Origin of the sequence: Citrobacter sp. RHBSTW-00887 (assembly GCF_013728095.1) — a bacterium.
Classification (GTDB): Bacteria; Pseudomonadota; Gammaproteobacteria; order Enterobacterales; family Enterobacteriaceae; genus Citrobacter; species Citrobacter braakii.
The window spans coordinates 4,658,378-4,773,720 of the sequence record NZ_CP056267.1; the positions used below are offsets into that span (position 1 = coordinate 4,658,378).

The 115,343-nt window shown below is 52.6% G+C and carries 105 protein-coding genes, 3 tRNA genes and 1 pseudogene (2 of these 109 running past the window's edge); 48 read left to right on the forward strand and 61 right to left on the reverse strand.

Translation table 11 applies throughout. The annotated features are described in order from the left end of the window. The 5 genes from HV314_RS22155 to mpl form a co-directional block, all read right to left on the reverse strand. Nucleotides 1–367 carry the 5' portion of a hypothetical protein gene (locus tag HV314_RS22155; protein ID WP_326928857.1) on the reverse strand. The gene continues 185 nt to the left of window position 1, outside the view, so 367 of the gene's 552 nt are visible here — the first part of the coding sequence; the start codon lies at nucleotides 365–367; the stop codon falls past the left edge of the window. Further along, complete coding sequence (locus tag HV314_RS22160; RefSeq protein WP_001118619.1) at nucleotides 364–1,287, reverse strand: IS5-like element IS903B family transposase; 924 nt, start codon at nucleotides 1,285–1,287, stop codon at nucleotides 364–366. Before HV314_RS22160 ends, HV314_RS22155 begins: the two co-directional genes overlap by 4 nt. A 62-nt stretch (nucleotides 1,288–1,349) precedes the next feature. Beyond that, nucleotides 1,350–2,204, reverse strand: a complete 855-nt coding sequence (locus HV314_RS22165; protein ID WP_239006928.1) for a family 4 glycosyl hydrolase — start codon at nucleotides 2,202–2,204, stop codon at nucleotides 1,350–1,352. Further along, nucleotides 2,204–2,956, reverse strand: coding sequence for a MurR/RpiR family transcriptional regulator (locus tag HV314_RS22170; RefSeq protein ID WP_016151461.1), 753 nt, complete (start codon nucleotides 2,954–2,956; stop codon nucleotides 2,204–2,206). The genes HV314_RS22165 and HV314_RS22170 overlap by 1 nt, the downstream gene beginning before the upstream one ends. Nucleotides 2,957–3,244: 288 nt before the next feature. Next, complete coding sequence (gene mpl / locus HV314_RS22175) at nucleotides 3,245–4,621, reverse strand: UDP-N-acetylmuramate:L-alanyl-gamma-D-glutamyl-meso-diaminopimelate ligase (protein ID WP_016151460.1); 1,377 nt, start codon at nucleotides 4,619–4,621, stop codon at nucleotides 3,245–3,247. A 175-nt stretch (nucleotides 4,622–4,796) separates the two neighbouring features. Here mpl and fbp point away from each other — a divergent pair, with 175 nt between their 5' ends. Then, the gene (fbp, locus tag HV314_RS22180; RefSeq protein ID WP_016155536.1) at nucleotides 4,797–5,795 is read left to right on the forward strand and encodes a class 1 fructose-bisphosphatase; all 999 of its coding nucleotides are present in this window, start codon (nucleotides 4,797–4,799) and stop codon (nucleotides 5,793–5,795) included. Between the two features lie 52 nt (nucleotides 5,796–5,847). On the opposite strand, the gene HV314_RS22185 is transcribed toward fbp, so the two are convergent. The 5 genes from HV314_RS22185 to ytfQ form a co-directional block, all read right to left on the reverse strand. Then, nucleotides 5,848–6,960 carry a methyl-accepting chemotaxis protein gene (locus HV314_RS22185; RefSeq protein ID WP_181546746.1) on the reverse strand — a complete coding sequence of 371 codons (1,113 nt, stop codon included), beginning with the start codon at nucleotides 6,958–6,960 and terminating at the stop codon, nucleotides 5,848–5,850. Nucleotides 6,961–7,063: 103 nt separating this feature from the next. Then, nucleotides 7,064–8,065 carry a galactofuranose ABC transporter, permease protein YjfF gene (gene yjfF, locus HV314_RS22190; protein ID WP_016151457.1) on the reverse strand — a complete coding sequence of 334 codons (1,002 nt, stop codon included), beginning with the start codon at nucleotides 8,063–8,065 and terminating at the stop codon, nucleotides 7,064–7,066. Then, nucleotides 8,052–9,074 carry a galactofuranose ABC transporter, ATP-binding protein YtfT gene (gene ytfT, locus HV314_RS22195; RefSeq protein WP_149381767.1) on the reverse strand — a complete coding sequence of 341 codons (1,023 nt, stop codon included), beginning with the start codon at nucleotides 9,072–9,074 and terminating at the stop codon, nucleotides 8,052–8,054. Before ytfT ends, yjfF begins: the two co-directional genes overlap by 14 nt. 13 nt (nucleotides 9,075–9,087) lie before the next feature. Then, nucleotides 9,088–10,590 (reverse strand): galactofuranose ABC transporter, ATP-binding protein YtfR, encoded by a 1,503-nt coding sequence (gene ytfR, locus HV314_RS22200; RefSeq protein WP_153646577.1) that lies wholly within the window; start codon nucleotides 10,588–10,590, stop codon nucleotides 9,088–9,090. 85 nt (nucleotides 10,591–10,675) lie between these two features. After that, nucleotides 10,676–11,632, reverse strand: coding sequence for a galactofuranose ABC transporter substrate-binding protein YtfQ (gene ytfQ / locus HV314_RS22205; protein ID WP_016155532.1), 957 nt, complete (start codon nucleotides 11,630–11,632; stop codon nucleotides 10,676–10,678). Between the two features lie 309 nt (nucleotides 11,633–11,941). Between ytfQ and ppa the strand changes: the two genes are divergently transcribed. The 3 genes from ppa to HV314_RS22220 all read left to right on the forward strand — a co-directional run bounded on the left by ppa (nucleotide 11,942) and on the right by HV314_RS22220 (nucleotide 15,832). Next, on the forward strand, nucleotides 11,942–12,469 hold the full coding sequence (ppa, locus tag HV314_RS22210) for an inorganic diphosphatase (protein WP_003025726.1): 528 nt from the start codon (nucleotides 11,942–11,944) through the stop codon (nucleotides 12,467–12,469). Nucleotides 12,470–12,668: 199 nt separating this feature from the next. Beyond that, nucleotides 12,669–13,739, forward strand: a complete 1,071-nt coding sequence (yncE, locus tag HV314_RS22215; protein ID WP_181546748.1) for a 7-bladed beta-propeller protein YncE — start codon at nucleotides 12,669–12,671, stop codon at nucleotides 13,737–13,739. Nucleotides 13,740–13,822: 83 nt separating this feature from the next. Beyond that, nucleotides 13,823–15,832 (forward strand): TonB-dependent receptor domain-containing protein, encoded by a 2,010-nt coding sequence (locus HV314_RS22220; protein ID WP_016155530.1) that lies wholly within the window; start codon nucleotides 13,823–13,825, stop codon nucleotides 15,830–15,832. A gap of 42 nt (nucleotides 15,833–15,874) precedes the next feature. Here the strand turns inward: HV314_RS22220 and HV314_RS22225 are convergent, their stop codons facing one another. Genes HV314_RS22225 through tamA form a run of 3 tightly spaced genes read right to left on the reverse strand, consistent with a single transcriptional unit; the run spans nucleotide 15,875 to nucleotide 21,728 of the window. After that, nucleotides 15,875–16,219, reverse strand: a complete 345-nt coding sequence (locus tag HV314_RS22225; RefSeq protein WP_016151451.1) for a gamma-glutamylcyclotransferase family protein — start codon at nucleotides 16,217–16,219, stop codon at nucleotides 15,875–15,877. A gap of 2 nt (nucleotides 16,220–16,221) precedes the next feature. Continuing rightward, nucleotides 16,222–19,998 carry an autotransporter assembly complex protein TamB gene (gene tamB, locus HV314_RS22230; RefSeq protein WP_103928857.1) on the reverse strand — a complete coding sequence of 1,259 codons (3,777 nt, stop codon included), beginning with the start codon at nucleotides 19,996–19,998 and terminating at the stop codon, nucleotides 16,222–16,224. Next, nucleotides 19,995–21,728 (reverse strand): autotransporter assembly complex protein TamA, encoded by a 1,734-nt coding sequence (gene tamA, locus HV314_RS22235; RefSeq protein WP_181546750.1) that lies wholly within the window; start codon nucleotides 21,726–21,728, stop codon nucleotides 19,995–19,997. The genes tamB and tamA overlap by 4 nt, the downstream gene beginning before the upstream one ends. Before the next feature lie 212 nt (nucleotides 21,729–21,940). On the opposite strand from tamA, the gene msrA reads away from it, so the two are divergent. Then, nucleotides 21,941–22,579 (forward strand): peptide-methionine (S)-S-oxide reductase MsrA, encoded by a 639-nt coding sequence (gene msrA, locus HV314_RS22240; protein WP_046275831.1) that lies wholly within the window; start codon nucleotides 21,941–21,943, stop codon nucleotides 22,577–22,579. Nucleotides 22,580–22,731: 152 nt separating this feature from the next. Further along, complete coding sequence (locus tag HV314_RS22245) at nucleotides 22,732–24,072, forward strand: hemolysin family protein (RefSeq protein ID WP_003830418.1); 1,341 nt, start codon at nucleotides 22,732–22,734, stop codon at nucleotides 24,070–24,072. A gap of 67 nt (nucleotides 24,073–24,139) precedes the next feature. Here HV314_RS22245 and HV314_RS22250 read toward each other — a convergent pair whose 3' ends face one another. Further along, nucleotides 24,140–24,346, reverse strand: a complete 207-nt coding sequence (locus tag HV314_RS22250) for a DUF1107 domain-containing protein (RefSeq protein WP_003025710.1) — start codon at nucleotides 24,344–24,346, stop codon at nucleotides 24,140–24,142. A gap of 327 nt (nucleotides 24,347–24,673) precedes the next feature. Here HV314_RS22250 and HV314_RS22255 point away from each other — a divergent pair, with 327 nt between their 5' ends. Next, nucleotides 24,674–25,231: a YtfJ family protein gene (locus tag HV314_RS22255; protein ID WP_016151446.1), complete on the forward strand. Its 558-nt coding sequence runs from the start codon at nucleotides 24,674–24,676 to the stop codon at nucleotides 25,229–25,231. On the opposite strand, the gene cysQ is transcribed toward HV314_RS22255, so the two are convergent. Next, a complete protein-coding gene (gene cysQ, locus HV314_RS22260; protein ID WP_016151445.1) occupies nucleotides 25,221–25,961 on the reverse strand; it encodes a 3'(2'),5'-bisphosphate nucleotidase CysQ in 741 nt (246 codons plus the stop codon). The two genes, HV314_RS22255 and cysQ, sit on opposite strands and share 11 nt — an antisense overlap. A gap of 187 nt (nucleotides 25,962–26,148) precedes the next feature. On the opposite strand from cysQ, the gene cpdB reads away from it, so the two are divergent. Further along, the gene (cpdB, locus tag HV314_RS22265; protein WP_016155525.1) at nucleotides 26,149–28,092 is read left to right on the forward strand and encodes a 2',3'-cyclic-nucleotide 2'-phosphodiesterase; all 1,944 of its coding nucleotides are present in this window, start codon (nucleotides 26,149–26,151) and stop codon (nucleotides 28,090–28,092) included. 48 nt (nucleotides 28,093–28,140) lie between these two features. Here cpdB and HV314_RS22270 read toward each other — a convergent pair whose 3' ends face one another. Continuing rightward, nucleotides 28,141–28,545, reverse strand: coding sequence for a winged helix-turn-helix transcriptional regulator (locus HV314_RS22270; protein WP_016151443.1), 405 nt, complete (start codon nucleotides 28,543–28,545; stop codon nucleotides 28,141–28,143). 85 nt (nucleotides 28,546–28,630) lie between these two features. Between HV314_RS22270 and HV314_RS22275 the strand changes: the two genes are divergently transcribed. The 3 genes from HV314_RS22275 to HV314_RS22285 all read left to right on the forward strand — a co-directional run bounded on the left by HV314_RS22275 (nucleotide 28,631) and on the right by HV314_RS22285 (nucleotide 31,427). Next, the gene (locus HV314_RS22275) at nucleotides 28,631–29,479 is read left to right on the forward strand and encodes an SDR family oxidoreductase (protein ID WP_016155524.1); all 849 of its coding nucleotides are present in this window, start codon (nucleotides 28,631–28,633) and stop codon (nucleotides 29,477–29,479) included. A gap of 81 nt (nucleotides 29,480–29,560) precedes the next feature. Then, nucleotides 29,561–30,385: an AraC family transcriptional regulator gene (locus tag HV314_RS22280; protein WP_049270628.1), complete on the forward strand. Its 825-nt coding sequence runs from the start codon at nucleotides 29,561–29,563 to the stop codon at nucleotides 30,383–30,385. Nucleotides 30,386–30,461: 76 nt separating this feature from the next. Continuing rightward, nucleotides 30,462–31,427 carry a DMT family transporter gene (locus HV314_RS22285; protein ID WP_016151440.1) on the forward strand — a complete coding sequence of 322 codons (966 nt, stop codon included), beginning with the start codon at nucleotides 30,462–30,464 and terminating at the stop codon, nucleotides 31,425–31,427. Nucleotides 31,428–31,490: 63 nt separating this feature from the next. On the opposite strand, the gene HV314_RS22290 is transcribed toward HV314_RS22285, so the two are convergent. Next, a complete protein-coding gene (locus HV314_RS22290) occupies nucleotides 31,491–33,044 on the reverse strand; it encodes a methyl-accepting chemotaxis protein (RefSeq protein WP_181546752.1) in 1,554 nt (517 codons plus the stop codon). A 244-nt stretch (nucleotides 33,045–33,288) separates the two neighbouring features. On the opposite strand from HV314_RS22290, the gene ytfE reads away from it, so the two are divergent. Next, nucleotides 33,289–33,951, forward strand: a complete 663-nt coding sequence (gene ytfE / locus HV314_RS22295; RefSeq protein WP_003025690.1) for an iron-sulfur cluster repair protein YtfE — start codon at nucleotides 33,289–33,291, stop codon at nucleotides 33,949–33,951. Between the two features lie 80 nt (nucleotides 33,952–34,031). Here ytfE and cycA read toward each other — a convergent pair whose 3' ends face one another. Together cycA and fklB are read right to left on the reverse strand one after the other, a co-directional pair. Continuing rightward, nucleotides 34,032–35,441 carry a D-serine/D-alanine/glycine transporter gene (gene cycA, locus HV314_RS22300; protein ID WP_016151437.1) on the reverse strand — a complete coding sequence of 470 codons (1,410 nt, stop codon included), beginning with the start codon at nucleotides 35,439–35,441 and terminating at the stop codon, nucleotides 34,032–34,034. A gap of 309 nt (nucleotides 35,442–35,750) precedes the next feature. Continuing rightward, nucleotides 35,751–36,371 (reverse strand): FKBP-type peptidyl-prolyl cis-trans isomerase, encoded by a 621-nt coding sequence (gene fklB, locus HV314_RS22305; RefSeq protein ID WP_003025685.1) that lies wholly within the window; start codon nucleotides 36,369–36,371, stop codon nucleotides 35,751–35,753. Nucleotides 36,372–36,590: 219 nt separating this feature from the next. Here fklB and HV314_RS22310 point away from each other — a divergent pair, with 219 nt between their 5' ends. Beyond that, nucleotides 36,591–37,241 carry a LysM-like peptidoglycan-binding domain-containing protein gene (locus HV314_RS22310; RefSeq protein WP_016151435.1) on the forward strand — a complete coding sequence of 217 codons (651 nt, stop codon included), beginning with the start codon at nucleotides 36,591–36,593 and terminating at the stop codon, nucleotides 37,239–37,241. 54 nt (nucleotides 37,242–37,295) lie between these two features. Here the strand turns inward: HV314_RS22310 and HV314_RS22315 are convergent, their stop codons facing one another. The 6 genes from HV314_RS22315 to HV314_RS22340 all read right to left on the reverse strand — a co-directional run bounded on the left by HV314_RS22315 (nucleotide 37,296) and on the right by HV314_RS22340 (nucleotide 40,726). Continuing rightward, complete coding sequence (locus HV314_RS22315) at nucleotides 37,296–38,219, reverse strand: DMT family transporter (protein ID WP_019078212.1); 924 nt, start codon at nucleotides 38,217–38,219, stop codon at nucleotides 37,296–37,298. A 143-nt stretch (nucleotides 38,220–38,362) separates the two neighbouring features. Then, nucleotides 38,363–38,812 (reverse strand): 50S ribosomal protein L9, encoded by a 450-nt coding sequence (rplI, locus tag HV314_RS22320; RefSeq protein WP_003025676.1) that lies wholly within the window; start codon nucleotides 38,810–38,812, stop codon nucleotides 38,363–38,365. 41 nt (nucleotides 38,813–38,853) lie between these two features. Next, on the reverse strand, nucleotides 38,854–39,081 hold the full coding sequence (gene rpsR, locus HV314_RS22325; RefSeq protein ID WP_000135199.1) for a 30S ribosomal protein S18: 228 nt from the start codon (nucleotides 39,079–39,081) through the stop codon (nucleotides 38,854–38,856). Between the two features lie 4 nt (nucleotides 39,082–39,085). Then, entirely contained in the window at nucleotides 39,086–39,400 is a 315-nt protein-coding gene (gene priB / locus HV314_RS22330) for a primosomal replication protein N (protein ID WP_003025674.1), read from the reverse strand. A 6-nt stretch (nucleotides 39,401–39,406) separates the two neighbouring features. Next, on the reverse strand, nucleotides 39,407–39,802 hold the full coding sequence (gene rpsF, locus HV314_RS22335; RefSeq protein ID WP_016151433.1) for a 30S ribosomal protein S6: 396 nt from the start codon (nucleotides 39,800–39,802) through the stop codon (nucleotides 39,407–39,409). A gap of 159 nt (nucleotides 39,803–39,961) precedes the next feature. Next, the gene (locus tag HV314_RS22340) at nucleotides 39,962–40,726 is read right to left on the reverse strand and encodes a TSUP family transporter (protein WP_016151432.1); all 765 of its coding nucleotides are present in this window, start codon (nucleotides 40,724–40,726) and stop codon (nucleotides 39,962–39,964) included. Nucleotides 40,727–41,023: 297 nt separating this feature from the next. Here HV314_RS22340 and yjfY point away from each other — a divergent pair, with 297 nt between their 5' ends. Beyond that, complete coding sequence (gene yjfY, locus HV314_RS22345; protein WP_016155520.1) at nucleotides 41,024–41,299, forward strand: DUF1471 family protein YjfY; 276 nt, start codon at nucleotides 41,024–41,026, stop codon at nucleotides 41,297–41,299. A 130-nt stretch (nucleotides 41,300–41,429) separates the two neighbouring features. Here yjfY and HV314_RS22350 read toward each other — a convergent pair whose 3' ends face one another. The 6 genes from HV314_RS22350 to ulaA are packed head-to-tail and all read right to left on the reverse strand — an operon-like array spanning nucleotide 41,430 to nucleotide 45,840. Continuing rightward, nucleotides 41,430–42,116, reverse strand: a complete 687-nt coding sequence (locus HV314_RS22350) for an L-ribulose-5-phosphate 4-epimerase (protein WP_181546754.1) — start codon at nucleotides 42,114–42,116, stop codon at nucleotides 41,430–41,432. Next, a complete protein-coding gene (locus HV314_RS22355) occupies nucleotides 42,116–42,970 on the reverse strand; it encodes an L-ribulose-5-phosphate 3-epimerase (protein ID WP_181546756.1) in 855 nt (284 codons plus the stop codon). The genes HV314_RS22350 and HV314_RS22355 overlap by 1 nt, the downstream gene beginning before the upstream one ends. Nucleotides 42,971–42,979: 9 nt before the next feature. After that, nucleotides 42,980–43,630: a 3-keto-L-gulonate-6-phosphate decarboxylase UlaD gene (ulaD, locus tag HV314_RS22360; protein WP_046275837.1), complete on the reverse strand. Its 651-nt coding sequence runs from the start codon at nucleotides 43,628–43,630 to the stop codon at nucleotides 42,980–42,982. A 12-nt stretch (nucleotides 43,631–43,642) separates the two neighbouring features. Further along, complete coding sequence (ulaC, locus tag HV314_RS22365) at nucleotides 43,643–44,110, reverse strand: PTS ascorbate transporter subunit IIA (RefSeq protein WP_016151427.1); 468 nt, start codon at nucleotides 44,108–44,110, stop codon at nucleotides 43,643–43,645. Between the two features lie 11 nt (nucleotides 44,111–44,121). Beyond that, nucleotides 44,122–44,427, reverse strand: coding sequence for a PTS ascorbate transporter subunit IIB (ulaB, locus tag HV314_RS22370; RefSeq protein ID WP_016151426.1), 306 nt, complete (start codon nucleotides 44,425–44,427; stop codon nucleotides 44,122–44,124). Nucleotides 44,428–44,442: 15 nt separating this feature from the next. Then, on the reverse strand, nucleotides 44,443–45,840 hold the full coding sequence (gene ulaA / locus HV314_RS22375; protein ID WP_016155515.1) for a PTS ascorbate transporter subunit IIC: 1,398 nt from the start codon (nucleotides 45,838–45,840) through the stop codon (nucleotides 44,443–44,445). Nucleotides 45,841–46,207: 367 nt separating this feature from the next. On the opposite strand from ulaA, the gene ulaG reads away from it, so the two are divergent. Both ulaG and ulaR read left to right on the forward strand, forming a co-directional pair. Beyond that, entirely contained in the window at nucleotides 46,208–47,272 is a 1,065-nt protein-coding gene (gene ulaG, locus HV314_RS22380; protein WP_181546758.1) for an L-ascorbate 6-phosphate lactonase, read from the forward strand. Nucleotides 47,273–47,378: 106 nt separating this feature from the next. Further along, nucleotides 47,379–48,134 carry an HTH-type transcriptional regulator UlaR gene (ulaR, locus tag HV314_RS22385; protein ID WP_003025646.1) on the forward strand — a complete coding sequence of 252 codons (756 nt, stop codon included), beginning with the start codon at nucleotides 47,379–47,381 and terminating at the stop codon, nucleotides 48,132–48,134. On the opposite strand, the gene yjfP is transcribed toward ulaR, so the two are convergent. Further along, nucleotides 48,131–48,880, reverse strand: coding sequence for an esterase (gene yjfP / locus HV314_RS22390; protein ID WP_016155514.1), 750 nt, complete (start codon nucleotides 48,878–48,880; stop codon nucleotides 48,131–48,133). The two genes, ulaR and yjfP, sit on opposite strands and share 4 nt — an antisense overlap. 181 nt (nucleotides 48,881–49,061) lie before the next feature. On the opposite strand from yjfP, the gene bsmA reads away from it, so the two are divergent. Beyond that, entirely contained in the window at nucleotides 49,062–49,391 is a 330-nt protein-coding gene (gene bsmA / locus HV314_RS22395; protein WP_181546760.1) for a biofilm peroxide resistance protein BsmA, read from the forward strand. Nucleotides 49,392–49,538: 147 nt separating this feature from the next. Then, nucleotides 49,539–49,814 carry a DUF1471 family protease activator YjfN gene (yjfN, locus tag HV314_RS22400; RefSeq protein ID WP_016151420.1) on the forward strand — a complete coding sequence of 92 codons (276 nt, stop codon included), beginning with the start codon at nucleotides 49,539–49,541 and terminating at the stop codon, nucleotides 49,812–49,814. An 85-nt stretch (nucleotides 49,815–49,899) separates the two neighbouring features. On the opposite strand, the gene HV314_RS22405 is transcribed toward yjfN, so the two are convergent. The 15 genes from HV314_RS22405 to nnr all read right to left on the reverse strand — a co-directional run bounded on the left by HV314_RS22405 (nucleotide 49,900) and on the right by nnr (nucleotide 67,619). After that, on the reverse strand, nucleotides 49,900–51,522 hold the full coding sequence (locus HV314_RS22405) for an isovaleryl-CoA dehydrogenase (RefSeq protein ID WP_181546762.1): 1,623 nt from the start codon (nucleotides 51,520–51,522) through the stop codon (nucleotides 49,900–49,902). 129 nt (nucleotides 51,523–51,651) lie between these two features. Next, nucleotides 51,652–52,383: a 23S rRNA (guanosine(2251)-2'-O)-methyltransferase RlmB gene (rlmB, locus tag HV314_RS22410; protein ID WP_003830482.1), complete on the reverse strand. Its 732-nt coding sequence runs from the start codon at nucleotides 52,381–52,383 to the stop codon at nucleotides 51,652–51,654. Nucleotides 52,384–52,453: 70 nt separating this feature from the next. Then, on the reverse strand, nucleotides 52,454–54,916 hold the full coding sequence (gene rnr, locus HV314_RS22415; RefSeq protein WP_137380233.1) for a ribonuclease R: 2,463 nt from the start codon (nucleotides 54,914–54,916) through the stop codon (nucleotides 52,454–52,456). Nucleotides 54,917–54,954: 38 nt separating this feature from the next. Then, entirely contained in the window at nucleotides 54,955–55,380 is a 426-nt protein-coding gene (nsrR, locus tag HV314_RS22420) for a nitric oxide-sensing transcriptional repressor NsrR (RefSeq protein ID WP_003025609.1), read from the reverse strand. 216 nt (nucleotides 55,381–55,596) lie between these two features. Beyond that, nucleotides 55,597–56,895 carry an adenylosuccinate synthase gene (gene purA / locus HV314_RS22425; protein ID WP_003025606.1) on the reverse strand — a complete coding sequence of 433 codons (1,299 nt, stop codon included), beginning with the start codon at nucleotides 56,893–56,895 and terminating at the stop codon, nucleotides 55,597–55,599. Nucleotides 56,896–56,997: 102 nt separating this feature from the next. After that, a complete protein-coding gene (locus tag HV314_RS22430) occupies nucleotides 56,998–57,195 on the reverse strand; it encodes a DUF2065 domain-containing protein (protein ID WP_019078201.1) in 198 nt (65 codons plus the stop codon). Between the two features lie 82 nt (nucleotides 57,196–57,277). After that, a complete protein-coding gene (hflC, locus tag HV314_RS22435; protein ID WP_016155510.1) occupies nucleotides 57,278–58,282 on the reverse strand; it encodes a protease modulator HflC in 1,005 nt (334 codons plus the stop codon). Between the two features lie 2 nt (nucleotides 58,283–58,284). Continuing rightward, on the reverse strand, nucleotides 58,285–59,538 hold the full coding sequence (gene hflK, locus HV314_RS22440) for an FtsH protease activity modulator HflK (protein ID WP_016151416.1): 1,254 nt from the start codon (nucleotides 59,536–59,538) through the stop codon (nucleotides 58,285–58,287). Between the two features lie 189 nt (nucleotides 59,539–59,727). Then, complete coding sequence (gene hflX, locus HV314_RS22445) at nucleotides 59,728–61,008, reverse strand: ribosome rescue GTPase HflX (protein WP_016151415.1); 1,281 nt, start codon at nucleotides 61,006–61,008, stop codon at nucleotides 59,728–59,730. 74 nt (nucleotides 61,009–61,082) lie between these two features. Beyond that, nucleotides 61,083–61,391, reverse strand: a complete 309-nt coding sequence (hfq, locus tag HV314_RS22450) for an RNA chaperone Hfq (RefSeq protein WP_003025584.1) — start codon at nucleotides 61,389–61,391, stop codon at nucleotides 61,083–61,085. An 84-nt stretch (nucleotides 61,392–61,475) separates the two neighbouring features. Continuing rightward, the gene (gene miaA, locus HV314_RS22455) at nucleotides 61,476–62,426 is read right to left on the reverse strand and encodes a tRNA (adenosine(37)-N6)-dimethylallyltransferase MiaA (RefSeq protein WP_016151413.1); all 951 of its coding nucleotides are present in this window, start codon (nucleotides 62,424–62,426) and stop codon (nucleotides 61,476–61,478) included. Beyond that, entirely contained in the window at nucleotides 62,419–64,281 is a 1,863-nt protein-coding gene (gene mutL / locus HV314_RS22460) for a DNA mismatch repair endonuclease MutL (RefSeq protein WP_181546764.1), read from the reverse strand. The genes miaA and mutL overlap by 8 nt, the downstream gene beginning before the upstream one ends. Before the next feature lie 9 nt (nucleotides 64,282–64,290). Further along, nucleotides 64,291–65,622: an N-acetylmuramoyl-L-alanine amidase AmiB gene (amiB, locus tag HV314_RS22465; RefSeq protein ID WP_181546766.1), complete on the reverse strand. Its 1,332-nt coding sequence runs from the start codon at nucleotides 65,620–65,622 to the stop codon at nucleotides 64,291–64,293. 16 nt (nucleotides 65,623–65,638) lie between these two features. After that, complete coding sequence (gene tsaE, locus HV314_RS22470; protein WP_016151410.1) at nucleotides 65,639–66,100, reverse strand: tRNA (adenosine(37)-N6)-threonylcarbamoyltransferase complex ATPase subunit type 1 TsaE; 462 nt, start codon at nucleotides 66,098–66,100, stop codon at nucleotides 65,639–65,641. Beyond that, the gene (nnr, locus tag HV314_RS22475) at nucleotides 66,072–67,619 is read right to left on the reverse strand and encodes a bifunctional ADP-dependent NAD(P)H-hydrate dehydratase/NAD(P)H-hydrate epimerase (protein ID WP_181546768.1); all 1,548 of its coding nucleotides are present in this window, start codon (nucleotides 67,617–67,619) and stop codon (nucleotides 66,072–66,074) included. Before nnr ends, tsaE begins: the two co-directional genes overlap by 29 nt. Between nnr and queG the strand changes: the two genes are divergently transcribed. Then, nucleotides 67,618–68,757, forward strand: a complete 1,140-nt coding sequence (queG, locus tag HV314_RS22480; protein ID WP_047500017.1) for a tRNA epoxyqueuosine(34) reductase QueG — start codon at nucleotides 67,618–67,620, stop codon at nucleotides 68,755–68,757. The genes nnr and queG overlap by 2 nt on opposite strands. A gap of 269 nt (nucleotides 68,758–69,026) precedes the next feature. Here the strand turns inward: queG and HV314_RS22485 are convergent. The 3 genes from HV314_RS22485 to orn all read right to left on the reverse strand — a co-directional run bounded on the left by HV314_RS22485 (nucleotide 69,027) and on the right by orn (nucleotide 70,007). Continuing rightward, a tRNA-Gly gene (locus HV314_RS22485) sits at nucleotides 69,027–69,102 on the reverse strand. A 43-nt stretch (nucleotides 69,103–69,145) separates the two neighbouring features. Next, nucleotides 69,146–69,221 (reverse strand) — tRNA-Gly (locus tag HV314_RS22490). Between the two features lie 240 nt (nucleotides 69,222–69,461). Then, the gene (gene orn, locus HV314_RS22495) at nucleotides 69,462–70,007 is read right to left on the reverse strand and encodes an oligoribonuclease (protein WP_016151407.1); all 546 of its coding nucleotides are present in this window, start codon (nucleotides 70,005–70,007) and stop codon (nucleotides 69,462–69,464) included. Between the two features lie 105 nt (nucleotides 70,008–70,112). On the opposite strand from orn, the gene rsgA reads away from it, so the two are divergent. The 3 genes from rsgA (at nucleotide 70,113) to mscM (ending at nucleotide 75,558) form a co-directional block, all read left to right on the forward strand. Continuing rightward, entirely contained in the window at nucleotides 70,113–71,165 is a 1,053-nt protein-coding gene (rsgA, locus tag HV314_RS22500; RefSeq protein ID WP_168188438.1) for a small ribosomal subunit biogenesis GTPase RsgA, read from the forward strand. 92 nt (nucleotides 71,166–71,257) lie between these two features. After that, nucleotides 71,258–72,226, forward strand: a complete 969-nt coding sequence (gene asd / locus HV314_RS22505) for an archaetidylserine decarboxylase (RefSeq protein ID WP_016155504.1) — start codon at nucleotides 71,258–71,260, stop codon at nucleotides 72,224–72,226. Nucleotides 72,227–72,243: 17 nt separating this feature from the next. Beyond that, nucleotides 72,244–75,558: a miniconductance mechanosensitive channel MscM gene (gene mscM / locus HV314_RS22510; protein WP_181546770.1), complete on the forward strand. Its 3,315-nt coding sequence runs from the start codon at nucleotides 72,244–72,246 to the stop codon at nucleotides 75,556–75,558. A gap of 80 nt (nucleotides 75,559–75,638) precedes the next feature. Here the strand turns inward: mscM and yjeM are convergent. Then, a pseudogene (gene yjeM / locus HV314_RS22515) lies at nucleotides 75,639–77,166 on the reverse strand (glutamate/gamma-aminobutyrate family transporter YjeM). A 214-nt stretch (nucleotides 77,167–77,380) separates the two neighbouring features. After that, entirely contained in the window at nucleotides 77,381–78,358 is a 978-nt protein-coding gene (gene epmA / locus HV314_RS22520) for an elongation factor P--(R)-beta-lysine ligase (protein ID WP_003830517.1), read from the reverse strand. A gap of 324 nt (nucleotides 78,359–78,682) precedes the next feature. Here epmA and frdA point away from each other — a divergent pair, with 324 nt between their 5' ends. From frdA to frdD, 4 genes are read left to right on the forward strand one after another with little or no spacing between them, the layout of a single operon-like run. Further along, nucleotides 78,683–80,473, forward strand: coding sequence for a fumarate reductase (quinol) flavoprotein subunit (frdA, locus tag HV314_RS22525; protein ID WP_016151402.1), 1,791 nt, complete (start codon nucleotides 78,683–78,685; stop codon nucleotides 80,471–80,473). After that, nucleotides 80,466–81,200, forward strand: a complete 735-nt coding sequence (frdB, locus tag HV314_RS22530) for a fumarate reductase iron-sulfur protein (RefSeq protein WP_006686291.1) — start codon at nucleotides 80,466–80,468, stop codon at nucleotides 81,198–81,200. Before frdA ends, frdB begins: the two co-directional genes overlap by 8 nt. Before the next feature lie 10 nt (nucleotides 81,201–81,210). Then, complete coding sequence (gene frdC / locus HV314_RS22535) at nucleotides 81,211–81,606, forward strand: fumarate reductase subunit FrdC (protein WP_016151401.1); 396 nt, start codon at nucleotides 81,211–81,213, stop codon at nucleotides 81,604–81,606. Between the two features lie 10 nt (nucleotides 81,607–81,616). Further along, nucleotides 81,617–81,973 carry a fumarate reductase subunit FrdD gene (frdD, locus tag HV314_RS22540; RefSeq protein ID WP_003025535.1) on the forward strand — a complete coding sequence of 119 codons (357 nt, stop codon included), beginning with the start codon at nucleotides 81,617–81,619 and terminating at the stop codon, nucleotides 81,971–81,973. A gap of 44 nt (nucleotides 81,974–82,017) precedes the next feature. On the opposite strand, the gene ampR is transcribed toward frdD, so the two are convergent. After that, on the reverse strand, nucleotides 82,018–82,890 hold the full coding sequence (gene ampR / locus HV314_RS22545) for a LysR family transcriptional regulator AmpR (protein ID WP_016151400.1): 873 nt from the start codon (nucleotides 82,888–82,890) through the stop codon (nucleotides 82,018–82,020). A 131-nt stretch (nucleotides 82,891–83,021) separates the two neighbouring features. On the opposite strand from ampR, the gene blaCMY reads away from it, so the two are divergent. Beyond that, on the forward strand, nucleotides 83,022–84,167 hold the full coding sequence (gene blaCMY, locus HV314_RS22550; protein ID WP_181546772.1) for a CMY-2 family class C beta-lactamase: 1,146 nt from the start codon (nucleotides 83,022–83,024) through the stop codon (nucleotides 84,165–84,167). 93 nt (nucleotides 84,168–84,260) lie between these two features. Further along, nucleotides 84,261–84,794, forward strand: a complete 534-nt coding sequence (locus HV314_RS22555; protein ID WP_016151398.1) for a lipocalin family protein — start codon at nucleotides 84,261–84,263, stop codon at nucleotides 84,792–84,794. Here the strand turns inward: HV314_RS22555 and sugE are convergent. Then, nucleotides 84,791–85,108, reverse strand: coding sequence for a quaternary ammonium compound efflux SMR transporter SugE (gene sugE, locus HV314_RS22560; protein ID WP_016151397.1), 318 nt, complete (start codon nucleotides 85,106–85,108; stop codon nucleotides 84,791–84,793). The two genes, HV314_RS22555 and sugE, sit on opposite strands and share 4 nt — an antisense overlap. A 256-nt stretch (nucleotides 85,109–85,364) precedes the next feature. Between sugE and HV314_RS22565 the strand changes: the two genes are divergently transcribed. Further along, on the forward strand, nucleotides 85,365–85,964 hold the full coding sequence (locus tag HV314_RS22565; RefSeq protein ID WP_016155497.1) for a LuxR C-terminal-related transcriptional regulator: 600 nt from the start codon (nucleotides 85,365–85,367) through the stop codon (nucleotides 85,962–85,964). A 30-nt stretch (nucleotides 85,965–85,994) separates the two neighbouring features. On the opposite strand, the gene ecnB is transcribed toward HV314_RS22565, so the two are convergent. The 3 genes from ecnB to efp form a co-directional block, all read right to left on the reverse strand. Continuing rightward, the gene (gene ecnB / locus HV314_RS22570) at nucleotides 85,995–86,141 is read right to left on the reverse strand and encodes a lipoprotein toxin entericidin B (protein ID WP_016151395.1); all 147 of its coding nucleotides are present in this window, start codon (nucleotides 86,139–86,141) and stop codon (nucleotides 85,995–85,997) included. A gap of 107 nt (nucleotides 86,142–86,248) precedes the next feature. Further along, a complete protein-coding gene (gene ecnA / locus HV314_RS22575) occupies nucleotides 86,249–86,383 on the reverse strand; it encodes a lipoprotein antitoxin entericidin A (RefSeq protein WP_016151394.1) in 135 nt (44 codons plus the stop codon). A gap of 57 nt (nucleotides 86,384–86,440) precedes the next feature. After that, complete coding sequence (gene efp / locus HV314_RS22580) at nucleotides 86,441–87,007, reverse strand: elongation factor P (protein ID WP_003025478.1); 567 nt, start codon at nucleotides 87,005–87,007, stop codon at nucleotides 86,441–86,443. Nucleotides 87,008–87,048: 41 nt separating this feature from the next. Between efp and epmB the strand changes: the two genes are divergently transcribed. Together epmB and yjeJ are read left to right on the forward strand one after the other, a co-directional pair. Then, nucleotides 87,049–88,077 carry an EF-P beta-lysylation protein EpmB gene (gene epmB / locus HV314_RS22585; protein WP_181546774.1) on the forward strand — a complete coding sequence of 343 codons (1,029 nt, stop codon included), beginning with the start codon at nucleotides 87,049–87,051 and terminating at the stop codon, nucleotides 88,075–88,077. Between the two features lie 183 nt (nucleotides 88,078–88,260). Beyond that, nucleotides 88,261–89,124 carry a YjeJ family protein gene (gene yjeJ, locus HV314_RS22590; RefSeq protein WP_181546776.1) on the forward strand — a complete coding sequence of 288 codons (864 nt, stop codon included), beginning with the start codon at nucleotides 88,261–88,263 and terminating at the stop codon, nucleotides 89,122–89,124. Between the two features lie 86 nt (nucleotides 89,125–89,210). Here yjeJ and HV314_RS22595 read toward each other — a convergent pair whose 3' ends face one another. The 3 genes from HV314_RS22595 to HV314_RS22605 form a co-directional block, all read right to left on the reverse strand. Further along, entirely contained in the window at nucleotides 89,211–89,564 is a 354-nt protein-coding gene (locus HV314_RS22595) for a DUF4156 domain-containing protein (RefSeq protein WP_016151391.1), read from the reverse strand. A gap of 252 nt (nucleotides 89,565–89,816) precedes the next feature. Next, nucleotides 89,817–91,463 (reverse strand): chaperonin GroEL, encoded by a 1,647-nt coding sequence (gene groL, locus HV314_RS22600; protein ID WP_003025464.1) that lies wholly within the window; start codon nucleotides 91,461–91,463, stop codon nucleotides 89,817–89,819. Between the two features lie 43 nt (nucleotides 91,464–91,506). After that, entirely contained in the window at nucleotides 91,507–91,800 is a 294-nt protein-coding gene (locus tag HV314_RS22605) for a co-chaperone GroES (RefSeq protein WP_000027827.1), read from the reverse strand. A 275-nt stretch (nucleotides 91,801–92,075) separates the two neighbouring features. Here HV314_RS22605 and yjeH point away from each other — a divergent pair, with 275 nt between their 5' ends. Continuing rightward, entirely contained in the window at nucleotides 92,076–93,341 is a 1,266-nt protein-coding gene (yjeH, locus tag HV314_RS22610; RefSeq protein ID WP_181546778.1) for an L-methionine/branched-chain amino acid transporter, read from the forward strand. A 48-nt stretch (nucleotides 93,342–93,389) separates the two neighbouring features. On the opposite strand, the gene HV314_RS22615 is transcribed toward yjeH, so the two are convergent. Next, nucleotides 93,390–93,866, reverse strand: coding sequence for an FxsA family protein (locus HV314_RS22615; RefSeq protein ID WP_016151389.1), 477 nt, complete (start codon nucleotides 93,864–93,866; stop codon nucleotides 93,390–93,392). 338 nt (nucleotides 93,867–94,204) lie between these two features. Between HV314_RS22615 and aspA the strand changes: the two genes are divergently transcribed. The 16 genes from aspA to HV314_RS22695 all read left to right on the forward strand — a co-directional run. Beyond that, nucleotides 94,205–95,641 (forward strand): aspartate ammonia-lyase, encoded by a 1,437-nt coding sequence (aspA, locus tag HV314_RS22620; RefSeq protein ID WP_016151388.1) that lies wholly within the window; start codon nucleotides 94,205–94,207, stop codon nucleotides 95,639–95,641. A 115-nt stretch (nucleotides 95,642–95,756) separates the two neighbouring features. Then, complete coding sequence (gene dcuA, locus HV314_RS22625; protein ID WP_016151387.1) at nucleotides 95,757–97,058, forward strand: anaerobic C4-dicarboxylate transporter DcuA; 1,302 nt, start codon at nucleotides 95,757–95,759, stop codon at nucleotides 97,056–97,058. A gap of 125 nt (nucleotides 97,059–97,183) precedes the next feature. Then, nucleotides 97,184–97,531, forward strand: coding sequence for a divalent cation tolerance protein CutA (gene cutA / locus HV314_RS22630; protein WP_003025447.1), 348 nt, complete (start codon nucleotides 97,184–97,186; stop codon nucleotides 97,529–97,531). Continuing rightward, the gene (locus tag HV314_RS22635; RefSeq protein WP_181546780.1) at nucleotides 97,507–99,216 is read left to right on the forward strand and encodes a protein-disulfide reductase DsbD; all 1,710 of its coding nucleotides are present in this window, start codon (nucleotides 97,507–97,509) and stop codon (nucleotides 99,214–99,216) included. The genes cutA and HV314_RS22635 overlap by 25 nt, the downstream gene beginning before the upstream one ends. Nucleotides 99,217–99,252: 36 nt before the next feature. Beyond that, nucleotides 99,253–99,828: a transcriptional regulator gene (locus tag HV314_RS22640; protein WP_094762211.1), complete on the forward strand. Its 576-nt coding sequence runs from the start codon at nucleotides 99,253–99,255 to the stop codon at nucleotides 99,826–99,828. Between the two features lie 393 nt (nucleotides 99,829–100,221). Continuing rightward, nucleotides 100,222–100,297 (forward strand) — tRNA-Phe (locus HV314_RS22645). A 195-nt stretch (nucleotides 100,298–100,492) separates the two neighbouring features. Next, nucleotides 100,493–101,746, forward strand: coding sequence for a tyrosine-type recombinase/integrase (locus HV314_RS22650; protein ID WP_032747583.1), 1,254 nt, complete (start codon nucleotides 100,493–100,495; stop codon nucleotides 101,744–101,746). A gap of 183 nt (nucleotides 101,747–101,929) precedes the next feature. Then, a protein-coding gene (locus HV314_RS22655) for an IS1 family transposase (RefSeq protein ID WP_224267724.1) occupies nucleotides 101,930–102,627 on the forward strand; the annotation gives its coding sequence in 2 pieces (ribosomal slippage) (nucleotides 101,930–102,179 and nucleotides 102,179–102,627; 699 coding nt in all). A gap of 420 nt (nucleotides 102,628–103,047) precedes the next feature. After that, the gene (locus HV314_RS22660; protein ID WP_032747578.1) at nucleotides 103,048–103,785 is read left to right on the forward strand and encodes a glycine zipper domain-containing protein; all 738 of its coding nucleotides are present in this window, start codon (nucleotides 103,048–103,050) and stop codon (nucleotides 103,783–103,785) included. A gap of 79 nt (nucleotides 103,786–103,864) precedes the next feature. Continuing rightward, a complete protein-coding gene (locus HV314_RS22665) occupies nucleotides 103,865–104,347 on the forward strand; it encodes a hypothetical protein (RefSeq protein ID WP_023288353.1) in 483 nt (160 codons plus the stop codon). 81 nt (nucleotides 104,348–104,428) lie between these two features. Then, a complete protein-coding gene (locus HV314_RS22670) occupies nucleotides 104,429–105,541 on the forward strand; it encodes a tellurite resistance domain protein (protein WP_072096726.1) in 1,113 nt (370 codons plus the stop codon). A gap of 49 nt (nucleotides 105,542–105,590) precedes the next feature. Beyond that, nucleotides 105,591–107,039, forward strand: a complete 1,449-nt coding sequence (locus HV314_RS22675) for an SrfA family protein (protein WP_023288354.1) — start codon at nucleotides 105,591–105,593, stop codon at nucleotides 107,037–107,039. Nucleotides 107,040–107,056: 17 nt separating this feature from the next. Next, nucleotides 107,057–110,125: a virulence factor SrfB gene (locus tag HV314_RS22680; RefSeq protein ID WP_023288355.1), complete on the forward strand. Its 3,069-nt coding sequence runs from the start codon at nucleotides 107,057–107,059 to the stop codon at nucleotides 110,123–110,125. After that, the gene (locus tag HV314_RS22685) at nucleotides 110,125–112,839 is read left to right on the forward strand and encodes a putative virulence factor (RefSeq protein WP_017901257.1); all 2,715 of its coding nucleotides are present in this window, start codon (nucleotides 110,125–110,127) and stop codon (nucleotides 112,837–112,839) included. The genes HV314_RS22680 and HV314_RS22685 overlap by 1 nt, the downstream gene beginning before the upstream one ends. After that, nucleotides 112,833–113,852, forward strand: a complete 1,020-nt coding sequence (locus HV314_RS22690; RefSeq protein ID WP_326928834.1) for a hypothetical protein — start codon at nucleotides 112,833–112,835, stop codon at nucleotides 113,850–113,852. The genes HV314_RS22685 and HV314_RS22690 overlap by 7 nt, the downstream gene beginning before the upstream one ends. Continuing rightward, a protein-coding gene (locus HV314_RS22695; protein ID WP_017901259.1) for a vWA domain-containing protein crosses the window boundary here: on the forward strand, nucleotides 113,849–115,343 show its 5' portion. Its footprint extends 473 nt past the window's final position; only the first 1,495 of its 1,968 coding nucleotides appear in the window; it begins with the start codon at nucleotides 113,849–113,851; its stop codon lies off the right edge, out of view. Before HV314_RS22690 ends, HV314_RS22695 begins: the two co-directional genes overlap by 4 nt.

Genomic DNA, 115,343 nt, shown 5'->3' on the forward strand with positions numbered 1-115,343 from the left:
TCATGGAAACAATCCCTTTCGCAGGAGATGGGATCTCGCCAGTACATATCGGAATCGGGCCATTACGGGTAATCACACAGTTCACTTCAACTACCGCCTCTTCCGGTAAATTAGTGATAGCACCGCCGTTACGAACGTTGACGGTTTGAATGCTCTTATCGTCGAGGTAAATAGCGCGAATAACGTTCAGCGCGGCGGTGGAATAAAGCGCACCGCCGCGGGCTTCCAGCTCTTTAGGCTTATCCTGAAGCGTAACGTCGCTGTATTTTTTAAACAGTTCGGCTTCGATATTTTTGACGATCTCACCGGCTTTGTTGAATAAATCAGATTTCGGGTAAGTCTCCCCCGTAGCGGGTTGTGTTTTCAGGCAATACGCACGCTTTCAGGCATACCTGCTTTCGTCATTTTGTTCAGCGCTCGTACCAGGGCCATAGCCTCTGCAACCTGACCATCGTAGTCACGCAGTGTCAGTGAACCCCCGAACAGCTGTTTTACCCGGTACATCGCCGTTTCCGCTATCGAGCGACGGTTGTAATCTGTTGTCCATTTCCACCGCGCATTACTCCCGGTCATTCGCTGATTAGCCACTGCACGGTTACGGTCTGCATATTCACCGGGCCAGTAACCCGCACCTTTTCGGGGAGGGATAAGCGCGCTGATTTTCTTACGCCGCAGTTCATCGTGACATAGCCGGGTATCGTAAGCGCCATCGGCGGCGGCTGACCTGATTTTCCGGTGGGTTTGCCGGATTAACCCGGGGAAGGCCTCTGAGTCCGTAACGTTGTTCAGCGACAGGTCAGCGCAGATGATTTCATGTGTTTTACTGTCAACGGCGAGATGCAGCTTACGCCAGATACGGCGGCGTTCCTGGCCATGCTTTTTGACTTTCCACTCGCCTTCACCGAAGACCTTCAGCCCGGTGGAATCAATTACCAGGTGTGCGATTTCACCCCGGGTGGGCGTTTTGAAACTGACATTAACCGACTTTGCCCGCCTGCTGACACAGCTGTAATCCGGGCAGCGTAGCGGAACGTTCATCAGAGAAAAAATGGAATCAATAAAGCCCTGCGCAGCGCGCAGGGTCAGCCTGAATACGCGTTTAATGACCAGCACAGTCGTGATGGCAAGGTCAGAATAGCGCTGAGGTCTGCCTCGTGAAGAAGGTGTTGCTGACTCATACCAGGCCTGAATAGCTTCATCATCCAGCCAGAAAGTTATGGAGCCACGGTTGATGAGGGCTTTATTGTAGGTGGGCCAGTTGGTGATTTTGAACTTTTGCTTTGCCACGGAACGGTCTGCGTTGTCGGGAAGATACGTGATCTGATCCTTCAACTCAGCAAAAGTTCGATTTATTCAACAAAGCCGATCTCACCCCGTGATTGCTCGGCTGCTTCCTGCTCGGCCAGCATTTCAGTCGTCTTGAGGTAGTATTTTAAATAGGAAGAGGGGATCAGATTGGTGGCGGCCAGCAGCTCTTTATTAAACTGCTCATTGCTGATGTTTTTAAAGCTCAATGCATCGACGTCAGCGGCGTTGATTATCTCGATGGTTTCACGGGTACGGTCGACGCCGTTATGCAAAATTTTGGTAATAAAGTTCATATGGTTGGAGCCTTTGAACTCGACGTATAAATCCTCTACGTTGGCATTCAGCAGCCCGGCCACCTGATGGGTCATATTGACAGGACCATTGCACAGGCCGATAACCCGATTGTTGTGGCTGTATTTGAGTACCGCTTCTGTCACCATGGAAGCTGGATTGGTGAAGTTAATCAGCCAGGCGTTTGGACAAATCGCCTTCATTTCATTCGCTATTTCAATGATGACCGGAATGGTGCGCAGAGCTTTGAACATCCCGCCCGCGCCATTGGTTTCCTGGCCAATAAAACCGTATGACTTCGGCAGTTTTTCATCAACGATTCGGGCATCGATACCACCGACGCGCAGTTGAGTCACCACGAAGTCGGCACCCAGCAGCGCTGTTTTGCGGTCAAAAGTTTGGATGACATCAATTGGTAAATTTGCTTTGGCAAGCATTCTTTTGGTGAGATCGAAAATGATGTTCATTTTCTCTTTACCCATTTCAACGTCGACAAAAGCGATGTGAGAGATGGGAAGCTGGTGGTAGTTTTTAATTACCCCTTCAATCAGTTCTGGCGTATAGCTGCTACCCGCGCCAATCACCACGAGTTTTAGTTTTTTCATTAGTCTTCTACTTTTGAATTAAATTTCAACGACACTTTTCTGACATTGGATAAATGGAAAAGCATAATATCTACGATGGCTATCTGGATCGGATAGCTTATATTTTCGAAAGCAGTATCTTTAATAATGGCGTTTTTGTAGATCAAGACTGCATCGGCCTTAAGCGCCAGCGTAGAGTTTTCCCGGCTGGTAATCGCGGCCACCTTGATGCCGTTTTTTCTGGCATTAAAAATTATCTCTTCCAGCATTTCTGACTCACCGCTGTTGGAAACAATCAGCATACAATCGTTAGCGGTCAGAAAGCGGCTGCGGACATTACAGTTGGTGTAGTCTGTTTCATTGAGGATATTAAAGCCCAGCACCATCAGATTATAGCTAACATAGTTCGCCACGCTATCTGATGTACCGTATCCCCAGGTGATAATCGTATTGCAGTCGGACAAAAAATCACAAAAGACTTTGACTTTATTCTCAGACACTCTGGTTAAAGCATCCTGCATTTCTTGTATATATTCGCTAACAAACGCGTTATGGTGCTGCGAGTTTTGCGATCTGGAGAATACGTCCCGAATGTTGACCTTAAACTCCTGGAAATTATTAAAGCCTAATTTCTTTACCAACTTAGAAATAGATGGCGCGGTAGTATAAACGCGATCTGCCAGTTCATGAATTTTCATTTTATAAACATCAGCAGGATTCTCCTGACAGAATTTATAAACTCGCAGTTCATTATTGGTTAAATTTTTTCGCATGGAGCGCACCTTTTATTATGTGGCACTTACGCCACATTGGCTCTCGAGGGGATATTAGCAAGGGAAAAGCGGAAATAGATTTTATGATTTAGAAATTAATTTCTGCGATCTGAGTTATAAATTTCCATATGGAGGCTTCCCATTCCGTTGAGAAGTATGGCGTAACCAGAAGGCCGGATGGCAACGGAGATCGTGCTCCTGAGAAAGTGCCGGATAACGGTGTAAACACCTTATCCGGCCCACAACGGATCGTAAGCCCGGTAAGCGTAGCGCCACCGGGCATTTTTTTTACTCTTCTTCTGCCTGGGCTTTCTTCGCCAGGCCATCCAGCAGTTTTTGATGGATGCCACCAAACCCGCCGTTACTCATCACCAGGATGTGATCGCCAGGCTGTGCAGTTTTCACCACCATATCTGCCAGCGCATCCACATCGCCGCTCCAGTGCGCAGGCTGAACGCAGGCTTCAGCGACTTCTGCTACCTGCCACGGAATATGCGGGGGTTGCAGCAGGAACACTTCGTCCGCACGCCCTAGCGACGGCGCCAGGTCATCTTTGCACAGGCCCATTTTCATGGTGTTCGAGCGTGGTTCCAGCACCGCGATGATGCGCGCCGTGCCACCCACTTTACCGCGCAGCGCCGCAAGCGTTGCCAGAATGGCCGTTGGGTGATGGGCGAAATCGTCATACACCGTCACGCCATTGGCTTCGCCGCGCAGCTCAAGACGACGACGGGCGTTGATGAACGAGCCCAGCGCATTGGCTGCATCTGCAGGCACGACGCCAACATGGCGCGCGGCAGCAATCGCCATCAGACCGTTGTGCATGTTGTGCTCGCCTACCAGGCCCCACTTCACCACGCCAACATTTTCACCGTCCAGCCACACTTCCCATTCGGATGCATCAGTGGTCAGCTTTTTCGCCTGCCAGTGACCTTGTTCACCAACCAGCTCTTGTTCGCTCCAGCAGCCCATCGCCATCGTCTGTTTCAGATTGATGTCGTTTTCCGGGTAGATAATGCGTCCCTGGCCCGGCACGATACGCACCAGGTGGTGGAACTGTTTCTGGATCGCTTTCAGATCGTCAAAGATATCAGCGTGATCGAACTCAAGGTTGTTGAGGATCAGCGTACGCGGGCAGTAATGTACGAATTTAGAACGCTTATCGAAGAAGGCGCAATCGTACTCATCCGCTTCAATAACGAAGAAGTCGCTCTCACCCAGGCGCGCGGAAACCTCAAAGTTACCCGGTACTCCGCCGATCACAAAGCCAGGCTTATAGCCGCAGGCTTCGAGGATCCAGGTCGCCATTCCGGCGGTGGTGGTTTTGCCGTGCGTCCCCGCAACCGCCAGTACCCAACGATCGCGCAGTACAAAGTCATGCAGCCACTGCGGGCCGGACATGTACGGAATGTTCTTTTCCAGCACCGCTTCCACACACGGATTACCCCGGGTCATGGCATTGCCAATGATCACCAGGTCCGGCTGCGGATCGAGCTGGCTGGCATCGTAACCCTGAATCAGATCAATGCCTTGCTTCTCAAGTAAGGTACTCATCGGCGGATACACATTGGCGTCCGAACCGGTTACTTCATGACCGAGTGAGCGCGCCAGCATCGCCAGACCGCCCATAAAAGTGCCACAAATTCCCAAAATATGAATGCGCATACGTCACTATCCTTTTTTAATCTGGGGGCCATTTTACGCACATGTCCGGCAAGTGAGAAACGCATTTCAGGATATTCCGTAGTTTGCTGGCGCGATTCACCTAAGCGCGGCAATGGAAATATTTGTTAATATTGTTGCGGTCGCTTTACTCCACATAAATTGCAGGGAAAGTGTTATGAAAACGTTAGGTGAATTTATTGTCGAAAAGCAGCACGAGTTTTCTCATGCTACCGGTGAACTCACTGCTTTGTTGTCGGCAATAAAGCTGGGCGCCAAGATCATCCACCGCGATATCAACAAGGCCGGTCTGGTCGATATCCTGGGTGCCAGCGGTGCTGAGAACGTGCAGGGAGAGGTTCAGCAAAAACTCGATCTGTTCGCGAACGAAAAACTGAAAGCTGCACTGAAGGCGCGCGACATTGTGGCGGGCATTGCCTCGGAAGAAGAAGATGAAATCGTCGTCTTTGAAGGCTGTGAACACGCAAAATATGTTGTGCTGATGGATCCTCTGGATGGCTCATCCAACATCGATGTTAACGTCTCTGTCGGTACGATTTTCTCTATTTATCGCCGCGTAACCCCAGTCGGCACGCCGGTCACGGAAGAGGATTTCCTGCAACCAGGCAACAAGCAGGTTGCTGCGGGCTACGTTGTTTATGGTTCTTCCACCATGCTGGTGTATACCACCGGCTGTGGCGTACACGCCTTCACCTACGATCCTTCTCTGGGCGTATTCTGCCTCAGCCAGGAACGTATGCGCTTCCCGGCGAAAGGCAGCACGTACTCCATTAACGAAGGCAACTACATTAAATTCCCGAACGGCGTGAAGAAGTACATTAAATTCTGCCAGGAAGAAGATAAGTCAACTCAGCGCCCGTACACCTCGCGCTACATTGGCTCTCTGGTTGCGGATTTCCATCGTAATCTGCTCAAAGGCGGGATCTACCTGTACCCAAGCACCGCCAGCCACCCGCAAGGGAAGCTGCGTCTGCTGTACGAATGCAATCCGATGGCCTTCCTGGCCGAGCAGGCGGGCGGCAAAGCGAGCGATGGTAAAGAACGCATTCTGGATATCACCCCGGAAAGCCTGCACCAGCGTCGCTCCTTCTTCGTAGGTAACGACCATATGGTTGAAGATGTAGAACGCTTTATCCGCGAATTCCCGGACGCGTAATACGCTTTGCCGGATGAGACGTGTTAACGCCATCATCCGGCAAATTTATCCCCTACGCCGTTTGTACTTTAAACGCCGCCATTGCTTCGAGCAGCGCATGTGACTGCTCTTCCAGCGAGCGGGTAGCCGCTGAAGATTGCTGTACCAGCGCCGCATTTTGCTGCGCCGTTTCATCCATCTGAATCACCGCGATATTCACCTGCTCAATGCCGCGACTCTGTTCCTGCGACGCGCTGGCAATTTCACGCATCAGTTTGGTCATGCGCATCACTTCATTGGCAATCTCATCCATGGTTTCGCCCGCCTGCTGCGCCAGCTCGCTGCCTTCTCCCACGTGGGTGTGTGAATCGCTGATTAACGTGCGGATCTCTTTTGCCGCCTCGGCGCTGCGGCTGGCCAGATTACGCACTTCACCTGCAACGACCGCAAAGCCCCGCCCTTGCTCACCGGCACGCGCCGCTTCAACAGAAGCATTGAGCGCCAGGATATTGGTCTGGAAAGCAATACCGTCGATTACGCTGAGGATGTCGGCGATTCGGCTGGAACTGCCGGAAATATCGCGCATTTTCTCAATCACATAGCACACCATCTCACTGCCGCGATCGGCGGTATCCGACACCGATTTTGCCAACTGGTGTGCCTGTTCCGCGTTTTGCGCATTCTGTTTCACGGTCGCCGTGAGTTCTTCCATACTGGCGGCGGTCTGCTCCAGCGAAGTGGCTGTCGATTCAGTACGTTGCGCCAGATGCTGGTTCCCGGCCGTCAGCTCACGGCTACCAATATCAATTTGTAAACTGGCATCACGGACACGCTGTACCGAGTCGCCCAGCGCATGGCGCATTTTATCCATTGCCGCGTTCAGACGGTTGAATTCGGCGCTGGCCGACAGCGAGGTAACCGGCGACAAATCCCCCGTCGCCAGGCGTTCCAGTTGCTCAACCATATTATCCAGCGGCTTGATAAACTTATTTCGCAACATGAACCAAATCACCGCCAGCAACGCGAGGGCAGCCAACATCGAGGCACTCATAATACCGTGGTAAATCAACGAAGTAATGATACGGGTAGAGGCATACAGCCCCATACCGCCGGTCAGCAACAGAAGGAACGTCAGCAGAGACAATAACACCAACAAACTTGATCGAATTGAAAGGGATTTTGGCATCGTTATATTTCCGGTTGTAGGGTTAAAACAGACCTGTACAGAACCTATCGACTACAACCGGAAAAAGTTTAGGTATTTAAATGTTTATTGAAAAATCAGGATGTTACTTTGGTGTTGCCGCCGTCCCCACTCTGGTTACTGGCGAGCTTTGACGATTTTCCCAAAGTACCGTCAGGCCGCGCTGTAAGGCAATAAAAATAAACAATAAAATGCCAATCGCGATCTTCGTCCACCAGGAACTTAATGTGCCATCAAAATTAATGTAGGTCTGGATCAACCCCTGAATGGCGACACCAAACAACGTTCCTAACACCGTACCGACCCCGCCGCTCAACAGGGTTCCGCCAATCACGACTGAGGCAATCGCATCCAGCTCAACGCCGACGCCCGCCAGCGCATAACCCGCCTGGGTGTAAATTGAAAAGACAATGCCAGCAAGCGTCGCAAGCCCGGTCGACAGCATATAGATACGGATGGTCGTGCTGCGGGTTGAGATCCCCATCAGGTTGGCAGAGGTGGCGTTGCCGCCAATCGCGTAAACCTGATTACCAAAGCGCGTACGGTGCGCCAGGAATATGCCAATGACGACTACCGCCAGCATCAGCAATCCCATTGCACTCAGGCGACCGCCGCCGGGAATTTTCCATGCCAGGCTTGAGAGCATGTCATAAACCGGATGGTTAATTGGGATCGACTCTTCAGACACCAGATAGCTGACGCCGCGCAGGAAGAACATTCCCGCCAGGGTAATAATGAATGCCGGGATCTTCAGCGCATCAATCAGTAACCCCATAAACGCGCCAAACGCACAGCCCATCAGCAGAATCAGGGGAAACGCCAACAGCGGAGATATACCCCAGTAGCCAATGGCCTTCGCCAGAAATACGCCGGTAAACGCGATCACCGAGCCAACGGACAGGTCGATCCCGCCAGAGAGAATCACGAAGGTCATGCCCACGGCGATGATGCCCAGAAAAGCGTTATCGGTCAGGATATTGCAGATAACTCTGGTTGAAGCAAAAGCCGGAAACTGTGTCAGGCAGTAGAGGTAACCCAGCACAAACACGCCGAGGGTGATCATCAGCGGTAAATTACGTTTTATCATGACCACGCACTCCTTTTATCAGGCTGATAAAGCGTTGTGATTGCACGACCAGCACACACAACACCACCACGGCTTTGACCACTTGATTTAGTTCTGGCGGGAAGCCCGACAGTAAAATCCCGGTGTTCATGCCCTGAATAATCAATGCCCCGATCACCGACAGCAGCAGATTAAAGCGCCCGCCCATCAGCGAGCCGCCGCCGATGACTACCGCCAGGATGGCATCCAGTTCCAGCCACAATCCGGCGTTATTGGCATCTGCCCCGCGGATATCCGCCGTGACGATAATGCCGGCGATAGCCGCACACAGACCGCTCAGCACATAGGTGAGCATCACGATAATGCGCGTGTTCACCCCGGCGTTTTTTGCCGCACGAATGTTGATGCCTACCGCTTCAATAAACATCCCCAGCGCCGTTTTACGCGTCAGTAGCCAGAACACCACCAGCGTTAGCAGGGCAATGATCACTGGCGTGGGGAACAGTAAGAGCGAGCCGCTGCCAAACCACGACAGTTCGGGCGAGTTGAAGGTGACGATCTGCCCGGAGGTGATAAGCTGCGCCACTCCGCGTCCGGCCACCATCAGGATTAGCGTGGCAACGAACGGTTGGATTTTTAGGATTGCCACCAGAATGCCGTTCCATAACCCTGCCAGAATGCCGGAGCCTAAGGCGGCAAGCAGCACCACTGGCAGACTGTGCCCGGCTACCGTCATCGCCGCGGTGGTGGCACCGGCAATGGCCATGACGGCGCCTACGGAAAGGTCGATGCCGCCGGTGGCAATCACCAGCGTCATGCCAATCGCTAACAGCGCCACGGGGGCGGCACGGTTGAGAATATCAATCGGGCTACCGAACAGCCGACCATCTTGCAAAATCACCTGATAAAAGTGCGGCGCGACCAGGCTATCCACCAGCAGTACCAGCAGTAGCGCCACCAGTTGTGGCATGCCCTTTGGCCAGCGGAATCGCCGTTGCGGCGGAGTGGATTGAGGGAGAGATTGAGGCATCACCATAGTCTCCTTAGGCCGCAATGGCGTTCATGATCGCCGGCACGGACAGTTCAGCCAGCGGGATCTCAGCCACCTGTTTGCGATCGCGCATAATAATGACCCGATCGGCATAGCCCACTAACTCTTCCAGTTCGGATGAAATCACCAGCAGCGCCAGACCATCCGCGCACAGCGTTTCGATCAGGCGGATGATCTCGGCATGCGCGCCGACGTCGATCCCACGCGTAGGTTCATCGAGGATCAGGAACTGCGGTTTGGTCAGTAACCAGCGCGAGAGCAATACTTTTTGCTGATTGCCGCCGGAGAGGAATTCGATCGGCTGTTCAGCGTTGGGGGTGCGAATTCCGAGCTGGCGGATAAAACGCTCGGCAATCTCATTTTGTTCTTTCCGCGGAATAGGCCGCAGCCAGCCACGCTGCGCCTGTAATGCCAGAATGATGTTTTCCCGCACCGAGGCGGCGGCGATAATACCATCCGTTTTGCGATCTTCCGGACAGAAGCCGATCCCCAGACACGAAGCCTGATGCGGCGATCGCAAGGTCTGCGCTTTGCCTTTGATCAGCGCACTGCCGCTGTCGGCGGGTTTAATACCGAAGATCACCTCCGCCGTTTCCGTTCGCCCGGATCCCAGCAGTCCAGCGAGACCGACGATCTCACCAGGGCGCACCTGTAGATCAAACGGCGCGATGGTGCCTTTCTTGCCAAAGTCGCTAAAGGCCGCCACTGGTTTATCACTCAGCAACGTACGGCCCGCACGCTGTAGCGCATGGGTATCCAGTTCGCGACCCAGCATCATTTTGACCAGTTCGATCTGTGGCAGTTCGCAGGTTTCACGGCAGCCAACGAAGCCGCCGTTACGCAGGACGGTAATGCGATCGCTGACCTGATAGACCTGATCGAGGAAGTGGGTAACGAAGATCAGACTGACGCCCCGATCGCGCAGATGCCGCATCAGGCCGAACAGCATTTCTACCTCCTGGGTATCAAGACTGGCGGTGGGCTCATCGAGGATCAGCACTTTCGCGGAGAGATCGATCGCCCGACAGATGGCGACGATCTGCTGCATCGCCACGGAAAAGCGGTTCAGCGGCTCGCGCACGTCGAGGGAAAAACCGTATGACGCCATCAACTCCGTCGCGCGTTTTTCCATCTGCTTGCGCAGCAGCAGGCCAAAACGCCGCGGTTCACGGCCAATAAACAAGTTATCCGCTACCGACATATTGGGCAGCAGGTTCACTTCCTGATACACGGTACCGATCCCCAACTGCTGGGCATGGGCAGTATTTTTGGGGGAGATAGGCTGGCCTTCGAGCCAGATCGTGCCGCGATCGGCATGGTAAACACCGGTCAGCGCTTTGATTAGCGTCGATTTACCGGCTCCGTTTTCTCCCAGCAGCGCCATAATCTCACCGCGACGCAAGCTGAAATCCACGTTATCCAGCGCTTTGACGCCGGGAAAGAATTTGCTTAATCCTTCGGTGCGGAGGATTTCCTGATGGGGGTCGGTGGTCATGGCATTCCTCCGGTACGAAATCACGGCCTTTTCGTAGGCCTGATAAGCGCAACGCCATCAGGCCTACGGAAGACCGGCAGCAAAACTAGTAGCCCATGTTTTTCTTCTTCTCTAACTCTTCTTTCGCCGTATCCGGCAGATAGAGGATCGACTTGGTAATGGTCAGCTTTTCAGGCATCGTGCCGTCTTTTTTGAATTTCTCCAGCGCGTCGAATGCCGGGCCTGCCATATTCGGCGTCAGCTCGACGCTGGCGTTGGCTTCACCGTCAATCATTGCTTTGTAGATATCCGGTACGCCGTCGATGGAACCGGTCAGAATATCTTTGCCGGGTTTCAGGCCCGCTTCTTTAATCGCCTGGATTGCCCCGATCACCATGTCATCGTTATGGGCGTAAACCATGCAGATGTTCTTGCCATTGTTTTCCGCTTTGATAAAGCTCTCCATCACTTCTTTCCCTTTACTGCGGGTGAAGTCGCCGGACTGTGAGCGGATAATCTTAATGTTTGGTGCGCTGGCGATGGCTTCAGCAAACCCTTTTTTACGATCGATGGCCACGCTGGCCCCGACGGTCCCTTGCAGCTCAACGACGTTACACGGCTTGCCGTTCACTTGTTTAATCAACCAGTCGCCGATCAATTTACCTTCCAGCACGTTGTCGGCAGTGACCGTGGTCATATAGAGAGATTTGTCTTTTACATCGATGGAACGATCGAGCAAAAAGACCGGAATGTCGGCATCTTTAGCTTCTTTTAAAACCGGTTCCCAACCCGTTGCCACGACCGGCGCAATAAAGATGGCGTCAACGCCCTGCGCAACAAATGAGCGAACTGCTTTAATCTGGTTTTCCTGCTTTTGCTGGCCGTCAGCGATTTTCAGCGTAATACCACGCTTTTCAGCCTCGCTTTTCGCAACGTTGGTTTCTGCGGCGCGCCAGCCGGATTCAGAGCCAACTTGCGAAAATCCTACGGTTAAAGGGGCTGCCATTGCCATAGACGACATGGCTGCCGAAACTGCTGTGACTAAAAGTAAGCGCTTCCACATAAGTGCGTCCTCGTAGGGTGATTATTGTTGGTTAATAAACCGTCGCGAAAAAACTATAGACAATTGAGCATGTAACGAATTGCGTTACATCACACTTCAAAAAAGTAAATAAAACGTTAATCACAACTTTGTAATCGCTTTCATCCCGCTATGAAAAATGCGGCTGAAGATATGGATTTTTCTGTCACGAGAGAGGGGTAAAAAGAAGAAAATGAGCGCAGAGAAAGCGAAAACAAGCGGAGACATTCAGCGCGAGTTGGCTATAATACCCGCCACTTGTTTGCCATAGCTTATTTAAAGGAAACAGACATGAGCTTACTCAACGTCCCTGCCGGTAAAGATCTGCCGGAAGATATCTACGTTGTTATCGAGATCCCTGCCAACGCAGATCCGATCAAATACGAAGTTGACAAAGAGAGCGGCGCCCTGTTCGTTGACCGCTTCATGTCCACCGCGATGTTCTATCCGTGCAACTACGGTTACATCAACCACACCCTGTCTCTGGACGGTGACCCGGTAGACGTTCTTGTCCCGACTCCGTACCCGCTGGAGCCAGGTTCAGTGATCCGCTGCCGTCCGGTTGGCGTGCTGAAAATGACTGACGAATCCGGTGAAGATGCGAAACTGGTTGCGGTTCCGCACACTAAGCTGAGCAAAGAATACGATCACATCAAAGATGTGACCGACCTGCCGGAACTGCTGAAAGCACAGATCACCCACTTCTTCGAACACTACAAAGATCTCGAAGCGGGCAAATGGGTGAAAGTTGACGGTTGGGACAACGCTGAAGCCGCTAAAGCTGAAATCGTTGCTTCTTTCGAGCGCGCGAAGAAGTAAGTTCGCGTTAGCTTAAAACCCTGAACGCCAGTCTCTGGTTAGTAAGGGTTTTTAAATTTCTACGTTCTACCACCTCTCCCCTTCGCTGTTTTCTTTTTGACCTACCAGATTGGGTAGTCACATTTCATTTATCTTAATTGCGAATGAGATTAGATCTCATTATCATTCTCATAATGTAAATAAATGTGAATAAAAGTCAATGAACCTCCACAATGTGAAGTCCCTGAAACGCTATTCCTGCGTGGCACTCACCACGGCGCTGTTATTTACCAGCCTGTCCAGCGTGGCGCAGACGCTACCTGAGAAAGATTTTCTGACCCGCGATGTCGGTAACGGCGTGTATGAGCTGGCGGTTGATAGCCAGCAGAATGCACTTTTTGTCGCCTCGTCGCCGTCGTTTGATAAAGATAAAACTAGCGGGCTTATCTACAAACTCGATCTGGAGAAACTCACGACGACTGAAGTCATCGACACCAGTCGTCGTGCCTTTGCCACCGCGCTGGATGAAGAAAACCAGGTGCTGTATGTCGGCAACACGCTGGAAGGTTCAGTAACGCTAGTCGATACCCGCAGCGGTAAAGAGCTGGCGATACTGCAACTGAGCGAAGCCAAAAACCCGAAAGATATTGTTCATACGCGTGAAATGGTGCTCGATAAACAGCACCACCGTCTGTACGTTTCCGGCGTGGCTGACAAGGGCATAGTCTGGGTGGTGGACACACAAAAGCGCGAGAAAATCGCCACCCTCGAGAACATGGGCCAGTACCCGACCGGCATGGCCGTGGATGCAAATAAGAACCGCCTGTATGTTGTGAATGGCCGAAACGAGCTTATTACGCTGGATACCAACAACCATCAAATTATTAATCGCTTTACCATTGAGCCAGATAAAAAACATTTTTTCCTGAATATTGCCCTGGATGCAAAAAATAACCGCGCATTCCTGACCGATCCGGATTTAGCGGACGTACTGGTTGTTGATCTTAATACCGGTAAGGTTATTGCACCAATTAAGGTTATTAACTCGCTGGCAGTGATATATAACGAAAAACGCCAGGAAGTTTATATCACCCACCGTAATGCTAAACGCATCAGCATTGTGAACAGCAAGACCTACCAGGTAAAACAAAGCATTGAAACCAATGCATTACCTAACAGCCTGGCGCTCTCGGCAGATGCTAACACCCTGTACGTCAGCGTCAAACAGTCGGAAAAAATGACAGGTGTGAAGCCCGACTACGTGCTGAAAATCGATCTCTCTAAATATTAATAATTAAAAAATTATCTGCACCTTGCAGCTTTTTTGGGCTGCAAGGTGATGTTTTTATTTTTTACTTTTCAGGTGTCTATATTATGAAAACGCGTCAACTTATTACGCTGACAGGGATCGTTGCATTCTCAGGCGGTGTTATTTTCCCCACCCAGGCAGAAGAACTCACCGAGACCTCACGCACTAGCGAAGATGAAATGGTGATCACCGCATCCGGATTCTCGCAGCAAAAACGCGAAGCGCCGGCCACTATTTCAGTTATCGATCGTAACACGCTGGATATTCAGCCGGACCGTAGCATCGGTGAAGCCATTAAAAACCTTCCCGGCGTCTCGGTCACCAACAGCAGCGGTATGAACGCCGGCAGCATTATGATCCGCGGCATGGACCCGTCCTATACCGCTTTTATGGTCAACAGCGTCAAACAAAATACCGGTGAATCTCGCCCTTACGGACATGATATTGGTACTGAAGCCAACTTCTTACCGCCAATGGAGGCCATTGAGCGTATTGAAGTTATCCGTGGGCCGATGTCCTCGCTGTACGGCTCAGACGCCATCGGCGGTGTGGTTAACGTCATTACCAAAAAACCGTACGGCGCAAAAGAGTGGACCACGGCAATTGCTGCCAATACCTGGCTGCAGGAACACCAGTATTTAGGTAATACCAGCCAGATGAATTTGTTTACCATGGGGCCGATTGTGCCCGATGTTCTCGGCCTTAGCGTGGCGGCCGACTGGCTTGACCGTCGCGATGACGATCGCAATAACTATTTTGGCAAACACAATCGTAAATCCGTTGATATGACATTGGGCCTGGCCGCCAGCGAAAATAACCTGTTCGATCTCAACGTGGTCACCGGTGAGCAGGAAAAAAACCGTACCCAGAAACGCGGTGCGCCGTGGTCATGGCTGTTCGATCGTAACGCCGCCACCCTGACGCATACCGGCTGGTATGCAGACGACACCATCGCGACGACCAACTACATAAACTATGAAAAAGGCCGTTCGAAGTACGTTTATGACGGACAGTCCCCGCAGTATGTGCAGATGGAGAACTACGTCGCCAATTCGCAAACCACTTTCACGCTCGACACCCATAAACTGACCGTTGGGGCGAATTTCACGCGCGAAGAGCTGAATGACCGCTTTGATGTGGCCAACAAAACGCTGCCCGGATCTGACCCGGTGACCAAAATCAGCCGTAACGGTTGGGCATTGTTTGCTGAAGACGGCTGGAGCATTGGCGATTTCATCCTGACCACGTCAGCGAGGATGGACCAGGATGACAATTTTGGCACACATATTACGCCGAAAATGTACGGTAACTGGGCCTTTAGCAATGACTGGGCGCTGAAAGGCGGCGTTTCCGCAGGCTATAAAAAACCGGAGCTGCGCGCGACGTCCAGCAACTTCGTAACCCCTTACGGCTCAACCGTACCTTATCCCTTCCTCACCGTTGGTAACGACGACCTGAAACCTGAACAAAGCGTTAACTCTGAACTGGGCCTCTACTGGACGGGAGATGCGCTATCGCTCGACAGCACCGTCTTCTATACGCAGTTCAAAGACAAAATTGCTGAACAAACTATTTGTGAAACCACGTCGACGAACCAGTGCTCCGTCAACGGCTACAACGCGGATTCCGTCAGTAAATACTTCAACGTCAGCGAGGCGGATGTATACGGTATAGAACTGAATGCCGACTGGCAGATTACCGCCGATGTAAAAGCCAACGCTAACTACACCTGGAACCACAGCGAACAAAAAAGCGGCGTTAACAAAGGCTACGCGCTCAACGATTATCCGCGCCATATGGCGAATCTGTCGCTGAACTGGGCGGCAACGCAAAGCCTGGACGTATGGAGTACGGTGAATTATCGCAGCAGTAACCGCAACAGCGGCAATAACTATAAATACGATGACTACACGATGGTGGACGTAGGCGTACGTTATCAGCTCAATAAGCACACGCAACTGATGGCTGGGGTCTACAACGTGTTGGATGAAGATCCGAAACTGACAACCGCGTGGAACGAATCCGCACAGGTGGAAGGACGCCGCTATAACCTCGGCGCGCGCGTGGAGTTTTAAATCCAGAATAAAACAACGCCACCCGAGGGTGGCGTGTTCATATCAGTACTGGTCTCGGTCTAACCAGTTACCGCTTTCAATCAGCGTTAAGCCATCAACCGGACGTTGGTACACGTACATCCATGCACTTCCGTACGGCGTTTGAATTAACTGGCGTGCGTATTCACCGCCGCGGGTACGCAGAGCGTCAAGCTCTGCCAGCGTGGCGTTATCAATACGATAAACTTCCCCGTGTACTGTTCCCTCTCCTGGAACGGCGCCTGGATAGTGGCCCAGGCTATACAACTGGTAGTTGTCGATACTGAAATTTCCCAGCAACAGGGCATTGGTCATCCAGTGGCTGTTGCCTTGTTTGGTTCGTAAACTGCCGTAGACAAATATTCGCATTGCTAAAACTCGAACTGATAGAGCAAATCAAGTGCCTGATCTACGCCAGACACTGCTTCCAGATATAGCTTAGGCATCAGACGATAACGTAGCGTGAGTGTCGCTAAGGAGTCAAATATACCCACACCATATTTCACCTGCAGACCTGGCAGTACGTATCCGCTGACAACCACCTGAGATGAATCACCCACCCCTTGTGTGTCCAGTGCCAGATTGCTTACGCCAAATGTCTCCCCGATTTTACCCACAACCTGACCACTTTGTGCAACCCCCAGACCAATAAGCATTGAAGTCATTGCCGCGCTGTCGCTCTGTTCGCTATCCAGTCCTTGTCCGCGTAGCAGGTAGGAAAGCGCCATTTGCTGCGACATCGCCGGGTCGGAGAAGATCTCCGCCTTCGGTTCATCGGCAGTGCCCGTGACGCGAACCCCGGCGATCACGTCGTCTTCGGTGGCTTCTGGGTTACGAATTGCTTCGATGTTGAGTAACGGCTGATCCGGCGGACCGGAGAACAACAGCTCACCCTTACGCACAATCAGATCCTGACCATAGGCATGGAAACGCCCGCTCGGAATATTAATTTGTCCGTTCAGCCCCAGCCCCTGCTTATCCTGCACCACTTTCAGATCGCCCGTCAGACGCGCTTTCAGACCAAAGGCATCAATACGCACGTTGTTACCGACGTGGATGTTCAGGTTGCTGTTGATCGGAATACCTGCTGTCTGCGGTTTCTCCGGTTGCAGATTGTTGTTAAGCATGACCATATCGCTGGAAACCCCTACCGCGCTCTCCGGCAGGTCGTGTACCACGATACGCGCCCACGGCACATCCACGTTGCCATCGAGGGTAAACAGGCTCGGCGTGGCTTCAAAGACCACGTCCGGCGATACGTCCAGGCGGACCATCGGCGGCACGGTTATACGAACCCTGCTGCCTTTAGCCGCAACGCGCGCCCGCCAGTTGTCTATCTGACTCCAGTCGGCATCGCCGCTCAGGTTAATTTCGCCCTGCTGCGTACGCACCACGCCCGCCAGCGTTGAGCGTGTTCCGGTGAAGTTAACGGCTAACTGGCTTGGCTGCATGTCAAACGGCATAAAGTTACCGTCGATATCCAGACCGCTCAGCTGCAGCTGTCCGAGCAGCTGCGGGCTTTGCACATCGCCGCCCAGACGTAGGTTGGCGTTGATCACCCCTGCCGCTTTTTCACCGCGCGAGAAAATGGGGTTCACCATCGCCAGATTAAAGTTGCGGATGTTGACGTTGCCGCCGAGACTGCGGCGTCCTTGCGGATCCGTCACCTGCACCTGGCCGTCAAACTGCCCGTTGTTGGTCAGGCGAATCAGCCAGCCCAGCTCGGCACGGTTATTGTGCAGGTCGGCGGTCAGATTCAGCGTTTCAAACGCCACAGGGAGCGGCGCATCGTTCACGCTTTGCGTGACCTTCACGTTACGTCCGCTCAGCGTAACCTGCCCCTGCGGCAGCCCCTCTTTGGTGGTGTCCCAGCTAACATCAGCTTTGCCAGTGAAAACACCGCTGGCCTGGGTTGTATCCGGCATAAACGGTTTTAGCATCGCCAGGTCAAAGCGGTTAAGGTTCACCACCGCGCGTCCTTGTGCACCGGCATCAATGGTTTGCGGTACGCACAGTTCCGCATTCGGGTTGTTCCAGCAGTGCGGCCCAATGCTGATTTTCTGTTCCTGATTGCGATAATCCAGCGCGACAGGGCGGTTAAGGGACCACGGACCGACCGGCGTCTGGAAGCGGGTATCGCTTAACGCACCTTTCCAGCGCTGCTCTTGGCGATCAAAGCTACCTGCCAGGGAGAGCTGCCCGGAGACCGGTTCCCCCTGAATGCGCAGCTGCAGCTCATGCTGCTTTTCGCTACCTTTGGCATTGAGCGTCACCAAGCCAATATTCACGTCAGGCTGTACAATCCGCTCTACGCGAACGTTGAGATTACCAGCGATTTGCTCTGCCGATTTCACGTCGCCTTCGACGCGCACCTGAGCGACGGACAGCTCCTGCCAGCGCAGACCCCGGGCGGTGATATCCGCCAGCAGCTGTGGCGCTTCAACCGTACCGCGAACTTTTACCAGCCCTTTCGCCGTACCGCCCAGTCCAGGCAGCGCGTTATCCAGGCTCGGGGCATCAATCGTCGCGTCGAGATTGAGGTCTTTGACTCCCAGTTCCCCTTTCACATCCGCGCTGTTGCGTCCCAGTTCCAGATGCAGGCCCGGGATCGTCCACTGCAGGTAGCTGTTACCCTTCAGCGAACCGTGCACATTAACCTTGTTCTGCTTCACGTTGCCGGTCAGCTTCAGCTCGGGCACCTCCATCTGCCAGCTTCCGCCGTACAGACTGCCGCGAGTTTTCACCAGGCCATTCAGTTTTGATGGCCACTCCGGGATCGCTTTCGCCGTGTTGATGCCATCCAGCGTTAGCTCCCCGCGCCAGCTGATCGCCTGCTGCCAGTCCACCAGCGCTTTCAGCTCAGTTTTCCCTTCCAGCGCCGCAACGCTGAGTTTGTCGAGATTGATCTGCTGTTCGTTGCCTTTGGCGTCCAGCGTGATGGTAGCCGGAGGAATATCCTGACCTTTCACAGCGGTACGCATCGACAGCGTATAGTCGGTCATCTTACCGGTCAGTTTGAGCTTGATGTCATCAGCCTGGAACTGCTTGTCGCCGGTAAACGGCCAGTAAACCTGCTTACTCACCACCTCAAGGTTGAGCGGCAATCCGGCTTCCGCCAGACGCGCCTGCGCCCGCAGATCCATATCCACCGGACCAGACAGATTTACGCCGACTTCCAGCTGTTCACGCAGCGCGCCGCCGACCTTCAGCTTCACCTTTTCGCCTTTTAACGGGTCCACGTTGAGCGTGCTGTTTAACGTAATATCGACCGGCCACGTGTCGGTCAGTTGCGCCGTGCCGCTGGCTTTTACCGTCCCCTGATTCGAGTCGATATCCAGTGCATCGAGTTTCATGTTGCCGTCAATGCTGCTCACTTTCAGCAGCATGTTATGTACCGTTAAATCCGTATCCCCGGTCACGCGCAACTGCTCGCCGCGAAACGCTTCAATGTTGAGATTGAGCGGCAGATGGACATCGGTCATTTCCGGCAGCACCGGCTTTGAGAACAGATCTTTTAGCGTTTCGCCGAGCGGTTTTTCATCCGGTTGCGGATTTTGAATCTTTGGTTCGACAACCTCTTCCTGCGCCACTTCCGCCACTTTAGGCAGGGCAATCAGCAGCCCCTGTAATGACGTTGGCTTCAGGGTCAGCGTTTTTTCCTGCCAGTTCAGGCCGGAGGTAAATTCCAGCACCGAAACCGTGGTGTCATCGATTTTGATATTGATGTTGTTCAGCGCCACGCGCGAAAGCGTGATTGGGTAAGGTGTGGAAAGGTTAAGCGGACCGCTCTCTTCCTCTTCAACCGGCGCTGATGGCGGCATCTTTTTGCTGTCGATCGCCACGTTGATATTTTTCAGCGACAGATCGTTGACGCACAGGCTGCTGTCCCACAGGCAGTTAAGCCCCACGGCCAGATGCACTTCGCCAGCATTCACCGCCACGCCAGGCTGGTCATAACGAATATTTTTGAGCGATAAATCCCGCCAGCCGCCGGTGACCTGACCAATCTCCAGCCCCGGAACCCAACGATTCGCCGCTTTGAAGATCAGATGCAGGCCCGAAGTAGTGCCGACGAGGAACGCCACCGTGCCTAACAACAGCAGGATAAAAATCAGCACGCCGAGGCTTATCTTCTTCCATAAACTCATAATTCAGGCCCCAGACCGATGTAAAACTGTAAACCATGTTCATCTTTGTCGCCCACAGGGACAGCAAAGTCGAGCTTGATGGGTCCCACTGGCGATTGCCAGCGTACACCGACCCCGGCACCGGTTTTGAAATCGCTTCTGCGGATATCGCTGACCGCTTCGCCGCTATCGACAAACATCGCGCCCCACCATTTTCCGGTCACGTTGTACTGATATTCCAGCGAGCCGGTCGCCAGCTTCGAGGCCCCTTTCAGCTTGCCGTCGCTGCCTTCAGGCGAAATAGATTTGTATTTGTAGCCGCGAATGCTGCGATCGCCCCCGGCGAAGAAACGCAGATCCGGCGGTACTTTGTCGAAGTCCCCGGTTTCGATCCAGCCGAGGTTGCCGCGCATCACAAAGCGATGACGATCGTACAGCGTGCGGATCCAGACGTTTTGCGCCTGGAAGACGGAGAAATCAACGTCTGAACCCCAGGCCGTGTTGGAGTAATCGATGGAATAACGTTGGGAGTCGCCCCAGACTGGCATCAGACCGCCGCGCGAGCGCGTCCGACTGATCATCACGCCCGGATAGAGCAGCATGGTGGTGTTAGTGACGTTACCCTGGGTAAAGTGGTCGAGGCTCCAGCGCAGGTTGATCGCGCGCTGCCAGCCGCTGGAGAGATCCCAGTAGCGGGAAACCGCAAGCGTAGTGGAGTCCTGCTCGGTATCGTTTAAATCGGTACGCTTAAAGCCCCCCTGCACCAGGTAATACTGCTCCAGCGGGTTCTTTAATAGCGGCATTTTATAACTGAAATCAAGAACCTGCTCTGGCGCAGAGATGCTGGCGCTGGTGGTCAGGCTGTGGCCATAGGAGTTCATCCACGGCTTTTTCCACGAGGTCTTCACCCGTGGACCGACGTCAGTTGAGTAACCGACCCCGGTTTCGATGGTATTTTCAGTTCGCGGCGACACCACACCTTTCAGCGGCAGCACTTTGGTTTCACGGGCTTTATCAAATTCCGGTGCGACGACCACGGAATTAAACCATCCGGTCGCCGACAGACGACGGTTCAGTTCGCCCAAATCTTTCGACTCGTACTCTTCACCCTCTTTAAAGGGCACCAGATTTTGCAGGTACTCATCGCGAATTTGCGAGCCTTCAAAAGTGACATGGCCAAAGCGATAGCGTTCACCGCTGTTGTAATCGATATCCCAGAATGCCTGGCGGCGTTCGAGCGCTATCCCAAGCTGGCTTTTATTAAATTCACTGTCGAAATAGCCTTTGCGCAGCGCCACGCTGGTGAGTGATTTTTTGAAGTTATCATAGTCTCCCTGATTCAGCACGGTGCCGATTGCCGGTCGCGTTTTCAGCAGATCCAGGTAATCTTTATCCGTACGTGCGCTACCGCGCAGAATCACTTCGGTGCCGCCAATCAGCACCGGCTCACCAGGGGTCACTTTGGCAATCAGCACCTGGCGTCCTTTCGCCGGCGGCGGACGCAGCTCAAAATCAATGGTGGGCTCAAAGTAGCCCAGCGCTTTTAGCCCTTCGCGGATGGCATCATCAACGCGCGCACGAAAGCGTCGGTCTGGAGTGACTTCATCACTTTGAATCGTGGATAGCTGCGCACGGACGTTTTTCTCCAGCGGTCCTGATAATCCTTCGACCTGTAAGCGAACATTCGCTGCGGCGGCGGAGCCACTTAAGCACAGTAATCCCACCCAACATAACTGACGGATATGTGGCACATTTTCTCCTGAATATCCTTTTTTCCCACCCCTGGAAAAAAATACTATGCCGTTCCTCGGCTTAACAAAAAATCAACAATAAGAGTTGAAAAACAGACGACAACCCAAATATTTCTTATGTTTAACTCTAGACGTATTCACGCCGTTTATTGTGGGCAAAGACGCGTCTCGTTACAACCTTAACCCAAATGACTGATTTCGGGAGAACGGCCATGAGTTTATTTGATAGAAAGCATCTTGTTACTCAAGCAGATGCCCTACCTGGACGCAACACCCCGATGCCAGTGGCAACGCTGCATGCGGTTAACCAACATTCGATGACCAACGTGCCCGACGGTATGGAGATAGCCTTTTTCGCCATGGGATGTTTCTGGGGCGTTGAACGTTTATTCTGGTCATTACCCGGGGTATACAGCACAGCGGCCGGATATACCGGCGGCTACACCCCTAACCCAACCTATCGGGAAGTGTGTTCCGGCGATACCGGACACGCCGAAGCGGTACGCGTCGTCTATGATCCGCATGTTATCAGCTACGAGCAACTGCTGCAGGTGTTCTGGGAAAATCACGACCCGGCGCAGGGCATGCGTCAGGGAAACGACCAGGGGACGCAGTATCGCTCCGCCATTTACCCGTTAACGCCGGAGCAAACCGTCGCGGCACAGGCAAGCCTTGAGCGTTTTCAGGCAGCAATGACCGCCGCTGGCGACGAGCGCACTATTACAACGGAAATCACTACCGCAACCCCGTTCTACTATGCCGAGGACGACCACCAGCAGTATCTGCATAAAAATCCTTATGGGTACTGTGGCATTGGCGGGATTGGCGTTTGTCTGCCGCCACAAGGATAATCGCCACCCTCTGGCGGCTTTACAGTACCTTACGCTATACTAGCTCCTGAAATTGCCGGTCCACTCCCTTCGGACCGGTTTTCAATGTGTATTTCACACGGATTTATCAATTTATCCCTTCCGAGGATCTGGCCTTAACGGTCGGATAAGATATGTTAAACAGTATTTTAGTCATTCTCTGCCTGATCGCCGTGAGTGCGTTTTTCTCGATATCCGAGATCTCGCTTGCTGCATCACGCAAAATAAAACTTAAACTGCTTGCCGATGAAGGCAACGTAAACGCACAACGTGTTTTGAAAATGCAGGAAAACCCCGGCATGTTTTTTACCGTCGTGCAAATTGGCCTTAACGCGGTCGCAATTCTCGGTGGTATTGTCGGTGATGCGGCCTTCTCCCCGGCGTTTTACAGCCTTTTCTCGAAGTACTTCACTCCAGAGCTGTCCGAACAGTTAAGCTTTATTCTGTCGTTCTCGCTGGTTACTGGCCTGTTCATCCTGTTCGCGGATTTAACTCCGAAACGCATCGGTATGATTGCGCCAGAAGCTGTGGCTTTGCGTATCATCAACCCGATGCGCTTCTGCCTGCTCGTCTTCCGCCCGCTGGTGTGGTTCTTTAACGGTCTGGCAAATAACATCTTCCGTCTGTTTAAGATCCCGATGGTGCGTAAAGACGACATCACCTCGGACGATATTTACGCCGTGGTCGAAGCGGGTGCGTTAGCTGGGGTTCTGCGTAAGCAGGAACATGAGCTGATTGAAAATGTGTTCGAACTGGAATCCCGTACCGTACCGTCTTCCATGACCTCGCGCGAGAATATTATCTGGTTCGATCTCCACGAAGATGAGCAAAGCCTGAAGAACAAGGTGGCGGAACACCCACACTCCAAATTCCTGGTGTGTAACGAAGATATCGACCACATCATTGGCTATGTCGATTCAAAGGATCTCCTCAACCGCGTACTGGCGAACCAAAGCATGGCGCTGAACAGTGGCGTACAGATCCGCAATACGCTGATTGTGCCGGATACGCTGACGCTCTCTGAAGCGCTGGAAAGCTTCAAAACCGCAGGCGAAGACTTTGCCGTCATCATGAACGAGTACGCGCTGGTGGTGGGGATTATCACGCTCAACGACGTTATGACTACGCTGATGGGCGATTTAGTCGGTCAGGGTCTGGAAGAGCAGATCGTGGCGCGCGATGAAAACTCATGGTTAGTCGATGGCGGTACGCCGATTGATGACGTTATGCGCGTCCTGGATATCGATGAGTTCCCGCAGTCCGGCAACTATGAAACCATCGGCGGCTTTATGATGTTCATGCTGCGTAAAATCCCGAAACGCACCGACTCGGTGAAGTATTCAGGCTACAAATTTGAAGTGGTGGATATCGATAACTACAAGATCGATCAGCTGCTGGTGACGCGTCTGGACAGTAAACCTACCGTACTGGTACCGAAACTGCCGGATGCAAAAGAAGAGGCAAAGGCGTCTTAACGTCCTGCAGAAACATCAACGGCTCCCATCCAGGAGCCGTTTTTTTAACTACCGCATAGCACTTTGATCAAGCCATCTCAGTTTGCAGACGCAAGACCTGACGGTTAACTTCGGACATCACGGAAAAATGCAGTTTGTCCTTCACTTTTGGGATAAGAATCTTACCCTTATCAAATTCAAAAGCGCCTACATCCTTGATATATAACCGTCCACGAAACAGGATCTTCACGTACTTCGCCACCTGCAGCGGGTTGTATCGTTGGAAAATTTTCATTGTTGTCTCCTGCTGAGCATTACGCCTTTGCGGTACCACAATCGGTCCGACAATCCTCAGGCGCAAATTTTAATGCCCTATGACTATAGACTATCTCGCTCATGTTTCCAGCGTGTATAAGTTTATTTACCTTCAGGTTACAAATATTCAGAATTATCTTTTCAACGCTTCGCTGTCTTCAGTATAAGCCTTCATTTTTCGCAGGATTTGTGCGCCCGTCCGCAAACTGGCATCGCGCTTGCGGGAAAAAGCATCAATCGCACATATGATTAAATTCCAGACCCAAGTGGTCGGATCACCTGCAAAATAAAGAAAGAAGGAAAACCTATGACCTTACAAAAACTGCTGGCGCTGTCGTGCCTGCTGCTGCCGATGATTGCCTGTGCGCATTCGTTTGAGACTAACCAGCGCGTACCGCCGGTGGGGATCGCCGATCGTGGCGAACTGATTCTCGATAACGATAAGTTTAGCTACAAAAGCTGGAATAGCGCGCAGCTGCCAGGGAAAGTGCGAATTGTGCAACACATTGCCGGACGCACCTCCGCCAAAGAGAAAAATGCTACGCTGATCGAGGCAATCAAAGCGGCCAACCTGCCGCACGACAAATACCAGACCACCACGATCGTCAACACCGATGACGCTATTCCTGGCTCCGGTATGTTTGTGCGCAGCAGTCTGGAGAGCAATAAGAAGCTCTACCCGTGGTCACAATTTATTGTCGACAGCAATGGCATTGCGCGTAAAGCCTGGCAACTGGATGAAGAGAGCTCCGCTATCGCCGTACTTGATAAGGACGGACGCGTTCAGTGGGCAAAAGATGGTGCGTTGACGCAGGAAGAGGTGCAGCAGGTTATTGCCCTGCTGCACAAATTACTCAGTAAATAGCGACGCGGAAGCCGGGGTTGAGGAATGATTCACGTGGGGTGTAATCCAGAGATTTCCCCTGCCAGTCGTGAACGTGCGCCCCGGCTGCGGCAGCAACGGCGTGGCCAGCGGCAGTGTCCCATACGTTAGTTGGCCCAAAACGTGGGTACAGCTGTGCCTGCCCTTCCGCCACCAGGCAGAACTTCAGCGATGAGCCAATCGATGTGGTCTGGTGCTCACCCAACTGTTGCAGATACTCTTTTAACTCATTGTCAGCATGCGAACGGCTAATCACCACCAACGGCGGACGCGCGTCACGAACATGGATTTGTTTGCGCACGCCGCACTCTTCTTTCCACGCTTTACCTTCTGCCGCGCTGTACATCACTTTCATCACCGGCGCGTAAACCACGCCCAGTACCGGCTTTCCTTGCTCGATAAGCGCAATATTGACGGTGAATTCACCGTTACGCTTAATGAACTCTTTGGTACCGTCCAGCGGGTCTACCAGCCAGTAGCGCTGCCAGTGCTGGCGAACATCCCAGCCAGGAGGCGCTTCTTCAGACAGGACCGGAATATCCGGCGTCAGCGCCAGTAATCCTTCGAGGATCACCGTATGCGCGGCGATATCCGCCGCCGTGACCGGAGAATCGTCCTGCTTGCTGGTAATCTCCATCGGTTTGATTCCATCGTAGACCTGCATAATGGCATCGCCCGCATTCCGTGCAAGCTGGCATACATGTTCTAACATTCTCCACCTCGTTTCTTTCGTGGTGTTAACTCGTTGTTTTACTTATACCCGATCGCCAAAGGATCCGCCAACTGTGATAGCGTCTGCGGTTTTAAACGCTATATTCATGTCATGATTCACAGTTCTGTAAGCAAGAAGATTTATATACATTTTCTTTTGTGGCTTAGATCTTAAAAGGATGCCCCTGATGATTAAGTTTAGTGCAACGTTTCTGGCCACGCTGATTGCAGCCAGCGTCAATGCCGCGACCGTCGATCTGCGTATAATGGAAACCACTGATTTGCATAGCAATATGATGGATTTCGATTATTACAAAGATACGCCGACTGAAAAATTTGGCCTGGTTCGTACGGCAAGCCTGATCAACGCAGCACGTGGTGAAGTCAAAAACAGCGTGCTGGTTGATAACGGTGATCTGATTCAGGGCAGCCCGCTCGGGGATTATATGGCGGCCAAGGGGCTGAAAGCGGGCGAAACGCATCCGGTATATAAGGCACTGAATACGCTGGATTACGCAGTGGGTAACCTTGGCAACCATGAATTTAACTACGGTCTTGAGTATCTGCACAACGCGCTAGCCGGGGCGAAGTTCCCATACGTTAACGCCAATATCATCGACGTTAAGACCAAAAAGCCGCTGTTTACTCCTTATCTGATCAAAGAGACTGAGGTTGTCGATCAGGAAGGAAACAAGCAGACGCTGAAAATTGGCTATATCGGTTTTGTGCCGCCGCAGATCATGACCTGGGATAAAGCCAACCTCAGCGGCAAAGTGACGGTGAATGACATTACGGAAACCGCACGTAAATACGTGCCGGAAATGCGAGCCAAAGGTGCCGATGTCGTGGTGGTGGTTGCTCACTCCGGGCTTTCTGCCGACCCATACCAGGCGATGGCGGAAAACTCCGTTTACTACCTCAGTGAAGTTCCGGGCGTGGATGCCATTATGTTTGGTCACGCTCACGCCGTTTTCCCGGGGAAAGACTTTGCCAACATCAAAGGCGCAGATATCACAACAGGCACGCTCAATGGCGTTCCTGCGGTGATGCCGGGCATGTGGGGCGATCACCTGGGGGTGGTGGATTTAGTGCTGAATAACGACAGCGGTAAATGGCAGGTTACGCAGGGGAAAGCGCAGGCGCGCCCGATTTATGACGCCGCGGCCAAAAAATCACTGGCTGGCGAAGACCAAAAAATCGTTGAGATCCTAAAAGCCGATCACGATGCCACGCGTGAGTTTGTCAGCAAGCCAATCGGTAAATCTGCCGACAACATGTACAGCTATCTGGCGCTGGTTCAGGACGACCCGACCGTGCAGGTGGTGAATAACGCGCAGAAAGCCTATGTGGAACATTTTATCCAGGGCGATCCGGACCTGGCAAAACTACCGGTACTTTCCGCCGCTGCGCCGTTTAAAGTCGGTGGACGCAAGAACGATCCGGCCAGCTTTGTCGAAGTCGAAAAAGGTCAGCTTACCTTCCGTAACGCCGCTGATTTGTATCTCTATCCCAATACCCTGGTCGTGGTGAAAGCCAGCGGTAAAGAGGTGAAAGAGTGGCTGGAATGTTCCGCCGGGCAGTTTAATCAGATTGATATCCACAGCAGCAAACCACAGTCGTTAATTAACTGGGATGGCTTCCGTACCTATAACTTCGACGTGATTGACGGCGTGAATTATCAGATTGATGTTTCACAACCCGCTCGCTATGACGGTGAATGCCAGACGATTAACCCGCAAGCGGAGCGTATTAAAAATCTGACCTTTAACGGCAAACCGATCGATCCGAACGCAACCTTCCTCGTCGCGACCAACAACTACCGCGCCTACGGCGGTAAGTTTGCCGGGACCGGCGACAGCCACATCGCGTTTGCATCACCAGATGAAAACCGCTCGGTGCTGGCAGCATGGATAGGTTCCCAGACAAAGAGCGCAGGCGAAATTCATCCAGCGGCAGATAACAACTGGCGTCTGGCGCCGATTCACAGCGAGACACAACTGGATATTCGCTTTGAAACATCACCGTCTGATAAAGCCGCTGCGTTTATCAAAGAGAAAGGCCAGTATCCACTGAAGAAAGTCGCTACCGATGACATCGGCTTCGCCATTTATCAGTTGGATTTGAGTAAGTAAGACCACGCCGGGTGGCGCTGCGCCATCCGGCAAGCCCGACCAGGTCGTTTACGCTGATGCCGGGACGTCTTCGTTCTTAACGGTATGATTTGCCAAAACCTGCGGCAAATTCACCTCTATCCAGTCCGCCAGCGCTGCGACTTTTTCGCTCACCTGCTCACCCAACGGTGTCAGGCTATACTCCACATGCGGCGGTACCACTGGATATGACACCCGATTGATAAACCCGTCCTGTTCTAACGCCTGCAGGGATTGCGCCAGCATTTTTTCACTGACGCCGCCCATCTTACGGCGCAAATCGCTGAAACGGTGCGTACCGTCGCGCAGCGCCACCAGAATCAATACACCCCAGCGGCTGGTGACGTGTTTTAACACCTCGCGGGAGGGACACTGCTCGGCAAACAAGTTGCCATCACGTAATTGCTGGGAGAGCGTCAAAGCTGTCATTTTCATACTAACCTTTTTGTGCGTACTTACTAAAAGTAAGCTTAGGTGTTAATGTGATTAAACACAAGACCAATACCAAAGGAGTTATCCTATGATCGCGATTACTGGTGCCACTGGCCAACTGGGCCAACACGTTATTGAAACGCTACTGAAAACCGTTCCTGCCAGCCAGATTGTGGCTATTGTGCGTAATCCTGCTAAAGCGACGGCGCTTAGCCAGCAGGGCATTACCGTTCGTCAGGCGGATTACAGCGATGAAGCTGCCTTTACCACGGCCTTACAGGGGATAGACAAGTTACTGCTAATCTCCTCCAGCGAAGTGGGACAACGTGCCCCGCAGCATCGCAACGTGATTAACGCGGCGAAAGCGGCCCACGTGAAATTTATCGCCTACACCAGCCTGCTGCACGCCGATCGCTCCCCGCTGGGGCTGGCTGATGAGCATGTCGCAACCGAGAAGATGCTGGCTGAATCCGGTATCGCGTACGCGCTGCTGCGTAACGGTTGGTACACCGAAAACTATCTCGCCAGCGCACCAGCCGCGCTGGAACACGGCGTGTTTATTGGGGCGGCGGGAGAAGGCAAAATCGCCTCGGCGACCCGTGCCGACTATGCCGCTGCCGCTGCGCGCGTCATCAGTGAAGACGGTCATGCCGGTAAAATCTATGAACTGGCGGGCGACGCAGGCTGGACCCTGAGCCAGCTGGCGGCCGAACTGGCAAAACAGAGCGGTAAAAAAGTGGTGTATCAAAACCTGAGCGAAGCTGATTTTGCCGCCGCGCTGAAAAGTGTAGGTCTGCCTGCCGGACTGGCGGACATGCTGGCTGACTCAGACGTTGGTGCCTCTAAAGGTGGCCTCTTCGACGACAGCCATACGCTGAGCAAACTGATTGGTCGCCCAACCACGTCGCTGGCAGACAGCGTCAAAGGCATCGTGTAAGTGTTAAAAATTAGTTAATTGTGGTGGCATCCCCGCGCATCCTCTCTGATAATGACATGATGATGCGTGGGGAGAGAATACGTGCAAGGTGTACCTGAGCAGTTTATTGATGAGAAAGACAGCGCCCGCTTTCGCCATCTGGCACAGGTGCCGGGCGTTGAGCTGTATCATGCGCACATCTCGCGTTACGCCTTTGAACCCCACACCCATGAAGCGTTTGGTATTGGCGCGATAGAAGCCGGAGCCGAACGTTTTCGCTATCGCGGCACGCAGTACGTGGCCCCCGCCCATTCCGTCGTCACCATGAATCCCGATGAGCTACATACCGGCGAAGCGGAAACCGCCGACGGCTGGCGCTATCGGATGATCTATCTTGAGCCCGAGCTTCTGGAAGAAGTCACCGGGATCCGCCACTGGTGGTTTCATGACGTAACGCGTCACGATCCGCTACGCTCGCGCCAGATCTGCTCGCTGATCCATGGCCTGTGGAACACTGAGGATCCGCTGGCGCAAAAAGGGCTATTACTCGATCTGATCGACACGTTCCAGCCGCTGGCCCGCCATGCGCCGGTATTACCGGAGGGAGCGCATCGCTTTGAGCGGGTACGCGAGTATTTGCACGATAATTATATGCACCCGGTCACGCTCGACGAACTGGCGCGGGTTGCAGCGCTGAGTCCCTGGCATTTTCAGCGCCAGTTTAAATCTCATTTCCACGTCACGCCGCACCAGATGCTGATGGCGATCCGCCTGTGGCGAGCCAAAGGTTTTCTCACTCACGGAATGCCCGCCGCGGAGGTCGCTGCCGCAACCGGCCTCACCGACCAGTCGCATCTCACCCGCGCGTTTACCCATCGCTACGGTATTACGCCGGTACGTTATCAGAAACAAGTCGTCCGGCGTTGAACAGCAATCTCATACAATACGGCTGCATTTTTCCTGCCTACACTCGACTTATTGTTAAGCGATGTGGATGTCAAAAATGATTAGCGGCGTGTTGTATGCCCTGCTGGCTGGGCTGATGTGGGGATTAATTTTTGTTGGGCCGCTGATTGTACCGGAATACCCGGCGGTATTGCAGTCGATGGGGCGCTATCTGGCGCTGGGGCTGATAGCGTTGCCGATTGCCTGGCTGGGACGTGTGCGCTTGCGTCAGTTGACGCGTAAAGACTGGGTCACTGCGCTGGCGCTAACGATGATGGGTAATCTGATTTATTACGTTTGCCTGGCAAGCGCCATCCAGCGCACTGGCGCGCCGGTTTCAACGATGATTATTGGTACATTGCCGGTTGTGATCCCGGTCTTCGCTAACCTGCTCTACAGCCAGCGCGACGGCAAATTATCATGGTGGCGTCTGTCGCCTGCGCTGGTGCTGATTGGTATCGGTCTGCTGTGCGTGAATATCTCGGAGCTGAATCAAGGCTTACCCGACTTTAGCGGCTGGCGTTATGGTTCTGGAATCGCGCTGGCGCTGATCTCGGTAGTGTGTTGGGCGTGGTATGCGCTGCGTAATGCCCGCTGGCTGCGCGAGAATCCAGATAAGCACCCGATGATGTGGGCGACGGCCCAGGCACTGGTAACGTTGCCTGTTTCTCTGCTCGGTTATATTGCAGCCTGCCTGTGGCTGAACGGGCAAACGCCGGACTTTGCCCTGCCCTTCGGCCCACGTCCGGGCGTGTTTATCGGCCTGATGATAGCGATTGCGGTATTATGTTCGTGGGTTGGCGCACTGTGCTGGAACGTCGCCAGCCAAAAATTGCCGACGGTGATCCTCGGCCCGCTGATTGTCTTCGAAACGCTGGCTGGCCTGGTGTACACCTTTATCCTGCGCCAGGAATTTCCACCGCTGCTGACGGTAAGCGGCATTGCGCTGCTGATTGTTGGGGTGGTGATAGCCGTCAGAGCCAAACCACAGAAACCAAGCGTCGTCGTGGTTCCACAATCATAATGGCCCAGACGGCGCTGCGCTAATCCGACCTACAAGATATTATTTTGTAGGTCGGAGTAGACGTTAAACTTTAAACACCGCTACGGTCTGATTCAGTCGTGCTGCCTGCTCTTCGAGCGCAGCGGCGGCGGAAGCGGACTCCTCCACCAGCGAGGCGTTTTGCTGCGTCACGCGATCCATCTCGGCAACCGCCTGACCTACCTGATCGATACCCCGGCTCTGTTCATCAGAGGCCGAGGCTATCTCGCCCATGATGTCGGTCACACGGGTCACGGCGCTCACAATTTCCGCCATCGTTTCACCCGCTTCATGCACCAGCGCCGTACCGGCATTCACCCGATTCCCCGAGTCATCAATCAGCGCCTTAATCTCTTTCGCCGCCTGAGCGCTACGCTGTGCCAGTGTACGGACCTCGCCAGCGACCACGGCAAACCCGCGCCCCTGCTCGCCCGCACGCGCCGCTTCTACTGCCGCGTTCAGCGCCAGAATATTGGTCTGGAAGGCAATGCCGTCGATAACATTGGTAATTTGCGCGATTTTGCTGGAACTGGTGGCGATTTCATCCATCGTACGCACCACGCCATCAACCACGGTTCCGCCTTTCTGCGCCGTCTGTGAGGCATTTTTTGCCAGACTGGTCGCCTGACGCGCGTTATCCGCGTTCTGCTTCACGGTAGCGGTGAGTTGTTCCATGCTGGCAGCAGTCTCTTCCAGAGAGGCGGCCTGCTGCTCGGTACGTGAAGAGAGATCGTTACTGCCGGCGGCAATTTCACCTGCGCCGGTATAGATGGTGTCAGCCCCGTCACGCACCACGCTGACTGTGTTCGCCAGCGCCTGCTGCATGTCGCGAACGTTGACTGCCAGCAGCGCCATCTCATTGCTGCCATCTGCGTTGATGCTGTGCGTCAAATCACCCGCAGCAATGTGGCGAATATGCCCCATCACTTCGTGGAGAGGCTTGAGCAGCACTCGCTGCATCGCCAGCCAGCTGGCGATAATCACGGTGACGACAATCAGCATCACGGCAGACAGCAGCCAGATTATCTTCTGGTAATCACTCTCATTGTCCTGCACCCCGGCAGTGGCCAGCGCCGTTTGCGCGCTACGCCATTCCCGATAGACTTCCTGCATGGCTGTTTGCTTTTGCTCGGCATTCTGCTTGAACATCTCTTCCAGCTTACCTTCAGCCAGCAGCGCGTTCATTTTAGCCAGCGTCTCAGAATAGATGCCGTACTGCTCTTCCAGTCGATCGGCCAGATGTTCATCAAGCCCCGGCGTTTCCGGCAGGGCGTAGTATTTATCGTAATGCTCTTTCGATTCGGCCAACAGGCGATTTGCCGTGTTCACCAGTTCCTTCAACTGACCGCCGTTAATCTCGCTAGCCATCGTTCCCTGTAAACGCAACATGCCCCGGTTGAGCGTGACGCGAGCCTGGTTCAGGCTAATCCACGCATCGGTAAACTCGGCCACGTTCTGGCTGGAAAGCTGAGAGACGTTAAAGTTTTGCTTATCGTTATTGAGCGCGCCAATAAAGACGCCCGCGGAGATGAGCTGCATCGCGCCAAGGGCGAGTAACACGGTGATAAGTAGGGTTATCACTTTGATTCGTTTAAACATCTGTAGCCTTTTATTATGCAGGTATTGTCTGAGGTCTAACTATCGGCAGCGGCGTGCGCTTATTTAATCCTGTCGCGCGGCTTTTTTCGCCATCCCTCTCCTTTCTAATAAGATTCAGCACCTTAACGAAACAAGAAATTTTCGTGACATTCCTCACAAAACACCCCACCCCGAAAGGGTTATATCCTTCGCCATAAGTTGTATTTAAAATACATCTTATATTATTGAGAATGAGGTAACGGCAATGTCTTATCGCGATCAACCTTTAGGTGAACTGGCGCTCTCTATTCCTCGCGCTTCGGCCCTGTTTCGTAAATACGATATGGATTACTGCTGCGGCGGTAAGCAAACGCTGGCACGCGCTGCTGCGCGTAAAGAGCTGGATTTAGACGTTATTGAGGCACAGCTCGCGCAGTTGGCTGAACAGCCGCTGGAGAAAGACTGGCGTACCGTGGCACTGGCTGAAATCATCGATCATATCATCGTGCGTTATCACGACAGACACCGCGAACAGCTGCCGGAACTGATTCTGCAGGCCACGAAAGTTGAACGCGTTCACGCAGATAAACCGAACGTACCACGCGGTCTGGCGAAAAACCTGACCATGCTGCATGAAGAGCTGTCCAGCCATATGATGAAAGAAGAGCAGATCCTGTTCCCGATGATCAAACAGGGCATGGGTAGCCAGGCGATGGGACCAATCAGCGTGATGGAAAGCGAACATGACGATGCCGGTGAACTGGTCGAAGTGATCAAACACATCACCCATAACGTGACGCCGCCGCCAGAAGCCTGCACCACCTGGAAAGCCATGTATAACGGCATTAACGAGATGATCGACGACTTGATGGAACACATTAGTCTGGAAAATAATGTGTTGTTCCCGCGAGCTCTCGCCGGGGAGTAAAGATATCGCCGGATAGCGCTAACGCGAATCCGGCCTACGGAATTCAGGCCCGGTAAGCATCGCGCTACCGGGCACTAAAATTAACGCATACCTGCCATACGTTTCTTACCGATAAACAACCAACCCAGACCCAGCGCGATGAACCACAGCGGCGTCACGATCAGCGCCTGGCGGGTATCATCTTCCAGCGTCAGCAGTACCAGTACGAAGACGAAGAACGCCATACATACCCAGCACATCAGCTTGCCTAGCGGCATCTTGTAGATTGATTTTTCATGCAGGTGCGGACGCTGCTTGCGGTACACCAGGTACGAGCAAAGAATGATGGTCCAGACGAACATGAACAGAATCGCCGACACGGTAGTGATCATGGTGAACGCGCCAATCACGCTCGGGTTCACGTAAAGCATCACCACGCCGCCCAGCAGACAGATACAGGAGAAGGTTAAACCTTTCGCCGGAACTGCGCGTTTAGACAGTTTGGCAAACGCTTTAGGCGCTACGCCTTCCTGTGCCAGGCCGAACAGCATACGGCTGGTAGAGAACACGCCACTGTTTGCGGAAGAAGCAGCTGAAGTCAGCACCACAAAGTTGATCAGGCTCGCCGCGGCAGGCAGACCGACCAGCACAAACAGTTCAACGAATGGGCTCTTGGTTGGCACTACCGAGCTCCACGGTGTTACGGACATAATCACGATCAGCGCAAAAACGTAGAACATGATGATACGGATCGGAATCGAGTTAATGGCGCGCGGCAGAGATTTCTCCGGGTCCTTGGTTTCCGCTGCGGTCGTTCCCACCAGCTCAATACCCACAAACGCGAACACGGCTATCTGGAAGCCAGCAAAGAAGCCGCTCAGACCTTTCGGGAACCAGCCACCGTCATTCCACAGATGCGTGAACGATGCCTGAACGCCGGTTGGCGACTGGAAGTGCGTCAGCACCATCACCAGACCAACGACAATCAGGCCGATGATGGCGACGATTTTGATCATCGCAAACCAGAACTCCATCTCACCGAACATTTTTACAGTGGCAAGGTTGAGGCTCAGCAGCAGCACGATCACCGCCAGCGAGGCGACCCAGTCTGAAAGTTCGGGGAACCAGAATTGCGCATACGCCGTAATGGCGACAACGTCTGCCATCCCGGTAACAACCCAGCAGAACCAGTAAGTCCAGCCGGTAAAATACCCGGCCCATGGCCCGAGCAGATCAGAGGCGAAATCACTAAAAGATTTGTACTCCAGATTCGAGAGCAGCAATTCACCCATTGCACGCATCACGAAAAACAGCATAAAACCGATGATCATATACACAAAGATGATCGACGGTCCGGCGAGGCTGATGGTTTTACCAGAGCCCATAAACAGGCCGGTACCAATAGCGCCACCAATGGCAATAAGTTGAATATGACGGTTTGTGAGATTGCGCCGTAGCGACTGTTCAGACGAAGCCTCTTCAGCGGCGTCGACTTTTACCTGATCTACCATGTTTTTTCTTCCTGTACCTGTCTGTGTTGTTCAGGCTCTACGGCCTTTAGTGTGTCTATGATACGACGTTCCTGATTATCAGGACTCATCGATATTAGGTAAGAATTGGCGGGATGAATACTAAGATTTAGATATAATGTTAATTTAATGTTTAAAGTGAGTGTCATATCACTCTGATAGCGCGAATCAGCTCACAAAAATACACGCTAACGAGGCATTTGCAAAATAAAATATCGACAACCACGTAACTATAGCTTTTCACGCTATTTTTTTGTTCCCCCCGGCCTCGGAGGGAACAGAAGTCACTGCTTACAGGATCTCAAGCAGCTCAACGTCGAACACCAGCGTGCTGAACGGAGGAATGGACGCACCAGCGCCACGCTCGCCGTAAGCCAGTTCCTGAGGAATAGTCAGTTCCCATTTGGAACCTACCGGCATCAGGGTCAGCGCTTCAATCCAGCCAGGGATCACGCCGTTAACCGGGAATTCAGCCGGTTCGCCGCGTGCGACAGAGCTGTCAAACACGGTACCGTCGATCAGTTTACCGGTGTAATGCACGCGAACGCGGTCAGTACGCGCTGGAATAGCACCTTCGCCCTGAGTCAGAACACGGAACTGCAAACCGGATTCAGTGCTGTTCACACCCTCTTTCTCACGGTTTTCTTCCAGATATTTGACGCCATCAGCCGCCATAGCCTGGAAACGCTCGCGACGTACTGCATCAGCGCGTTCGTGGATTTCACGCAGTGCGCGATGCACAACATCAACCGGCACTGCCGGGTGCTTACCTTCCAGCGCGTCAGCGATACCCGCTACCAGCGCTTCAGGCAACAGTCCTTCCAGTCCGGATTCACTCAGCTGTTGTCCTACCTGCAAACCAATGCCGTAGCTTGCTTGCGCTTCGATAGTGTCAAAAGTCGGGTTAGCCATCATATTTCCTTTCATCGGATGTAAAGTAGCGGGCAGCATATCAGCCATGCCGCATCCGGTAAAACTTTGTCTCGGGAACAGATGACAAATCGCGAGGAAACATAAACAATAGGAATACCCCGCGTTGACGTCACGAAAGCGGGTAATATGACGAACATCATAGCATTAGCCATCTATACTCTATGATCGAGGAACGAGACGCGGAGCAGGAGGAAAGCCATGCCCGGGCGCTTTGAATTAAAACCAACCCTGGCGAAAATCTGGCATGCACCGGACAATTTTCGCATTATGGATCCGCTACCGCCTATGCACCGACGCGGCATTATAATTGCTGCTATCGTGCTGGTGATAGGCTTCCTGCTGCCCTCCAGTGACACCAGCGATGCCCCTGTGGTTACGCGTACTGCCCAGCTGGATTTACAGTCACAGTCGCAGCCACCGACCGAAGCTCAACTGCAGGCACAGTTGGTCGCCCCGCAAAACGATCCGGGCCAGGTCGCTCCGCTTGCCCCAGAGCCAATCCAGGAAGGAGAACCAGACGCGCAGCCGCAGGCTCAGCAATCTCAGCCGCAGACGCAACCTTTCCAACAGGATAGTGGAATTGAGCAGCAGTGGCGCTCCTATCGCGTAGACTCGGGCAAAACGCTGGCGCAGGTATTCCGTGACCATAACCTCCCGCCAACCGATGTATACGCAATGGCGCAGGTTGAAGGTGCCGGAAAACCGCTGAGCAACCTGAAAGACGGCCAGATGGTACAAATCAGGCAGAATGCCAACGGCGTGGTAACGGGATTAACCATTGATACCGGTAATGGTCAGCAGGTACTGTTTACTCGACAACCTAACGGCAGTTTTATTCGCGCCCGTTAACCAGCACACCTGTAGACCTGATAAACACAGCGCATCAGACATCAAGGTGAAGCGTCAGCGCTTCACCTTGTTCACCCACCAGATCCCGGAACAGACCAGCACCAGCGCCAGCGCATATTTCCATTCGAGAATGTTTTCGCCGAGGAATATCGCCGACAGAACCGCCCCCGAAACCGGGATCAGGAAGTTAAACGGCGCAATCATCCCCACGCGGTTATGCTTGAGCAGAATACTCCATAACGCAAAAGCGACCGAAGAGAGTAACGTCAGGTAGCCCAGAATCGCCACTGAAGACGCGCCGTGTACGGTCAGCGTGCCACCAAAAGCGTAGCCGCCGATAACCAGCGCCAGACCGCCGACACCCAACTGATATCCTGTCATTACCGTCGGGTCTACCGTCTGAGAAATGCGTTTACCGTATAACGTGGCGGCAGAAAGAATAAAGGCCGCCATCACCACTGAACCGTCCCCTAACAGGCTGAAGCTAAAATCCAGTCCGCTGCTAAAGTTCACCACCATTACGCCGGTAAAACCCAGGATACAGCCCAGCACTTTGTTGTAGCTCAGCTTGTCGTTCTGATAGATAAAATGGGCCAGCAGCACGCTGAAGAAGGTGCCGGTCGCGTTCATGATCGACCCTTTGACCCCCGTCGTGAACGCCAGGCCAATATAGAAGAAGATGTATTGCAGCGAGGTTTGCGTCAGTCCCAACAGCGTGAGCTGACCGTACTGACGCGGGCTTAACCGGCCAATCGGTTTACGCTGCGCCACCGCCAGCAATAGCAGCAATAATCCAGCAAACAGGAAGCGATAGCCGGCAAAGACAATTTTTGAGGGAATGTCATCCGTGGCAATCTGGAAGATCTCATATCCGCTTTTGATCGCCGGATAGGCGCTCCCCCACAGCAGACAGCAGAACGCTGCGCTCAGGTAGACAACATTTTTACGCGCAAACAGAGGTTGGTGCGTTGGTTCCATTCCATCACCACTTTGAAATAATGTTTTATTTTTATGATTATCCCGAAAAGGATAAAGAATAGCCAGAGCGAAAAGCGGAGGGAACAGAAAAGCAAAACGCCGACACAAGGCCGGCGCTTTTACGCGGTAATCAGAATAAAAACTTATTCTGCAACTACGTTTACAGTCAGCTTAGCAAACACTTCGCTGTGAACCTGGAAGCTCACTTCGTGCTCACCAGTGGTACGCAGAACGCCGTTCGGCAGACGAACTTCGCTCTTAGCTACTTCAACGCCAGCTGCAGTTACAGCGTCAGCGATGTCGCGAGTACCGATGGAACCGAACAGTTTACCTTCGTCGCCAGCTTTAGACGCGATGGTTACGGTTTCCAGTGCGTTGATTTTCTCAGCACGAGCTTCAGCAGCAGACAGAACGTCAGCCAGTTTAGCTTCCAGCTCAGCGCGACGCGCTTCGAAAAATTCAACGTTTTTCTTGGTAGCAGGAACAGCTTTACCCTGTGGTACCAGGAAGTTACGAGCATAGCCCGCTTTAACGTTAACCTGATCACCCAGGCTACCCAGGTTTGCTACTTTATCAAGCAGAATAACTTGCATTACCTTATCCTCTCAAAGTCGTATTAATGGACCGTGACCGATTACTGATGACGATCAGTGTACGGCAGCAGGGACAGGTAGCGAGCGCGTTTGATAGCGCGAGCCAGCTGACGCTGGTATTTTGCACGGGTACCGGTGATACGGCTTGGGACAATCTTACCGCTTTCGGTGATGTAGTTTTTCAGCGTAGCGATATCTTTATAGTCGATCTCTTGAACGCCTTCCGCGGTGAAACGGCAGAACTTGCGACGACGGAAATAACGTGCCATATGGCTAGTCTCCAGAATCTATCAATTCAATCTGCTCGGCATGCAGAACCATTTTGCTCAGGCCGTTCTTTGCCTTGTGGCAAGAGATGAACCCCTGAACGGTCACTGCGCTACCGACCGTTATACTGTGAGTAATGGCCTGGTTTTCGTGTCCGCTAATAATAACGGGCATTTGGCACCACGCCTGCCGGTGAAACCCGGCTTCCTCCTGCACAGAACGATGCTCAAGCACGAACTGGCAATGAGGAATTCCTGATGGACTGACCTTTCGAAGGGGAGCCCTGCACACAGTGCCGGACAACGCCAGACGGTTGGTCATCAGAAATTACTCTTCAGAATCCCCAGCTTCAGCATCATCTGCGGTTTCGTTAGCGAAATCATCGCGACGTTCACGACGCTCGTCTTTCGCTTTAACCATCGGAGATGCTTCGGTAACAGCGTGTTTAGTACGCATAACCATGCTGCGGATAACGGCATCGTTGAAGCGGAAGGTAGTTTCCAGCTCATCGATCACTTCCTGCGGCGCTTCAACGTTCAGCAGAACGTAGTGAGCTTTGTGCAGTTTGTTGATCGGGTAAGCCAGCTGACGGCGGCCCCAGTCTTCCAGACGGTGGATCGTGCCTTCTGCACCAGTGATGGCAGCAGTGTAGCGTTCGATCATACCCGGAACCTGTTCGCTCTGGTCAGGATGGACCATAAAAACGATTTCGTAATGACGCATCGAATTGCTCCTTACGGATTATTCAGCCTCCTGTCTGGGTCAGCCGAGGCCCGGGGAGGCAAGGAACGTGTTAAAGGTCGGCTGAAAAATTGACGCGTCATAATACTGGCGCCTGCCACTAAACTCAAGGTAATTGTACGATTATTTATCATGTCGCCATTAATACATATCCAGCAGCATTTTGACGCTGATGCAAATGGAGACAATGACAATCATGGGTCGGATAACTTTCTTGCCGCGCGTTAGTACGACCGTCGCGCCAAGACGTGCGCCGAGGGACTGCCCGGCAAACATCACCAGCCCCAGTGACCAGATCATTTTACCGCCAAAAATGAAGAACAATATCGAGGCGATGTTGGATGCCAGGTTAATAAAATTCGAGTGAATTTGCGCCTTATCGATGCTGTATCCCCACAGCAGGATATAGCTGAGGGTATAAAAGGAGCCAGCCCCGGCACCGAGAAAACCGTCATAAAAGCCAATGCATCCCCCGCCGATCAACGAGAAGAGAAACAGGGATACCTGCTGCTTTCTTTTCGGTTCGCTGAGATTTGGCGCAAAAATAAAGTAGATAGCGACCGCGATAATCAGGATCGGGAGCAGTTTCTTCAGCAGCTCCGGTTCAATGAACTGGATAAGCGTCGTTCCCATCGCAGAACCGATAAAGGCAGATAAAAACACATACTTGTGCTCCTGCACGTTGATATGCCCCCGGCGTAAAAAATAAATCCCGGAGGTCAGCGAGCTGCCCAGCGCCTGAATTTTATTGGTTGCCAGCGCATTCGCCGGGGGTAAACCAGAAATTAACAGTGCGCCAATCGAGAGAAAACCACCGCCGCCCGACACCACGTTAATAAAGCCTGCCACCAGCGCGACCATAAACATAATCACAAAGTAGCTGAAATCCATGAATGAAGTATCCATAAGTTTTTGCCTTATTATCATAAAGTTATATTAATTATCCGGCTCACTATAAACGGCGTACTCACCCGATTAAATTGACTATTTGGTAAGTGCTTATGCGCGAAAGACAGGTATTTTTCACCGCGCGGTACACACCAGCGGCCTGTTAATAAAAGAAAAGATGGCTATGCGGTAATTTTTTGAACAACTGCATCAGAAATGGTCGCTATCGACTGCGCCGGTAACGGTTAAAATTACATCAGAAGCTAATCACTCACAGGAGAGAGGCAACCAGAGACCGCAGTCGAGGAGGTACATATGCGAGCCCGTGTTTTGACCCTTCTGGCTATGCTTTTGCTTAGTGCAAATGCAACGGCAGCCATCAAAATTGACAATCATCAGGCCAGGAATATGGATGATGTGCAGAGCTTAGGCGTCATTTACATAAATCATAACTTCGCCACTGAAAGTGAAGCCACTCAGGCCCTGAATGAAGAGACCGATGCGCAAGGCGCAACCTACTACCACGTGATCCTCACCAGGGAACCCGGTAGTAACGGAAATATGCACGCCAGTGCAGATATTTACCGCTAGCACCAGAAATAACCAACGAGAACATTGCCGCAGTTTAATTTGCCCCCATCACAGGGGGCTTTTTTTGCAACAAAGTCCCACAGCCAGATCAATAACATCCCCTGAATGATTGGGCTCCAGCACTTAGTCGTTACTTCTGTCCGTAATAGGCGTTTGTGCCGTGCTTACGCATGAAATGCTTATTCATCAGATAACTGTCTATGGGGCTAAGAGCCGGATTAATGCCACGCGCAATCCATGCCATTTTTGCCACTTCCTCCATCACCACGGCGTTATGTACCGCGTCGTGAGCATCCTTGCCCCAGGCAAACGGGCCATGCTGGTACACCACTACGCCAGGCGTATGCAAAGGTTCCACCTCCCCCAGCGTTTCGACAATCACCTTACCGGTATTTAGCTCATACTCGCCCTGAACTTCAGCTTCAGTTAACGCCCTGGTGCAGGGAATATCGCCAAAGAAGTAATCCGCATGCGTCGTGCCGAACGAGGGAATTGCCAGACCCGCCTGCGCCCATGCCGTCGCGTGCGTTGAGTGGGTGTGCACCACGCCGCCGAGAGAAGAATAGCGGCGATACAGCTCCAGATGGGTGGCGGTATCAGAAGAAGGACGATAGCGCCCTTCCACTACGTTGCCGGCCAGATCCACTACCACCATGTCATCTATCTGCATCGTTTGGTAGTCGACGCCGCTAGGCTTAATCACCACCAGAGCGCGCTCGCGGTCAATGGCGCTGACGTTCCCCCAAGTGAACGTCACCAGCCCGTAGCGCGGCAAATCCATATTGGCCTCAAAAACCTGCTGTTTAAGTTTTTGCATTACACCGCCTCCACCAGACCTGCGCTGGCCATTCGCGCCTTCACCCAGTCGCGCGCCTTCGCGACTTCACGTGCCGGGTCGTCCGACGTTTCACTCCACATCTCAATCAGGTATGGTCCGCAGTACCCACTCTGTTTGAGCGTCGCAAAACAACGTTCGAACTCAACAACCCCTTCACCAAACGGCACATTTTTGAATACACCAGGTTTGGTATCCTTCACGTGTACGGCAACGATATGACCCATCCCAGCCTGCAGCTCCATCTGCACGTCGTTATCCCACGCCGACAAATTGCCAATATCGGGATACAACTGGAACCATGGATTGTTGAGATAGTGGGCATAACCCAGTGCCTTGCTGATCGAATTCATCAGCGGATAATCCATGATTTCCATCGCCAGCGTCACCTGCGCGCGGCTCGCCATCTCCACGCTCTCTTTCAGCCCATCGCGAAACCGACGACGCGTTTCGTTATTGGCCTGCTGGTAATAGACGTCGTAACCCGCCAGTTGAATAACGCGAATACCGATATCCTGCGCAAACTGAATGGCTTTGCGCATGATCTCCAGCCCCTGTTCGCGCACCGCATCATCTTCACTGCCAAGCGGGAAACGACGATGAGCGCTCAGGCACATGGACGGTACGCGTATCCCTGTCTCGGCGATAGCGGCCACCAGCGCCAGTCGCTGCTCGCGGCGCCAGTCAAGACGCGCCAGGCGATCGTCGGTCTCATCAACAGATATTTCAATAAAATCAAAGCCCAGTTCCTTCGCCAGCTGCAAGCGTTCCAGCCAGCACTCCCCGCCGGGGAGCGCTTTTTCATAGATACCGAGCGGGACCTGTTTCGACAGCATAATCGCTCCTTATCCCCACAGTTGGGCGATGGAACGTTTGAACTGACGCGCAGCGTCTACCGGAGAGGCGGCATCGCGAATGCTGCGTCCGGCAATAAAAACGTGGATAGGGATCCCCTGGAACAGCGGCAGATCCTCCAGCGCCAGGCCGCCGGTGACGGTGACTTTAAAGCCCATATCAGAAAGGCGTTTGATGGCGCTGATATCTGCCTCTCCCCACGCCACACCCGCTGCCTGCGCGTCACGGCTGCGGTGATATACCACTTGCCCAATGCCCGCGTCCCGCCACTCCTGTGCCTGCTCCCAGGTCCAGTAACCAGTCAGTTCAATCTGCACGTCGCCGTTAAATTCTTTCGCCACCTCCAGCGCCCCCCTGGTGGTGTTGATATCCGCACAGCAGATGACGGTAACCCAGTCAGCGTTGGCTTCGAAACACATGCGCGAGAGGATTTTACCCGCGTCGGCGATTTTGGCATCCGCCAGCACAATTTTATGCGGATAAAGCGCCTTCAGATCGCGTACGGCGCGCACCCCCTCTGCCACGCAAAGAATCGTGCCCACCTCAATGATATCGACCTCTTCGGCAATCAGACGCGTCGTTTCATAGGCGGAAGACATTGATTGGTTATCCAGCGCAACCTGCAACATAGGTAATGACATTTTGGTATCCTTTTAAACAGCCGCCGCAGTGGCGTTATCAATTAAATCCAGCACTTCCTGCGCGGTACGGCAGGCACGTAAACGGTCGAAATTGGCTTCGTCGTCAAAGAGATTCACGATCTGCATGATGCCGACTTCCTGATGTGTATTGGCGTCTACTGCCGCCATGGTGATCAGGATGTCGACCGGGTCGTTATCTTCGTGGTTAAACACCAGCGGTGTTTTCAGCGTCACCAGCGCAAAACCGGTTTTCTTGACCCCTTCCTCCGGACGGCCGTGCGGCATTGCCAGGCCGGGCGCAATCACAAAATACGGGCCGAACTGTTCGACTCCGTCGAGGATGGCCTGGTAGTAGCGTGGTTCAACCACATCAGCCTTAACCAGCAGATCCACGCTCAGCTTTACCGCTTCCTGCCAGGAACTGGCCTCGGCCTGTAAAAGGATGGCGTTATTGTCTGCCAGCGAATCACGTAATTTCATAGGCCGCCTCCTTACTTCACGTCCTGAGGGAAATGCGCGTTGATCACTTCCAGCAGTTTTGGTCCAAAATCGGCGGGAGACAGCATATTGCGTACGCCAACAACATATTTATTGCCCGATACGGTAATCTCACCGGCGATATGGGTAGAAGCGATGATGATATCCGCGCCGCTCAGTTCACTTTTGTATTCGCCTACTGCGCAACTGTTTACCGTATGGTCAATATTTGACTGGGTTAAAAACTGATCCACCTTCATCTTCATGATCATGGAACTCCCCTGCCCATTGCCACATACAGCCAAAATACGTACGGTCATAATCGGAACTCCTTATTAAGCAGAGTGTTCTGCCAGTTGTTTTTCTGCGTCTTCCTCAGCGCGCAAGGTGCGTCCTGCGAAAAACATATAAGCCAGTGCAATCAGAATAATGACGGCCATAAACACGATGCCGATGGAGGCAAAGCCCTGCATCATCGGCGGCGCCAGAATTGACCAGTCCGCCATGCCCATCCAGGCGCTCATACCGGTGAGCTTCACCGCCCAGACGCAGCCGAAGATTTCGATCATCCCCATCACCAGGCAAATCTTGAGTGCCGCACGCCAGCCGCCAAAGTGGTTAGCAAACACGCCGATAGTCGCGTTCGAGAAGAACATCGGAATAAAGCCAGGGATAATCAGAATAGAAGAGCCGCAACCCACCAGGATGCCCACCGCAATCAGTTGGCCGATGGTGCCCCACATAAAGCCCCAGACCACCGCGTTGGGCGCAAAGCTATAAATCGCCGCGCAGTCGATAGCCAGCACTGCACCCGGGATCAGACGTTGAGAGATACCGTTGAACGCTTCTGAAAGCTCAGCAACGAACATACGAACGCCCTGAGTGATGATGAAAATAGCGACGGCAAACGAAAAACCGGTCTGCAGGATATAGACCGTCCAGTGGGTTTTACCCGCCATCGCCTGAACCACATCAATACCGAAAGAGAGCAGGATCGCGCCGAAGAAGAGGGTCATAACAATCGCGGTAGAAACGATGTTGTCATGGAAGATATTCAGCCAGCCCGGCAGCTTCAGATCTTCAACACTCTCCTCTTTCTTACCCAGATAAGGCGCGACTTTGTAGGCAATCCATGAAGCGAACTGCTGCTGGTGACCGATGGAAAAACCGCAGCCGTCGGTCACTTCCTGCGTCGGCTTGTACATCATATTGGAGGTAATGCCCCAGTAGAGGGACACCAGCACCGCGGTGCAGATGATGGTGGTCCACATCGGGTAACCGAAGATGTAGAGAGAGACGGCAATCAGGCCCGCCTGCTGGAACATTATGTGGCCGGTCAGCATGATGGTGCGAATGCCGGTAATACGCCGTAGCAGTACGTAACAAATATTCAGCGCCAGCGCCAACAGCACAGCATAACCCACCCAACTATAGGCATCGCCCATACGTTCGATGGTTGCCATCATGGAGGCATAGGTATCGGAAATCGCACCATTGATACCGTAAACTTCGGACATCTTCGCCACCACCGGTTTAAACGTGCTGGTCAGAATGCCCGATCCCGCTTGCAGCAACATAAAACCGATAATCGTTTTGATCGTGCCTTTGATAATAACGCTGACGCTTTTACGCAGCAGGATGTAACCAAGACAGGTCACAATACCCAACAGCAAGGGCGCGTTGGTCATAACCTGATTAAAAAAGACGGTAAAGATGTTGTAGAGGATCTCCATAACGATCTCCAGTAGACGAAGTTGCTGAACATTCATTACAGATGCCCAGGATGTTGTGCCCTCACTCTAATTTTCAAAAGTAATCACAACAAGATTGAATTTGATTAAATGTGATGCAGTACGCAAATAATTCACACACTTGCAGAGTGGCTTTACTTCTAATTCATCGCTTCCAAAATAAACTCTATTAAAACAATAAAATACAAAACAAACACTCAAGTAAACCATCCTGTCACGCTGTGATTCGCTCACATTTTCCCGCTGAACACCAAAAATCAACGCATTGCCTTCTTGAAAAAATGATGTCAATATCAATCAAAACAAATCATAAATTGACTTAATCTGAATAAATATGAAGGTAAATGCAATGAGTAAAGTAAAAAGCATCACGCGTGAATCATGGATCCTGAGCACATTCCCGGAGTGGGGAAGTTGGCTGAATGAAGAGATCGAACAGGAGCAGGTCGCCCCGGGCACATTCGCTATGTGGTGGCTTGGCTGTACCGGCATCTGGCTGAAGTCGGAAGGCGGGACGAACATTTGCGTCGATTTCTGGTGCGGGACAGGTAAACAGAGTCACGGTAACCCGCTAATGAAAACCGGCCACCAGATGCAACGCATGGCTGGGGTGAAGAAACTGCAGCCAAACCTGCGCACCACGCCGTTTGTTCTTGATCCGTTTGCAATTCGACAGATCGATGCGGTGCTGGCGACACACGATCATAACGATCACATCGACGTGAATGTCGCGGCCGCCGTCATGCAAAACTGCGCCGATGACGTGCCATTTATCGGGCCGCAAACCTGTGTGGATCTGTGGGTCGGTTGGGGTGTGCCAAAAGAGCGCTGCATCGTGGTAAAACCAGGCGATGTGGTGAAAGTGAAAGATATTGAAATTCATGCGCTTGACGCGTTTGATCGTACGGCATTAATCACGCTACCTGCCGATCAAAAAGCGGCAGGTGTGCTGCCGGATGGTATGGATGCCCGTGCGGTAAACTACCTGTTCAAAACACCGGGCGGTACGCTGTACCACAGCGGAGACTCGCACTACTCTAACTACTACGCAAAGCATGGCAACGAGCACCAGATCGACGTTGCGCTCGGCTCCTATGGTGAGAATCCGCGCGGGATTACGGACAAAATGACCAGCTCCGACATGCTGCGCATGGCGGAAGCGTTGAATACGAAAGTGGTGATCCCTTTCCATCATGACATCTGGTCAAACTTCCAGGCCGACCCTCAGGAGATCCGCGTACTGTGGGAGATGAAAAAAGATCGACTGAAGTATGGCTTTAAGCCGTTTATCTGGCAGGTGGGCGGTAAGTTCACCTGGCCGCTGGACAAAGACAACTTTGAATATCACTATCCGCGCGGCTTTGATGACTGCTTCACGATTGAACCGGATCTGCCGTTTAAATCCTTCTTGTGACCCCTACAAAATGCCGGGCTATTCCGGCATTTTTTCCCATTTACTTTAGTATTTCCAGGCTATTTCAAATATCATCTTTTCAAATCAATTTGTATCGGAATAGCTCATGACTGAAGCACAAAGACATCAAATATTGCTGGATATGCTGGCGCAGTTGGGCTTTGTTACCGTTGAGAACGTGATTGAGCGTCTGGGGATTTCACCAGCCACAGCACGCCGGGACATCAATAAACTCGACGAAAGCGGCAAACTCAAGAAAGTCCGCAATGGCGCAGAAGCCATCACCCAGCAACGTCCGCGCTGGACACCTATGAATCTGCATCAGGCGCAGAACCACGATGAAAAAGTTCGCATTGCCAAGGCCGCATCCCAACTTGTAAATGCGGGTGAAAGCGTGGTGATCAACTGTGGATCAACCGCCTTCCTGCTTGGTCGTGAAATGTGTGGCAAGCCAGTGCAGATCATCACCAATTATCTGCCGCTGGCGAACTATCTGATCGACCAGGAACATGACAGCGTGATCATCATGGGAGGGCAATACAACAAAAGCCAGTCCATCACGCTTAGTCCGCAAGGCAGCGAAAATAGCCTGTATGCCGGACACTGGATGTTTACCAGCGGTAAAGGGTTGACCGCGGACGGACTGTATAAAACCGATATGCTAACCGCGATGGCTGAGCAGAAGATGCTTAACGTAGTGGGTAAACTGGTGGTGCTGGTCGATAGCAGTAAGGTCGGTGAACGCGCGGGGATGCTGTTCAGTCGCGCCGATCAAATCGATATGCTCATTACCGGCAAAAACGCTAACCCTGAGATTCTGCAACAACTTGAAGCTCAGGGCGTAAGCATCATGCGCGTTTAAAGGTGCTGGCGAAAAAACGTTACCGTCGCAGCCAGCGCCTCTGGCGTGATGCGGTGGCGCACGCCCGCTTCCCACAGGCAGGTTAAATTGTTATCCAGCCCTGCCTGAATCAGCGCCTGCTGTAAGCGGAAGGTTTCAACCGCGGGCACCACATCGTCCTCCTGTCCATGCCACAACAGCAACGGTCGGTCGGCCAGGCGTTGTAGTTGATGCGTAACGTCCCATTCGGCGAGCGGTGCGATAACGGCATCGAACTCTGCCTGCTGCTCTGGCGTCTGGACCCGTAAAGGGGGAAAAAGCGTTTGTGCAAGACGGGTAAAATAGCCCGAACCCATCAGGCTGGCTACACATTTAACCTCGGGATGGCGGGCCATAATGCCCAACGCCGTCATGCCTCCCATCGACGCCCCCGCAACAGCAAGTCTTTCATCTGATAGCCAATTTTCCGCCACCAGCGCCGCACGTAACGTCGTAAACTCCTGCATGTTTTGCTGCAATATATGCCAGAAGCGGAACATTCGCTCCTGAGCATCACCGTTGAAGCGGGCACCATGGTCAGGCGCATCGGGCATGACAACCCGGAATCCGGCCTGAGCCAGAGCAACGGCAAAATAGCTATAAACCAGACTTGAAGATGTAAACCCGTGATAGAAAATAATGCAAGGGAGTGAACACTCGCGTTTACCAGCCGGAACGGCGTGCAGGACAGGGATACCAGCCAACTGTCGTGTTTCAATTTCAATCATTTGTCGCCTCTTTTTTTCTGGTATGCCATGCAGCAATACTTAACGCAAGCGAATGTGTTCGGCAATGATTCATAATGTTGAGAACTGGGTTACGCTTTCGCAACATTTTCATTCGAAAATCGCGTGAGAGATAACACTTCGGGAACATTCCCCTAAAGGGAAATTGATAAGGCACTACACTATGGCTATCAGGAAACGAGATAGAGTTATGCGTCGGTTTGCCTCTTTATTGCTGGTGATGCTTTTAAGCGCCTGTAGCGTGCTACAGGGAACGCCGCAACCCGCACCGCCCGTTGCCGACCACCCGCAGGAGATCCGCCGTGACCAGAGTAATGGGTTACAGCGAATAGGAACGGTCAGCGCGCTGGTAAGAGGCTCTCCGGATGATGCGCTGGCAGAGATCCGTGACAAAGCCGTCGCGGCTAGAGCTGATTACTACGTGGTTTTATTAGTGGATGAAACCATCGTGACAGGCCAATGGTATTCACAGGCTATTTTGTATCGTAAATAACATTGGGTTGGAATTTAGTCAGCTTTACATTGCTTTGCGCCGCTATGCGTTTACCTGTGCACAATAAACCAACAGCAGGAAGCTTGAGGTTTATGATCGCGATGGAATGCCCTGCCGTGTGTAGGGGTACGAATAATGGAGCTGACGATGAAACAATCACTTGCCTTATCCTCACTGCTGCTTTCTGCCGGACTGGTAGGTACTACGGCGCAGTCTGCCGAGTTCGCCAGTGCTGACTGCGTTACAGGCCTGAACGAAATTGGCCTGATATCTGTCAGTAACATTGCAGGGAATCCGCAGGATGTAGAACGAGTTGTCGCGTTAAAAGCGGATGAACAGGGTGCCTCATGGTATCGGATCATTCAGATGTACGAAGACCAGCAGCCCGACAACTGGCGCGTACAGGCCATACTCTATGCTTAACAGATTGCCGGATGGCGTAAACTTATCCGGCCTACATTGAATGTAGGCATGATAAGGCGCGCCAGCGTCGCCATCAGGCATATTATTACCGTAATCCCCCCGTTGCCCGCAGGAGCAAGTCGTTCAGCACCTGCTCGGACAATCGTAGTCCACCACGCGTATCGAGCATCATTTGACACCAGGCCTGCGCCACTGGCGGAGAGGCATAGCGCAACATCTGCGCCCCGCAACCGAGCAGGAAAAGCTGCTGTGTAATCTCCCGTCCCAACTCCTCACTGGGTTTACGTAAACGCTGCTGTAGTTGACGTACCATTCGATCGTAATGTCGGTCTTGCCCTTTTACCTCAGCAAAGGCTTCGCTGAGCATATCGTATATGCCGGGTTGTTTTGTCAGCACCCGCAATACATCGAGGCACATAATGTTGCCAGAGCCCTCCCAGATACTGTTTACCGGCATCTCACGATACAGGCGCGGCAACTCACTCTCCTCGCAGTAGCCAATCCCGCCGAGCACTTCCATCGCCTCTGCAACAAACGGCATACCGGCCTTGCAAACAGAGAATTTCGCTGCTGGTGTGAACAATCTGGCCCACAGAGATTCTTTGGCATCAGCGCGACGGTCCCAGGCCCGCGCCAGTCGGAACAGTAACGCCGTCTGACCTTCCAGTTGGAGCGCCATCCGACCTAATACCTGGCGCATCATCGGTTGTTCGATCAATGGTTTGCCAAAAACCTGTCGCTGGTGCGCATGGTAAATCGCGACAGAAAAAGCACGTCGCATCATGCCATGACTACCGAGCGCACAGTCAAAACGCGTCATCCCACCCATTTTCAGGATATGACGTATACCTTCCCCTTCTTCACCCAATAGCCAGCCAATCGCATCGTGGAATTCAACCTCGCAGCTGGCGTTGGAGCGATTGCCTAACTTATCTTTCAGCCGCTCCAGACGGATAGCATTACGCTGCCCGTCGGGTAAAAATCGCGGTACAAAAAAGCAGGATAAGCCTCCCTTTGCCTGGGCCAGTACCAAATGGGCATCGCTTTGCGGCACGGAGAAAAACCACTTATGTCCCACCAGCCGATACGAGCCGTCTGTAAGACGTTCTGCCTGAGTGGTATTGCTTAGCACATCTGACCCCCCCTGCTTCTCGGTCATTCCCATGCCGATCAATAACCCACGCTTTTGCCCTCCGGGCAGTAAATGCGAGTCATAACGGTCGCTTAGCAGCGGCGTAAACCAGTCGTGAAAGGGGGCAGGTAACATCTGAAGTAACAACGGCGTGGCGGCAAAAGTCATGGTAACCGGACACAACGTGCCCGCTTCCACCTGCGCATGCAGCATGAAACGGGCCGCCCGGGCAACAAATGTTCCCTGCCTCGCGTCTTCTTCCCAGGCCAGATTATGTACGCGATTGGCGCACAATCCCTGCATCAGTAAATGCCAGGCAGGATGAAAACGCACATCATCCAGCCGCTGACCCTGCGAGTCGTAGCGCAACAACTCGGGTGGAAAAGCATTGGCCAGACGGCCAAGCTCGAGCGACTCGGCAGTCCCTAGCTGCTGACCAATACTGGCGAGAAGATCGTTATCCCAGCCAGCGCCTTCACGGATAACCGCTTCACACAGCGCGCCATCGGACAGATATAAGTTGCTGTTATTGAGCGGTACAGGTTGGTTAAAAACGGTATGCGTTTGCCAGTGCATTGTGTCTCCCTCCGTCAATGGCCGTCACCTTAAGTATGGTCAGGCAGAAGGCAGCACGCATGGGACAACGGTCACAAAAAAGCCATCCCGAAGGATGGCTTGAGATAAGAGAGAAATGAGGGAGATAGTTTAGCCGCGCTGGCGTACAGCCTCAAACAGGCAGATGCCCGTCGCAACTGAAACGTTCAGCGACGAAACGCTCCCAGCCATCGGGATGCTGATCAGTTCGTCACAGTGTTCGCGGGTCAAACGACGCATACCTTCACCCTCTGCGCCCATCACCAGCGCCAGACGTCCGGTCATTTTGCTCTGGTAGAGAGTATGGTCAGCTTCACCTGCGGTTCCGACGATCCAGATATTCTCTTCCTGCAGCATACGCATAGTGCGCGCCAGGTTGGTCACACGGATCAGCGGTACGCTTTCTGCCGCGCCGCAAGCCACTTTTTTCGCCGTTGCATTCAACTGCGCAGAACGATCCTTCGGTACGATAACAGCATGGACGCCAGCAGCATCGGCGCTACGCAGGCATGCCCCCAGGTTATGCGGATCGGTAACACCATCGAGGATCAAAAAGAACGGCTGATCGAGCGTAGCAATCAGATCCGGCAGATCGTTTTCCTGATACTGACGACCCGGCTTCACGCGAGCAATAATTCCCTGATGTACCGCACCCTCGCTTTTCTCATCCAGGAACTGGCGGTTAGCCAGCTGAATGACAACACCCTGTGCTTCCAGTGCGTGGATCAGCGGCAGCAGGCGTTTATCTTCACGACCTTTGAGAATAAAGACGTCCTGGAAGCGCTCAGGCGCACGTTCCAGCAGAGCCTGCACCGCATGGATGCCGTAAATCATTTCACTCATGAATGTACTCGTTAATAGTTTATGCGTAACGCGGGCAACGCGAGGTTGCCCGACTTACTGTTTATGGCTGTTATTGCGCGACTTTCTTTTTCGTCGCGCGTTTAGCTTTGGTGGCGGCAGCGATTTTAAGCGTTTTTGCCGATGGCTTTTTCGCTTTTTTATCGCCTTTCTTCTCAGCCGTTTTTTTATCCGCCTGAGGTTTGGCTCTGCCTTTCTTCTCGCCGCGGAAAGCGCTATCCGGCTCGAAATTTACTTTTTTGCCCATCTGACGACGCTTACCGGTATTTTTACCCACATCGCTTTTTTTCGCTTTTTCACGCGCGGTTTTACCTTCATTGCGCGGTGCACGTTCGCTGGAGATCAAACTGAAGTCGATTTTACGCTCGTCCATGTTGACCGCTTCCACGCGAACTTCCACGCGATCGCCCAGGCGATACATTTGACCGCTGGATTCTCCCGTCAGACGCTGCCCAACCTGGTCAAAACGATAGTAGTCGTTATCCAGGGAGGAGACATGCACCAGACCGTCGATAAACAGCTCATCAAGACGGACGAAGAAACCAAACCCGGTAACGCTGGCGATCACGCCTTTGAAGACATTACCTACCTGATCCAGCATGAAGTCGCACTTCAGCCAGTCAGAGACGTCGCGCGTAGCTTCGTCAGCACGGCGCTCGGCCATCGAACAGTGTTGACCCAGCTGCAGCATCTCTTCCATCGAATAATGGTAGCCACCCGTTTCCGTGGTGTTGCCTTTATGGCCCTGCTCCTGCGCCAGCAGATACTTAATCGCCCGGTGCAAGGAGAGATCCGGGTAACGACGGATCGGCGAGGTGAAGTGTGCATAAGATTGCAACGCAAGGCCAAAGTGACCGCGGTTTTCCGGATCGTAAATCGCCTGCTTCATTGAACGCAGCAGCATAGTTTGCAGCATTTCTGCGTCAGGACGGTCAGCAATCGACTCCAGCAGTTCAGCGTAATCACGCGGCTCGGGTTTATTACCGCCGGGCAGCTCCAGCCCCAGCTCCGCCAACACCGAACGGAACGAATTAATCGCTTCGGTCGTCGGCTTATCGTGAATACGGAACAGTGCCGGCTCTTTGGCTTTCTCAACGAATCGCGCCGCTGAGATGTTCGCCATGATCATGCACTCTTCAATCAGTTTGTGCGCGTCATTACGCTGCGTCTGCTCAATACGCTCAATACGGCGTTCAGCATTGAAGATAAACTTCGCTTCTTCACTTTCAAACGAGATACCGCCACGCTCTTCACGCGCTTTATCCAGCACTTTGTAGAGGTTATGCAGCTCTTCAATGTGTTTAACCAACGGCGCGTACTGCTCACGCAGTTCCTGATCGCCCTGCAGCATGTGCCAGACCTTGGTGTAGGTCAGACGCGCATGGGAGCTCATAACCGCTTCGTAGAATTTAAAGCCTGTTAAGCGGCCTTTCGAAGAAATGGTCATTTCACAGACCATACACAGCCTGTCCACCTGCGGGTTGAGCGAACACAATCCGTTAGACAGCACTTCCGGTAGCATCGGAACAACCTGCGATGGAAAGTAGACGGATGTGCCACGGCTGCGCGCTTCCTGGTCCAGCGGAGTCGGCGGGCGAACGTAATAGCTTACGTCAGCAATCGCCACCCATAAACGCCAGCCGCCGCCGCGCTTCTTCTCGCAGTAAACCGCATCATCGAAGTCACGCGCATCTTCACCATCGATAGTGACCAGCGGCAGGGAGCGCAGATCGACACGCCCGGCTTTCGCTTCTTCCGGCACTTCTTCTTTCAGTCCGGCGACCTGTTTTTCGACCGCCTGAGGCCAGATATACGGGATTTCATGAGTACGCAGCGCCATATCAACGGCCATGCTGGTTCCCATGTTGTCGCCCAGGACTTCAACAATTTTACCCACCGCTTTAGTGCGACGCGTCGGACGCTGGGTCAGCTCAACCACGACCACAAAGCCCATACGAGCACCCATCACCTCTTCCGGCGGGATCAGGATATCAAAGCTCAGGCGGCTGTCGTCAGGGACGACAAACCCAACGCCAGCGTCGGTGAAGTAGCGACCGACAATCTGGCTGGTTTTCGGTACCAGTACGCGCACAATACGCGCTTCGCGACGACCTTTACGGTCCGCGCCCAGCGGCTGTGCCAACACCTGATCGCCATGAATACAGGTTTTCATCTGCTCGCTGGACAGGTACAGGTCATCTTTGCGGCCTTCAACGCGCAGAAAGCCGTAGCCATCACGGTGGCCAATAACGGTACCTTTCAGCAGGTCAAGACGCTCCGGCAGCGCATAGCACTGACGACGAGTGAAGACCAGTTGCCCGTCACGTTCCATGGCGCGCAGGCGGCGACGCAGCGCTTCTTGCTGCTCTTCACCTTCAATGTTGAGTTCAGCGGCCAGCTCATCGCGGTTGGCCGGTTTTTCACGTTTAGTTAAATGTTCGAGGATAAATTCCCGGCTCGGGATAGGATTCGCGTATTTTTCTGCTTCGCGTTCCTGGAAAGGATCTTGTGACATCGAGGTTCCTCCATTGTCAGCTCTGATGAAGATTTTCGTCACTCCACCAGCAATAATTTATAAAGCGGTTGATTCTCTTCAACCAAATCAGCAAGTGTGTAGTTGTCCAGTTCCGTGAGAAAACTTTGCACTGCCTTAGAAAGCGCCTGTTTAAGTCGACAGGCTGGGGTAATGTGGCAAAACTCGCTGCTACAATTGACCAACGATAGTGGTTCCAGCTCGCGAACCACATCACCAATACCAATATCCTTAGCTGGTTTACCCAGGCGGATACCGCCATTTTTTCCTCGAATAGCAGTAACGAAGCCCGCACGGCTAAGTTGATTGATTATTTTGACCATATGATTACGGGACACGCCGTAGACTTCTGTCACCTCAGAAATACTGGTCATACGTCCTTCGGGAAGTGACGCCATGTAGATTAGCGCACGTAATCCGTAATCGGTGAAACTTGTTAACTGCACATCAACCTCAGGAAAAGGGATAAAACGGATAAACCTGGTGGTATTAATTACATTGATGATAAACCAGCCACCAGCCAGGTCGCTAATTTATTTCAGTTCAGGAAGGAAAAAAGCGAGGAACTTACGTGATTTTAAGCCGGATTATGATGCAAAGTGCCTCATCCGGCCTAAGATAATGCAAGCGCAGCGCCATTCGACGCCACGCTATAACCAGAATTATGCGTCGAACGGGTCGCGCAGGATCATGGTTTCAGTACGGTCTGGGCCAGTTGAGATAATATCAATCGGCACACCGGTCAGTTCTTCAATACGCTTGATGTAGTTCAGTGCTGCCTGCGGCAGACCGCTACGCTCCTTCACACCGAAGGTGGATTCAGACCAGCCCGGCATGGTTTCGTAGATCGGCTCGATACCTTTCCAGTCGTCTGCAGCCAGCGGGGTAGTCGTTACTTCACGGCCATCCGGCATACGATAAGCGACACAGATTTTCACCTCTTTCAAACCGTCCAGTACGTCCAGTTTGGTCAGGCAGAAGCCAGACAGGGAGTTAATCTGTACTGCACGGCGTACCGCAACGGAGTCCAGCCAACCGGTGCGACGACGACGACCGGTGGTCGCGCCATACTCGTTACCTTGTTTGCACAGGAACTCGCCAACGTCATCAAACAGCTCAGTCGGGAACGGACCCGCGCCTACGCGTGTAGAGTAAGCTTTGATGATACCCAGAACGTAATCCACATAACGTGGACCCAGGCCGGAGCCGGTCGCCACGCCACCTGCGGTGGTGTTGGAAGACGTTACGTACGGATAGGTACCGTGGTCGATATCCAGCAGGGTACCCTGTGCGCCTTCGAACATGACGAAATCGCCACGCTTACGCGCCTGGTCCAGCAGATCGGAAACATCAACAACCATAGAGGTCAGGATGTCGGCAATCGCCATCACATCATCCAGCACTTTCTGGTAGTCAACTGCTTCAACTTTATAGAAATTCACCAGCTGGAAGTTGTGATATTCCATCACTTCTTTCAGTTTTTCAGCGAAGGTTGCTTTATCAAACAGATCGCCAACGCGCAGACCGCGACGAGCTACTTTGTCTTCATAAGCCGGACCGATGCCACGACCGGTAGTACCGATCGCTTTCTCGCCACGCGCTTTCTCACGAGCATTATCCAACGCAACGTGATAATCAAGGATCAGCGGACAAGCTTCAGACAACAGCAGGCGCTCGCGAACCGGGATGCCACGATCTTCCAGTCCTTTCATTTCTTTCATCAGCGCGGACGGAGACAGTACAACACCGTTACCGATGATGCTGATGACATTCTCGCGAAGAATACCTGATGGAATAAGATGGAGGACGGTTTTTTCACCGTTGATTACGAGAGTATGGCCTGCGTTGTGACCACCCTGGTAGCGCACAACATATTTAGCCCGTTCAGTCAGAAGATCGACGATCTTCCCTTTACCTTCGTCACCCCATTGGGTGCCCAGTACGACGACGTTGTTACCCATTTTTCAAAATCACCGTTTGCTTAAAAATGGATTCTACCACCGCTTTTTCAGATATACAGCACTTTTTGCATGCGAAAATCCGCAAAATAGGCTACTTATTGATCAGCCAATCGTTTTCCTCAACATGTAGTAGACCACAACGCCCGCAACCACAAGACCTCCACCAAAACGACGCAAAGTATTTTCGGGAAGTTGCGCCATTGCGGAAATCATTTTTTTCCACGCGCGGGGATAAAGCATAGGGCCCAGGCCTTCCAGCACCAAAACCAGCGCGAGCGCCAGCAAAATTGTTGAATTCATCCATCGTCCTTTTATAAAAAGAAAACCACCGCATCCCTGGGGATGCCGGTGGTTTTGCTGGTTTAAAACCGCTGGAACTTTATTAGCGTGTCGTAGTGCTCGGTGTCTTCATGTAGCGGAAGAAATCGCTGTCCGGGCTCATGACCATCACGTCCTGGTTGCCTTCGAAGCTCTTCTCGTAAGCACGCAGGCTACGGATGAAGGCGTAGAAGTCAGGATCCTGGCTGAACGCATCGGCAAACAGTTTAGCGGCTTCTGCATCGCCTTCACCGCGCATGATGCGGCCCTGACGCTCAGATTCTGCCAGCGTTTTAGTCACTTCATAATCCGCCGTGGCACGCAGTTTTTCCGCTTCTTCCTGACCTTGTGAACGATGGCGACGCGCTACCGCTTCACGCTCAGCGCGCATACGGTTGTAGATAGCCTCAGACACTTCAGCAGGCAGGTTGATTTGCTTGATACGCACGTCAACCACTTCGATGCCCAATGCCGCCATACTATTCGGGTTGATGACCGGTACTTTACCGTTTGTTTCAGCCTGAACACGCTCAGCCGCTTCGGCAATCGCGCTATCTGCCGCCGGTGTCGCGACTTCATCTTCCGTGCCAGCAGAACCGGAGTTCAGCGCATCACGAACTTCCAGCGTCAGACGACCGCGGGAATCGGTAACGATGTCTTTCACGTCCAGACGACCAATTTCAGAACGCAGACGGTCAGAGAACTTACGTTTCAGCAGGACTTCTGCCTGAGAAACATCGCCACCGCCCGTTGCCAGGTAGTAACGGCTAAAGTCACTGATGCGCCACTTAATGTAGGAGTCAACGATCAGGTCTTTCTTCTCTTTGGTAACAAAGCGATCGGCCTGGTTGTCCATGGTCTGAATACGCGCATCCAGCATCTTCACAGATTCAATAAACGGAATCTTGAAGTGCAGGCCTGGTGCAACAACCAGCGGCTTGTTTTCATCGTCACGCAGAACTTTACCAAAGCGCAGAGTAATCCCGCGCTCGCCTTCTTTGACCACAAAGACAGACATGAACAGAACTACCAGAACGATGATGATAATCGCAATAACTGACTTACGCATCGTTATTCCCCCTGACGCTGGTAGTCGTTACGCTGCGCATTCGCGCGGCGTTGGTCCATAATATCGCCCTGACTGGTGGACGAGGTATTGCTTGCTCCAGTGCCGGACGTCGTTGCTGGCGGCAGACGCAGCAGGTTTGAACTGCTGTCACTCTTTGCTGCTGGCGCACTACCTCCTTTCAGCATTTGATCCAGCGGCAGAACCATCAGATTGCTGCCCTTATCGTTAACCAGGACTTTGCGGGTATTGCTCAGCACTTTTTCCATGGTTTCGATATACAGACGCTCGCGAGTAATTTGCGGTGCGGCTTTATATTCCGGCAGAATTTTTGCGAAACGAGCCACTTCACCCTGTGCTTCCAGGATGGTTCGCGTTTTGTAAGCACGCGCTTCTTCCAGAATACGCTGCGCCTGACCGTTAGCACGTGGCTGAACTTCGTTGGTGTACGCTTCTGCTTCACGGATGTACTGCTGCTCGTTTTCACGTGCTGCAATGGCATCGTCAAACGCGGCTTTTACTTCTTCCGGCGGACGTGCTGCCTGGAAGTTGACGTCCAGCAGGGTGATACCCATGTTGTACGGACGGATCGTTTCTTCCAGTTCACGCTGGGTATCGCTACGAATAACGGTACGCCCTTCGGTCAGGATACGGTCCATGGTGTATTTACCGATAACCCCACGCAGGGCGCTGTCGGTTGCCTGACGCAGACTGTCATCCGCGCTGGTTACGCTAAACAGGTAACGCTGCGGATCCGTCACGCGGTACTGCACGTTCATTTCAACGCGTACGACGTTTTCGTCAGAGGTCAGCATCACGCCGGATGCGGCAAGTTCACGCACGGCTTCCACGTTGACCGGGGTCACTTCGTCGACAAAGGTCGGTTTCCAGTTCAGACCCGGCTCAACCAAATGGCTGAATTTACCGAAGCGTGTCACCACGCCGCGTTCCGCTTCTTTAATGGTGTAGAAACCGCTGGCCGCCCAGATAATGACGATAGCTGCCGCTGCGATAGTAAAGACTCGACCACCCAATTGCGGACGCGGGCCTTGCGATGAGCTACCGCCGCCAGAACCAGCACCTTTACCGCCACCCAGACCACCGAGCTTTTTACTCAGTTTGCGGAAGATATCATCCAGATCGGGAGGTCCCTGATCGCGACCACCTTTGTTTCCATTTCCCTCAGGGTTGCCGCCAGGTTTGCTGCTTCCCCACGGGTCGCGGTCTTGTCCGTTATTACCGGGCTGATTCCACGCCATTTTTGTGCTCCATATTTGTTATGCGATGCTATACCTGCGTATTTTGCGCTGCCGATGCGTTGGCTACGCCCCTTAATCTCAGTCACATAATTGACTATGCTCCTGAAGATTTCAGGACTTGCCACCTTCATGCTGCACAAAACCCACAAGGTATAGAGGCGAAAAAATCTTCAGGCCATATCCGTCAGGTCAGACAATATAGTCTTCCAGTGCCGGTTCTTGTTTACAGAGGCGACGCCAGTCTACGATCGGCATACGAACCTGCAGACCCACGCTGCCGTCCTCCTCCATCCACTCTCTTTCTATTGCCTGAAGTTGGTAAAACCGGCTTCTCAGACGCCCTTCCTGCGGCGGCAAACGCAACGTATGCTGCGCCACCTCACCGGAAAGTCGCTCAGTCAAAGCCTGAAAAAGCTGTGGTATACCTATTCCCGTTTGCGCTGAAACCCAAACGCGAATGGGTTTATTCTCTTCATCTCTGTCGATACGTGGTTCAAAATCATCCAGCATATCGATTTTATTCATCACCAGCAGAGTCGGGATCTCATGCGCATCGATCTCTTCGAGCACCGTGTCGACGGCCTCGATGTTTTCCTGCACACGAAAATCTGCAGCATCAATAACATGCAGCAGCAATGTCGCCTGACGCGTTTCCTGCAGGGTGGCTTTAAACGCCGCCACCAGGTCGTGCGGCAAATGACGGATAAACCCTACGGTATCCGCCAGCACGGTTTCACCGACGTCCGCTACGTCTATACGGCGCAGCGTTGGGTCCAGGGTTGCAAACAGCTGATCCGCTGCGTAAACCCGGGCTTCGGTGATCTGGTTGAACAGGGTGGATTTTCCGGCGTTGGTATATCCCACCAGTGATACGGTTGGGACATCCGCTTTCTTGCGCGACTGTCGCCCCTGCTCACGTTGCTTTTCAACTTTTTCCAGGCGCGACTGTATTTGCAAAATGCGATTACGCAGCAAACGACGGTCGGTTTCGAGCTGGGTTTCACCCGGACCGCGCAAACCAATCCCGCCCTTTTGCCTTTCAAGGTGGGTCCAGCCACGGACCAGACGAGTAGCCATATGGCGCAACTGCGCCAGCTCAACCTGCAACTTACCCTCATGGGTGCGCGCACGCTGGGCAAAAATATCTAAAATAAGACCTGTCCTGTCGATAACAAGACACTGGCACAACTGTTCCAGGTTACGTTCCTGGGCGGGGCTTAGAGCATGATCAAAAATCACCACCGCAGCGCCAGTCGCTTTTACGGCTTCCGCAATTTCGATTGCCTTACCTTCACCAACAAAATACTTCGGGTGCGGTGCTTTACGGCTCCCGGTAATCACCTGCATTGCTTCGACACCGGCGGAAGAAACCAGAGATTCAAACTCCTGGAGGTCTTCCATATCTTTGTCTTGCGAAAAATAGATGTGTACCAGTACCGCCTGCTCACCGGCATCATAACGGTCAAACAAGCGTCAACCCCTTAATATATATCAACGGGGAACGCAGGATCGCTGGCTCCCCGTGTGTAAAACAGCTAACAACCTTATTCGGTTTCTTCGCTGTCCTGTTGCGCAGATGAACCTTGCGCGTTGCTACCGTGATGGTAGTTGCTGCCAGTGCCGCCGGTGGCATTATTGCTGTGATGAGAAACCGGGCGAGACGGGACAACAGTAGAAATCGCGTGCTTATAAACCATCTGGCTGACCGTGTTTTTCAACAGGATCACGAACTGATCAAAAGACTCGATTTGACCTTGCAGCTTAATACCATTCACCAAATAAATAGAAACTGGAACACGTTCCCGACGCAGTGCGTTCAGGAACGGATCTTGTAAAGATTGCCCCTTAGCCATTCTCTCTTTTCCTTATATGCTTATTTGTACTTTGAACCTTTCGATTCTGAAAAATTGCGCACGATACGTTTCAATTGTACACATTCAGTTCGCGATAGCACCAACAACCTGTAATACTTCGTTTCGCGCCTGGTCAGGCTTTTCACTGTCAAGCCAGTGCACCCCTTCCCAACCACGCAACCAGGTTACCTGTCGCTTCGCCAACTGCCTCGTGGCGCAAACACCTCTATAAACCATTTCATCGTATGAAATTTCACCTTCAATGTATGACCACATCTGGCGATACCCTACACAACGAATGGAAGGCAAATCCGTATGCAAATCTCCACGGGCAAATAGCGCCCGGACTTCTGCTTCAAAACCTGAAGCCAACATCTGATGAAAACGCTGCTCAATTCGCTGATGGAGCAGTTCACGGCTCGCCGGGGCGATAGCAAACTGATGCACCTGATACGGCAAAGCATCTCCTGACGTTTGCGTCAGCTCCGTTAAAGTTTTACCCGAAATGAAAAAAACTTCCAGTGCCCGGGAAAGTCTTTGCGGATCATTTGGATGAATACGCGCCGCAGCCACCGGATCTATTTCCTGAAGCTGTCGGTGTAACGCGTCCCACCCATGCTCTGCCGCCTGCTGCTCAATTCTGGCCCTGACTTCCGGATCTGCCGACGGTAACGGCGACAGCCCTTCAAGCAAGGCTTTGAAATATAACATTGTGCCGCCCACCAGCAGCGGAATACGCCCCGCGGCGGTGATATCGGCCATCTCGGCTAACGCATCGCGGCGAAAATCCGCAGCAGAGTACGCCTGGGACGGATCGCGGATATCCAGCAACCGGTGCGGCGCGGCCTGTAATTCATCTGCATCAGGCTTGGCTGTACCGATATCCATCCCCTTGTAAATAAGGGCGGAATCAACGCTTATCAACTCTACAGGCAAAACTTTACGCAATTCAATTGCCAGTGCCGTTTTACCGGAGGCCGTCGGCCCCATCAAAAAAATCGCCTTTGGCAGGCTCGCCTTACGGGTATCACTCATGTTTCAGGGCATTCATTACCGAATGTAAATCAACAGGTTGTAACAAACCACCCGGCGGCGCCTTCACGAGTTGTGGGCAAAGCCGCTCAACATCCGCTAACAGCGTAATCGCCTGAGCCATGCTCCACTGCGGATGCTCGCTAATCAGATTACGTGCAATCCACTGTGCAATATTGCCCGGTTCGAATTCGGACTGCTGCGCCAGGTAGCCTATCAGTTCAGGAATCAAGATTTGTAAATTTTGTTGGCGTAAGGGTAAAGGCACCGCCCGGATGGTCACATGCTGTGCATCCAGTTGAAATTCAATACCCAACTCAGCCAGTTGGCTCTGCCCTTTTTGCAGCGCCGCTTTTTCATCAGCAGTCACTTTTAGACGTAAAGGGATCAGTAACGGCTGAGCGCATACGACGCCCTGGTCCGGCGTTAACTGCGCCTGACGTAGCCAACATTCCGCCACCGGCAATGCCAGCAACCGAATATGACCATCGCATTCGAGTAATGCGCAGTCCGTACCGACAATGGTTAGTACCCGCCCAAAGCCCTGACTGTTGCCGGTCAGAGGTGCTGATGGCGTTTCAGAAACCGGCGTTTTACGCGGCGGAACCGGCGTCTGTAGCAGTTGCTGATAAATCTCACCCTGCTGCTTTTGATATCCAGGTTGGGCATGAGGCCAGCTGGCCCCCGTCTGACGGCCACCACTACTGCCAGCGCCAGCAGATGCTGAGTAACGCGGCGTCGCAGGTTCACGCGCCGGGGCCGGTTCGGCAAAATGGTTACGCCCGGCCGCGACGCGGTTTTCCGGGATGTGCCTTGGGGCGGGCTCGTCGTCATCAGCCAACGGCAGCGGCGTTTCAAGCTGCTGTTGCAGGACGCTCAACACGCCCTGGTAAATAAAATCATGCACCAGGCGGGACTGATGAAAACGGACCTCATGTTTGGCGGGATGTACGTTAACATCCACCTGATGCGGGTCGATTTCCAGATACAGCACAAAAGCGGGCTGCTGATCGGCTCCCAGCTTATCTTCACAGGCCTGACGAATAGCATGGTTGATCAACCGGTCGCGCATCATCCGGCCATTCACATAGCAGTACTGGATTTCCGCCAGCGCCGCCGTTGTGTGGTTAGGATCGGCCACCCAGCCGCGCAGCGTTAAATCGCCATGCTGCCATTCAATCGCCAGCGCATGTTCCAGAAACGGCGTGCCGCAAATCGCGCCCAGTCGGCGCTCTTGCTGCCCATCCGCAGCCACTGCCCGGTACTGACGCACCACTTTGCCGTTGTGCGACAAATTAATCGTCACATCAAAACGTGCCAGCGCAATGCGGCGGATTATTTCGTCGATATGATTAAATTCAGTTTTCTCGGTGCGCATAAACTTGCGCCGCGCCGGGGTGTTGTAGAACAGATCTAACACCTCCAGCGTGGTTCCCACCGGATGCGCAGCGGGTTTAACCGTCACATCCATGTCGCGCCCTTCGGCATAGGCTTGCCAGGCTTCAGGTTGTTCTTGCGTACGCGACGTCAGGGTTAAACGAGAAACGGAGCTGATACTGGCCAGCGCTTCGCCGCGAAACCCGAGGCTCACGATGGCTTCGAGATCGTCAAGCGAGGAAATTTTACTGGTGGCATGACGTGCCAGCGCCAGCGCCAGCTCGTCTTTTTTAATCCCGCAGCCGTTGTCACGAATACGGATAAGCTTCGCGCCGCCGCGCTCAATATCAATATCAATGCGCGTCGCACCGGCATCGATACTGTTTTCCACCAGCTCCTTCACCACTGACGCAGGCCGTTCTACCACCTCGCCTGCGGCAATCTGGTTCGCCAGCTGTGGCGGTAGAACCTGAATCGGCATGGCTAATCCTTAATTTGTTAACGTGTTACCAGGCGATACCGCACTGGCGGTTTGCGCCGGTGTGCCCTGAGGCCCGGTTTGCATCGGGTGCGCCTGGAAATAGTTACGCAATCCTTTGTAAATTGCCTCGGCCAGCTGCTGCTGGTAGTCATCACTCGCCAACAGACGCTCTTCGCTGTTGTTACTGATAAAGCCAGTTTCAACCAGCACTGACGGGATATCAGGCGAACGTAATACCCCAAGGCTGGCGTGTTCCGGACGACGCTTATGCATCGAGCCAATACGTTCTAACTGGCCGATCATGCTGGTCGCTACATCATACCCAACGCGTTGCGAATGACCGAACTGCAGATCCAACACGGCCTGGCTGAGATAAGGATCGGACTGGCTGTTTGCCAGAACATCGCCCGCCCCACCCAACAGTTCCGATTGCTTTTCGTGCTGTTCCAGCCAGCCGGCCATCTCACTGTTTGCCCGACGGTTTGACAGTACCCAGACGGAAGCACCAGTGGCATCCCGGTTTGGTGCGGCATCTGCATGTATAGAGACCAGGAAGTTGGCGTTTTGTTTACGCGCAACGTCTGAACGCCCCATCACCGAGATAAAGTAATCGCCATCACGGGTGAGTACGCCTTTAAACATCGGGTCATCATTGAGCAAACTGCGCAGTTTACGCGCCACGGCAATCGTGACGTTTTTCTCACGTGTGCCACCGGGACCAATAGCGCCAGGATCCTGCCCGCCGTGTCCGGCATCAATGGCGATAACTACTTTTTCGCCGTTACTGGTACTGGCGCGCGCCGCAGGTCGTGTGGAGGTATTACTGTTGGTTACCATCGTGGTGCGATCGTTTTCCGCTTTAAACGGATTACGCGCAGGCTCGGCAGGGCGCGGGGCGATAACCGGCGCTTCAACACGCTTCGCAACCACTGGAAGTGGTGGAGGCGGCGGTGGCGCATCAGCTTTGATGGTAAACACGACGGTATAATTGCCGCCGTTCTGGCGTTTTACGGCTTCGGCTTTGCCGTTCTCGGTTAAATCCACCACCAGGCGCAGAGACTGCGCATCTTTTGGCGTGCCGGAACGGATAGATTTCACCAGATTATTGCCGCTAAACAGCAGCGGTAACCCCTGAATCACACCGGTTTGTTTAATATCCAACGCGACGGTTCGTTTCCCGTCCTGCGAAACTGCGTATTCAGGATCGCCAATAAAGCTCAGCGTAATCCGCGCTTGTTGATCGCCATTGGACACCTGAAGATCGGAGAGGCTGGCGGCCCCTGCCTGCGCGCACAGCAGGACCAGTGTTGCCATCAGCCAGTTTCTGATGCGATAAATCATCCCGCCACCCTTAAGGTTAATCGGCTAAACGCGCCAGCAATAAATCACCCGATGAGGAGACTGCGCTTATGCGCGCCTCTCGACCTTGCGCCTGATATTCAATGTGTATTTCGACGTCCGGGTCTGGCAGTACACCTTTACCTTGTTGCGGCCATTCCACCAGGCAGATGGCGTCATTGGCAAAATAATCGCGGATCCCCATAAATTCCAGCTCCTCTGGGTCCGCAAGTCGGTACAGATCGAAGTGATATACCATCAAATTATCGAGCGAATAGGGTTCAACCAGCGTATAGGTGGGGCTTTTTACATTTCCTTTGTGACCTAACGCCTGCAGGAATCCCCGGCTGAAAGTGGTTTTACCCGCCCCCAGGTCGCCGTATAAATAAATTACCGTCGCGCCATCACAGGCTTTGGCTACCCGCAGTCCCAGGTCTAAAGTCGCCTGCTCATCAGGTAGTGGAATTACTCGATTCATCATGATAAACGTCAATCACATCAGGGTTAACAATACGCTGTAGCGTGGTAAAGAGATCTGTCGCCAGCATGCCGCGCGTACCAAAACGCGCCGCCAGCACATCCGCCGCCGCACCGTGCGCGACACATCCCGCACATGCCGCATCATACGGGGTAAGCTTCTGTCCGAGCAATGCGCCAATAATACCGGAAAGCACATCACCCATTCCGCCGCTGGCCATTCCAGCATTGCCGGTATCAATAATACCCAATTCGGCCTGTTCGGCAGCAACAACCGTACCCGCGCCTTTCAGCACGACTACGCCTCCGTACCGTTTTACCAGACGTTGTGCACAAAGTAAGCGATCGTCTTCAATTTCTGCAATGGAACAGCCCAGAAGTCGCGCGGCTTCGCCAGGATGCGGCGTGATCACGCGATTGTGACGTTTATCGGGGTTGATTGCCAGCAGGTTCAACGCATCCGCATCCCAGAGCATCGGTTTGCGAAAATTCTCTACCTTTTGCAGCGCTTTTTTACCCCATTCCTGCTGACCAAGCCCTGGTCCTATTACCACAACATCCGCCCACGCCAGGCTCTCCTCCAGAGTCTGCGGCGTCAGCGTATCGACCATCAGTTCCGGTCTGGCAGTCAGAATAGGCGCAATATTTTCACTACGGGTCAGCACTTTAACCAGCCCGGCTCCTGCACGCAGCGCCGCTTCACCGGCCATGCGTATTGCGCCAGCCGTGCCGTGGTCACCACCGATGATCACCAGCCGACCGTGGGAGCCTTTGTGCGAGGTGGGTCGACGCGGCGTTAACCAGTGTACAAGCTGTTGAGCATCAAACCGTTGCAGCGGCGCGTTCTGCCCCGCCAGCCAGTCGTCCAGACCGAGTGCGTTAACATGCAGGCGTCCGGTGACATCGCGCGCTTTACCGGTTAGCAGACCTGGCTTTAACGCAATAAAGGTCACGGTGTGCGCCGCGTTGATAACCGCGCCCGGCGCCGCGCCCGTCTGCGCCAGCAAGCCGGATGGAATGTCTATCGCCACGACAGGGGCAGGATGGTGATTGGCACGTTCGATCAATGCCGAGAGAGGCTCACGCGGCGCGTGTTTTAAGCCCGTGCCTGACAGCGCATCGATAATGACGTCCACGCGATCTGGCCAATTGATATCCGCAGCATGAATGACGCCACCGGCGTTAAGCCAGGCGTCGCGTGCCTGCTGTGCTTCCTCGGGGAGCGCTTTATCACTCTCCTGCGCCAGCAACGTAATATCAAGCCCCTGAGCTTTGGCAAGCCTTGCCACCACGTAACCATCACCACCGTTGTTGCCATGGCCACATAGCACCAGCCAGTGCTGAGCGTTTGGATATGTCTCGCGGGTGACCTGAAACGCCGCCTCTCCCGCCCGTTGCATCAGCTCGTACAACGTCAGTCCTAAACTGTCTGCCGCCTCTCGCTCCATCCGCCTGATGTCATCGGCGTGCCAAATGGAGTGTGGTATACTTGCGGGGTTTTTCTTCATTGTATGGTCCGTCATGTCAGAGCCCCTCGATCTCAATCAGTTAGCGCAAAATATTAAGCAGTGGGGGCTGGAGCTTGGCTTTCAGCAGGTCGGTATTGCCGATACCGACCTCAGCGAAGCGGAGCCCAAACTGCAGGCCTGGCTGGATAAACACTATCACGGCGAGATGGACTGGATGGCCCGTCACGGCATGATGCGCGCCCGACCTCACGAATTATTACCCGGTACGTTACGTGTCATCAGCGTACGTATGAACTATCTTCCTGCCAATGCGGCCTTTGCCAGCACGTTAAAAAACCCCTCTCTGGGTTACGTCAGCCGTTACGCGCTTGGGCGCGACTACCATAAACTGCTGCGTAACCGCTTAAAAAAGCTGGGGGAGAGGATTCAACAGCACTGCGTTTCGCTGAATTTTAGACCTTTTGTCGATTCTGCGCCCATTCTTGAGCGTCCATTAGCGGAAAAAGCCGGGCTTGGCTGGACAGGTAAGCACTCACTTATCCTCAATCGCGAAGCTGGTTCATTTTTCTTTCTCGGGGAATTACTGATCGATTTGCCCCTGCCGGTCGACAACCCAGTAGAAGAAGGATGCGGGAAATGCGTCGCCTGTATGACCATCTGTCCCACCGGGGCCATCGTTGAACCCTACACGGTAGATGCGCGCCGCTGTATCTCTTATCTCACTATCGAACTGGAAGGCGCGATCCCGGAAGAATTTCGTCCCCTGTTGGGGAATCGAATTTACGGCTGCGATGATTGCCAGCTCATTTGCCCGTGGAACCGATACTCGCAGTTGACGACAGAGGATGACTTCAACCCACGCAAACAACTTCATGCTCCAGAGTTAATAGAGCTGTTTAGCTGGAGCGAAGCGTGGTTTTTAAAAGTCACGGAGGGGTCTGCTATTCGTCGTATTGGTCACCTGCGCTGGCTGCGAAATATCGCCGTTGCGCTGGGTAATGCCCCATGGGATGAAGCCGTTATTCACGCGCTGGAAAGTCGCAGAGGTGAGCACCCACTTCTCGACGAACACATAGAGTGGGCGGTTGCTCAGCAAATCGAGAAGCGAAATGCCTGCGTAGTTGAAGTGCAGTTACCGAAGAAACAACGTTTGGTCAGGGTCATTGAAAAGGGTCTGCCGCGTGACGCTTAAGTCATCCACAGCTTGTGTATAAAAATAAAAACACATTGATATTCAAGAGGGAAAAAATCGTCAAGTGATCGCATTAACAATTTGAAATGATAATTAATTCAATATTTTCAAATGGTTAAAATGATACTATTCACCCGACTAAGTTTTTTGCAATCCAGGAATAATACCCGAACCTGTGGATAAGTCTGTTTACAAGAGTATGTCAATGACGAAACAAAACGTCCCCAACGTATTTATTCGCTGTGGATATTTTTATTGGGGTAAGAATTTGGAGCGGGAAACGAGACTCGAACTCGCGACCCCGACCTTGGCAAGGTCGTGCTCTACCAACTGAGCTATTCCCGCTTGGGTGTGTCTGTGCTTTGTAGACATAAGCACTTTCAAATTTTGGAGCGGGAAACGAGACTCGAACTCGCGACCCCGACCTTGGCAAGGTCGTGCTCTACCAACTGAGCTATTCCCGCAAATTTGTACTGCTTTTGCTGCTGCCGTAACGTGTAATTCTCTGTCGTTACGGGAGGCGCATTATACGAGAAATCCGTTTAGCTGCAACCCCCTTAAAAGCGATTTTTTCGTTTTTCTGTTTAAGTGCTGAATTTATCGGCAAGTCGTCTAATTTAGCGACAATCCTACCTCAGTGCAAGCACGCAGGAACGATATTCGTAGGCCGGGTAAGCCACAGCGCCGCCCGACCATCCACAAAATCAAAGCTTAATAAAATGTTCGCGATAGTAAGCAAGCTCAGCAACAGATTCACGAATATCGTCCATCGCCTGATGCGTTCCCTGCTTGGTGAAGCCAGCAAGAATTTCCGGCTTCCAACGACGCGCCAGCTCTTTCAACGTACTGACGTCAAGATAGCGATAATGGAAATACGCCTCCAGCTCCGGCATGTATTTAAACAGGAAACGACGATCCTGACCGATGCTGTTGCCGCAGATAGGTGATTTCCCTTCTGGAACCCACTCTTTCAAAAAAGCCAGCGTAGCCAGTTCAGCTTCACGATCCCCCATGGTGCTCGCCTTCACGCGATCCACTAGCCCACTACCGGTATGCGTACGTACGTTCCAGTCATCCATTAATGCCAGCTGTTCGTCGGACTGGTGCACCGCAATTGTCGGTCCTTCAGCCAGAATATTCAGGTTGGCATCCGTCACCAGCGTGGCTATCTCAATTATGCGATCGCGCTCGGGATCCAGACCTGTCATCTCCAGATCGATCCAAATCAGGTTGTTTTCATTGGCACTCATGCTATTTTCCACCCTTCAGCGTCACATTCAGTGTGACTATATTCATCTAAAATTGCGTGTATCATAAATGTTTTGCCCATTATGGGCGACCAGGAGTCAGTCCGATTGAGTAAGAATAAACTCTCCAAAGGCCAACAGCGCCGTGTGAACGCCAATCACCAGCGTCGTCTGAAAACGTCCACGGAGAAGCCAGACTACGACGACAACCTGTTTGGCGAAACCGCTGAAGGCATCGTTATCAGCCGTTTTGGTATGCATGCCGACGTGGAATCTGCTGACGGTGAGATTCACCGCTGCAACATCCGCCGTACAATTCGCTCGCTGGTTACCGGCGATCGCGTTGTCTGGCGCCCGGGAAAAGCAGCAGCAGAAGGCGTGAATGTCAAAGGCATCGTTGAGGCGGTACACGAGCGTACCTCGGTACTGACACGTCCCGACTTTTACGACGGGGTAAAACCCATTGCCGCCAACATCAACCAGATCGTTATTGTCTCAGCCATCTTACCCGAGCTGTCACTCAATATTATCGACCGGTATCTGGTAGCCTGTGAAACGCTACACGTTGAACCAATTATCGTCTTGAATAAGATCGATCTGCTGGATGACGAAGGCATGGCCTTTGTTAACGAACAGATGGATATTTATCGCCACATTGGCTATCGCGTGTTGATGGTATCAAGCCGCACGAAAGACGGCCTGAAACCGCTTGAAGAAGCATTAACCGATCGCATCAGCATTTTTGCCGGTCAGTCGGGCGTTGGTAAATCTAGCCTGCTCAATAATCTTCTCGGCCTGCAGGAAGAGATCCTGACCAACGATGTCTCCGACAACTCAGGCCTTGGACAGCACACCACCACTGCCTCTCGCCTGTATCATTTCCCGCACGGTGGCGACGTTATCGACTCCCCTGGCGTACGTGAGTTCGGGTTGTGGCATCTGGAGCCGGAACAAATCACACATGGTTTTGTCGAATTCCATGACTACCTGGGCCACTGCAAATACCGCGACTGCAAGCATGATACCGATCCAGGCTGCGCTATCCGTGAGGCCGTAGAAAAAGGGGCAATAGCCGAAACTCGGTTTGAAAATTATCACCGCATCCTGGAAAGCATGACGCAGGTAAAAACACGTAAAAACTTTTCTGATACAGACAACTGACAACTAAGCTAAGCATCGCTAGAATCGTCCCCCTTTTTTCAGGATCCGGCCCGTATGCCGGATCGGGAACAAATTATGGCCTGGAGGCTACCTTGTTAAACTCATTTAAGCTTTCGCTACAATACATTCTGCCGAAACTATGGCTCACTCGCCTGGCGGGTTGGGGTGCGAGCAAACGAGCAGGATGGCTGACTAAACTGGTTATCGATCTGTTCGTGAAATATTACAAGGTCGATATGAAAGAGGCGCAAAAGCCGGATACCGCCAGCTATCGCACCTTTAACGACTTCTTTGTTCGCCCACTGCGCGACGACGTTCGCCCGATTAACACCGATCCAAACGTACTGGTCATGCCTGCTGACGGCGTGATTAACCAGTTAGGAAACATCGAAGAAGACAAACTGCTGCAGGCCAAAGGGCACAGCTATACCCTTGAAGCACTGCTGGCCGGCAACTACCAGATGGCGGACAAATTCCGCAACGGTACGTTTGTGACCACTTACTTATCTCCACGCGATTACCACCGTGTACATATGCCGTGTAACGGTATCCTGCGTGAAATGATGTACGTGCCAGGCGATCTCTTCTCTGTAAATATCCTGACTGCGCAAAACGTTCCAAACCTGTTTGCACGCAACGAACGCGTAATCTGTCTGTTTGATACCGAATTTGGCCCGATGGTGCAGATTCTGGTCGGCGCGACCATCGTCGGCAGTATTGAAACCGCATGGGCTGGCACCATTACCCCACCGCGTGAAGGCGTCATCAAACGCTGGACCTGGCCGGAAGGCGAAAGCGAAGGGTCGGTGGCGCTGTTGAAAGGTCAGGAAATGGGCCGCTTTAAGCTCGGTTCCACCGTTATCAACCTGTTCGCGCCAGGCAAAGTTAACCTGGTTGAGCAGTTGCAGGACCTTTCAGTGACCAAAATCGGCCAGCCAATGGCCATCTCGACCGAGACATTCGTGACGCCAGAGGCAGAACCTGCCCCGCTTGCGAAAGAAGAGATCGAAGCAGAACACGACGCCAGCCCGCTGGTTGACGACAAAAAAGACGAAAGTTAAACATAGGAATCGCTGCTGTGCGCCTGATTATCACTTTTCTGATGGCCTGGTGCCTCAGCCTGGGGGCGTACGCTGCGACAGCCCCCGATGCCAAACAACTCACCCAGGAACTGGAGCAGGCAAAAGCGGCGAAACCTGCTCAGCCAGAAACCGTCGAGGCTCTCCAGTCCGCGCTGAATGCCCTCGAGGAGCGTAAAGGTTCTCTCGAGCGTGCCCAGCAATATCAGCAGGTTATTGATAACTTCCCCAAGCTGTCCGCAACATTACGCGCGCAGCTTAGCAACCTGCGCGACGAACCGCGCAATGTGCCAACCGGACTCACCACCGATGCGTTAAACCAGGAGATCCTCCAGGTCAGCAGCCAACTGTTGGAAAAGAGTCGTCAGGCCCAGCAGGAGCAGGATCGCGCCCGGGAAATCGCAGACTCGTTAAGCCAGCTTCCTCAACAGCAAACCGATGCCCGCCGCCAGCTAAATGAGCTTGAGCGACGTATTGGTACCGCCAACTCTAATCCCGCGCAGAATCAGGCGATGCAGGCTGAATCCGCCAAACTCAAAGCCCTGGTCGATGAACTGGAGCTGGCGCAGCTTTCCGCTAATAACCGCCAGGAGCTGGCGCGTATGCGCTCAGAGCTGGCGGAAAAACAGAGCCAGCAGCTCGATACTTACCTGCAGGCTTTGCGCAACCAGCTCAACAGTCAACGTCAGCGTGAGGCAGAGCGAGCGCTGGAAAGCACCGAACTGTTGGCGGAAAACAGCGCGGGACTGCCGGAAGGTATTGTCGACCAGTTCAAGGTTAACCGCGAACTGTCTCAGGCATTAAACCAGCAGGCGCAACGTATGGACCTGGTCGCCTCGCAACAGCGTCAAGCCGCCAGCCAAACGCTGCAGGTGCGCCAGGCATTGAATACGCTGCGAGAGCAGTCTCAGTGGCTTGGGGTCTCAAATATGCTGGGAGAAGCGCTGCGCGCGCAGGTATCCCGTTTACCGGAAATGCCCAAGCCTCAGCAGTTGGATACCGAAATGGCGCAGCTTCGTGTGCACCGTATGCGCTATGAGGATCTCCTCAACAAACAGCCGCAGTTGCGTCAGATTCATCAGGCCGATGGACAACCGCTGACCGCTGAACAGAGCAGCATTCTCAACGCCCAGTTACGCACCCAACGTGAGCTGCTGAACTCTTTGTTACAGGGCGGCGATACGCTGATCCTTGAGCTGACCAAGCTCAAAGTCTCTAACAGCCAACTGGAAGATGCGCTAAAAGAGGTCAACGAAGCAACGCACCGCTATCTGTTCTGGACGTCGGACGTTAGCCCCATCTCCCTCTCCTGGCCTGTCGACATCGTCCAGGATCTGAGGCGTCTGATCTCATTAGATACGTTTAATCAGTTGGGCAAAGCCAGCATCATGATGCTGACCAGCAAAGAAACGCTGCTGCCGCTTTTCGCGGCATTGGTGCTGGTTGGCTTTAGCCTCTCTTCGCGCAAACACTTCACCCGTTTTCTGGAACGTTCATCTGCGCGGGTCGGGAAAGTCACCCAGGACCACTTCTGGCTGACGATACGCACGGTGTTCTGGTCGATACTCGTCGCTTCTCCGTTGCCGGTGCTGTGGGCAACGCTCGGTTACGGATTGCAGGAAGCCTGGCCTTATCCATTAGCTGTCGCTATCGGCGATGGCGTTACCGCCACGGTGCCCATGCTGTGGGCAGTAATGATTTGCGCCACCTTTGCGCGCCCCAACGGTCTGTTCATTGCCCACTTTGGCTGGCCGCGTAACCGCGTCGCGAAAGCCATGCACTATTACCTGATGAGTATCGGGCTGATTGTGCCACTGATCATGGCGGTGATTATGTTCGATAATCTCAATGACCGGGAATTCTCCGCCTCACTGGGGCGTCTGTGCTTTATTCTGATTTGCGGTGCGCTGGCGGTCGTGACCCTGAGCCTGAAACGCGCCGGGATACCGCTGTACCTCGATAAAGAAGGCAACAGCGATAACATGGTCAACAGCATGCTGTGGAATATGCTGATGGGCGCACCGCTGATTGCCATTCTCGCTGCGGCAGTGGGCTATCTCGCCACGTCGCAAGCTTTATTGGCGCGTCTGGAAACGTCCGTAGCTATCTGGTTCTTGTTACTGGTGGTGTATCACGTTATCCGCCGCTGGATGCTGATCCAGCGCCGCCGGCTGGCGTTTGACCGCGCCAAGCATCGACGTGCCGAAATGCTGGCGCAGCGCGCACGGGGTGAAGAAGAACCAGCGCATTCTACCAGCCTTGAAGGCACGATTGATGTTGATGAAAGCGAAGTGGATCTGGATGCTATCAGCGCGCAATCACTGCGCCTGGTGCGCTCTATCCTGATGCTTATCGCCTTGCTCTCGGTCATTGTGCTGTGGTCAGAAATTCATTCTGCTTTCGGCTTCCTGGAAAACATCTCGTTGTGGGATGTCACCTCCACGGTGCAGGGTGTGGAAAGTTTAGAGCCGATAACGCTGGGTGCAGTGCTTATCGCAATCCTGGTGTTTATCATCACTACCCAGTTAGTGCGCAACCTGCCCGCGCTGCTGGAGCTAGCGCTGCTGCAACATCTCGATTTAACCCCCGGCACCGGTTACGCCATCACCACCATCACCAAGTACCTGCTGATGCTGATTGGCGGTCTGGTTGGCTTCTCAATGATCGGTATTGAGTGGTCCAAACTGCAATGGCTGGTAGCGGCTCTCGGTGTCGGTCTGGGCTTTGGTTTGCAGGAGATCTTCGCCAACTTTATTTCCGGCCTGATTATCCTGTTTGAAAAACCAATCCGCATTGGCGACACGGTGACGATTCGCGATCTTACCGGTAGCGTGACGAAAATTAATACCCGCGCCACGACCATCAGCGACTGGGACCGCAAAGAGATCATCGTCCCCAACAAAGCCTTTATCACCGAGCAGTTTATCAACTGGTCGTTATCGGATTCGGTCACCCGTGTGGTATTAACCATCCCGGCACCGTCGGAGGCTAACAGCGAGGAGGTTACGCAGATCCTGCTTACTGCCGCACAACGCTGCTCACTGGTTATCGATAACCCGGCGCCAGAAGTCTTCCTGGTTGACCTGCAGCAAGGGATTCAAATCTTCGAACTGCGTATTTATGCCGCTGAGATGGGGCATCGTATGCCGCTGCGCCACGAAATCCACCAGCTGATTCTGGCTGGCTTCCGTGAGCACGGTATCGATATGCCGTTCCCACCTTTCCAGATGCGTCTGGAGAGCCTCGGCGGTAATCAAACGGGAAGAACCTTAAGTTCTGCGGGCAGAAGCAGTCGCCCGGCGGGGAGTTTGTAAACAAGAATGATGCCGAATGGCAGCTTCGCCGAATCCGGCCTACGAAGAATCATTTTTGTAGGCCGGATTCAGCAGGAAGTTTACTCCACCGCCCACTCAGGCTCGTTGGCCGTGCGGCGGCTGTAGTTCTGATAAATCGCCATTGCCAACAGCGAGAAGAAGATCGGGCCTCCGGTCATCCACAATGCGCTGTTCCAGTCCCCAGCTTCAATCACCGGCTGGATGATGGTGAACACATTGGCAAACGTCACCACCAGCACAACCACCGATGTGGCCAGCAACGTCGCCGCTCGGGTTTTAAAGACAACAAACGGTCTTTCCAGGCCCGTACGGGCTTTAAAGAACGGAAACGCCAGCGCGAGGAACAGATACGGTAGCGTCATCGAGACGTTCGCCATCAGCGTCAGTTTGTTATAGAACGCTGAAGCCGTATCGCCGCCAAACGAAACCAGCAGGATAAACAGGCTCACCAGCAGGCACTGCAACCACATTGCCGTCGTCGGCATCCCCACGGCATTCAGTTTGGTCATCGGCGCTGGCCACAGCGCCTTCGGCGTTCCCTGAATAATCGCTTTTAGTGGCGAATAGCTGAGCGTGAAAAAAGCGCCGGTATAGGCGAGAAACATAGAAAGCCCGGTGATACGCGCGAACCACACCCCCGTCACCATCGCGGTTTCAGGAGAAACATGCAGCGCGTTACCTAACGTCATCCCGAGGCTTTTCATCAGGATATACGTTATATTGCCGAGGTTGACCGAGCTATTGCTTAATACTTGCTGCCAGTTGGTGCTAACGCCCCATAAAAATATGGCCAGTGAATAACCGACAGAAATGACAATCGCGGCAAAGACAATGCCTTTCGCAAAGTTCTTTTCTGGCTTTTCTGTTTTATCAACTAATCCACCCACGGCTTCTATTCCGCCGTATGCAAAAATGGCAAACACAACAAATGACAACATGGCCAGACCGGACTGATATCCCGGATTAGGTGAGGAGATGAAATTAATATCCTGCGCAAAGTGACCACCAGTTAATAACAAAATAGCGACACTCACTAACAACAGAACTAAATTAAGACACATTACGGCAATTCCGCCTACAGCCGTAATACGAGCAATCTTATTAATCCCCCGGGAGGCCACGCAGGTTACCAGAATCATCCAACCGACGGCGAGCAACCCGACGACCTGCGTAGGCTCAAGCCCCGCAAAACGCCAGTGCTGCGTCATGTCTGCGCCAAATAAGAAGGTTGAAAAAGGTACCCAGACTTTCGCTGCGGTGCTTACCATCCATATCACATAGGAAGAAAACCACATAAACGTGCCGATAAACGCATAGCGTGGCCCAACGCTATTATTCATCCACGAATAGATTCCGCCCTCTTCTTTCCGATAGGCAGCCCCCATTTCCGCCATCATTAAAGCAAATGGGATAAAGAATAATAATGCAGAAAATATATACCACGGAATCGCGCTATACCCCATTAAATAGAATGCGGAGGGGCTATTCTAAATAGAATGCGGAGGGGCTATTCGCAAAACCGAAAACAGACGTAAATATCATGAGGATGAGACCTATAAGGCTCATCTTTTTTATTGTTTGGGTCATTAAACCATCCCTTACTCTGGCAAGCGTTTAACAAACGCCACTCACCGGTTGGCACTGCCCTCTTTTCAGAGTTCAGCGATAGAAAAATCAACACAGAATTGATACCTGAACGATATCAAATATCCAGGAGTAAATTGTGGCTATTAGAGGGTAAATGAAAAAATATGCTACAAAGTGGCTATTTCACCGCCACTTTGTATTGAAGGAGAGTACGTTACGCGCGATCGACGGTAAATGCGATAACCTCGGCCAGGCTCTCTGCGCCCAATGCCAGCATCACAAGACGGTCAACGCCCAGCGCCACGCCAGAGCAATCCGGCATACCCACTTTTAACGCTTCAAGCAGGTTGGTGTCGATAGGCTGCTGCGGCAAGCCACGTGCGGCACGTTTGCGGTTATCCTGCTCAAACCGCTGCTGCTGTTCGCGCGCGTCGGTCAATTCATGGAAACCATTCGCCAGCTCAATACCTTTGTAGTAAACCTCGAAACGTTCAGCCACGCGGTGATCTTCGGTACTGATTTGCGCCAGTGATGCCTGGCTGGCCGGGAAATGATACACAAACGTCGGTTTGTCTTTGCCAATATGCGGCTCAACGCCCATCGTAAACAGCAACTGCAGTAAGGTGTCCCGGTCTTCTTCGGTATCGGCGATATTGCTGAGATCCAATTTCGCCGCCACTTCCCGCAGTTGGGTTTTATCCGCAGACAGCGGGTCTATCTCCAGATGGCGCTGGAAGGCTTGCTGGTAAGAGAGACTTTCCGCAGGTGAGCAGTCCAGCACCTGCTGGAGCAAATCATCCACTTCATTCATCAGGCGATACATATCGTAGTGCGGACGATACCACTCGAGCATGGTGAATTCAGGGTTATGATGACGCCCCATCTCTTCATTACGGAAGCTGCGGCACAGTTGATACACCGGACCGCATCCTGCCACCAGCAGGCGCTTCATATGGTATTCCGGGCTGGTCATTAAATAGAGATTCATTCCCTGGGAGTGTCCAGGGCCGACGAAACGCGTTTCGAACGGGAACAAATGGATGTCCGTTACCGTTGCCTGACTCATACAAGGGGTCTCAACCTCAAGCACGCCACGATCGGCAAAAAAGCGGCGAATCTCCGCTATAATTGCTGCACGTTTTAACAGATTGGGGATGGACGCGCTCGGCTGCCAGGTTGCCGTTTCGCTCATGGTTGTTTCTCCGATTTAAGACAAGGGCACGAAGTCTACTCGTATCGCGTTAACGAGACAAATTTCGCGCGCCACTAATCCACACTGGCAATTGGATAAAAAAAGCGACATGGGGTGGTTTAGTAATTAAATTAATCAAATTCAATGATAATTCCCCCCTTTGACACGCTAAAAAAATCGAACACGTCAAATTTCCCGCACATCCCTGAGACTATACTATTGTACCTATAAAGGAGCAGTGGAAACGCGTTCATAACCTGTTTGAAGCCGATGAAGCATCTGATTTCAGGCAGGAATGAAATAACAACAATCTGGAGGAATGTCGTGCAAACCTTTCAAGCCGATCTTGCCATTATAGGCGCCGGTGGCGCGGGATTACGTGCTGCAATTGCTGCCGCACAAGCAAATCCCAACGCTAAAATCGCACTGATCTCAAAAGTGTACCCAATGCGCAGCCATACCGTTGCTGCCGAAGGCGGCTCTGCTGCTGTCGCGCAGGATCATGACAGCTTTGACTACCATTTTCACGATACGGTAGCAGGCGGAGACTGGCTGTGTGAGCAGGATGTCGTGGATTACTTTGTCCACCACTGCCCAACTGAAATGACGCAACTGGAACAATGGGGCTGCCCATGGAGCCGCCGTGAAGACGGTAGCGTCAACGTACGTCGCTTCGGCGGTATGAAAATCGAGCGTACCTGGTTTGCCGCGGATAAAACCGGCTTCCACATGTTGCATACGCTGTTCCAAACATCTTTGCAGTTCCCGCAGATTCAGCGCTTTGACGAACACTTCGTTCTGGATATCCTGGTTGATGATGGCCATGCTCGCGGCCTGGTTGCCATGAACATGATGGAAGGCACGCTGATGCAGATCCGTGCTAATGCTGTTGTGATGGCAACGGGCGGCGCAGGTCGTGTTTACCGTTACAACACCAACGGCGGCATCGTAACTGGCGACGGTATGGGCATGGCGCTGAGCCACGGCGTTCCGCTGCGTGATATGGAATTCGTTCAGTATCACCCGACGGGTCTGCCAGGCTCTGGCATCCTGATGACCGAAGGCTGCCGTGGTGAAGGCGGTATCCTGGTCAACAAAAACGGCTACCGTTATCTGCAAGACTACGGCATGGGTCCGGAAACCCCGCTGGGCGAGCCGAAAAACAAATACATGGAACTCGGTCCGCGCGACAAAGTTTCTCAAGCTTTCTGGCACGAATGGCGTAAAGGCAACACCATTTCCACCCCGCGTGGCGATGTGGTTCACCTCGACCTGCGTCACCTCGGCGAGAAAAAACTGCTCGAACGTTTACCGTTCATCTGCGAACTGGCGAAAGCCTACGTGGGTGTCGATCCGGTTAAAGAGCCGATCCCGGTACGTCCTACCGCGCACTACACCATGGGCGGTATCGAAACCGATCAGCACTGTGAAACCCGCATTAAAGGTCTGTTCGCTGTGGGCGAATGTTCCTCTGTTGGTCTGCATGGCGCTAACCGTCTGGGTTCTAACTCCCTGGCGGAACTGGTGGTCTTCGGTCGTATGGCCGGTGAACAGGCTGCAGAACGTGCTGCAACGGCTGGCGCTGCAAACAGTGCCGCGCTCGATGCGCAGGTTGCTGGCGTTGAAAAACGCCTGAAAGATCTGGTTAACCAGGAAGGTAACGAAAACTGGTCTAAGATCCGTGACGAAATGGGCCTGTCCATGGAAGAAGGTTGCGGTATCTACCGTACACCGGAACTCATGCAGAAAACCGTTGATAAACTGGCGGAGCTGCAGGAACGCTTCAAGCGCGTACGTATCACTGATACCTCCAGCGTCTTCAACACCGACCTGCTGTACACCATCGAACTGGGTCACGGTCTGAACGTTGCTGAATGTATGGCGCACTCTGCTCTGGCGCGTAAAGAATCCCGCGGCGCGCATCAGCGTCTGGATGAAGGCTGCACCGAGCGTGACGATGTGAACTTCCTCAAACACACCCTCGCCTTCCGCGATGCTGACGGCACGACTCGCCTGGAATACAGCGACGTGAAAATCACCACTCTGCCACCGGCTAAACGTGTTTACGGTGGCGAAGCGGAAGCAGCCGATAAGAAGGAGAAGGCGAATGGCTGAGATGAAAAACCTGAAAGTTGAGGTGGTGCGCTATAACCCGGAAACCGATACCGCGCCGCACAGTGCTTTCTACGAAGTTCCTTATGATGAAACCACGTCATTGCTGGATGCGTTGGGCTACATCAAGGATAACCTGGCACCGGACCTGAGCTACCGCTGGTCCTGCCGTATGGCGATCTGCGGCTCCTGCGGCATGATGGTCAACAATGTACCTAAACTGGCGTGCAAAACCTTCCTGCGTGATTACACCAACGGCATGAAGGTTGAAGCGCTGGGCAACTTCCCGATTGAGCGCGATCTGGTCGTCGACATGACGCACTTTATCGAAAGCCTGGAAGCGATCAAACCGTACATCATCGGTAACCCGCGTACACCGGATCAGGGTCCAAACACCCAGACTCCGGCGCAGATGGCGAAGTATCATCAGTTCTCCGGTTGCATCAACTGTGGTCTGTGCTACGCCGCGTGCCCGCAGTTCGGCCTGAACCCAGAGTTCATTGGACCGGCTGCGATTACGCTGGCGCATCGTTACAACGAAGATAGCCGCGACCACGGTAAGAAGGAGCGTATGGCTCAGTTGAACAGCCCGAACGGCGTCTGGTCCTGTACTTTTGTGGGCTACTGCTCCGAAGTCTGCCCGAAACACGTCGATCCGGCTGCGGCCATTCAGCAGGGTAAAGTTGAAAGTTCAAAAGACTTTCTTATCGCTACCCTGAAACCACGCTAAGGAGTGCACGATGACGACTAAACGCAAACCCTATGTGCGACCAATGACGTCCACCTGGTGGAAAAAGCTGCCATTTTATCGTTTTTACATGCTGCGCGAAGGCACGGCGGTTCCGGCAGTCTGGTTCAGCATTGAACTGATTATCGGCCTGTTTGCACTCAAGCATGGTGCAGAGTCCTGGATGGGCTTTGTCGCCTTTTTGCAAAACCCGGTGGTGGTGATCCTGAATATTATCGCCCTGGCAGCAGCGCTGCTGCATACCAAAACCTGGTTTGAGCTGGCGCCAAAAGCTGCCAACATCATCGTAAAAGACGAAAAAATGGGGCCAGAGCCGATCATCAAAGGTCTCTGGGCAGTTACTGTGGTTGCGACAGTAGTAATACTGTTTGTTGCCCTGTTCTGGTAAGGAGTCCGGAATGATTAATCCAAATCCAAAACGCTCTGACGAACCCGTATTCTGGGGCCTGTTTGGTGCAGGCGGTATGTGGAGCGCAATCATTGCGCCGGTGATGATCCTGCTGGTCGGCATTATGCTGCCGCTGGGCTTTGTTCCTGATGCTTTCAGCTATGAACGCGTACTGGCATTCGCTCAGAGCTTCATCGGACGTGCGTTTCTGTTCCTGATGATCGTTCTGCCGCTGTGGTGCGGTTTACACCGTATGCACCACGCGATGCATGACCTGAAAATCCACGTGCCTGCGGGCAAATGGGTATTCTACGGACTGGCAGCTATCCTGACCGTTGTAACGGCTATTGGGATCCTGACCATCTAATCGCATGCGTTAATTATTAGGCCCGCCAATGGCGGGCCTTTTTATTAGTGCAGCATCCCGGTCAACCAGCGGGAAAACTCACGCATCGCGGACGTCTCCGGACGAGATTGTAAACGCGTTATCCAGTAACTCCCCAGATCAATCTGCGTTAAAAAAGGCTGCACGATACGTTCACTACTGAGCAAATGCGTGAACATTCTAACCGGCGCAATTGCTACACCAATCCCCGCCTGCGCGGCTTCCAGCATTGAGACGGACGAGTCAAACACCACCACGTTGTGCGTCGGTGACGGAGGCGCTTCTCCGGCGGCCTGCATCCAAAGCGTCCATTCATCACGCCGATACGATCGTAATAACGGAAATTTCAGGATGTCCACAGGAGCTTTAATCTGCGAGGCCAATGTCGGTGAACACAGCGGAGACATCAGCGCGCTACACAAATATTGCGCATCGGTATCGTGCCAGGCTCCTCCTCCGTAGCGAATAGTATAATCCAGCCCTTCGGCGGCGGGATCCACACGGTTATTGTGGGTGGAAATATGCAAATCAATATGCGGACAGTGGCGCTTAAAGTCGCTCAACAGAGGGAAAAGACAACCGACCGCAAAGGTCCCCACCACGCCAATTTTTAGTTTTTCCTGAGTCTGTTTAGTGGCAAAACGATCCAGCATCCCCGCCATACGATCGAAAGAGTCATTAAGTACAGGTAACAGACTTTCCCCTTCAGTCGTCAACATTAACCCTCGAGAACCACGTACAAAAAGCTGACAATTCAGCTGTTGCTCCAGCGCTTTCACATGCTGGCTTATTGCAGAATGCGTCACGTTGAGCTCAATCGCAGCGCGGGTAAAGCTGAGATGTCTGGCCGCTGCTTCAAAAGCCCGCAGCGAGTTAAGGGGGATATAGCTACGCGTCATTATCTGGCCTGTTAGAAAAACTTATATCTGCTGCTAAATTTAACCGTTTGTCAACACGGCGCAAATCAAACACACTGATTACGTCTGACGGGCCCGGACACCCTTTCGCTTTTAATTACGGAACTGATTTCATGATGAAAAAATCGATATGCTGCGCGCTGCTGCTGACAGCTTCTTTCGCCACGTTTGCCGCCGCAAAAACAGAACAACAAATTGCCGATATCGTTAACCGCACCATCACACCGCTGATGCAGGAGCAGGCAATTCCGGGTATGGCCGTTGCGATTATCTATCAGGGGAAACCTTATTACTTTACCTGGGGTAAAGCCGATATCGCCAATAACCGTCCAGTCACGCAACAAACGCTGTTTGAACTCGGATCGGTCAGTAAAACGTTCAACGGCGTGCTGGGCGGCGATGCTATCGCCCGCGGCGAAATTAAGCTCAGCGATCCGGTCACGCAGTACTGGCCTGAACTGACTGGTAAGCAGTGGCAGGGTATCAGCCTGCTGCACTTAGCCACCTATACGGCAGGCGGCCTGCCGCTTCAGGTTCCGGACGACGTTACGGATAAAGCCGCGTTACTACGCTTTTATCAAAACTGGCAGCCGCAATGGGCCCCAGGCGCTAAACGTCTTTATGCTAACTCCAGCATTGGTCTGTTTGGCGCCCTGGCGGTGAAACCCTCGGGCATGAGCTACGAAGAGGCGATGACCAAACGCGTCCTGCACCCCTTAAAACTGGCGCATACCTGGATTACGGTTCCGCAGAGCGAACAAAAAGATTATGCCTGGGGTTATCGCGAAGGAAAACCTGTGCATGTATCCCCTGGCCAACTTGATGCTGAAGCCTACGGGGTGAAATCGAGCGTTATCGATATGACCCGTTGGGTTCAGGCCAACATGGACGCCAGCCAGTTTCAGGAGAAAACGCTCCAGCAGGGCATCGAGCTTGCGCAGTCACGTTACTGGCGTGTTGGCGATATGTACCAGGGCCTGGGTTGGGAGATGCTGAACTGGCCGGTGAAGGCCGACTCGATAATTAGCGGTAGCGACAGCAAAGTGGCACTGGCAGCGCTTCCTGCCGTTGAGGTAAACCCGCCCGCGCCTGCCATGAAAGCCTCATGGGTGCATAAAACGGGCTCCACTGGCGGATTCGGCAGCTATGTTGCTTTCGTTCCAGAAAAAAACCTTGGCATCGTGATGCTGGCAAACAAGAGCTACCCAAACCCTGTTCGCGTCGAGGCCGCCTGGCGCATTCTTGAAAAACTGCAGTAACGGACAAGGAGGCCCAGGATATTGGGCTTCCTTTCTTTCTCTTTTTTTCCTGCTGTCATCTACACTTAACAAAAATCCAGCAAGGAAAATCCCATGCGCATTCTGCCCGTCGTTGCTGCAGTTACGGCTGCATTTCTGGTTGTCGCTTGCAGCACCCCAACCCCCCCGAAAGGTGTTACCGTAGTAAATAACTTTGATGCCACACGCTATCTGGGCACCTGGTATGAAATTGCGCGTTTCGACCATCGATTCGAGCGCGGACTGGAAAAAGTGACTGCTACCTACAGCCTGCGCGACGACGGCGGTATCAATGTTATTAACAAGGGCTATAACCCGGACAGAGGAATGTGGCAGAAAACGGAGGGGAAAGCCTACTTCACTGGCGACCCAAACCGCGCTGCGCTCAAGGTCTCGTTTTTTGGCCCCTTCTATGGCGGGTATAACGTGATTGCCCTCGACAGGGAATATCGTCACGCGCTGGTTTGCGGGCCGGATCGCGACTACCTGTGGATCCTTTCACGGACCCCTACTATTTCAGATGAAATGAAACAGCAAATGCTGGCCATCGCGACCCGGGAAGGGTTTGAGGTGAATAAGCTGATTTGGGTAAAACAGCCTGGCGCTTAGTGGGTGCTCAGCTTGAGGCCAATAATACCGGCCACAATCAGCCCGAGGCTCAGTAACCGCGCCGGGCTGGCAGATTCACCCAGCAGCAGAATCCCTGTAATGGCCGCGCCGACTGCGCCGATACCGGTCCATACAGCATAGGCGGTTCCTACAGGCAACGTACGCATTGCCCAGGAGAGCATGGCGATACTGACGATCATTGCCACAATAGTGATAATGCTTGGCGTCAAACGCGTAAAACCGTGGGTATATTTCAGGCCAATCGCCCAGACAACTTCGAGCAGACCTGCAATTAATAAAACGATCCAGGACATATCAGGCTCCAGAACAATGGGGCCGTCCCCGGTGAAAGAAGCGTTTGCAGGTCGTCCTGCAAAGCTGATGTGTGAAATGGCATTTTTGCCCGAGAGAAAATGAATTTCAACCTTTTTATTCGCTGCCCGCTAAAAGCAAGAATTAAGCATAATTAGCGGCGTAGTTCCCGCATTTGGCACTCATCGGAGTTCTCTATGATGAAGGGCTTTCTGAATCCGGAAAGTCGATTGCCTCTCTTCTGAATGCGAAAAGGTTATGCTTAAAATTTTAGTGATTGACCGGTGCCACTTTACCCGCACAGGGATTGAGGCCTTGCTTAATCATTCTGGCAGGTTCAGCTCCTCATTTCTTGTGTCAGGGATCAATAATCTCCTGTTAGCAAAAGAGCATATTTTGCAGTGGAAGCCGCATCTGGTGATCGCGGATTTATACAGTTTTATTAGCGAGACGCATACCAGTCCGCCAATTAAACCCTTTTTCATGAGCTGCGGCGTCATCCCGCTGATTTTACTGCAATCAGTTGAAAGACAGCACGCCTCAATTGCTTCCTCTCAATCCGTCGCCCATTCGGTCTTAACCAAGCACACCACGTTGAACGCGCTCTCACACACGATTCAGGAGGCGCTACAGCTTCGTCCCACGTTAGAAATAGCCGAAAACGCGACTCCGCTGCTTACGCCGCAGGAGGAGAAAGTATTGTCGATGTGGATGGATGGTGTGAGTAACAATGCGATAGCCGCCGCACTCAGCATTCATGGCAAGACGGTCTACACCTATAAACGGAATATCCGCATGAAACTGCACATGGGGAACCGCTTCTCGCCGTTTCTCTCACTCCCCGGGAAGGGGAATTAACGGTACGACGTGACGTCGTACCGTTCATGATTATTGTTGAGCTTTTGTCGCTGCACCAGAGATTGCGCTACCGCCCTCAGAGATATCCTGCCCAACACCTTTCGTGGTATTGCACGCAGTCAATACTGAAGAAAGAACCAACACAGAAAAGATCGCTGCAATTGTCTTTTTAACCATAACGTCTTCCTTTTCTAGCCAATATTGTTTGTGTATAGCTCATTAATAATAGACAAGATCCGGAAGTGTGATGGATAAACAACCGTTTTTAAGACTATGAGAGAGTGTTAGCTGGCGGCGTGAGAGATTGAATTGCCAAGATGTTTGATGTCTTCACCGAAGCCGCGCGCGGTATTACAACCCGCCAGGAGAGTGCTGGTGAAAAGGATGAGCATTACAAGACTGAGAAGACGTTTCATCATTCCTGCCCTGGAAAAAGTATGGCGCAGCAACCTGCGCCATAAGATCAAATAGATATCTTATTTTACGCGAGAAACGTATTCGCCGGAGCGAGTATCCACTTTGATCACTTCACCGATCTGTACGAACAGCGGAACTTTAACGACTGCGCCAGTAGACAGAGTAGCCGGTTTGCCGCCAGTACCAGCGGTATCGCCTTTCAGACCTGGGTCAGTTTCAACGACTTCCAGCTCAACGAAGTTTGGCGGAGTCACGGAGATCGGCTGACCGTTCCACAGGGTCACGATGCATTCAGCCTGGTCCAGCAGCCATTTAGCGTTATCGCCTACCGCTTTCTCGTCTGCAGCCAGCTGTTCGAAAGTGGTGTTATTCATAAAGTGCCAGAACTCACCGTCGCTATACAGGAAGGTCAGGTTCATGTCGGCTACGTCTGCGCCTTCAGCGGAATCGGTAGACTTGAAGGTTTTCTCTACGCGAGTACCGGTCAGCAGGCGACGCAGCTTAACGCGCGCAAATGCCTGGCCTTTACCTGGTTTAACGAATTCGCTGGCTTCAACCGCATAAGGTTCGCCGTCCAACATGATTTTAAGACCAGCACGAAAATCGTTGCTATAGTACGTTGCCATAAGGCCCTCTGAAAATTGTTAACTGGTAGCTAAGCCACAAAATGGCGCATATTGTAACCCTAAATACCCCATCCAGAGAAGATTGGTTATCGCAACTTGCCGATGTTGTGACCGATCCTGATGAACTTCTGCATCTTTTGAATATAGACGCAGATGAAAAACTGTTGGCCGGACGCGACGCGAGACGACTTTTCGCCCTGCGCGTACCGCGCGCGTTTATTGCTCGTATGGAAAAAGGCAATCCGGACGATCCGCTTTTGCGTCAGGTACTTACTTCCCAGGAAGAGTTTGTTGCTGCACCTGGCTACTCGACCGATCCGCTGGAAGAACAGCACAGCGTGGTCCCCGGTTTGCTGCATAAATATCGCAATCGGGCGCTGTTGTTGGTTAAAGGCGGTTGCGCGGTAAATTGTCGCTATTGCTTCCGCCGACACTTCCCGTATGCCGAAAACCAGGGCAATAAGCGCAACTGGCAGGTCGCCCTGGACTACATTAGCGCGCATCCTGAGCTGGATGAGATTATCTTCTCCGGTGGTGATCCGCTAATGGCCAAAGACCATGAACTGGACTGGTTACTCACGCAACTGGAAGCCATCCCGCACATTAAGCGTTTGCGCATTCACAGCCGTTTGCCGATTGTGATCCCCGCGCGCATTACTGAAGGACTGGTCCAGCGCTTTGCGCGCTCCTCCCTGCAGATTCTGCTAGTCAACCACATTAACCACGCCAATGAGGTCGATGAGGCGTTTCACCAGGCGATGGTCCGACTGCGTACCGCTGGCGTCACCCTACTCAACCAAAGCGTTTTGCTACGTGGCGTGAACGATAACGCACAAACGCTGGCGAACCTGAGCAACGCCCTGTTTGATGCGGGGGTGATGCCCTATTACCTGCACGTACTGGACAAAGTGCAAGGTGCCGCCCACTTTATGGTCAGCGACGATGAGGCACGTCACATTATGCGTGAACTGCTGACGTTGGTTTCCGGCTATATGGTCCCCAAACTGGCGCGTGAAATTGGCGGTGAGCCAAGTAAAACGCCATTGGATCTGCAACTACGCCAACAATAACCATTATTGAGTGTCCGATTCCGGACACTCACCACGATTACTTATTATTTAAATCCTCACAAGTGGAGCCACGCTTTTAATCTGTGCTATTTTAATTAGCGCTATAAAATTATTAATTCATAATTTGTATCATTAGAACCAAATTCAGAATATTAATAAATATATGGTTAGGGAGAACCTTTTATGGTTATAAGTATTAAGGGCATCAATACCGGTGTTATTCGTCAAAAAAATGAATTTATTGCTTTAGCATTAAAGATAAAAGAACCAAGGAATAAAACGTCGTTATTTTTTCTTTCTCCGCTTGGGCTAAGAGACCTGCTTATCGCCCTGGAAAGCAGGCTATCTGCCAAACATCAGCTTAGCGAAGAAGAGCATGAGCAATATGGGAAGGAATGCGATAAAGTCAGCAAAAAGATGCACGAAAATATTCCTTTGATTCAGGAAGATGAGCTAAAAAATGCCGACATTAATCGTCGCATAAATTCGCTGATGTTAGTGGATGACAAAGGCGAAAACTTAACATTTTCTCTGACACTGCATGATGGACAAACGTGTGAATTACTGATTAATGAACTACAGATTCGGGTGCTGGTCCATGCTGTTATTCATGCAATAAATAATGCTGGCATGCGGGAATTAGCGCTACGAATTACATCGCTGCTGGATTTCCTGCCGCTGTACGATGTTGATTGCCAGGCAAACGACAATCTGGAATACGACTCTTATACGCACCCCGAATGGAAACAAAGCCTGTTTAATCATTATCTGGCGATTATTTACCGCTATACAGATGATCAAGGAAAAGCCCAGTTCTGTGGTTCGGTAGTAAAAACTCGCGCCACTTCCGGCAGCAAAGAGGCCGAAGCCATTACTCGCCGTCTTCTCGATTTCAGCCCACGGCTGAAAAAGCTTGCTGGTGTACCGTGCCAGGTGTTTGTCAGAACGTTGACGGGTGATAAGGCGCAAAAGCTCAATCAGGATCAGTGCCTGCGCGCGCTGCATCATTTACGCGCTCAGTCTGTGCATAACGCTCAAAATGCCTGATGTCGCTGCGCTTATCAGGCCGACGAATTTGTATCGTAGGCCTGATAAGACGTTGTAGCGTCTCCATCAGGCATCAACAGCATTTATCAATTTGGGCACTTATAAACCTGCCCAGTCATTTCACTGGCAGTAGGAACAAAGCTGGACAGCATTCCCTGTGATGGGCTGCTGACGCCATAAATCACGTTACCACCCATTGCCGCAGCCTGGTTACGCAGATCGTTTGCTGCGCCACGCATAGAGCCACCCTCTTCGCCGTGCTGGCCAGAAAGCCAGTTGCTTTGCGTACCGGTTGCAGTGCCAATCAGTTGACACTCTGCGCCAGGCTTCTCTTCGACGAAGCGTACGCTTTGCCCGGCTGAACTCAGTTCGTTGCTGGAGCTACAACCCGCCATCAGTAGCGCGGCACCAACGATCCCTGCTAAATATTTCACGTGCATGTCATTCCCCATAATCAATGAGCTGGACGTTATGTCCGTAGCTGAATCATATACTAAAAAGATGACCAAAAGAAAAACCCCCGGACATTTCTGCCCGAGGGTTTCTCATTTTTCGCGAGATACGTATTTAATCAAATAATTCAAGTTACAGGCAGGCGGCAGGTTCATGAATCCCCCAGTGCTTACATGAGTAAGTGACTGGGGTAAACGAACGCAGCCAATGAACCTGCGGCTTGAAGTATGAAGATTAAATTACATCATGCCGCCCATTCCACCCATGCCGCCCATACCACCAGCAGCACCTAAGTCAGGCGCATCGCCTTTCGGCAGGTCAGTAACCATGCACTCGGTGGTGATCATCAGACCCGCAACAGAAGCCGCGTACTGCAGAGCTGAACGCGTTACTTTGGTTGGATCCAGGATACCCATGTCGATCATGTTACCGTATTCTTCAGTTGCAGCGTTGTAACCGTAGTTACCGTCACCCGCTTTCACGGTGTTAGCCACTACAGACGGCTCTTCGCCGCAGTTCAGTACGATTTGACGCAGCGGAGATTCCATTGCGCGCAGCGCAACTTTGATACCTACGTTCTGGTCTTCGTTCTGACCTTTCAGACCGGCAATTTTAGACGCTACGCGAATCAGCGCAACACCACCACCAGCAACCACGCCTTCTTCTACCGCAGCACGAGTCGCGTGCAGGGCATCTTCAACGCGGGCTTTCTTCTCTTTCATTTCAACTTCAGTCGCAGCACCAACTTTGATAACCGCAACGCCGCCTGCCAGTTTCGCTACGCGCTCCTGCAATTTTTCACGGTCGTAGTCGGAAGTTGCTTCTTCGATCTGCTGACGAATCTGAGTCACGCGACCCTGGATTGCAGCTTCGTCACCCACGCCATCAATGATGGTGGTGGTGTCTTTGTTGATAACAACGCGTTTCGCCTGACCCAGATCTTCCAGAGTTGCTTTTTCCAGCTCCATACCGATCTCTTCAGAGATAACGGTACCACCGGTCAGGGTAGCGATATCTTGCAGCATCGCTTTACGACGGTCGCCGAAGCCAGGCGCTTTAACCGCCGCGACTTTCACGATACCGCGCATGGTGTTAACAACCAGAGTTGCCAGCGCTTCGCCTTCAACATCTTCAGCGATGATCAGCAGTGGTTTACCGGCTTTTGCTACTGCTTCCAGCACCGGCAGCATTTCGCGGATGTTGGAGATTTTCTTGTCAGCCAGCAGGATGAACGGGCTTTCCAGTTCTACTGCGCCAGTTTCCGGCTTGTTGATGAAGTAAGGAGACAGGTAACCACGGTCGAACTGCATACCTTCAACCACGTCCAGTTCGTCCTGCAGACCGGTACCGTCTTCAACGGTGATCACGCCTTCTTTACCGACTTTGTCCATCGCTTCAGCGATCAGTTTACCTACGGTTTCGTCGGAGTTAGCGGAGATAGTACCAACCTGAGCAATCGCTTTAGAGTCAGAGCACGGTACGGACAGTGCTTTCAGTTCTTCAACGGCAGCAGCGACAGCTTTGTCGATACCACGTTTCAGATCCATCGGGTTCATGCCCGCAGCAACGGCTTTCAGACCTTCAGTGATGATGGACTGCGCCAGTACGGTTGCGGTGGTGGTACCGTCGCCTGCAGCGTCGTTCGCTTTAGAGGCAACTTCTTTCACCATCTGCGCCCCCATGTTTTCGAACTTGTCTTCCAGTTCGATTTCACGGGCTACGGAAACACCATCTTTAGTGATGGTCGGTGCACCGAAAGATTTATCCAGAACTACGTTACGGCCTTTTGGACCGAGGGTAACTTTCACTGCATCTGCCAGTACGTTTACGCCGCGCAGCATTTTCACACGAGCGTCGTTACCGAATTTTACGTCTTTAGCTGCCATTTTCTCTTTCCCTTAAATTCGTATGTTCAGTGTCGTTCGCGGATTAGGCTTCAACAATTGCCAGGATGTCACTTTCAGACATGATCAACACTTCTTCATTGTCGATCTTCTCAGATTTAACACCGTAGCCATCGTTGAAAATAACGATATCGCCGACTTTAACGTCCAGCGGCTGTACGGTACCGTTGTCCAGGATGCGGCCCTTACCGACAGCGATGATTTCGCCACGAGTTGATTTACCTGCTGCAGAACCGGTCAGTACGATGCCGCCAGCAGATTTAGATTCAACTTCTTTACGTTTGACGATCACACGATCATGTAACGGACGAATACTCATTGATAGCTCTCCTTTGAGAAAGTCTTTATCAGTTATGGGTGACGCCGGCCCGTGAACGGTTTCCCGGCTAGTGACCAGAGAAATGGGGATGGGGCTTTGTACCTTCAAGGGGGCAAGCGAAAAAAAATTTATATCAGCAGAAAATTCCGTCAAAACGCCGACGCGCATCACATTTTATAACGATTTCAGTCACGTCGTCATAAGCAAATACGATTGTGATACCATCAAAAATCTGCGCTGTAGCCCGGTCAATGGGCATAACCGGATAACAACTTATGAGCGGACTGAAACAAGAGCTGGGACTGGCTCAGGGCATTGGCCTGTTGTCGACATCATTGCTAGGTACAGGCGTTTTCGCCGTCCCTGCGCTAGCCGCGCTGGTGGCTGGCAACAACAGCCTGTGGGCCTGGCCGGTGCTGATTGTTTTAGTCTTTCCCGTGGCGATTGTCTTTGCCGTACTGGGCCGTCATTTTCCCAGCGCGGGTGGCGTGGCGCATTTTGTTGGTATGGCCTTTGGCTCACGCCTGGAGCGCGTCACCGGATGGCTATTTTTGTCGGTGATTCCCGTCGGCTTGCCTGCGGCATTACATATTGCCGCCGGATTTGGTCAGGCGATGTTTGGCTGGCATGACGAACAGCTTCTGTTGGCAGAGCTCGGTACGCTGGCATTGGTTTGGTATATCGGCTCCCACGGTGCCGGCTCTAGCGCTAATCTGCAAACGGTCATTGCCGGATTGATTGTTGCCTTCATTGTCGCCATCTGGTGGGCGGGCGATGTGAAACCTGGCGAAATCCCCTTTCCTGCGATAACCGAGATTGAGCTCCCCGGACTGTTCGCCGCGCTGTCGGTGATGTTCTGGTGTTTTGTTGGCCTTGAAGCGTTTGCCCATCTGGCATCTGAATTCAAAAACCCGGAGCGGGATTTCCCACGCGCGCTGATGATCGGCCTGCTGCTTGCGGGCTCTGTTTATTGGGCATGCACCGTCGTCGTGCTTCATTTTGGCGCCTACGGTGAGCAAATGGCGGCGGCGGCCTCACTGCCAGAGATCGTCGTGCAGTTATTTGGCGTACAGGCACTGTGGGTCGCCTGCATCATTGGTTATCTGGCCTGTTTTGCCAGTCTCAACATTTATATTCAAAGTTTCGCCCGGCTGGTCTGGTCGCAAGCGCAATATAAGCCGGAAAGTCATCTGGCGCGTCTGTCTCCCCGTCACCTTCCGCGCAATGCGCTAAACGCCGTATTGGGCTGCTGCGTGATCAGTACGTTGTGCATCTATATGCTGAAAATCAATCTCGATGCGTTAATCACCTATGCTAACGGCATCTTTATTATGATTTATTTGCTGTGCATGCTGGCGGGATGTCGATTACTGAAAGGGCATTATCGCATGCTGGCAGTCATTGGCGGTCTACTGTGTCTGCTGCTGTTGGCAATGGTTGGCTGGAAGAGCCTGTATGCACTGATTATGTTGGCAGGGCTGTGGCTGTTTTTACCCCGCAGGCCGGATAAGGCGACGTTGACGCCGTCATCCGGCAGATAAGCATTTTGCCGGATGGTGCTCACGCTTATCCGGCCCGCATACTGATGCTTAATCCCGAGGATCGTCTTTATGATCAATACGGTTGCGATCGTCGTCTTTGCGCTGAAATTCGCCATCAAAGGTCTCACCGCCACCGGTTCCGGCGCTGAAACCACCGCCCGGCATACGCGAAAAACGCAAATGCGGCAGCAGTTTCATTGTCAGATGTTTTTGCACCGGGGGTAATAAAAGAAGAAGACCGAGGAAATCGGTGAAAAAACCGGGCAGTACCAACAGCAGACCAGCAATGATCAGCGACACGCTCTTGATCATTTCTGCAGCCGGACTTTCACCAGCCGCCATTTTTTGTTGCATCAGTAAAAAGTTTTTAAATCCCTGGTTACGAACCAGAGACATACCGATAACCGACGTAAAAATAACCAAAATCAGCGTCATCAGGACACCCAGGACATGGGCAACCTGAATAAAAATAGATATCTCTATGTAAACATAGAGAAAAATGGCAAGTAATGGTATCCAGCGCAAAGGGTTCTCCTGTCAATAACAGTCGTTTTTTTCAACGCCTGCCCGATGAATTATGTGACTCGCATCAATTAGATGTTGAGGTGGTTAGCAAAATTTCAAGTCGCTTGTACACTTATTTTTAGTATTAATCCTAAAGGGGTGATCCATTTCACAGAATAATAAATAAGGGGTAAATTCCACGCTTTAAGTGATCCAGATTACGGTAGAAATCCTGAACCAGCATATGATCTCGAGTATCAGACCGATGCAGGGGATAATCGTCGGTCGAGAAACAATCGAAATCACATATATCCTGTGTGTTTAGTCAAATCATTGGCAGCTTGAAAAAGAAGGTTCACATGTTAAACAACATTCGTATCGAAGAAGACTTGTTGGGTACCAGGGAAGTTCCAGCGGACGCCTACTACGGTGTTCACACTCTGAGAGCGATTGAAAACTTCTACATTAGCAACAACAAAATCAGCGACATTCCTGAATTTGTTCGCGGTATGGTAATGGTTAAAAAGGCAGCGGCAATGGCCAACAAAGAGCTGCAAACCATTCCTAAGAGTGTGGCAAATGCCATCATCGCGGCGTGTGATGAAGTCCTGAATAACGGAAAATGCATGGATCAATTCCCGGTAGATGTTTACCAGGGTGGTGCGGGTACCTCCGTCAACATGAACACCAACGAAGTGCTGGCCAATATCGGTCTGGAATTGATGGGTCACCAGAAAGGTGAGTATCAGTACCTGAACCCGAACGACCACGTTAACAAATGTCAGTCTACCAACGACGCTTACCCAACTGGCTTCCGTATCGCGGTATACGCATCCATCATCAAACTGATCGATGCCCTGAACCAGCTGCGTGAAGGCTTCGAACAAAAAGCTGTTGAATTCCAGGACATCCTGAAAATGGGCCGTACCCAGCTGCAGGATGCTGTACCGATGACCCTCGGTCAGGAATTCCATGCTTTCAGCGTACTGTTGAAAGAAGAAGTGAAAAACATTAGTCGTACCGCTGAGCTGCTGCTGGAAGTTAACCTCGGTGCAACTGCAATCGGTACTGGTCTGAACACGCCGAAAGAATACTCCCCGCTGGCAGTACAGAAACTGGCTGAAGTCACTGGCTTCGCCTGTGTTCCGGCAGAAGACCTGATTGAAGCAACTTCTGACTGCGGCGCATACGTTATGGTTCACGGCGCACTGAAACGTCTGGCTGTTAAGATGTCCAAAATCTGTAACGACCTGCGTTTGCTCTCCTCTGGCCCACGCGCTGGTCTGAACGAGATCAACCTGCCGGAACTGCAGGCTGGTTCTTCTATCATGCCAGCAAAAGTGAACCCAGTTGTTCCAGAAGTCGTAAACCAGGTTTGCTTTAAAGTCATCGGTAACGACATCACCGTTACTATGGCATCTGAAGCTGGTCAGCTGCAGCTGAACGTAATGGAGCCGGTCATTGGCCAGGCAATGTTTGAATCCATTCACATTCTGAGCAATGCTTGCTACAACCTGCTGGAAAAATGCGTTAGTGGTATCACTGCTAACAAAGAAGTCTGTGAAGCGTTTGTATTCAACTCCATCGGCATCGTTACTTACCTCAACCCGTTCATCGGTCACCACAACGGCGACATCGTCGGTAAAATTTGTGCCGAAACCGGTAAGAGCGTACGTGAAGTTGTCCTGGAACGCGGTCTGTTGACCGAGTCTGAACTGGACGATATCTTCTCTGCACAGAACCTGATGCACCCTGCTTATAAAGCAAAACGTTATACTGATGAAAGCGAACAGTAATCGTGTAGGGTAGTACCGGAGAAGGCACGTCATGATGACGTGCCTTTTTTCTTACTCGAAGTTACTTAAAAACAACAATTTAATATCAACTTGTTAAACAACAAGGAAGGCTAATATGATAGTTTTAGAACTTATCATCGTTTTGCTGGCAATCTTTTTAGGTGCCAGACTTGGGGGTATCGGTATTGGATTTGCAGGTGGGCTGGGTGTTCTGGTTCTTGCCGCTATTGGCGTAAAACCAGGTAATATTCCGTTCGATGTTATTTCCATTATCATGGCGGTTATCGCTGCCATCTCTGCCATGCAGATTGCCGGTGGTCTGGACTATCTGGTTCATCAAACTGAAAAACTGCTGCGTAAAAACCCGAAATACATCACGATCCTTGCACCAATCGTGACCTATTTCCTGACTATCTTTGCCGGTACCGGCAACATCTCTCTGGCAACTCTGCCGGTTATCGCTGAAGTCGCGAAGGAACAAGGTATCAAACCTTGCCGTCCGCTCTCTACCGCAGTGGTTTCTGCACAGATTGCGATTACGGCGTCGCCAATCTCCGCAGCCGTGGTTTACATGTCTTCCGTAATGGAAGGTCATGGCATCAGCTACATTCACCTGCTGTCCGTGGTCATTCCGTCCACTCTGCTGGCCGTTCTGGTGATGTCCTTCCTGGTAACGATGCTGTTCAACTCCAAACTGTCTGACGACCCGATTTATCGTAAGCGTCTGGAAGAAGGTTTGGTTGAACTGCGTGGTGAAAGACAAGTTGAAATCAAAGCTGGCGCGAAAACCTCCGTTTGGTTGTTCCTGCTGGGCGTGATTTGCGTAGTTGTATACGCCATCATCAACAGCCCAAGCCTCGGCCTGGTCGCTAAACCGCTGATGAACACCACCAACGCAATCCTGATCATCATGCTGAGCGTCGCGACGCTGACTACGATCGTCTGCCGCGTTGAAACTGACTCCATCCTGAACTCCAGCACCTTTAAAGCGGGTATGAGCGCCTGTATTTGTATCCTGGGTGTTGCATGGCTGGGTGATACCTTCGTATCTCACAACATTGACTGGATCAAAGATACTGCAGGTAGCGTAATTCAGGGTCATCCGTGGTTGCTGGCTGTCATTTTCTTCTTTGCTTCTGCGCTGCTGTACTCTCAGGCTGCAACTGCTAAAGCACTGATGCCGATGGCTCTGGCTCTGAACGTTTCCCCACTGACTGCTGTTGCGTCTTTCGCAGCTGTTTCTGGCCTGTTCATTCTGCCAACCTACCCAACTCTGGTTGCGGCGGTGCAGATGGATGACACCGGTACAACCCGCATCGGTAAATTCGTCTTTAACCATCCGTTCTTCATCCCGGGTACTCTGGGCGTGCTTTTGGCTGTCTGCTTCGGCTTCTTGCTGGGCAGCTTCATGCTGTAAAACTTTACTGCAGGGTGCCTTCGCGCCCTGCAGTTCCTCCTCATCCCGCTTTAACTAACATCCTTCCCTCGTCCGTTGTATAGTGACCACTCTTTAGCTGGTTACTCTGTTCTTTCGAGGTGTTTATGCTTGATGTAAAGAGTCAGGATATTTCCATCCCCGATACCGTTGTGGTGCTCTGTACCGCCCCGGATGAAGCAACCGCCCAGGATCTGGCCGCCAAAGTGCTGGCGGAAAAGCTGGCTGCCTGCGTGACGCTGCTGCCTGGCGCGACTTCCCTCTATTATTGGGAAGGTAAACTGGAGCAGGAATATGAAGTCCAGATGATTTTAAAAACCACCGTCACACACCAGCAAGCCCTTCTCGATTGCCTGAAGTCACATCATCCATACCAAACGCCTGAACTTCTGGTTTTACCCGTCACTCACGGAGACTTTGATTACCGCTCATGGCTCAACGCATCCTTACGCTGATCCTGCTGCTGTGCAGCACATCTACCTTTGCCGGATTATTTGACGCGCCTGGCCGCTCGCAGTTTGTTCCTGCCGATCGGGCGTTTGCTTTTGATTTTCAGCAAAACCAACACGATCTGAACCTCTCATGGCAGGTTAAAGATGGCTACTATCTGTATCGCAAACAGATAAGCATTACGCCATCTCAGGCCGATATCGCCGAGGTAAAACTACCGCCAGGCGTCTGGCATGAAGATGAGTTTTATGGCAAAAGTGAGATTTACCGTAAACAATTGACTATCCCGGTCACGGTCAATCAGGCTAAATCTGGCGCAACATTAACGGTCACATACCAGGGCTGTGCCGACGCCGGTTTTTGCTATCCGCCTGAAACTAAAACGGTGCCATTAAGTGAAGTGTCTGCCAATACCAGGGCGACACCTGCGCCAGTGCCTGCCACCGATACCTTGCAAGAGAGACCACAACTCGCAACCCAGCTTCCCTTCTCTGCGCTGTGGGCATTGCTAATCGGAATTGGCATCGCGTTTACACCTTGCGTATTGCCGATGTATCCGCTGATTTCCGGTATCGTGCTGGGCGGCAAACAACGCTTATCAACCGGACGCGCGCTGCTGCTGACGTTTATCTACGTCCAGGGAATGGCGCTCACTTATACCGCGCTGGGTCTGGTTGTTGCGGCCGCTGGATTGCAGTTCCAGGCTGCGCTACAGCATCCTTACGTCCTGATTGGCCTTGCCGTGGTCTTTACGCTGCTGGCCCTTTCGATGTTTGGCTTGTTCACGCTGCAACTCCCTTCATCGCTGCAAACACGCCTTACATTGATGAGTAACCGTCAGCAAGGCGGTTCCCCCGGTAGCGTCTTTGCGATGGGGGCGATTGCCGGCCTCATCTGTTCTCCTTGTACAACGGCCCCGCTAAGCGCGATTTTGCTGTATATCGCTCAGAGCGGGAACATGTGGCTGGGAGGCGGCACGCTGTATCTGTACGCGCTGGGGATGGGATTACCTCTGATGCTAATTACCGTATTCGGTAATCGTCTGTTACCTAAAAGCGGCCCATGGATGGAACATGTCAAAACCGCTTTTGGCTTTGTCATTCTGGCGCTCCCCGTCTTCTTACTCGAACGCATCATTGGCGACGACTGGGGCGTTCGCCTGTGGTCGCTGTTGGGCGTCGCATTCTTTAGCTGGGCATTTATCACCAGCCTGCAGGCAAAGCACGCCTGGATGCGCATCGTGCAAATTATCCTGTTAGCTGCAGCGCTGGTAAGCGTACGGCCATTGCAGGACTGGGCGTTCGGCGTGCCGCATGCTCAAACCCAGACACACCTTAACTTCACGCCTGTGGCTTCGGTGGATGCGCTAAATCAGGCGCTGGCACAAGCTAAAGGCAAGCCAGTGATGTTGGATCTGTATGCTGACTGGTGCGTGGCCTGTAAGGAGTTTGAGAAGTATACGTTTAGCAATCAGCAGGTTCAGCAAGCGCTAGGCGACACGGTGCTTTTGCAGGCGGATGTGACTGCAAATAATGCCCAGGATGTCGCTCTGCTGAAACATCTACAGGTTTTAGGTTTGCCGACTATTTTGTTCTTTGACGCCGAGGGGAAAGAGCATCCGGAGGCTCGGGTAACCGGCTTTATGGATGCCGCGACCTTCAGCGCACATTTGCGCGATCGCCAACCGTGAGCGACACTTGCAACAAGAAATACGGAGGAGAATACCGTGCAACGTGAAGATGTCCTGGGAGAAGCCCTGAAATTACTTGAGGTTCAAGGGATAGCCAATACCACACTGGAAATGGTGGCCGAACGTATCGATTATCCTCTTGATGAACTACAACGCTTTTGGCCCGACAAAGAGGCCATTCTGTACGATGCGTTACGTTACCTCAGCCAGCGGGTGGATATCTGGCGGCGTCAACTTTTGCTGGATGACACCCTGAGCGCTGAACAGAAATTACTGGCACGCTACACCGCGCTGTCCGAATGCGTGAGCAATAATCGCTATCCAGGCTGCCTGTTTATCGCCGCCTGTACGTTTTACCCCGATCCCGGGCATCCGATCCATCAGTTAGCCGATCAGCAAAAACAGGCGGCACATGACTTCACCCATGAGCTGCTGACGACGCTGGAAGTTGACGACCCTGCAATGGTTGCCAAACAGATGGAACTGGTGCTGGAGGGCTGTCTGAGCCGCATGCTGGTGAATCGTAGCCATGCTGATGTCGAAACGGCACACCGTCTGGCTGAAGATATCCTGCGCTTTGCTCAGTGCCGTATGGGCGGTGCGCTGACTTAAGCAAGCATGCCCGCCAAGCCGAAATGAGTAAACACAGCGCCATCAGTCTCTAAAACGCACCATCGCCACGGTGGTGCGAAATACTCTGTTAAACGCCCGCCCAACTCATCGCCCGACACACCAGCGGGTCCTGCCGCAGCAATTGCACCGTTAGTTACTGGAAACGTCGGAAAGGTTTGTGCACAACTTGCGGTAGTGTGCGGGAGTAATACAGGCCGCGTAATGTTTTCGTCAGTCTTTGCTCATATAGAAGGTCAGATAGGTAAATTGCCTGGAAGTTTTGTGCAAACTTCAGGCATAATTGCACAGATTGCCGCAATATTAAGCGATTGAACATCTTTTCCCGAAATTTGATTGACTGGCAGACGTGAATACGGTTTAATGCGCCCCGTTGCCCGGATAGCTCAGTCGGTAGAGCAGGGGATTGAAAATCCCCGTGTCCTTGGTTCGATTCCGAGTCCGGGCACCAAATTCATATCAACGGACCTCTACGGAGGTCCGTTTTTGCATTCTAATCCCGCTAAAATCAACACATCCACAACACGTTAACTCCACCCCACTCAATCAAATTCAACCCGCATCAAGTGCCTTGCGAGGGTACAACTGAGGGTATAGTCTGATTCGATAAAATTTATACCCCTTTTACTATCAGGAGACCCCACCAATGGCGCTCACTGACGCTAAAATCCGTGCAGCTAAACCGGATGAAAAACCTTATAAACTTGCTGACAGCGGCAACATGTTTTTGCTCGTTCACCCTAACGGCTCGCGTTACTGGCGGCTCCGCTATCGGTTTCTGGGCAAAGAGAAAACGCTCGCTCTGGGCGTCTATCCTGAAGTCTCATTATCAGAAGCAAGGGAAAAGCGCGATGCAGCGAGAAAACTCATTTCTGATGGTGTCGACCCTTGCGAACAGAAGCGAGTAAAGAAAGCAGTACCGGAGGCCAGTAATACGTTCGAGCTTGTTGCGCGTCAGTGGCACAAGAGCAACAAAAAATGGTCCGAAGCACATAGTGAGAAGATACTGAAAAGCCTTGAGACTCATGTTTTCCCCTTTATCGGCTCACGTGATATTACCGCCCTCCGAACTCCTGATTTACTTATCCCCGTTAAAGCAGCCGAAGCAAAAGAGATATATGAGATTGCTGCCCGCCTTCAGCAACGTATCACTGCAATCATGCGCTATGCTGCCCAGTCCGGCATTATCAGCTATAACCCTGCCGTGGATATGGCTGGTGCTTTAACGACGGTGAAACGCCAGCACCGTCCTGCCCTCGCCTTAAATCGCATTTCAGAGCTCCTTGAACGACTGGATACCTACAGGGGACAACCTCTTACCCGACTGGCAACTAAACTTACCCTGCTTATCTTCATTCGTTCCAGTGAGCTTCGCTTTGCAAGATGGTCTGAGATCGACTTCGAGAAAGCCATGTGGACCATTCCTCCTGAACGAAAACCTATTGAAGGGGTCAAGTACTCGCATCGTGGCTCCAAAATGCGTACAGAGCATCTGGTTCCACTCTCAACTCAGGCACTGGATATTCTCAAACAAATCCAGGTCATCAGCGGTGAGCACGAGCTAATTTTCACTGGCGACCACAATCCATGGAAACCTATGAGTGAAAATACGGTGAATAACGCGTTACGCCTGATCGGCTACAATACAAAAGTTGACGTTTGTGGCCACGGCTTCAGGGCAATGGCATGCAGTTCATTGATTGAATCTGGTCTATGGTCCAGGGATGCTGTTGAACGTCAGATGAGCCATCAGGAGCGTAATGGCGTACGTGCGGCCTACATTCATAAAGCTGAGTTCTTAGACGAACGCAAATTGATGCTGCAATGGTGGGCAGATTTTCTCGATGCGAATAGTGAAAATCCGGTCTCACCTTTCGATTACGCCAGACAACAATTATAATCTATTCTCCCGGCAGAAATGCCGGGAGAATGTTTACTTATTCTTTCCCTGTATACATTTATTCACAGAGGGGGTGATGGCAAGCTGCCGCCTGTCCTTGTGATGAACTATTTTACGTAGGTACAGGGGGTAATGCTGCCAACTTACTGATTTAGTGTATGATGGTGATTTTAAGGTGCTTGCGTGGCTTCTGTTTCTATCAGCTGTCCCTCCTGTTCAGCTACTGACGGCGTGGTGCGTAACGGTAAAAGTACTGCCGGACATCAGCGCTATCTCTGCTCTCACTGCCGTAAAACATGGCAGCTACAGTTCACTTACACCGCCTCTCAACCCGGTACACACCAGAAAATCATTGATATGGCCATGAATGGCGTTGGATGCCGGGCAACCGCCCGCATTATGGGCGTTGGCCTCAACACGATTTTCCGCCATTTAAAAAACTCAGGCCGCAGTCGGTAACCTCGCGCATACAGCCGGGCAGTGACGTCATCGTCTGCGCGGAAATGGACGAACAGTGGGGCTACGTCGGGGCTAAATCACGCCAGCGCTGGCTGTTTTACGCGTATGACAGGGTACGCAGGACGGTCGTGGCCCACGTTTTTGGTGAACGCACAATGTCCACGCTGGAGCGTCTTCTGAGCCTGCTATCGGCCTTTGACGTGGTGGTATGGATGACGGACGGATGGCCGCTTTATGAATCCCGCCTGAAGGGAAAGCTGCACGTTATCAGCAAGCGATATACGCAGCGAATTGAGAGGTATAACCTGAATCTGAGGCAGTATCTGGCAAGGCTGGGACGGAAGTCACTGTCGTTCTCAAAATCGGTGGAGCTGCATGACAAAGTCATCGGGCATTATCTAAACATAAAACACTATCAGTAAGTTGAAGTCATTACCGACGTTGAGATATATTCACGGAATGTATATTTTATGTGGAGATATCCTCCCATGTTTCATGGTAAGGCCTACGAATTCGAAAATGTCGATTATTTTTGAAAAAGATGTGTTTCAGCAGCAAGGCCAACATAAAGTGATACGAAAACACAGAATTGCATAAGCTGTTCGGAGATGGAGGGCCAAGATCAAAATTGCATAAGCTGTCAGTGCGGGATACCTACGAACACATAATAACTCATTGCAATTAATTCATTGCTTATTATTTAAATACTCTTTGAATAGCTCTTTTGACATCTTATAACTAATACAATAATCAGTAATGTCGGACAAAATCATTACTAATTCTAAATTTTTAGTTGATACAGCTTGCTTGTCGTTACTTAATTATTTTTAAGGAAAAAGATTGTGAATACATTTAACCGAACTACCACATGCATCGTGATTTCCGCAGCATTGTTACTTGGAGGCTGTGCCAATACCGGAAGCTCTCTCCTGTCTGGGACAAAGCCGGATCCTCGCCTTACCACCACAGAACAATCACAGTTCTTTAGCGCTTCTGGTGCACAAGGTTGTGGCGTAGGCGCCGTATCCGGCGCAGCTCTCGGCGCGTTAGTAGGGGCGCTAGCAGGTGACTCGAAGAAAGCGCTTGCCGGCGCTGCAATTGGTGGCGCTGCTGGCTGTGCTGCAGGTATGACCGCTAACTACTATCTTGACAGACTGAAAAAAGATTATGCCTCCACCGCCGATCGTCTGCAGGCAATGGATAACGACATCAGCAAAGATACCGCAGCGGTTGAAAAATCGACGCTGGCGATGAAACAAGTTATTAGCGAAAACCAGGCCACCTTAACCAAAATCAGCATCCAAAAAGATAAAGCTGGATTTGATAAAGCCGGTGCGAAAACCCAGCTGGCGCAAATTGATGCCAACATCAGCAAGATGAAAGAGACCATGAAAGGCATGAAGGATAAAGAATCTGCCTATAAGGTCGCTTTACAAGGTCAAACGACCACCACAAGTGCAGAGAAAAGCAAGCTGGCAAATTTGAACAAAGAATATGCCAATCTCAATAGCAAGATTGCTGCTCTGGAACAAGAAACCAACGAGCTGTATGAACAGCGCCAGGCGATCTCCCTTGGTTAACCCTTTCGGCCGATAGCATTATCGGCCGGTTTAAGACTGCTTAAAGCAGCGTTATTCGACGCTAATGATGGATTATTTGATGAGAAAATACGCACTTCTTGCCGCCCTTGTCCTTACGGGTTGTACTACGTCTCCCCAGGACTGTGATTTACACGCACAAGATCCAAGCTTTATTACCAAACTGAGCTGCGCCACGTCGGGTGGTTATCGTCAGCAGGTTGATCAAAAAGAACAGCAGGTTCGCCTGAGCCAATATCAAAATGAATCGGCCAGGCAACAGCAGGATTATACCCAAAACAGACAGCAGACCTTAAATCAAAAGCTGGCAGATGAACAAGCAAGGCTAAATGCCGTGCGTTCGGATCTGTCGCAGACTCTCGCAAAACTGAAATCAAGCAAGATTCAAAGCCGCGAACGCCAGCAGGAAATTGCCAAATTGCAGGAGCTGCAGCGCCAGTCACAAACGGCAACGAGCGCCAGCGAAATTTCAGCGATTGAGAAAAAGGTCGCCGAAGCCAAGCACAAAATAAAAGTTCTCGAAGAAGCAAATACGCTCCGCTAAAAGCGCAGAAAACGTTCCGGCTGTCTGAGATGCAATGATACACATCTCATGCATATCACCCACAACAATAATGATTTGCTTATGCAACGATTAACAACTGCCGCGCCGATTCATGAAGCAACGCTGACAACCTATGAAGAGACGGTCGGTATCATACATCGTCATCTTCCCCCTTCACTGGCGCTGCTGTATGCCACCGCGCGTCGCAATGCCGAAGGACGCCTGGAGTGGTGGACAGCACGTCAGGGGCTGGCTAAACCTTTTTCCGCACTGAATGACGCCGAACGGCTGACTGTTGAGAATAAACGTCAGCAATATCAGGACATTCTGGCGGGGTTAATCAGCCAGCTGGCCGCGCGCGGCGAAGATAAGTCAGCACATGCGTTGCAAACGCTACTCACCCAATCACACCACCTCGACGGCTATAGCGTCGGCGGCGAACCGGTGTTGGTCAATTGGGCCACAGCCAGCACAGCGGCGCCCCTCCATACGGTAGTGGTTATCCCCTGGTGCCGCGGTTTTCTTCCTTGGCTGGCATTATTGCTACTGCTGCTCCTACTCGTCGGTGTCTGGTGGTGGTTTACACATCGCCCGGCCGTGACGCTCCCCGTTGTTACACCAACCCATACCGAATTAACTGACACCAATCCCAGCGTGAAGCTTGAGAAACGTCAGGATTTTGGCCGGATAAAAATCAATCTGCAGTGGAAGCAGGGGGACCACAAAGAGCCTGTCGATCTCGATATTGCCGCCTTTGTGCGCTTAAAAAACGGTGAAATCAGCGGCGCTGAGGCGCTGAGTCATTTGCCCGGCAACTATGACCAGCCACCGTATCTGCTGCTGCAGGAAGATCTGCGTGAAGGCAATGACGTGGATGGCGAATGGCTTTTCGTCAACGGCAGCCACTGGCAGGACATTGATGAGGTGCTGATTTATAGCTTCATTTACGCTGGCACCGATAACTGGCAAGGGACAAACGCCTCCGTCACCCTCTATGTCCCCGAACAGCAGCCGATTACATCCATGCTCACGGATAGCGACCAGCGTAATAATGTCGCCGCCATCGCCAGGCTCAAAAATGTCGATGGCAATATTCAGGTTGAACGCCTTGACCGTTTCTTCCCCGACCGCGAGTCGATGGATAAGCACTATGGCTGGGGTTTCAAATGGACGCCCGGCGCGACCAAAAATTAGCCTGCACCACTGTGGCTTTAGTCAAATTACAGCCTTTAAGGGTTAGATAATGCGAAATTCGATTCAGGGACCACTACTTCGTACCGGAAATAACTCTTCATTCAAGGCGCTGGGTGAAACGGGCTATCCTGTTTTCAAGATGGCCTTCCAGCTACGCGAAGCCATCTATCGTCTTGATGCAGGGCGCGATCTGGCCCGTCATCTGGCTATCCCGCAAAACGATCAGGGCGGTGACAGAACCGACTGGTACAGCAGTTTTCCCGGCGATGTTATCCCGTGGAGCGGCGCAAGCGAAGCGGAGCGAGAATCGGCGCGCCAGCAATTTAATGCGTTTCGAATGGCAGTGCAGTCACTAAGCGAACAGTTGCTCAACGCGGAGCAAAGCGGAACCGGCGGCGATCGTCGGGTCTTTGCCCAGTTGCTAAAATCTGTAACCCATTTCCCCGATTATGAGTTTGTCTATCTCGTTAATGGAACGCTGGTGATCACCTTTTGGGGGTTTGTCCACCCGGAAGGGGAACAACGTCACCCGATGCATTGGCTGAGTTCATCGTCCGTTCCCGCCGCCGCCCTCGCGGCCGTTCCGCCGCAGGCCAGCGCCACGGAAAAAACCGTCGAACCCGCTCCCGCGCCCTTTGTTGATGTTCGAACGCGCCGCTGGCGCTGGCGTTGGTTGCTATGGCTACTTTTGGCGTTACTGCTGCTGGCGCTGCTGTTAGGGCTGCTCCGCGGCTGCGCTCCTTCTCTTTCCCTGCCGGGCCTCCCTGGTCTTTCTGCGGATAAAACCACGGTCACCGCTGAACCTGTGGCTACGCACCCGGCCACCAGCACCCATGACGTGGCGATCAGGGGGTCAGAAACCGCCGTTGGCGCTCGCGCCGTACCCGGCATTGTGGAAGGGTCAACCGCGGACGCGCATCCTGCGCTGGATTCAACGGTGCCCGCGATGCCTGCCGACACATCTGACAGAGCGGTAGACGGCGATGCGACGCCGCCGCCGGCTAACGCAAATGAAGCCAGCGTAGAACCGCCACTGCCGCCCGGCGTACAGGATACCCACGACGAGCAGACGCCTCCGGGCGTGACTCCGGTAACCGCCCCGCCGCTCGTTGCGCCGCAGGGCGAACCGTTAACCCTCCCGGCCACCCTGCCGGACGGCCCGGCGAAGTTTCTTAACGGCGAATGGCGCGTGAATGGCGGTATTCAGGACAAGCACACCGGACGCCCGCTCCAGCTGCAATATAATTTTGACCAGGGCAACGGCACCGTCAGCATCCGCCAGTCCAGCGGCGTAACGTGCCGTGGCCCAGCCAACGGTAACGTGCAGCAGGGGGCGCTCAACATTACCAACCCTGAGCAAATGACCTGCAGCGATGGCTCAAACTTTATTGTGCCGACCATCGAGTGCAAATCACCTTCCGCGGGTCATGCCGATTGTATTGGCAGCAACGATGGGGAAAAAACCTTCCCGATTCGTATGCTTCAACCTAATTCCTGAACAGGGACGAGATAACTATGTTGCCCGAGATTGTATCTTTTGATCGTCAAGTAACCCTGGTAGGCGACTCCGGGATCCAGTTTATGGATTTTGGTTTGTCTCCAGGACGTTTGCCCGCCGGTGAATTTGTTAAATTAGCCAATGGCGTATTGACCCGTTTAATCTACAACGAACAGCGTGATTACTATTTTTATCAGCCCAGCCCGGCAAATATCGAGAAGGCTAAAAGCCAGTACGATATTCCCGTTGAGCAGAGTCTTAAGCTGTTTGACGGGACATGGTTGCCGCTTCCCCTACTCCGTTTCAGCCCGCCTGACGTCTATCAGGAAGGGCCGCTAAACTGGGCGCGTTTTCGTATCGTCAAGCTGGACAAGCCTGATATGGATGGGCATAGCCATCGAATGACGTTGGCTATCGATACTCGCGTAATGGCCAAACAGCAGGCCGCCGCCGACCTCAGCCCGAACCAGGAAGATGTCAATGCCGGGGCAACCTTTGCGGTGGCGACAGCCACCTATGCCCTCAACTGGTATCTCACGCAAGAGTGGATTGTCGACTGGCTGAAAGAGGTATTTAAAGAGGCGAGCAAAGGCCGGGATATCGACGAACGCGAGCAGGAGCTTAACCAGCAGTATCCGCTGGCGCACTACCTTAACCTTCTTTCACTGATGGCGATTCCCGTCGAAGGTTTGCAAAGTCAGACCGCCCCCATCATTGAATTGCCGCAGTTCAGGGTCATCGCCAATCGGGAAACTAACGCTATCAAGCCTATTCCCGTTGATTTGATCCTCGATGTCGGTAACTCACGCACCTGCGGTATTCTCATTGAAGATCATGGGCAATCAGGTTCAGGTATGCAGCACAACTATGTGCTCAAATTGCGCGATCTTAGCGCGCCGGAACATGTTTATACCGAACCCTTTGAAAGCCGGGTCGAATTTTCACAGGCCTTCTTCGGCAAAGATCACTGCTCGGTGCGTAGCGGCCGCCACGATGCCTTCCAGTGGCCGACGATCGCTCGTATCGGCGGAGAAGCGGGTCGTTTAGCGGCGCGCCGAAAAGGCAGCGAAGGTTCAACCGGCCTCTCCAGCCCTAAACGTTATCTTTGGGATGAAAAATATTACGGTCAGGGCTGGCGATTCAACGGTAGCTACGTGCAGGACAGTAATCCACTCGCCACCGCTGCGCCGTTCGCGAATCTGATCGATGAACGGGGCGAGGCGTTACACACCATCGAAGATGAGATGGATCGCATCCCGGTCTTTACGCCACGCTATTCCCGCAGCTCGCTGATGACCTTTATGCTCGCGGAAGTATTAACCCAGGCGATTAGTCAGATTAATAGCCCGGAACAACGCATACGTCAGGGACACGCAGGTATTCCGCGTCAGCTACGCCATATTATTCTGACCGTGCCGCCCGGTATGCCGATGGCTGAACGTTGCGTACTGGATGACCGTATGCGTCAGGCGGTCGGTTTAGTCTGGAAAGCGCTACGCTGGCACAACGGCGAAAACGATCCTTATGAGGATGAGCAAGAAGATCATAGTCAGACAAACATTAAAATTCCGCTGCCGAAAATCAGGGTCGAGTGGGATGAAGCGTCCTGCGCGCAGTTGGTTTATCTCTACACCGAGATAAACCAAAACTTTGCCGGTCACCCGGAGTCGTTTTTCGACGCCCTTAGCCGACCCGACAGCACGCAACGTGAAAGAATATCCATCGCATCTATCGATATCGGCGGCGGCACCACCGATCTGGTCATCACCGATTATCATCTCGATCGCAATGGTCATAGTGGGGGCGGCGCTAACGTCCATATCATCCCGCAGCAGCGTTTTCGCGACAGTTTTAAAATTGCCGGCGACGATATTCTGCTGGATGTCATCCAGTCCTATGTGCTTCCAGCCTTTGAGCAGGCGCTGCGTGAAACGGGGGTCATATCCGTTGAGACGCTGATGTCTCAACTGTGCGGCTCGCAAAATATTAGCGCGGCGGAATCCGTGCTGCGCCAGCAGCTCACCCTCCAACTCTTCGTTCCCCTCGCGTTGCACATTCTGGGTAAATACGAGCAATTCGATCCGCTGGACGAGCAAACGCATATCGTGATTAACCAACGTGTCGGCGATCTACTGCCGGTAGGTTCTCTGCGTGATGAAGTCGAGAGCTTTGTTCGCCGCGAAGTACAAAAAGCTGGTGGTCCGACCGATTTCAAACTAGCGGAGGTAATGCTCACTCTGCCGCTCGCCAGAGTGCATAACGATTTGTGCTCGGGTAAGTTCAACATTGATAAAGTGCTAACCGCGCTGTGCGAAGTGCTGAGCTATTATCATTGCGACCTGCTACTGCTGACGGGCCGCCCTTCGCAGCTGCCGGGCATTCAGGCAATTATCCGTCGCAACCTGCCGTTGCCGCCGGGGCGTATTTTACCTCTGCACGGTTATCAGACCGGCACCTGGTATCCGTTCCATAAAAATGGCCATATCGACGATCCGAAGAGCACCGCCTCCGTTGGCGCGATGCTCACGCAACTGTGCGCAAATCACAGCATTCCTAACTTCCATTTCCGTACCTCGGCGCTGAAGCCTTACTCAACGATTCGCCATATTGGCACCATTGATATGGATAACCTGATTCGCAGTGCCGATATCGTTTATCGCCATATCGAATCGGAGAACGGGCAGATAAAATTGCCGACATTCACCGACGAAAATGGCGAGAACACCACGCAAAGTATCATCATGCGTGGCGATTTGCGGCTGGGTTATCGTCAACTGGATGCCGAACGTTGGGCCGCCGCACCGCTTTATACCTTACGTTTTAGCGAAGAAGGCCGTAAGAAGTTTTCCGCCGCCTTCTCCGTGGATAACGGTTCACCGTACCTGAAAGTGAGACTGGCTATCGACAAAGGCAAACGGGCGCGCCAACTGGGCTTAATCAGCGATCGGCTGATGATTGCGGATATCACCAGCAACACCGATAAGTCATTCAGCAAGCGTGATGTAGATCTGGAACTCAATACTATGCCCGATACGGGGCTCATTGATAGCCGACACTGGCTCGATAGCGGGAGTGTTAAAAAATAATGAATAGCGATCAAAAATCTCTCACTCAGGGCTGGGCAGCTATCGCTCAGGGCTGTCAGGACGCACTTGGCTGGGTTGATGCAGTGCGTTCCGGTTCACGTCGCCTCGACAACGAGGCGGATAAACTCAACCTTAGCTTGCTCCGCACGCGTAACCAGGCCAATAGCCTGACACTGGTCGCCAGAACGCCAATGACCTTCGGTTTTTTCGGCATTTCTCAGGCCGGGAAATCCTATCTCATCTCCGCATTGGCAGCTGGCAGCAATGGTTCACTGGAAGCCCTTTATGGCGAACGGCGCGTCGACTTTATCAAAGAAGTGAATCCCGTCGGCGGCGGTAAAGAGGCCACCGGCCTGGTCACCCGCTTCACCCGCCAGGCCCCCGCCGCGCCTGCGGGCTATCCTGTGCCTCTGCGCCTGTTCAGTGAAATCGATCTGGCCAAAATTCTGGCAAACGCCTGGTTTAATGATTTCAACCACGAGCAGCTGAGCTTTCAACTTGATGAAGCCAGGGTTGAAGAGCGACTGCGCCCCTTCCTGCAACGCGCCACACAAGCAAAAAGCTATAACGGCGTGAGCCAGGAAGATGTGGTTGCCTTATGGGATTACCTGAACGCCTCGTTCAGAAAATCGGTTGAAAAACTTGAACACGCCTATTGGCCGCAGGTGTTGAAAATTGCCCCTGCGCTGAGTCCTGGTGAACGCGCAGAGCTATTTTCTTTATTGTGGGGAGAACTGCCGGCCCTCACCGAGACCTATCGTTCATTAGCCAATGTGCTGACCAAACTCAATCATGCCCGGACGGTGTTCGCCCCGCTGGAGACGCTTATCGATCACAGTAATGGCAGCATTATGAACGTCGACAGCCTTAACCGGCTAGGCTCCAGCCAGGATCGCCACGTGGAGATCCGCTACTGGAAAGAGGAGCAGCAAATCGGCAGCGCCAGCTTAACCCAGGCGGAACTGGCAGCGTTAACCACCGAGCTTATCTTCCCGTTAGCGGAAGTCGAGGCCGACAGCGTCGTGGAGCAGGTCGATCTGCTTGACTTCCCTGGGTATCGCGGGCGTCTTAAAATTACCGCACTGGAAGAGGCCGGTAGAGAGGGGCTTAATCCCATTTGCCAGCTTCTGCTGCGCGGTAAAGTCGCCTATCTGTTTGAACGTTACACCGATAATCAGGAGATGAACGCGCTGGTCGTGTGCGCCAGCTCCGCCAAACAGAGCGATGTTGCTGACGTTGGTCCGGTATTAAACCGCTGGGTAGAAAAAACGCAGGGTAAAAGCGCCGAAGAACGTCAGGGCCGTAACCCTGGGCTGTTCTGGGCCATCACCATGTGCGATATGCGCATCAACAGCAGTCTGCAACTCACCACCGAACAGTTAAAAGAAGGCTGGGAAGGTATGCTGCACATGACCTTGCTGGAGCGTTTCGCCCAATATGATTGGCTGCAGCAATGGGCGCCCGGCCAGGCGTTTAATAACTGTTTCCTGGTGCGAAAACCGGGGCTGGATAATCCGTTCATCGACCTAAAAGACGGTACAGAACAGGAGCGAAACAAGGAAGCGTGCATCACCGAGCGCTATCGCCAGAAGCTCGACGAAATGGGCAGCACCTTCATTAGCGCTAAAAACGTGCTGCAACACGTCACCGAGCCGAGCAAAGCCTGGCACGCGATGCTCGAGCTCAACGATGGCGGCATGGGACGCTTAACCAAAGCGCTGCGCGGCGTCGCGCATCTGGAATTCAAGCTGGCACGTTTGCAGCAACAACTTGAGCAGTGTCGCGAGGAGACCGGCAATCGCCGCCTGGGCCGCTGGTACGAAAAAGACGGCGACGGGCAGCTCGTGAAAAAACAGGCCATCGCGAAAGAGCTATGGCAGGGGCTGTCCGCCTGCTCCCACAGTATGGGAGAGCTAATTAATCGTCTGGATCTGCCGACGCAGGAGCTTAATAACATCTATTTAAGCATTCGCGACCGCAACCCGGAACCGTCAAACGATGGCGACAGCCTGGCGGCAAACGCGTTTACCGCCAGCCCATTTGGCAACAACCCCTTCGGTGATAACCCGTTTGGCAGCGATCCCTTCGCCGACGCACCGGCTGAAATCGCCGTGGTTGACGCGCCAGCGTCAACTGCCCAGGAAAGAGTCGGCCAGGACGATGATTTCGCCCATCAGGCGTTTAAAGCCTGGGTCGCGCATTTGCGTGAACTGCCGCAGCAAGCGCCGCAGTGGCGTCAGTTGGGGATGAACAGCGAACTGATTAATCATCTCAGCGAAGAATTGATCACCGCAGCCACGCGCCTAGATCTGGAAGGCACGCTGAAACGCGCGCTGGCGGGTCAGGAGCAAGCGGGTACGCGGCGTGAACATCTTATGGCACGCCAGGTTCTGCGCGCCCAACTGACTATGCGTGATTTTATCGCCTGGTTTGGTTATCTCACTCTACCGCCTGAAAAGGTGCCCAACAGCTATGTTGGCGAGAAAAATAAAGTCTTCCTGCGCCAGAAACCGCTGATGAACGACGAGCTGCCGCAGCTCGCCGCCGTTGCGCCGCAGCCGGGTGTCTCTTATCTGGGAGACTGGCTATCCGCCCTGATGAGCGTCGTACTTGATAACGCTGGTCATAGCGCCACGCGCGATATTTCCGTCGAACATAATCGCCAACTTGGTCAAATTATCAGCCAATTGAAACAAGAGAACATGCCATGCTAGCTAAAATCATCGCCTGCCAACCGGCAGAGCCGGGTACCGCACAATTGATGGTTCGCCTGCGCGGCGAAACTGCGGTGCTGCCCGATCTGACCTTTACGCTTTGTAATAACGAGCAGAACTATCTGCAGCCCGATGGCAGCTGGAGCCCTGCACAGCACTGGTTTACTGTCAACGGCGGTTACTCCCTGGCCAACGGCAGCGGCTTTCGTATCGGCCCTACTCTACTTGACCCTTTGCTGGCAAACGCAAGCCAGGTCCAGATTCAGATCAAGCTGGCTTCAGGAGAAGTGCGCAATACCACCCTCCAATTGGTGCGTGATGAGTTGCTCTCTTCTGAAGCCAGGGGCGCGACGGGTAATTACAGCAGCAGCAGTATGCTGGCAACCCCAGAAACCGACTCCGCACCAGCGGCCATCGTAGAAGCGCCCGTCGCAGAATCTGAAACCATTGCGCCGACCATTCATGCCGAGCCGCAGCCGCAACAAAAACCTGCGGCTTCCCGCCTCCCGCTCATCTTCGCCGCCATCCTGCTTTTAGTGGTGATTGCTGGCGCGCTTTGGTGGTTCATGGGCCGGGACAAAGGTCAGGAGGTGGTCCCGGCGGTACAAGCTCAGCAAGCCCCCGCAGCCGCCGCCCCTGAAGCGACGAACACCGAGCCTAAAGCCCCGGCTGGCTGTTCCGCACAGAGTTTAGACACGCTGAGCGAGCTTGAATTCGTGCAGACGTGCGTTCAGGAAAAACTCGATAGCGATAAACTGCTGGCCATTATCCAGTCAGCGAAAGAGGCGAAGAAATGCGGCGTCGCCCAGCGCCTGTACGCAAATCGCGCGCAGGGCGGCGATACCAAAATCGCCCTGATTTACGCCGGTGAGTACGATCCGAAATACCATCAGGCAAGCGAATGTTTCAAAGAGGCGGATAAAGATACCGCGGCCTATTGGTACGAAACGGTACTGCAATCAGAACCCGAGAACCAAACGGCTAAGCAGCGCCTTGAGGAGCTAGCAAAATGACCCGGACTTTTTTTTGCCGTCTGGCGCTGCCCTTATGCGGCCTGTTGTTCAGCGGGCACCTCTTTGCCGCCGAGGGCGATAAACCGCTGCTTCAGGAAGGGAAGAAAACGCTATACCAGCGCATCCTGACGACGCCAGGCTGTAAGCTTAGCGACAACGCCGGGGATGAAAATGGGCAGCTTCAGCCTGCCTTTAGCAGCCTTTATGTTTATCAAAAGGAAGAGGCTAAGGGGCAAAGCTGGCTTAAAGTCGGGCCGGATAGCTATGGCAAAACCCTTGGCTGGTTGCCGAAATCCTGTACCGTAGACTGGAAAATGCAGCTGACGCTGGCGTTTACCAACCCGGCCAACCGCGATCGGTTACTCTTTTTCAAAGAGAAAGAAAGTCTGGATAACATTCTTTCTGCCCCCGATCCTGTCTCTCTGGTGGCGCCGCTGCGCGCCAAATTGAAGCGTGACGGCCACGCTGAAGGTATTCAGGCCCAGGAGCCGGAATATTTTGTCGATCTGCAAAAGCAATTTTATCTGCTGCCAATCCTGAGCGGCGAAGAGGTCATGACCGAAGATGGCTTCTATACGCGCCTGCTCAACGTGGCCTCCGTCAGCAAGGCGGATGATAACGCAGCGGCAAAACAAGATAACGACGTAAACCAGTTGAAAGGCTTTAACGCTTCGGTGGTGTTCGTTATCGATTCAACCATTTCAATGGGGCCGTATATTGAGCGCACTAAAGAGGCGGTCAATAAGATCTACGACAAAATTAAACAAGAGCATCTGGATGGGCAGGTCAAGTTTGGTTTGGTCTCTTATCGTTCAAATACCAAAGCCGTACCGGGACTTGAATATAACACCCGCATTTTCGCCGACCCTAACCAGGTCAAGGACGGCGCGGATTTTCTGCAGAAAGTCGCCGATCTTAAAGAAGCGAAGGTCTCAAGCTCTTTATACGACGAGGATGCCTATTCCGGCGTGTTATCAGCTATTGATGACATTGACTGGAGTCCATTCGGCGCCCGCTATATGGTGCTGATTACCGATGCTGGCGCGATTGAGGGCAGCAATAAACTTTCAGGAACCGGCCTTGATGCCAGCCAGCTCCGTCTGGAAGCCGGTAACCGCGGCATTGCTATTTATACGTTGCACCTGAAAACCGCCAGCGGCAAAGCAAACCATACCAAAGCCGAGAGCCAGTACCGCGATCTCTCCAATTTTGATAGCACGCAATCTAACCTTTATCAGGCGGTGAATGCAGGCGATATCAAAATGTTCGGTCAGCAGGTTGATGCCCTGGCGTCAGCCATTACGGAACAGGTGAAAGCCGCCTATATGGGGGATGCCGCCATTGGCAGCGCGCTGTATGCCAAAGATGAGGGGCAAAAGCTCACGGCGGAGCAGAAATTGCTCCAGGATACGGCGTTAATCGGGCATGCGATGCAGTTAGCCTATTTGGGCAAACGCAACAGCACCCAGGCCCCGCTGGTGTTCCAGGCCT

What these genes read in the sequence shown, in the direction of transcription:
- queG (WP_047500017.1), top strand. Translation starts at nt 67,618, where the DNA reads ATGTCAGAGCCCCTCGATCTCAATCAGTTAGCGCAAAATATTAAGCAG.
- HV314_RS22565 (WP_016155497.1), top strand. Translation starts at nt 85,365, where the DNA reads ATGCTTAAAATTTTAGTGATTGACCGGTGCCACTTTACCCGCACAGGG.
- tsaE (WP_016151410.1), bottom strand. Translation starts at nt 66,100, where the DNA reads ATGATGAATCGAGTAATTCCACTACCTGATGAGCAGGCGACTTTAGAC.
- HV314_RS22170 (WP_016151461.1), bottom strand. Translation starts at nt 2,956, where the DNA reads ATGCGAAAAAATTTAACCAATAATGAACTGCGAGTTTATAAATTCTGT.
- ulaB (WP_016151426.1), bottom strand. Translation starts at nt 44,427, where the DNA reads ATGACCGTACGTATTTTGGCTGTATGTGGCAATGGGCAGGGGAGTTCC.
- ytfR (WP_153646577.1), bottom strand. Translation starts at nt 10,590, where the DNA reads ATGACCACCGACCCCCATCAGGAAATCCTCCGCACCGAAGGATTAAGC.
- ecnB (WP_016151395.1), bottom strand. Translation starts at nt 86,141, where the DNA reads ATGGTTAAAAAGACAATTGCAGCGATCTTTTCTGTGTTGGTTCTTTCT.
- msrA (WP_046275831.1), top strand. Translation starts at nt 21,941, where the DNA reads ATGAGTTTATTTGATAGAAAGCATCTTGTTACTCAAGCAGATGCCCTA.
- cutA (WP_003025447.1), top strand. Translation starts at nt 97,184, where the DNA reads ATGCTTGATGTAAAGAGTCAGGATATTTCCATCCCCGATACCGTTGTG.
- aspA (WP_016151388.1), top strand. Translation starts at nt 94,205, where the DNA reads ATGTTAAACAACATTCGTATCGAAGAAGACTTGTTGGGTACCAGGGAA.
- HV314_RS22635 (WP_181546780.1), top strand. Translation starts at nt 97,507, where the DNA reads ATGGCTCAACGCATCCTTACGCTGATCCTGCTGCTGTGCAGCACATCT.
- fbp (WP_016155536.1), top strand. Translation starts at nt 4,797, where the DNA reads ATGAAAACGTTAGGTGAATTTATTGTCGAAAAGCAGCACGAGTTTTCT.
- ulaD (WP_046275837.1), bottom strand. Translation starts at nt 43,630, where the DNA reads ATGTCATTACCTATGTTGCAGGTTGCGCTGGATAACCAATCAATGTCT.
- groL (WP_003025464.1), bottom strand. Translation starts at nt 91,463, where the DNA reads ATGGCAGCTAAAGACGTAAAATTCGGTAACGACGCTCGTGTGAAAATG.
- frdB (WP_006686291.1), top strand. Translation starts at nt 80,466, where the DNA reads ATGGCTGAGATGAAAAACCTGAAAGTTGAGGTGGTGCGCTATAACCCG.
- ppa (WP_003025726.1), top strand. Translation starts at nt 11,942, where the DNA reads ATGAGCTTACTCAACGTCCCTGCCGGTAAAGATCTGCCGGAAGATATC.
- hflC (WP_016155510.1), bottom strand. Translation starts at nt 58,282, where the DNA reads ATGCGTAAGTCAGTTATTGCGATTATCATCATCGTTCTGGTAGTTCTG.
- amiB (WP_181546766.1), bottom strand. Translation starts at nt 65,622, where the DNA reads ATGATTTATCGCATCAGAAACTGGCTGATGGCAACACTGGTCCTGCTG.
- ytfQ (WP_016155532.1), bottom strand. Translation starts at nt 11,632, where the DNA reads ATGTGGAAGCGCTTACTTTTAGTCACAGCAGTTTCGGCAGCCATGTCG.
- HV314_RS22275 (WP_016155524.1), top strand. Translation starts at nt 28,631, where the DNA reads ATGATCGCGATTACTGGTGCCACTGGCCAACTGGGCCAACACGTTATT.
- cycA (WP_016151437.1), bottom strand. Translation starts at nt 35,441, where the DNA reads ATGGTAGATCAGGTAAAAGTCGACGCCGCTGAAGAGGCTTCGTCTGAA.
- HV314_RS22675 (WP_023288354.1), top strand. Translation starts at nt 105,591, where the DNA reads ATGCGAAATTCGATTCAGGGACCACTACTTCGTACCGGAAATAACTCT.
- bsmA (WP_181546760.1), top strand. Translation starts at nt 49,062, where the DNA reads ATGGCTATCAGGAAACGAGATAGAGTTATGCGTCGGTTTGCCTCTTTA.
- HV314_RS22595 (WP_016151391.1), bottom strand. Translation starts at nt 89,564, where the DNA reads ATGCACGTGAAATATTTAGCAGGGATCGTTGGTGCCGCGCTACTGATG.
- ulaG (WP_181546758.1), top strand. Translation starts at nt 46,208, where the DNA reads ATGAGTAAAGTAAAAAGCATCACGCGTGAATCATGGATCCTGAGCACA.
- yjfP (WP_016155514.1), bottom strand. Translation starts at nt 48,880, where the DNA reads ATGATTGAAATTGAAACACGACAGTTGGCTGGTATCCCTGTCCTGCAC.
- miaA (WP_016151413.1), bottom strand. Translation starts at nt 62,426, where the DNA reads ATGAGTGATACCCGTAAGGCGAGCCTGCCAAAGGCGATTTTTTTGATG.
- HV314_RS22605 (WP_000027827.1), bottom strand. Translation starts at nt 91,800, where the DNA reads ATGAGTATTCGTCCGTTACATGATCGTGTGATCGTCAAACGTAAAGAA.
- yjfF (WP_016151457.1), bottom strand. Translation starts at nt 8,065, where the DNA reads ATGATAAAACGTAATTTACCGCTGATGATCACCCTCGGCGTGTTTGTG.
- rplI (WP_003025676.1), bottom strand. Translation starts at nt 38,812, where the DNA reads ATGCAAGTTATTCTGCTTGATAAAGTAGCAAACCTGGGTAGCCTGGGT.
- cpdB (WP_016155525.1), top strand. Translation starts at nt 26,149, where the DNA reads ATGATTAAGTTTAGTGCAACGTTTCTGGCCACGCTGATTGCAGCCAGC.
- HV314_RS22255 (WP_016151446.1), top strand. Translation starts at nt 24,674, where the DNA reads ATGACCTTACAAAAACTGCTGGCGCTGTCGTGCCTGCTGCTGCCGATG.
- HV314_RS22250 (WP_003025710.1), bottom strand. Translation starts at nt 24,346, where the DNA reads ATGAAAATTTTCCAACGATACAACCCGCTGCAGGTGGCGAAGTACGTG.
- ytfE (WP_003025690.1), top strand. Translation starts at nt 33,289, where the DNA reads ATGTCTTATCGCGATCAACCTTTAGGTGAACTGGCGCTCTCTATTCCT.
- HV314_RS22670 (WP_072096726.1), top strand. Translation starts at nt 104,429, where the DNA reads ATGCAACGATTAACAACTGCCGCGCCGATTCATGAAGCAACGCTGACA.
- HV314_RS22350 (WP_181546754.1), bottom strand. Translation starts at nt 42,116, where the DNA reads ATGCAAAAACTTAAACAGCAGGTTTTTGAGGCCAATATGGATTTGCCG.
- HV314_RS22225 (WP_016151451.1), bottom strand. Translation starts at nt 16,219, where the DNA reads ATGCGAATATTTGTCTACGGCAGTTTACGAACCAAACAAGGCAACAGC.
- orn (WP_016151407.1), bottom strand. Translation starts at nt 70,007, where the DNA reads ATGAGTGCCAATGAAAACAACCTGATTTGGATCGATCTGGAGATGACA.
- cysQ (WP_016151445.1), bottom strand. Translation starts at nt 25,961, where the DNA reads ATGTTAGAACATGTATGCCAGCTTGCACGGAATGCGGGCGATGCCATT.
- priB (WP_003025674.1), bottom strand. Translation starts at nt 39,400, where the DNA reads ATGACCAACCGTCTGGCGTTGTCCGGCACTGTGTGCAGGGCTCCCCTT.
- yjeH (WP_181546778.1), top strand. Translation starts at nt 92,076, where the DNA reads ATGAGCGGACTGAAACAAGAGCTGGGACTGGCTCAGGGCATTGGCCTG.
- ampR (WP_016151400.1), bottom strand. Translation starts at nt 82,890, where the DNA reads ATGACGCGTAGCTATATCCCCCTTAACTCGCTGCGGGCTTTTGAAGCA.
- fklB (WP_003025685.1), bottom strand. Translation starts at nt 36,371, where the DNA reads ATGGCTAACCCGACTTTTGACACTATCGAAGCGCAAGCAAGCTACGGC.
- HV314_RS22290 (WP_181546752.1), bottom strand. Translation starts at nt 33,044, where the DNA reads ATGTTTAAACGAATCAAAGTGATAACCCTACTTATCACCGTGTTACTC.
- ulaR (WP_003025646.1), top strand. Translation starts at nt 47,379, where the DNA reads ATGACTGAAGCACAAAGACATCAAATATTGCTGGATATGCTGGCGCAG.
- HV314_RS22355 (WP_181546756.1), bottom strand. Translation starts at nt 42,970, where the DNA reads ATGCTGTCGAAACAGGTCCCGCTCGGTATCTATGAAAAAGCGCTCCCC.
- efp (WP_003025478.1), bottom strand. Translation starts at nt 87,007, where the DNA reads ATGGCAACGTACTATAGCAACGATTTTCGTGCTGGTCTTAAAATCATG.
- mutL (WP_181546764.1), bottom strand. Translation starts at nt 64,281, where the DNA reads ATGCCGATTCAGGTTCTACCGCCACAGCTGGCGAACCAGATTGCCGCA.
- HV314_RS22340 (WP_016151432.1), bottom strand. Translation starts at nt 40,726, where the DNA reads ATGGATACTTCATTCATGGATTTCAGCTACTTTGTGATTATGTTTATG.
- ytfT (WP_149381767.1), bottom strand. Translation starts at nt 9,074, where the DNA reads ATGCCTCAATCTCTCCCTCAATCCACTCCGCCGCAACGGCGATTCCGC.
- epmB (WP_181546774.1), top strand. Translation starts at nt 87,049, where the DNA reads ATGGCGCATATTGTAACCCTAAATACCCCATCCAGAGAAGATTGGTTA.
- HV314_RS22165 (WP_239006928.1), bottom strand. Translation starts at nt 2,204, where the DNA reads ATGAAAAAACTAAAACTCGTGGTGATTGGCGCGGGTAGCAGCTATACG.
- HV314_RS22220 (WP_016155530.1), top strand. Translation starts at nt 13,823, where the DNA reads ATGAAAACGCGTCAACTTATTACGCTGACAGGGATCGTTGCATTCTCA.
- frdD (WP_003025535.1), top strand. Translation starts at nt 81,617, where the DNA reads ATGATTAATCCAAATCCAAAACGCTCTGACGAACCCGTATTCTGGGGC.
- mpl (WP_016151460.1), bottom strand. Translation starts at nt 4,621, where the DNA reads ATGCGCATTCATATTTTGGGAATTTGTGGCACTTTTATGGGCGGTCTG.
- yjfN (WP_016151420.1), top strand. Translation starts at nt 49,539, where the DNA reads ATGAAACAATCACTTGCCTTATCCTCACTGCTGCTTTCTGCCGGACTG.
- tamB (WP_103928857.1), bottom strand. Translation starts at nt 19,998, where the DNA reads ATGAGTTTATGGAAGAAGATAAGCCTCGGCGTGCTGATTTTTATCCTG.
- HV314_RS22650 (WP_032747583.1), top strand. Translation starts at nt 100,493, where the DNA reads ATGGCGCTCACTGACGCTAAAATCCGTGCAGCTAAACCGGATGAAAAA.
- ulaC (WP_016151427.1), bottom strand. Translation starts at nt 44,110, where the DNA reads ATGAAATTACGTGATTCGCTGGCAGACAATAACGCCATCCTTTTACAG.
- HV314_RS22285 (WP_016151440.1), top strand. Translation starts at nt 30,462, where the DNA reads ATGATTAGCGGCGTGTTGTATGCCCTGCTGGCTGGGCTGATGTGGGGA.
- purA (WP_003025606.1), bottom strand. Translation starts at nt 56,895, where the DNA reads ATGGGTAACAACGTCGTCGTACTGGGCACCCAATGGGGTGACGAAGGT.
- hfq (WP_003025584.1), bottom strand. Translation starts at nt 61,391, where the DNA reads ATGGCTAAGGGGCAATCTTTACAAGATCCGTTCCTGAACGCACTGCGT.
- hflK (WP_016151416.1), bottom strand. Translation starts at nt 59,538, where the DNA reads ATGGCGTGGAATCAGCCCGGTAATAACGGACAAGACCGCGACCCGTGG.
- HV314_RS22665 (WP_023288353.1), top strand. Translation starts at nt 103,865, where the DNA reads ATGAGAAAATACGCACTTCTTGCCGCCCTTGTCCTTACGGGTTGTACT.
- HV314_RS22245 (WP_003830418.1), top strand. Translation starts at nt 22,732, where the DNA reads ATGTTAAACAGTATTTTAGTCATTCTCTGCCTGATCGCCGTGAGTGCG.
- nnr (WP_181546768.1), bottom strand. Translation starts at nt 67,619, where the DNA reads ATGACGGACCATACAATGAAGAAAAACCCCGCAAGTATACCACACTCC.
- HV314_RS22555 (WP_016151398.1), top strand. Translation starts at nt 84,261, where the DNA reads ATGCGCATTCTGCCCGTCGTTGCTGCAGTTACGGCTGCATTTCTGGTT.
- frdC (WP_016151401.1), top strand. Translation starts at nt 81,211, where the DNA reads ATGACGACTAAACGCAAACCCTATGTGCGACCAATGACGTCCACCTGG.
- HV314_RS22690 (WP_326928834.1), top strand. Translation starts at nt 112,833, where the DNA reads ATGCTAGCTAAAATCATCGCCTGCCAACCGGCAGAGCCGGGTACCGCA.
- ulaA (WP_016155515.1), bottom strand. Translation starts at nt 45,840, where the DNA reads ATGGAGATCCTCTACAACATCTTTACCGTCTTTTTTAATCAGGTTATG.
- HV314_RS22430 (WP_019078201.1), bottom strand. Translation starts at nt 57,195, where the DNA reads ATGAATTCAACAATTTTGCTGGCGCTCGCGCTGGTTTTGGTGCTGGAA.
- ecnA (WP_016151394.1), bottom strand. Translation starts at nt 86,383, where the DNA reads ATGATGAAACGTCTTCTCAGTCTTGTAATGCTCATCCTTTTCACCAGC.
- HV314_RS22185 (WP_181546746.1), bottom strand. Translation starts at nt 6,960, where the DNA reads ATGCCAAAATCCCTTTCAATTCGATCAAGTTTGTTGGTGTTATTGTCT.
- HV314_RS22680 (WP_023288355.1), top strand. Translation starts at nt 107,057, where the DNA reads ATGTTGCCCGAGATTGTATCTTTTGATCGTCAAGTAACCCTGGTAGGC.
- rlmB (WP_003830482.1), bottom strand. Translation starts at nt 52,383, where the DNA reads ATGAGTGAAATGATTTACGGCATCCATGCGGTGCAGGCTCTGCTGGAA.
- yncE (WP_181546748.1), top strand. Translation starts at nt 12,669, where the DNA reads ATGAACCTCCACAATGTGAAGTCCCTGAAACGCTATTCCTGCGTGGCA.
- rnr (WP_137380233.1), bottom strand. Translation starts at nt 54,916, where the DNA reads ATGTCACAAGATCCTTTCCAGGAACGCGAAGCAGAAAAATACGCGAAT.
- sugE (WP_016151397.1), bottom strand. Translation starts at nt 85,108, where the DNA reads ATGTCCTGGATCGTTTTATTAATTGCAGGTCTGCTCGAAGTTGTCTGG.
- dcuA (WP_016151387.1), top strand. Translation starts at nt 95,757, where the DNA reads ATGATAGTTTTAGAACTTATCATCGTTTTGCTGGCAATCTTTTTAGGT.
- HV314_RS22685 (WP_017901257.1), top strand. Translation starts at nt 110,125, where the DNA reads ATGAATAGCGATCAAAAATCTCTCACTCAGGGCTGGGCAGCTATCGCT.
- HV314_RS22315 (WP_019078212.1), bottom strand. Translation starts at nt 38,219, where the DNA reads ATGGAACCAACGCACCAACCTCTGTTTGCGCGTAAAAATGTTGTCTAC.
- rpsR (WP_000135199.1), bottom strand. Translation starts at nt 39,081, where the DNA reads ATGGCACGTTATTTCCGTCGTCGCAAGTTCTGCCGTTTCACCGCGGAA.
- rpsF (WP_016151433.1), bottom strand. Translation starts at nt 39,802, where the DNA reads ATGCGTCATTACGAAATCGTTTTTATGGTCCATCCTGACCAGAGCGAA.
- blaCMY (WP_181546772.1), top strand. Translation starts at nt 83,022, where the DNA reads ATGATGAAAAAATCGATATGCTGCGCGCTGCTGCTGACAGCTTCTTTC.
- yjfY (WP_016155520.1), top strand. Translation starts at nt 41,024, where the DNA reads ATGCGAGCCCGTGTTTTGACCCTTCTGGCTATGCTTTTGCTTAGTGCA.
- HV314_RS22310 (WP_016151435.1), top strand. Translation starts at nt 36,591, where the DNA reads ATGCCCGGGCGCTTTGAATTAAAACCAACCCTGGCGAAAATCTGGCAT.
- epmA (WP_003830517.1), bottom strand. Translation starts at nt 78,358, where the DNA reads ATGAGCGAAACGGCAACCTGGCAGCCGAGCGCGTCCATCCCCAATCTG.
- HV314_RS22405 (WP_181546762.1), bottom strand. Translation starts at nt 51,522, where the DNA reads ATGCACTGGCAAACGCATACCGTTTTTAACCAACCTGTACCGCTCAAT.
- HV314_RS22270 (WP_016151443.1), bottom strand. Translation starts at nt 28,545, where the DNA reads ATGAAAATGACAGCTTTGACGCTCTCCCAGCAATTACGTGATGGCAAC.
- yjeJ (WP_181546776.1), top strand. Translation starts at nt 88,261, where the DNA reads ATGGTTATAAGTATTAAGGGCATCAATACCGGTGTTATTCGTCAAAAA.